We start from the raw sequence: 113,616 nt of genomic DNA on the forward strand, positions 1-113,616 counted from the left end.
GACCGCCCCCGGTTGGGGTGACCTTCGGCCGTCCGGGCAACCAGCCGTCCGGGCGGCCGCGTCGCCCCGCATGTGACGCACGACCTGCTCGACTCCCTGCGCCCCCTGCTCAGCGCCGAAGCGTCGGCCGAGGCACATGCGTCCGGAGTCGAACCCGGCGACCTCGAACAGGCGGTCTGGCTGCGCCTCCTGGAGCGCCTGGAGACCGACGGCCCGCCTGCCGACCCGCACCGCTGGCTGCGCGGCGCGGTCCGCTCCGAGGCCCGCCGCACCCGCCGTACGCGGCGCGACGAACGGCCGTACGAGGGCGAACCCGCCGGAGCCGCCGAGCACGAACCCGAGCAGCTCGCGCTCACCGCGGCACGGCACCGCGCCCTGCGCGACGCGGTGCGCCGGCTGCCCGGCCGCTGCCCCCGGCTGCTGGAGGCCCTGCTGTCGCCGAGGGACCTCACATACCGGGAAATCGCCGGGGAGTTGGGTATCTCACAGGGCAGTCTTGGCCCGGAACGTTCCCGATGTCTGGGATGTCTGCGCCGATTGCTGACGCCGGAGGTTGCGGCCCGCTGAGGACGGGGATAGGAGTGGGGGACCATAGCTGATCAGGTGAGCGGGAGGCATGCGCACATGGGCATGAGCGTGACCATCTCGGCGGCGACCGAGCAGGACGCCGAACAGATCTTCCGGCTGCAGTACCTCTGCTTCCAGAGCGAGGCGGCCCTGTACGGCAACTACCGCATCGACCCGCTCGTCCAGCCCCTCGACTCCGTGCGCGAGGAGGTCGTCGCCGACTGCGTCTACGTGGCACGGCTCGGCGAGGAGGTCGTCGGCTCGGTGCGCGGGCGGGTGACCGAGGACGGCGCCGCCTCCATCGGCAAGCTGTGCGTCCATCCCCGGCTCCAGGGGCACGGCATCGGCGCCCGGCTGCTGCGGGCCGCCGAGTCGGCCCTCGCGGACCAGCGGGGCGCCAAGCGCTTCCGGCTCCACACCGGGCACCGCAGCGAGAGCAATCTGCGGCTGTACCGGCGGGTCGGCTACGAGACGGTCGGGACCGCGCAGGGCGCGGACGGCGTACCCATGATCGTCCTGGAGAAGCCGGCCGGGGACTACGCGGCCACGGCCTGAGCGCACGCCGGGCCGCGCGGGCCGCTACGCGGTGCGCGCCCGGCGCAGCCAGTACAGGGCCGAAAGCGGCAGCAGCACCGGAATGAAGAGATAGCCCATTCCGTAGTCCGACCACACGGTCGCGTCGGGGAAGGCGGACGGCTCCACCAGCGTCCAGGTGCCGACCGTCAGGACGCCCACCAGCTCGGCGGCGCAGCACACCAGCGCCGCCCTGCGGGCCGTCTCGCCACCGCGCACCAGGGTGTAGGTGATGAAGCCGTAGACGACGCCGGCGACGGCCGACAGCGTGTAGGGGAGCGGCGCCCGGTCGAACTCGGTCGCGATCTGGTACGCGGACCGCGACACGGCGCCGACGACCATCACGCCGTACAGCCACACCAGCAGGATCCCCGGCCCGCCGATCAGCCGCTTGCGGGCCGGCTTCTCCTGCGCGACCACCATCTCAGCCTCCCCAGATGTCATAGAGCCGCACCTCCAGGACGGCGAGGACGATCCCGCCTGCGGCCACCGTCACCGAGCCCCAGCGGGTGCGCTCGGCCAGCGACATGAACCCCGCCGCCGGCACACACGCGAAGGCGCCCAGCAGATACGCCACGAAAATGACCGTGCCCTGCTCCGGCTTCTCGCCCCGCGCCAGCTGCACGACCCCGACCACCAGTTGGACCAGCGCCAGCACCGAGACCACCGCCATGGCGATGAAGTGCCAGTCCTTCGTCGGCTGGTCACGGTACGCGGCCCAGCCGCACCAGGCGGCGAGCAGCAGCGCGGCGACGCCGGTCACCAGCGTCAGGAACGTCAAGCATGGCAGCGACCCTATTACGCCCCAAAAGCCTCGCCGCCCCCGGCCCCGACCGGCGGGGCCGGGGGCGCCGTAGGGTCGAGGGCATGAGGATCCACGCACAAGCCCTGCTGTTCGACAACGACGGAACCCTCGTCTCCTCCCTCGACTCCGTGCGCCGCTGCTGGACGCGGTGGGCCGGTGAGTACGGGATCACGGCCGAGGAGTTCGCCCGGGTCGAGCTGCACGGGCGGCCGGCCGCGGAGATAGCCGCCGACCTGCTGCCCGCGGACGTGGTGCCCCGGGCCGTCGCACGGATCGAGCAGTTGGAGGTCGAGGACGTACCGGCCGGGGGCGTGCACCTGCTGCCCGGCACCTGGGAGTTCCTCGAACCGCTGCCCGCCGGCCGCTGGGCCGTCGTCACCTCCGCGACCCGGCGGCTGGCCGAGGCCCGGCTCGGCGCCGTCGGCATCCTCCCCAAGACCCTCGTCGCCGCCGACGACATCACGCGCGGCAAGCCCGACCCCGAGCCCTACCTGCTGGGCGCCCGCGCCCTGGGCGTCGACCCGGCCGCCTGCGTCGTCTTCGAGGACGCCCCCGCCGGACTCCAGTCGGGCCGCGCCGCCGGCATGACCACCGTGGCGTTGGCCACAACCCACCGGGCCGACGAACTCGACGCCGATCTGGTGGTCACCGACCTGTCGGCCCTGTCCGCACGGGCCACCGACGGGGGGATCGAGATCTCCGTCCGGGGCTGACCGGAGGGCCCTCGCGCACGGCAGCCGTCCACCACCGTCCAGCATATGGACAGCCGTCTCCGGTCAGGACCGTACTTCTGCTTTACTGACCGCATGAGCACGACGAGCGAACGCACCCTTGCGACCGAGGCGACGACGACGCCCGGTGCTCGTTGTATGTGTCGAATGTGCGCCTCCTAGAGGGCCCCTGCACCACCTGAGCCTCGCGCCCCGAAGCGAGCGCCCGCTCAGTCCGCCGACGCGTCGCACGCCCGGCGGAGTCACGCCCCGCGCACACGATTCTCCCCGGTTCCCACCGCCGCCGCGCATCGCCACCGCGAGAACCGTGCCGCGTTCCAAAGGACCACAGGACCCCGAAGAACAACGCCCCCGTGCCCGGCGCACACCACCGCGCCGCGCACTCGACAGTGACGGAAACCCACGTGATCACCACATCGGGCCTCACGAAGGTCTATCGCTCACGCGGCCGCGAGGTCACCGCCCTGGACGGCGTCGACCTGCATGTCCGCGAGGGCGAGGTGTACGGCGTCATCGGCCAGTCCGGCGCCGGGAAGTCCTCGCTCATCCGCTGCGTCAACCTCCTGGAGCGTCCCACCTCCGGCACGGTCACCGTCGCCGGCCAGGACCTCACCGCGCTGGCCGGCCGCGGCCCCCGCGCCGGCCGGGAGCTGCGGCGGGCACGCAGCCGCATCGGCATGGTCTTCCAGCACTTCAACCTGCTCTCCACCCGCACTGTGCAGGACAACGTCGAACTCCCGCTGGAGATCCTCGGCAGGTCCGGCAAGGAGCGCTCCCGCAAGGCCCTCGAACTGCTCGACCTCGTCGGTCTCTCCGACAAGGCCAAGGCCTACCCCGCCCAGCTCTCCGGCGGCCAGAAGCAGCGCGTCGGCATCGCCCGCGCCCTGGCCGGCGACCCCAAGGTCCTGCTCTCCGACGAGGCCACCAGCGCCCTCGACCCGGAGACCACCCGCTCCATCCTCCATCTGCTGCGCGACCTGAACCGGCAGCTCGGGCTCACCGTCCTGCTCATCACCCACGAGATGGACGTCGTCAAGACCGTCTGCGACTCGGCCGCCCTCATGGACCAGGGCCGCATCGTCGAGTCCGGCACCGTCGGCGAGCTGCTGGCCACCCCGGGATCCGAGCTGGCCGCAGCGCTCTTCCCGGTCGGCGGTGACGCGTCGGCGGACGACCGCACCGTCATCGACATCACCTTCCAGGGCGAGGCCGCCACCCGGCCCGTCATCTCCCGGCTGTCGCGCACCTACAACATCGACATCTCGATCCTGGGCGCCGCCATCGACACCGTCGGCGGCCTCCAGGTCGGCCGGATGCGCATCGAACTGCCGGGCCGCTACGAGGACAACGTCGTGCCCGTCGGCTTCCTGCGCGAACAGGGCCTGCACATCGACGTGGTGAACGAGGACCGGTCCCCGCTGGTCAAGGAAGGTGCCAAGTGACCTGGTCCGAGATGCGGCCACTCCTGGAGCAGGCCTCCTGGGAAACCCTGATCATGGTCGGCTGGTCCACCGTGATCGCCGTGGTGGCCGGACTACCGCTCGGTGTGCTCCTCGTCCTGTCCGACTGGGGCGGCCTGCTGCAGAACGTCCTGGTCAACAAGGTCGTCGGCCAGGTCGTGAACATAGGCCGCTCGATGCCGTTCATCATCCTCATGGTCGCGCTGATGAGCTTCACCCGCTGGGTCACCGGTACCACCATCGGCAGCGAGGCCGCCATCGTGCCCCTTGCCATCGGCGGCATCCCCTTCTTCGCGCGGCTGGTCGAGACCGCCGTGCGCGAGGTCGACGCGGGGCTCGTCGAGGCCGTCCAGTCCATGGGCGGCAGCACCTGGACCATCGTCCGCAAGGTCCTGGTCCCCGAGGCGCTCCCGTCCCTGATCGCCTCCACCACGACCACGGTCATCGCCCTCATCGGCTACTCGGCCATGGCGGGCACCGTCGGCGGCGGCGGACTCGGCGACCTCGCCGTGCGCTACGGCTACCAGCGCTTCGAGACCGGCCTGATGTGGATCACCGTCGCGCTCCTCGCCGTCGCCATCTCGATCATCCAGTTCGCCGGCGACTACGCGGCCCGCACCCTGCACCGCCGCGGCGGACGCGGGGGCGCCGCGCCCCGGCTCCGGCTGCTCAGGGCCAAGGAGCCCGCCGCGGCCGGCATCAGCAAGGTCGCGTAGGACCCGCCCAGGCGCGTAGGACCCGCCCAGGACTGCCCGCACCCTCCAGGACTCCCCGCACCACCCGAAGCGGGGTCGCACCACCTCATCAGGAAAGGCACTTTTCGTGCGTAACACCGCCAAGATCACCACTGCCGTCCTCGCCGCCGGAGCCCTCACCCTCGGACTCTCCGCCTGCGGCTCGGACAAGGACTCCGCCTCCGACACCTCCGGCCCGCTGATCGTCGCCGCGAGCCCCACCCCGCACGCCGAGATCCTGAACTACGTCAGGGACAACCTGGCGAAGGACGCGGACCTCGACCTCCAGGTCAAGGAGTTCACCGACTACGTCACGCCGAACACGGCGACGGAGGACGGCTCCGTGGGCGCCAACTACTTCCAGACCCAGCCGTACCTCGACGACTTCAACAAGAAGAACGGCACCCACATAGTGTCCGTCGTCGACGTGCACCTGGAGCCGCTGGGCCTCTACTCCCACAAGGTGAAGAAGTCCGACGACCTGAAGAGCGGTGCGACCGTCGCCGTCCCCAACGACACCGTCAACGAGGGCCGCGCCCTGCAACTGCTCGCGGCCAACGGGATCATCACCCTCAAGGACGGCGTCGGCACCACGGCGACCCCCTCGGACATCACCGAGAACCCGAAGAACCTCAAGTTCAAGGAGCTGGAGGCGGCCCAGACCCCGCGCTCCCTCGACGACGTGGACGCGGCCGTCGTCAACGGCAACTACGCCCTTGAGGCCGACCTGAAGCCGGCTCAGGACGCCCTCGTCCTGGAGAGCGCCGAGAACAACCCGAACAGCAACCTTCTCGCCGTCAAGGAGGGCCAGGAGGACGACCCGCGCGTGAAGAAGCTCGCCAAGCTCCTCAACTCGCCCGAGGTGAAGAAGTTCATCGAGGACAAGTACGACGGCGCCGTCCTGCCCTCGTTCTGAGTCTCCGCAGAGGCCAACTCCGCGTCACCCACCGGGTCCGCTCCGTGCTTACGGGGCGGACCCGGTTGTGTGGTTGAGTGCTTTCATGCTGCATGCTGGGCAGTTCGAGCAGGCCCTGACGGTTACCCAGGTTACGGAGCGGCGCATGACGAGCACCTTCCCCAACATCTCCATCAGCACGGAGCGGTTGGTGCTGCGCCCCCTCGACGAGGACGACGTGCCCGCGCTGGCCGCGATGATGAACGACGAGCAGATCGCCGCCTGGACCCATGTCCCGCAGCCCTTCACCGAGGAGAACGCCGGTACCTGGATCGGCGAGTACGCCCCCGCCGAGCGCACCTCCGGCCACGGCATCGACCTCGCCGTCACCGAGTTCCTCACCCAGCGGCTGGTCGGCGTCATCCAGCTGACCAAGACCAACTGGCACGTACGGTCCACCGAACTCTCGTACATCATCGCCCCCTGGGCCCGGGGAGAGGGATACGCCTGCGAGGCCGCGCTCGCCACCGCCCAATGGCTCTTCGGCGACCAGAAGTTCGAACGCGTCGAGCTGCGCACCGCGGCCGACAACACCGCCTCCCAGCAGGTCGCCCAGAAGATCGGCTGTATCAGCGAGGGCGTCCTGCGCAACGCCTGTATAGCGCGCGTGCGCACCGAGGACGGCGTCTGGACGGACGTACGCACCGACTTCATCGTGTGGAGCCTGCTGCCGGAGGACCTGGAGGGCGCGGCCGGTCAACTGACCGACAACGGCGGTTTCACCACCTTCACCGACTGGAACTGACATCCGGGGGCCGATGACGCCGGCGCCCCGCGCCGAGGCCCGCACCGGGTAGCCTCACAGGACGCGCCCGCGCACGCTTCCGCGACCACGACCTGCGAAAACCCTGGAGACTTACGACGATGGCCGACCGGGTCACGGTGATCGGCTGGGACGGCTCGCCGCTGACCGCGGCGGCGCGCTCCGCGCTGGGCGCCGCCACACTGGTGGCAGGCGCCCCCCACCACCTGGCACTTCCCGAGGTACCGTCCACCGCCGAACGCATCCGGCTCGGCAGCGTCGCCCTCGTCGCCCGCCGCATCGCCGCCCACCGCGGCACGACGGTCGTCCTGGCCGACGGCGACCCCGGCTTCTTCGGGGTCGTACGCACCCTGCGGGACCCCGAGTTCGGCCTGGAGGTGGAGGTCGTCCCCGCGGTCTCCTCCGTGGCCGCCGCCTTCGCCCGCGCCGGCATGCCCTGGGACGACGCCGACGTGGTCGTCGCCCACCCCCGCACCCTGCGCCGCGCGGTGAACGTGTGCCGGGCCCGTACCAAGGTCGCGGTACTCACCTCACCAGGGGCCGGCCCCGCCGAACTGGGCCTGCTGATGGAGGGCGTGCACCGCACCTTCGTCATCTGCGAGGAACTGGGCACCGCACGCGAACGGGTCACCGTCGTCACCTCCGACAAGGCCGCCGACCACACCTGGCGCGACCCGAACGTCGTCATCGTGGCCGGCGGGAGCGTCGGCCACGGCACCGTGCCCGACGGCGCCGGCTGGATCGCCGGCCGCGACCCCGCCACCGGACCGCGCGGCTGGGCGCTGCCCGCCGAGGCGTACGGCGGTGAGCTGGGCGAGGGCGAGACCGGCCTGCTCCGCACCGCCCAACTCGCCCGTCTCGGACCGCGCCTCGGCGACCTCGTGTGGGACATCGGCTGCGGCAGCGGCGCCCTGGCCACCGAGGCCGCCCGCGCCGGCGCCGCCGTCATCGCGGTCGACCGCGACCCGGACGCCTGCGCCCGCACCGAGGCCACCGCACGGCAGTTCGGCGTCCAGCTCCAGACCGTGCGCGGCACCGCCCCGCACATCCTGGAGGACCTGCCGGAACCGGACGTCGTCCGCGTCGGCGGCGGGGGAGCGGAGGTGGTCTCCGCGGTCGCCGACCGACGGCCCGAGCGCATCGTCGCGCACGCCGCGACCCGCGACGGGGCCGAACTCGTCGGCAGGAACCTGACGGAGCACGGCTACCGGGTCGAGTGCGCCCTTCTGCAGTCCGTGGGACTCGACACCCGCGCCTGGACGGAGACGGAGCGGAGCGTGGCGTTCCTGCTCAGCGGGGTACTTCCCGAGCGCGCCCCGTGATCGGGTTGTCATATCGCGCGAGGTAAGCTGGCGGATTGTTGTACCGCACTCGGACAACCGGCGGTTCGTCGGTCAATGTCCATAAAAACCCGCCCGATATGGGACGGGTGTGGTACGGCAGTACCGGGGGGCGCGCAACGTGGCGCAGTCCACAGCGGGCCGTCGCGGATCGAGCTGTCGTGACGGGGGAACGACCGCGACAATGCCACTCAATGGCTTTGTCGTCTTTTCCCGCGGGTCGTTCGTGCCGCTGGGCACGCACGCTCGTTCTTCACTACGGGCGGTCGGTGCGCCGTCCCGGGTGAGCTGGTCGTAGAAGCACTAACCGATGGGCGAGGGGTTACGCATGACCGACACCGGCCAGATCCCGGGCGAGGGGCTGCCGGAGAACGCAGGCATGGTGGAGCAGCCGGGAGTCCCCGCACCCGGCGCGTACACCTACCTCTCCGAGACCACAGCCGAGGACGAGGACCTGTTGTTGCTGCCGGGAGCCCAGAGTGCCTGGGGCAACGAGGTCGCGCCGCCCGCGCCCGAGCCGGTCGTGGAGACCGTGCATCAGCCGGGTCCGCACGAGATGTCGGGCCGCGACAGCGGTTCGGTCGACCTCGGCGGCGTCCGGCTGCCCGACCCCGCGCCGGAGCCCGTGGCGGCCCCGGTCGCGCCGCGCAGGCCCCTGCACCTCGGTCCGCCCATCCCCGACACCTCCGCGAGCCCGGTCCGCTCCCTCGCCGACCGCGGCCCCGCCGACGTACCGGTGCGCCAGGTCGGCCCGCCGACCACCGGTCCGGAGTACCTCGACGTCCCGCAGACCGCCGCGGCGCCGCCGCAGGGCGCGACGCCCCGGGTGGTTCAGGCAGCACCGCACGCCCCGCAGGCCGAGTCGGGCGCCGGGGCGGGGCATGCGGAAACGGTTGTTCCGGTTCCGGCGGAGAGCCCCGAACCCGTGGGCGCCGCCCAGGCCCTTGTGACCCGCGTGGCGACGGAGGCCGTGGCGGCGACGGGCGGGGTGGCCGAGGAACCGGGCGAGGCCGGGATTCCGGCCGCGGACGCCGTCGCCGAGGACGCGACGGGCGGCGCCGACGCCGTACCGAATGCCGGGCCCGTCCCGGGTCCCGGGACACCGGCCGCCGTCGAGCCGGGGCAGGACGAGGTCCGGGACGAGGCGCAGGACGCCCAGCAGGCGCCCGCCCCGGAGGCCGGCGCGGAGCAGGCCGCGGAGCCCGAGTCTGTCGTCGGTTCCTTGCCCGCTCCGGCCGTCGGCACCGCTCCCGCGGCGGAGGCCGGCGCCGAGCAGGCCGCCGGTACCGTGTCCGCGCCGGAGGCCGGCGAGGAACAGGTCGCCGTGCCTCACTCGGCCCTCGGCACCGAGCCCGACGCGGCGCAGGCCGCCGTGTCCGGCGCGGTCGTCGGTGCCGCGACCGCCGGGGAAGCCACGGCGAACTCCGGGGCGGTGACCCCGGAGCCCGCGGCCGAGCCGGTACCGCCGGCCGACGAAGTCCCGGCGCAGCCCGGCCCGGAGGGACAGCAAGCACCGGAAGCACCGGAAGAACTCCGGGCGACCGGAGCCGCCGGGGCGCCCACGCCCGAGCCCGTCCAGGCGACGGACCCGGCCGAGGCCCCCGCGCCGCAGGACGCCCCGGTACCGGACGTGCCCGCGATCGGCCAGGCACCCGAGGCGGCGGCTCCCGCTGCCCCGGAGGCGGTCGGCCCCGACGCGGCGACCCCCGAGGCCGCCGGCCCCGAGTCGTTCCCCGAGGCACCGGCAGCCGCCGGGCAGCCCGTACCGGTACCGGACGAGCCCGCACCGTCCCAGCCGTTGGCGCACCCTCGGCCGGACGCCCACTCCGCCCCGCGGGCCGTGGCATCGCAGCCGGACGCCCACTCCGCCGCGGGGGCGACCGCACCCGAGCCGGATGCCGAGCCCGCCGCGCAGACCGCCGTACCGCGGCCGGCGGCACAGGCCCCGCAGACGGCCGCACCCCAGTGGGACGCCGAGCCCGCCCCGCCGGCCCCCGCCCTCCAGCCGGCCGCGCACGCCGACCCGCAGGGTGTCGCTCCGCGGCCGGCCGCCGAAGTCCAGCCCGTCGCCGGACACGCCGCGTTCCCGGACGCCCCGCAGCCCGCCCAGGGCCCGCAGTCCCTCATGGACACCGACGTACCGCAGGAAGTGGCCGTGGCCGACCACCTGCCCGAGCCCGTGCAGACCGACCCGGCCGCCGCCGGCCCCCAACTCCCGTCCGTGGGCAGCTTCGTACCGGTCGACGGCGCTCAGGTGCCCACCGCCCCGCACCTCGCCCCGACACCGCCCGAGTCCGTCCTCCTCCCGCCGGAGGCCGCCGGCACGGCGGTCCCCGCCCCGCGCGGCGCCGACCCCGAACTCGCCCAGAACGCCGACGACCTGGACACCCGCGCCGCCGACCAGGACGACCACACGGCCGGCGGGACCCACGCCGCCCATCAGGAAGACCCGCACGACACGGGCACGGGCACGGCCGCGGTCGCACAGGCACCGCGGCCCACCGGCCCGGCGGCCCCCGCCTACGACGAAGCCGAACGCGAGGCCGTCCTGAAGGTCATGCGCGAACGCCGTGACATCCGCAACGGCTTCCGCAGCGACCCCATCCCGCACGAGGTGCTGCTCCGGGTCCTGGAGGCCGCGCACACCGCGCCCTCCGTCGGCCACTCGCAGCCCTGGGACTTCGTCGTCATCCGCTCCGCCGACACCCGCCGCGCCATGCACGAACTGGCGATGCGTCAGCGCGACGCGTACGCGAAGTCGCTCCCCAAGGGCCGGGCCAAGCAGTTCAAGGAACTGAAGATCGAGGCCATTCTCGACACCCCGGTCAACATCGTCGTCACCGCCGACCCGACCCGCGGCGGACGGCACACCCTGGGCCGGCACACCCAGCCCCAGATGGCGCCGTACTCCTCCGCGCTCGCCGTCGAGAACCTCTGGCTCGCCGCCCGCGCCGAGGGCCTCGGCGTCGGCTGGGTCAGCTTCTTCGACGAGCGCGAGATGGTCCGCGCCCTCGGCCTGCCCGAACACCTGGACGTCGTCGCCTACCTGTGCGTCGGATACGTCGACGAGTTCCCGGACGAGCCCGAGCTGATGCAGGCCGGCTGGTCCAAGCGCCGCCCGCTGTCCTGGGTCGTGCACGAGGAGACGTACGGCCGTCGCGCCCTGCCCGGCGAGGCGCCGCACGACCTGCTGGCCGAGACCGTCGCGCAGATCCGCCCGCTGGACGCCAAGGCGCTCGGCGAGGCATGGGAGCGGCAGAAGCGCATGACCAAGCCGGCCGGCGCGCTCGGCATGCTGGAGATCATCTCCGCCCAGCTGTCCGGACTCTCCCGGCAGTGCCCGCCGCCCATCCCGGAGCCCGCCGCCGTCGCGGTCTTCGCCGGCGACCACGGTGTGCACGCCCAGGGCGTCACCCCCTGGCCGCAGGAGGTCACCGCCCAGATGGTGGCCAACTTCCTCGGCGGGGGCGCCGTCTGCAACGCCTTCGCCACCCAGGTCGGCGCCGAGGTCTGCGTCGTGGACGTCGGGGTCGCCACCGACCTGCCCGCCACGCCCGGCCTGCTGCCCCGCAAGGTCCGCGCGGGCACCTCCGACATGACCACCGGCCCCGCGATGACCCGCGAGGAGGCCAAGCAGGCCATCGAGGTCGGCATCGAGACCGCCCGCGACCTGGTGGCGGCGGGCAACAAGGCGCTGCTCACCGGCGAGATGGGCATCGCGAACACCACCGCGTCCGCCGCGCTCATCTCCGTGTTCACCGGCGCCGACCCGGCCGAGGTCACCGGCAGGGGCACCGGCATCAACGACGAGACCCTGGTCCGCAAGACCGAGGTCGTGCGCCGTGCCATCGAGGTGCACCAGCCCGACCCGGCCGACCCGATCGGCGTCCTCGCCGCGGTCGGCGGCTTCGAGCACGCGGCCATGGTCGGCCTGCTGCTCGGCGGCGCCTCCCTGCGCACGCCGGTGATCCTGGACGGCGTCAGCGCCGGCGCCGCCGCCCTGGTGGCACGGGCCATCGCCCCCGAGGTCCTCGCGGCCTGCATCGCCGGCCACCGCAGCGCCGAGCCCGGCCACGTCGCCGCGCTCAACAAGCTGGGCCTGCGCCCGCTGGTCGACCTCGACCTCCGGCTCGGCGAGGGCACCGGCGCGCTGCTCGCGCTGCCGATGGTGCAGAGCACCGCGCGCGCGATGCACGAGGTGGCGACGTTCGACTCGGCCGGCGTCACCGAGAAGTAGCCCCGGCGGCGGGGCGGGAGCGACACCGCGTCGCTCCTGCCCCGCCGTACGCCGTACCGACCTCGTGCCGCCTGGGCCCATCTCCTAGAATCCGCACGTAATCCCCGCGTATCCGCATGTCAGGGCCGCTCCAGAACCGCAGCGCCCCCCGCACCGCCAGGACCAGGAGAGCCCACCCTCATGGCCGAACATCCCGCCTACCCCGTAGGCCTGCGTCTCGCCGGCCGGCGCGTGGTCGTCCTCGGCGGCGGTCAGGTCGCCCAGCGCCGTCTGCCCGCCCTCATCGCGGCCGGCGCGGACATCCGCCTCGTCTCCCCCGAGGCGACGCCCTCGGTCGAGGCCATGGCGGACGCGGGGGAGATCGCCTGGGAGAAGCGCCCCTATGCGGAGGGCGACCTCGCGCAGGCCTGGTACGCCCTGATCGCCACCAGCGACTCCGGGGCCAACACCGCGGCCTCCGCCGAGGCCGAGCGGCACCGCGTGTGGTGCGTGCGCTCCGACGACGCCGACCGGGCCACGGCCTGGACCCCCGCGACCGGCCACAGCGAGGGCGTCACCGTCGCCGTGCTCACCACCGAGGCGCGCGGCCGCGACCCCCGCCACACCGCCGCCATCCGCGACGCGGTCGTGGAGGGGCTGCGCGACGGGACCCTCGTCGCCCCGCACCACCGCACCCGCAGCAGCGGAGTCGCCCTGGTCGGCGGCGGCCCCGGCGACCCGGACCTGATCACCGTCCGAGGCCGCCGCCTGCTCGCCGAGGCCGATGTCGTCATCGCCGACCGGCTCGGCCCGCGCGACCTGCTCGCCGAACTGCCGCCGCACGTCGAGGTCATCGACGCGGCGAAGATCCCGTACGGCCGTTTCATGGCCCAGGAGGCCATCAACAACGCGCTGATCGAACACGCCAGGCAGGGCAAGTCGGTCGTACGGCTGAAGGGCGGCGACCCGTTCGTCTTCGGCCGGGGCATGGAGGAGGCGCGGGCGCTGGCCGAGGCGGGCATCCCGTGCACCGTCGTGCCCGGCATCTCCAGCGCCGTCTCGGTCCCGGGCGCGGCCGGCATCCCGGTCACCCATCGGGGCGTCGCCCATGAGTTCACCGTGGTCAGCGGGCATGTCGCCCCCGACGACGAACGCTCCCTTGTCGACTGGCCGTCCCTTGCCCGGCTCACCGGCACGCTGGTGGTCCTGATGGGCGTCGACAAGATCGGCCGGATCGCCGAGACCCTCGTCGCGCACGGCAGGTCCCCCGACACCCCGGTCGCCCTGGTCCAGGAGGGCACGACGGCCGCCCAGCGCCGGGTGGACGCCACCCTCGCCACGGTCGCCGAGGCGGTCGTCGCGCAGGAGGTCAGGCCGCCGGCCGTCATCGTCATCGGCGAGGTCGTCGCCGTCGGCCCGCACGGGACGGTGTGACATGGGCGACCTCATCACCGTCGAGAACCCGGACGACCCGCGCCTGCACGACTACACCGGCCTGACCGACGTCGAGCTGCGCCGCAGACGCGAACCCGCCGAAGGCCTGTTCATCGCCGAGGGCGAGAAGGTCATCCGACGGGCCGGCGAGGCGGGCTACGGGATGCGCTCGATGCTGCTGTCCGCCAAGTGGGTCGACACCATGCGCGACATCATCGACGAGGCCCCCGCCCCGGTGTACGTCGTCGACCCGGCGCTCGCCGAACGCGTCACCGGCTACCACGTGCACCGCGGCGCGCTGGCCTCGATGCGGCGCAAGCCGCTGCCCACGGCGGCCGAGCCGCTGCGGACCGCCCGCCGCGTCGTCGTCATGGAGTCGGTCAACGACCACACCAACATGGGTGCGATCTTCCGTTCCGCCGCGGCCCTCGGCATGGACGCGGTCCTGCTCTCCCCGGACTGCGCGGACCCCCTGTACCGGCGCAGCGTGAAGGTTTCCATGGGCGCGGTCTTCTCCGTGCCCTACGCCCGCCTCGACACCTGGCCGGCCGGACTGGAGACGGTGCGCGAAGCGGGCTTCTCCCTCCTCGCCCTCACCCCCGACGAACGCGCCAAGCCCCTGGACGAGGTCGCCCCGCACCGCATGGACCGGGTGGCCCTGATGCTGGGCGCCGAGGGCGACGGCCTGTCCCGGCGCGCCCTCGCGGCATCCGACGAGTGGGTCCGCATCCCCATGTCCCACGGCGTCGACTCCCTGAACGTCGGCGCGGCGGCAGCGGTCACCTTCTACGCGACAACGGCGGGCCGCCCCACGACATAGCCCTCCCCGGGCCGGCCCTCGAACACCTGGCCCGTCCGTACGGTTTGGCGGCGCACGGTCCGACATCCGTGGCCGGGCCCGTCGTCCGGCCGGGGCTCGCACGGGTGCCTGAGAGCGCCCGGCTTGCCCCTACGGTCTGGCGGCTCCCGGTCCGGCTTCCCCAGCTCTGCCACTCGGGCTGGGGAGCGGAATGGCGCTCGAACACCTGGCTGGCCTGTTCGGTTTGTGGGTGCGCGGTCCGACATGGCAGGCCTGCTCCGTCGTCCGGGACTGGGCTCGGACGGGTACCCGAGCACCTGGCCCAGCCCCACGGCCTGGCGGCACCCGGTCCAACACCCCCGGCCCCGCCACCCGGGCCGCGCACCGGGACGGCCCCCGAACCCCCGGCTCGCCTCCACGGCCTGGCACCGCTCGCGGTCCGACATCCTCGGCCCGGCACCCGGCACCCGGCGGTCCGGTTCCACGGCCCAACCACCTGCCGCCGACCCGCACGCCCCGACCGCCTGCCGCGCATGCCCACGACGGCCGGCGACCCACGGCCCTACGCCCGCGGCCCATCCACCCACTGGCCCGGACCCGGAGCCCCGCCCCGTGCCTCCGTCTGCTCCTGCTGCGCCCGCACGCCGCCCCGGTGGTCGTCGCCGAGGCCGCGGGACGGGCCCTGGCAGCCCTGTGCGGCGGCGATGCCCAGGGCGACCAGCAGCGTCACCACCACGAACACGAACAGGCGCTGTCGCAGCAGCCTCGGATTGGCGGGCCGCCGCCAGCCGGTCCCCGTGGTCCTCGGGGGCGGCCGGCCCGAGCCACTGCGCGGTGCGGGGCGGCCGCCGCTGTCGTTGCGGGAGGTGTTGCGGCCGGTGCCCTCGCGGAGGGCGGGCGTGGGCCGGGACCCGGACCGTGCGCCCGTACCGCCGTTGCGCGAGCCCCCGCGCGAGGGCGCACCCCCGCGCGACGGGGCGGCACCGCGCGACGACGACCCCCGGGACCCCGACGTGCCGCGCGGCGCCGGCGTGCCCTGGGGGGCGGACCGGCCCTGCGGACGCCGCTGGGCGCGCTCCGGGTAGGTGTCGGCGAGCCGGCCCGTGGCCTGGTCCGCCTCTCCGCCGCGCGGCGCGGGCGGCCGTACGTCGGCCAGGCCCTGGGCCTCACGGGCGGCGATCTCCTTGAGCCGCAGCGACAGTTGCAGGGTGCTGGGCCGCTCCTCGGGGTCCTTGGCCAGGCACGCCCGCACCAGCGGGGCCAGGGCGTCGGGGACCCCGTGCAACTGGGCCTCCTCGTGCACCACCCGGTAGAGCATCACCTCGGAACTGCCGTGTCCGAAGGGCGAGTCGCCCATCGACGCGTACGCCAGCGTGGCACCGAGCGAGAACACGTCCGTCGCCGGTGTGACCGCGGCCCCGCGCACCTGCTCCGGCGCGAGGAACCCGGGGGATCCGACCGCCGTGCCGACGTGGGTGAGCGTGGAGGCGCCCGTGGCCCAGGCGATGCCGAAGTCGATGATCCGCGGCCCCTTCGGGGACAGCAGGATGTTGGACGGCTTCAGATCCCGGTGCACCACCCCGGCCTCGTGCACGGCGACCAGTCCCTCGGACAGGGCGGCGCCCACGGAGGCGACGTCCGCCGCCCCGAGCGGGCCGCCGTCGGCGACCTTGTCGTGCAGGGAGGGTCCGGGCACGTACTGCGTGGCGAACCAGGGGCGGTCGGCGTCCAGGTCCGCGGCGACCAGCCGCGCGGTGCAGCCGCCGCGGATGCGCCGGGCCGCCGACACCTCGCGCGCGAACCGGGACCGGAACTCCTGGTCCTCGGCCAGGTCCGGCCGGATGACCTTCAGCGCGACCCGCTGCCCCTTCTTGTCGGAGCCCAGGTAGACCACGCCCATCCCACCCGCGCCGAGCCGCCTGTGAAGCCTGAACGAGCCGACGACGCGCGGGTCCTCGCGCCTCAGGCGCATCATCGCCATGTTCATCCCCGCTGCCCGGTCCCTGTGACGAGCCACAGCTTACGTTTCCACGGCCGCCCGCGCGCAGAGGCCGCGCCCTCCCGGGACGACGGATTGTCGGTGCCGCACCGGACAGTTGAGGGGCGGTCAGGGAACGTGTGAACGGACCGGTCACGGACCGCCGGTGATCCCAACCGCCTGCCGGACGACGGCGATTGGGACGGGGGAGAGCGACCGGGCGGAGACGGCGCGGGCCACCGGGGAGCCGCCCCGCGGCGACGGCGTGCCGGCGGGCGGGGCGGTGCACCGGGGGAGACAGGGGTGCGCGGGGGGCGCTCGAAGTGAGTGATGTCACCGGACACCCCGGAGATACCGGGGCACGGCGGACGCCCCCTCCGGGAAGACCCCGAGCGCCGGGGCACGGTCTCCACCCAGGGGAGTACACCCCGGGTCGTGGCTCATCCTCCGGGAGGCCCGGCAATCGGTACGAGGGCATGACGTCCACCGGGTGCCGGACCCATAGATTTGAGGTCAAGCAGCGGGTACGGCACTCGTCCCCCGAGGTCGGACGCCCGCCGCAGGCAAGGACAACGGAATCGGTCAGGAGAGGGACCATGGCCCGGACGGCACCGCGGACGCTGCTCCGCACACGGGAGAACCGCCGTCGGGGACGTTGCCACCCCGCGGTCGCGACCCTCATGGCCCTGCCCCTGGCGGTCCTGCTCCTCCTCGTCTTCGACGGGTGGGAGACAGTGGCCACACAGGCGTCGTCCGTGGGTGTGGTGCTGGGGCGCTGAGCGGCGACCCCAGGCCCGGAAGAGCGGTCCGGGCGGGGACATCCATCCATGAAACCCCGTGGGGACGGGGGTGCGGCGGACGGCAAAATGCCGGCGCAGCTGGGGAGCTGCGCCGGCATTGCTCTTGCCCCCGGTGCCACGGCACGCCGCCGGCGGGGCCTGCGTACTCTCACCGACGTGACAACGGACGCCCTCCTCCCCGCCCTAGAGGCCCGCGTCAGGGAAACGGCCCACGCCCGCACCCCGGCCTGCCCCTGCGCCGCGGCCACCCTCGCCGACCGCCCCGACGCCACCGTCGTCCGGCACTCCGGCACGGTCGCCAAGGCCCACGCGGCGGACTGCGACCCCGCCGAGCTGGCCCTCCGCGTCGCCCTCGCCGACCGGCTCCCCGGCATCCTCCTGGCCCCGCTCCGCCCGACGCCCGTCCCGCTGCACGGGCGGCTCGTCACCTACTGGCCGTACGGCACCCCCGTGGACCCGCGGGAACCGGACGCCGCGCCCTGGGAGGCGGCGGCCACCCTCCTCGCCCGCCTCCACCGCACACCGGTGCCCGCGGCCCTGCCCGCCATGCGCGGGCCGGCGAAGGCCGCCGAGGCCGTCGCCCGCCTCCGGGCCACCGCCCCGCACCACCCCGCCACCGCCCCCGTACTGCGGGCCTGGGCCGCCCTGCCCGACTGGGCCCGCGGCGAGGCCCCCATGCCCGGCCCGACCGGCCTCTGCCACGGCGACGTCCACCTCGGCCAGCTCGTACGCCACCCGGTCCCCGAGGGCCCCTGGCTGCTGATAGACGTCGACGACCTCGGCACCGGCGTCCAGGCCTGGGACCTGGCCCGCCCGGCGTCCTGGTACGCCTGCGGACTCCTCGCGCCCGAGGAGTGGCACCGCTTCCTGACCGCCTACCGCGCCCGCGGCGGCCCGGCCGTCCCCTGCGCCGGCGACCCCTGGCCCGCCCTGGACGTTCCGGCCCGCGCCCTCACCGCGCAGACCGCCGCCCGGACCGTCACCAAGGCCGTCGCGGCGGGCCGGCCCCTGGACGAGCTGGACCGGTCGGTGGTCGACGCCTGCGCGCGCATGGCCGCCATCCACCCTTCCGGCCCAGGCAGTTGAGCCGAAGTTCCGCGAAGTAGAGTGCAACCGCCCCGCGGCCGGACAGAGTCTGTCCCGGCGATACGCGAAGCAGGACCGACCGGCGAGGAGTTGAGCCGAGCATGCAGTGCCCCAAGTGTCACGCACCGATGCACACCTACAACCGCAACGGCGTTCAGATCGAGCAGTGCAGCGGCTGCCGCGGCATCTTCCTCGACTACGGCGAGCTGGAGTCGCTGACCCGTCTGGAGGCCCAGTGGTCCCAGCCCGCCCCGCCGCCCCCGCCGGCCGCCCCGGCTCCGGCCTGGGGCGTCCCGCACGGCGGTCACGGGCACTACGGTCACCACCGCCGTCAGAAGGGCTTCGGACGCATGCTCTTCTCCAGCTGACCGGGCAGACGACGAAGCCCCCCGGCCGTGGAGACGGCCGGGGGGCTTCGGTGGTGTGGACGATACTGGGATTGAACCAGTGACCTCTTCCGTGTCAGGGAAGCGCTCTCCCGCTGAGCTAATCGTCCGGGACGGTGCGGCGTGCGCGATACTGGGATTGAACCAGTGACCTCTTCCGTGTCAGGGAAGCGCTCTCCCGCTGAGCTAATCGCGCGGGGATCCATACGGATCGGTGATCCTTGCGGATCAGTGGACGATACTGGGATTGAACCAGTGACCTCTTCCGTGTCAGGGAAGCGCTCTCCCGCTGAGCTAATCGTCCTTGGAGGTGGAGACGGGATTTGAACCCGTGTAGACGGCTTTGCAGGCCGTTGCCTCGCCTCTCGGCCACTCCACCAGGAGTCCAGAAGACCCGGGAGGCCCCCTGTTCCTGCGAGCGGACGACGAGGTTCGAACTCGCGACCTCAACCATGGCAAGGTTGCGCTCTACCAACTGAGCTACGTCCGCCTGCCGGTACGGCCCGCTTGCGCGACCCGGCGACGTGATGAACTCTAGCGGATTCCGCAGCCAGTACAAAAACGCGTTTGTGCAGCGTGCTGCGGTGTGCTTGCTCGCGCACCTGGTCAAGACCCCCGGAGGGACACGTTCGGGTCGGCTCGGGGACACCGGCCTAGACTCGGCCACGTGCCCGCCCCGCCTCCCCTCGCCCGCTTCGGCGACCGGCTCGCCACCCGTCTCCTGGACGTCACGAGCGATCCCGCCGCCCTGGAATCCGAGGGTTTCTGGGCCGTCTGCGCGGACTTCGAGGGCGGTCTGACCTGCGCACGCTTCGCGGACATCCGCACCGAGCCGGTACCGGCGCCCAGGCCGGGCCGCTGGCGGGGACCGGCCGCCGAGGACTGGACGTCCAGCCTCGACCACGCCGCGTACACGGCGGCGGTGCGGCGCATACGCGAGCACATCGCGGCCGGCGAGGTCTACCAGGCCAACCTCTGCCGGGTGCTCTCGGCACCGGTCGCCCCCGGCGCCGACGTGGACGCCCTCACCGCCCTGCTGGCCCGCGGCAACCCGGCGCCGTACGCCGGAACGATCCGGCTCCCCGGCCACGGCGTCGAGATCGCCACCGCGTCCCCCGAGCTGTTCCTGCGCCGCGCCGGCCGCGTCGTCGAGTCCGGGCCGATCAAGGGCACCGGCCGCACCGAGGCCGACCTGCTGGAGAAGGACCACGCCGAGAACGTGATGATCGTCGACCTGGTCCGCAACGACATCGGGAGGGTCTGCGCCGCCGGCAGCGTCACGGTGCCCGACCTGTGCGCCGTCGAGAAGCACCCGGGCCTCGTCCACCTGGTGTCCACCGTGCGCGGCGAGCTGCGCGCCGACGCCGGCTGGCCGGAGCTGCTCGCCGCGGCCTTCCCGCCCGGATCCGTCACCGGCGCGCCCAAGCACAGCGCCCTGCGGATCATCGACGCACTGGAGACCGCGCCCCGGGGCCCGTACTGCGGGGGCGTCGGCTGGGTCGACGCCGACCGCGGCACCGGCGAGCTGGCCGTCGGCATCCGCACCTTCTGGCTCGACCGGACCGAGGGGCTGCTGCGCTTCGGCACCGGTGCCGGCATCACCTGGGGGTCCGACCCGGAGGGGGAGTGGCGGGAGACCGAGCTGAAGGCGTCCCGGCTGCTCGCGGTAGCGTCGGGGGTGTACGAGGTGAACGGAACTGGAGAGGCGCTACCGACGTGAAGATCTGGCTCGACGGCGGGCTGCAGGACCTCGAGTCCGCCCGTGTCTCCGTTCTCGACCACGGCCTGACCGTGGGCGACGGCATCTTCGAGACGGTGAAGGCGGTGAACGGCAGGACGTTCGCGCTGACCCGGCACCTGGACCGGCTGACCCGCTCGGCCCGCGGCCTGGGCCTGCCCGACCCCGACCTCGACGAGGTCCGCCGCGCCTGCGCCGCCGTCCTGGAGGCCGACCCGATGCCGCTCGGCCGGCTGCGCATCACCTACACCGGCGGCCGCGGCCCCCTCGGCTCCGACCGCGGCGAGCACGGCCCGACCCTCGTCGTCGCCCTCGGCGAGACCGACCGCCGCCCCGACTCCACGGCCGTGATCACGGTGCCCTGGACCCGCAACGAGCGCGGCGCGCTCACCGGCCTGAAGACCACCTCCTACGCCGAGAACGTCGTCGCCCTCGCCCGCGCCCACGACCGGGGCGCCTCGGAGGCGCTGTTCGCCAACACGGTGGGGCAGCTGTGCGAGGGCACCGGGTCGAACGTCTTCGTCGTCCTCGACGGCGAGATCCACACCCCGCCGGTCGCCTCCGGCTGCCTCGCCGGGATCACCCGCGCGCTCGCCGTCGAGTGGACCGGGGCCGGCGAGACCGACCTCCCGCTGGACGTCCTGGAGCGCGCCGACGAGGTCTTCCTGACCTCCACGCTGCGGGACGTGCAGGCCGTGCACCGCGTCGACGACCGCGAGCTGCCGGGCGCACCCGGACCGGTGACCGCCAAGGCCGTGCGGGTCTTCGAGGAGCGCTCGGGGGACGACCTGGATCCGTGACCGCGGATATTCGGCTGCCGTCCGGGTCCCGGGTGGGTAGAACTGCCGTGATGACCACGACCCTGCGGCCGACCGAGCCGCTCCAGCGCGCCGCCGACGGGACCCGCTCACGCCGCTACCAGGTGTGCGTGAACAGCCGTCCCGTCGGTGCGGTACACCTCGGCACCTCGCACGCCTTCGGCGACTCGGTGGCCGTGATCCACGGGCTGCGCATCGACGAACCGGACCGCCGGCGCGGCCGGGGCACGGTGGCCGCCCTCGCCGCCGAGGAGGTCGCGCGGGGCTGGGGCTGCCGGCGGATCGAGGTGAATCTCGAGGCCGGCGCCGAGGCCGGCCCCCGGCTCGCGCAGGCGCTCGGCTACGTCCTGCGCAACCGCCGCATGACCAAGCCGCTGGGCGACACCCCGCCCGCCCTGCCCGCGGGCAGCCGCGCCCGCCCCATGACGCCGGACGAGTTCCACGCCTGGCAGGCCTACGAGTCGGAGCGCTACGCCGATACCTGGATCGAGCGCGGGGTGCCCGAGGCCGAGGCGCACGCGAAGGCCCGCGACGACCACGAGTCACTCCTGCCGCAAGGGCTGGACACAGAGAACATGCTGTTCAGCGTGTTGGAGCAGGAGGGGACAAGGGTCGGCGTTCTGTGGCTGGCGCTGCGCGAGGACCGGGCCTTCGTCTTCGAACGTCGAGGCCGACGCCGCCCACCGGGGGCGGGGACACGGCCGTACGCTGATGCTGCTGGCCGAGGCCCAGGCGATCGCCGCCGGCCGGCCGCTGATCGGCCTCAACGTCTTCGCGGGCAACACCGTGGCCGAGCGGCTCTACGAGTCGCTCGGCTACGGGACCACGCGGTGCGCCTTCTACAAACCGTTGCTGTAGCGGGGCGGGACGGCCGCCCCGCCCCGGCGGATCAGCCCGCGGCCCCGTCCCGCTCACCGGCCAGCAGCCGGTCCGCGATCTCCTCGACGCGCTCGCGCAGCCCCTCCTGGCTCTTGCCGCCGTCGAGACGCTCGCCCCCGATCACGTACGTGGGGGTGCCGGTCACACCGATCGCCTTGCCCTCGGCCTGGTCGGCGTCGACGATCAGGATGTGCCGGCCGTCGATGAGCGCCGTGTCGAACTCTTCCGCGTCCAGTCCCAGCTCCCGGGCCACCTCCACCAGGAAGGGCTCGCCCTTGCGGTCCAGCTCCGCGATCCGGCCCAGCACGGCCTCGGCGTACGGCCACCCGCGCCCCTGGACGACGGCCTCCTCGGCGGCCTGCGCGGCGGCGAAGGAGTGCTTGTGCTTCTCCAGGGGGAAGTGCCGCAGCCGCAGCTCCAGGCGGTCGCCGTAGCGGGCGCGCAGGGCACGGAGGTCGTCCAGGGCGGTGTGGCAGTCCGGGCACTGCAGCTCGCACCAGATGTCCAGGACGGGCGCGGCGGGGCGGGCGGGGGAGGAGTCGGTCATGCCCCCATTCTCCCAGGCCACGCGACCGCGTCCCGACCGCGGTCGTGCTCCGCCTCCGGGACCTGTCTCCGGTTCTGTCTCCGGGACCTGGGGAGGAGCCGACCCCGAGATCTCCCTGATCTGGCGGCCGGAGCATGGCCTCACAGGGGGCGGACGGTGCAGGATGGAAGGGACGAAGTACTCATGCCCGACGCAGCCACCCTGGAGGACCGGATGATTGCCGAGACCGTCTGCTCCGCGGTGTCCGCTGCGGGCCTGGGCATCGCGGCGGTCACCGCGTATCGCAGGCGCTTTCTCACCGCAGCCCGGATCGCCGCCTACTCGCTCGTCCCGATCGGCCTGGTGATGACCGGGGTCGTGGAATGGCTGGCCGGCACGGCCTTCAGCCCGGTGGCCTGGGCGGGCTTCGGAGTGCTGGGCCTGGCCTGGGTGCTCTTCACGACGACGCGCAGTGTGGAGCGCCGCCGTGGCGGCACCCGCAAGGAACGCAAGGAGGCCGAGGCCGCGGCACAGCGTGACGCGGTGGCCCCGGCGGCCTCCGCGCCCTCCCTCGGCTCCGGCTCCCGCCCGGCCGCCAAGCCCGCGTCCCGGCCGGCGAACGCGTCCCGCGGCGGCGAGGACGACTTCAGCGACATCGAGGCCATCCTGAAGAAGCACGGGATATGACCGCCGCCCCGGTGGCCTGAAACGACCCACCGATCCGAGGTCGACAGCGGGTGCTCCCGAATGATCAAGATCCGACCGGACATTGCGACATTCAACGAACACCTGGTCTTTACGGGCGTGGTGATCGCGTAGCCCCTGCTCGCTGCGTCATTATCGCGGCGAGATGCAGGACACCACTCAGCTGGATCCCCAGCTGGACACGAGACAGAGCGAAACCGCACGGACGCAGGACGAACCGCGCGGCTGCCTCTTCGCCCTTTCCCAGCCACCGCTCATGATCTTCCTTGCGGTGATCGGGTGTCTGCTGCTCATGGCTGCGTTGCACGATCTGCTGTTGCTGTGAGCCGTACCCGCGTTCCCCGGCGCCACCCGCCGGGGACCGCGTCGCCCCTGCCTCGACCCGCGTGCGGACCGCACGGACGGTGTCAGCCCGCCGCCTCTTTGCGCCGCGCCCGGTAGGCGGCCACGTGCAGGCGGTTCCCGCACGTGCGGCTGTCGCAGTAGCGCCGCGAGCGGTTCCTGGAGAGATCGACGAAGGCGCGCCGGCAGTCGGGGGCCTCGCACCGCCGCAGCCGCTCCTGCTCCCCGGCGACCACGAAGAACGCCAGAGCCATCCCGCAGTCCGCGGCCAGATGGTCGGCGACGGAGGCACCGGGCGCGAAGTAGTGGATGTGCCAGTCGTAGCCGTCGTGGTCGGTGAGCCGGGGTGTGGTGCCGGCGGCGGCGACCAGGTCGTTGATCACTCTCGCCGCGGCCCGGCCGTCGGGGGCCGCGAAGACCGCCGCGAACCGCCCGCGGATCCTGCGCACCGCCGAGAGATCGAACTCCGAGAGCACGCCGACATCGCTGATCTCGTGCGTTCCCACGAATTCCTGGAGGGCCGCGAGGTCCGGCAGCCCGTCCGGCGCCGACTCGTCCTCCGGCACGGTGTTCACCAGATCCACCACGGTGTCGAGTGCGCACCGGGTGTCGTGGGTGATCAGCACATTTCGCTCCCTGGCCTGGGGTCGGGCGGGCGCCCGCCGATGCTGGCCGATGGTAGTGGCTCCCGCGGCGGCCGATCCGGCTCCGCCTCCCGGCCCCGGCCGTCGGATGTCCGTACAACGCGGTTCGGCGGGTCCTGGTTCCCCGGCGCCGCACACGGGTCGGCGCCGCCCCCGCGGAGATCCGCGGCGACGACGCCGTGTGTGCCGTATGCGGTTGTCCGGGCCCGTGCCGTCACCCCGAGTCGACGGCGACGGGCGGCTTCACGTGGGAGCCCCGCCCTAGCTTTCCGCCAGGATGTGCGAGAGCTCCTGATCGAGGTCGAAGTGCCGGTGTTCCGTGCCGGGAGGCACGGCGGCGTCTGTGCGCTTCAGGAAGGACTCCAGAGCCCGCGCCGGGGCCTCGAGCAGTGCCTCGCCCTCCGGACTGCTCAGGGCGATGCACACGACGCCCTGGCCATGACTGCGGGACGGCCAGACACGGACGTCGCCGGTCCCGGTGGGACGGTGGAGACCTTCGGCGAGGAGGTCGCGGGCGAACACCCACTCGACGGTTTCCTCGGCTCCGGTGTGGAAGGTGGCGTGCACGGCGTAGGGATCGGCCGTGTCGTACCGCAGGCCTGCGGGGACAGGCAGGGAGGACTCGCTCGACACAACGAGGCGCAGGTGCAGCTCGCAGCTGACCGTGGTGTTCATAAGCGCCAGGGCCTTTCGCTCAGTGTGCGCTCGGGGATTCGCACGTCGGCGAAATCGACATGCCACCTACGGTGCCGTTGTAAACCCCTCTGAGGGTTTTGCGTGTGTTTACGTAACTCTTCCGGCCGAGAGATCGTTCGGGTCGTACGCCCATTCCGGTGACAGGTTTCGCTCCGGTAGTGTTCGGCTGTATGAACACGGGGAGTAACAAGGCCGGCGAGGCGGCCGTGGCGGCAGACCGTACGGGGACGGACGGCGCCGAGGCCGGGCGGGCGCTCGGTTCGCGGGCGCCCGAATTCGTCAGGGCGCGCCGTGCTCTGCACCTGAGCTGGCAGGTCGGCGTCTTCGTGGTCGGCCTCGCGGTCGTGGTGGCCGGCATCATCATGCTGCCGCTCCCCGGACCGGGCTGGGTCGTGATCTTCGGCGGCATGGCGATCTGGGCGACCGAGTTCGTCTGGGCCCAGCTGGTGCTGCGCTGGACCAAGCGCAAGGTCACCGAGGCGGCACAGCGCGCCCTCGATCCCAGGGTGCGGCGCCGGAACATCACCCTGACCGCGATCGGTCTGGTGATCATGGCGGTGCTGGCCGGGGTCTACCTGTGGAAGTTCGGCCTTCAGATGCCCTGGAAGGTCGAGGACCAGTGATCCCCCGCAGGGGGTGCGGCGCCGGTGCCCCGCCCCGGCCCCCGCTGGTCACGGGCGCCTCTGACATGGGGTAATGTTCTCCCTGCGTCCGGGCGATTAGCTCAGTGGGAGAGCGCTTCGTTCACACCGAAGAGGTCACTGGTTCGAACCCAGTATCGCCCACCGGATCAGCAGGCGGCCCGGCTCACCCTCGTGAGCCGGGCCGTCTTGTCGTCGTCGGAGCGCCGGGCGGGCGCGCGGTCGTTCCGCCGGCCGAGGCCCCCTTCACTCAACCGTGACCTTCCGGGGCGGGCCTCCCGGCGGGCCCTCCGGTGTTCGGTCCGCCGGTCACGCCGCACGGACCTGGGTGTTCTCCGGCGCTCCCGACGAGGTGTCAGGGGTGGCCGTCGCCGTCGCCCGTGCCCGCTGCCCAGCAATTCCTGTCCGAATCATTGACGCGCTCCCGGGCCCTCCGTACCTTGTGCCAGCAAGCGCTTACTTGAAACGATTCATGGGGCGGAAGCAACGTCGCGGGGAGGCTTTGTGCAGCAGGGCGGGAATGGGCGGAGACAGGCCGGGAGGCGGTCCGTCCTCAAGGCGGCGGGGGCCTCGCTGGCCGTCGCGGGCCTGGGGAGCACGGCCACCGCGTGCGGCGGCGGCAGCGGTTCGGGGGACGGCACGGTGACGATCCGTTACTCCTGGTGGGGTGCCGAGGACCGGGCCCAACGCATCAACAAGACCATCGCACTCTTCGAGGAGAAGTATCCGAAGATCAGGGTCAAGACCGACTTCCAGCCGTATACCGACTTCTGGAAGAAGTTCAACACCCAGGCCTCCGGAGGCAATCCGCCGGAACGTTTTTCAGAATGCCATCGGCTTTCTCCGCAAATACGACGCGAAGAATGTTCTGCTCGATCTCGGCGAGCAGGTGAAGGCCGGAAATCTCTCCATGGACGGCTTCCGCGCGGGCCTGGAGAAGTTCGGCGAGATCGACGGCAAACTCCTCGGCGTGCCCGTCGGTTCGAACTCGATGTCCCTGGTCATCGACAAGCCCGTCTACACCCGGGCCGGCGTCAGGCCCGAGCAGGGCTGGACGTGGGACGACCTCGACGAGGCGATGGCGAGGATCCGCGACAGGACGGGCCGGGCCGGGGACAGCGGCATGTACGGCGTCATGTACCTCTACGACCTGTACCTGCGGCAGAACGGCAAGGCCTTCTTCACCGAGGACGGACTCGGCTTCACCGAGGCGGACCTCACCGCGTGGTGGACGAAGGCGGAGAAGGGCGTGAAGTCCGGCCTGTTCGCCGACCCCAAGAAGGTCGCCCAGATCAAGCCCAAGTCGGCGCTCTCCGCGGAACTCGCCGGCAGCGAGTTCACCTGGGACAACTTCACCGTCCGCTACACCTCCGAGGGCAAGAGCGAGTACGGACTCGCGCCGATCCCCACCACGGACGGCAAGCGGACCGGCCAGTACCTCGGCTCGCTGATGCTCAGCGCCTACAAGCGCACCCAACACCCGAGGGAAGTCGCCCAGTTCATCGACTTCATGGTCCACGACCCCGAAGTCGCCAAGATCATGGGCTACGACCGCGGTGTCCCCACCACCCAGGCCCAGTTCGACGCGTACCGGCCGGACGACCCGGTCAACAAGGCCATCGCCGCCTACGAGGAGTCGCTCGTCGGGTCCGGCGTCCTGGAGACCATCACCCCGCACCCGAACGGCGCCGACATCTGCGAGGCCGCGTTCCTGCGCATCGCCGAGGAGATGGCGCTCGGCTCGCGGTCCGTCGCGGACGCCGTCAAGCAGTTCTTCTCCGAGTCGAAGACGGCTCTCGCCGGCTGATGGGAACCGCCGTGACACACGCCCCTGCGATGGAGGACCTGACCCGGCACTCCGAGGCGCGGCACGGTCCGCAGAAGTCCCCGCGCCCCGCCGGGCCGAAGCGGCGGGGCCGCCGGGAGAACCTGGCCGGCTACCTCTTCATGTCCCCCTGGATCGCCGGTTTCCTGCTGCTGACGGCGGGGCCGATGGCCGCCTCGCTCTACTTCGCGTTCACCGACTACAACCTCTTCGACGCGCCCAGGTGGATCGGCCTGGACAACTTCTCCGAGATGTTCGGCGACCCGCGCTGGCGCCACTCCGTGCGGGTGACGCTGTGGTACGTCGTCGTCGGCACGCCGATCAAGCTGATCGCGGCGCTCGGCGTCGCCCTGCTGCTGGCGCAGAAGCGGCGCGGACAGGCCTTCTACCGGGCCGCCTTCTACGCGCCCTCCCTGATCGGCGCCAGTGTGTCCGTTGCCATCGTGTGGAAGGCGATCTTCTCGGACGACGCGGTCGTGGACCGTACGCAGCGGTTCTTCGGGATCGGTGCCGGCGGCTGGACCGGCGACCCGGACCTGATCATCTACAGCCTGGTGGCGCTCACCGTCTGGCAGTTCGGCGCCCCCATGGTCATCTTCCTGGCCGGCCTCAAACAGGTGCCGCGCGAACTGTACGAGGCGGCCGACGTCGACGGGGCGGGCAGGCTGCGGCAGTTCTGGAACATCACCCTGCCGATGATCTCCCCGGTCCTGTTCTTCAACGTCCTGCTGGAGACCATCCACTCCTTCCAGATCTTCAGCTCGGCCTACATCGTGGGCGGCGGCGCCGGAGGCAACGCCTGCGGGCCCGCGGACGGCACGATGGTCTACACCTGTTATCTGTACGTCCAGGGCTTCGAGAACAGCCGGATGGGACTGGCCTCCGCCATGGCGTGGATGCTGTTGATCGCGGTCGCCCTGGTCACCGCGGTGCTGTTCTGGTCCCAGCGGCGCTGGGTGCACTACGAGGGGGGCGGCCGATGAGCGCGCAGGCCACCGATGTCACGCCGGCCCCGTCCCCGAGGGCGGCGGCGCGCCGGCGCGGGCTGCCCGGGTCGCTCGCCTGGCATCTCGGGTCGCTGGCGATCCTCGCGGTGATCCTCTACCCGGTGCTCTGGGTGATCGGCGGCTCCTTCAAGAGGAGTGAGGACATCGTCGGCAGCCTTGACCTGTTCCCGGGCGACCCGATCGTCTCCAACTACACGAGCCTCGCCGACGGCATCGCGGACATCCAGATCTCCACGTTCTTCGTCAACTCGCTCTTCCTCGCGGTCGGTTCCGTGATCGGGATCGTGGTGTCCTGCTCGCTGACCGCCTACGCCTTCGCGAGGATCGGGTTCGTGGGCCGCAATCTGCTGTTCACGCTGATGATCGGCACGCTGCTGTTGCCGTATCACGTGCTGCTGATCCCGCAGTACGTGCTGTTCCGCAACCTGGACATGATCAACACGTACACCCCGCTGCTGCTGGGGAAGTACCTGGCCACGGAGGCGTTCTTCGTCTTCCTGATGGTGCAGTTCATGCGGAACCTGCCCCGGGAGCTGGACGAGGCGGCCCGCCTCGACGGCTGCGGGCACTTGCGCATCTACTGGTCGATCGTGCTCCCGCTGTGCCGGCCGGCCCTGATCACCAGCGCCATCTTCACCTTCATCAACTCCTGGAACGACTTCATGGGCCCGCTGATCTACCTCAACGAGCCCGGCAAGTACACCGTCTCCCTCGGCCTGAAGATGTTCGTGGACCAGGAAGGGCTGGCGAACTACGGCGGCATGATCGCCATGTCGCTCGTCGCCCTGCTGCCCGTCCTCGCCTTCTTCCTGGCCTTCCAGCGCTATCTGATCGACGGCATGGCGACATCGGGACTGAAGGGCTGAGGTGAACCGATCATGACCGAGGCACGCGCCAAGGCCGGTACGCGGCACGGGGAGTCACGGTTCGCGGAGGGGTTCGCCCTGTTCGCCGAGTGCCTGCTCACGGGCGTGTGGATCGCGGTGGCCTCGCTGCCGCTGGTCACCTACCCCGCCGCGTTCGCCGCCGGCACGCGGCATCTCGGGCGCCGGCTCGCCCACGAGCGCGGCGGCTGGCGGGAGTTCACGGCCGACTTCCGGGCGGCGGTGCGGCGCGGGTGGCTCGTCGGGCTCGCCGGGTGGGCCGCGCTCGCCGTGGTGTGGGTGGACGTGCGGGCCGTACGCGACGGTCTGCCGGGCGGTCCGTTCGTGGGCGCCGTCGGGGTGTCCGCCCTGATCGGCGCCGCCGTGGCCGGGCTGCGCGCGGCGGCCTCCTGGCGCCCCGGCGCCTCCTGGCGGTTGCTGCTCACCGGGGCCGGCCGCCGTACCGTGCTCGACCCGGCCGGCTCCTTCCTGATCGTCGGCGGGCTGGCCGTGGTGGTCTGCTCCGCCTGGTTCAGCGCACCACTGGCGGTCGCGACCCTGGGCGCCGTCGCGGCGGCGGCCGTCGCGGTGGAGGAGCGCGATCGGCGCCGCCGACGTGCGGTGCGGGCACCTGCGGTGCGCTGAATCAGGGGGTGCGCTGTGCCAGGGCGGTGTGCTGCGTCACGGCGGCGTTCTGGCTGTCATGAGCGTGACAGGCGCCGCGTTCCATTCAGTCAGGTCCTTGACCCCTCTCGCACACCCGCAAGGAAAGGAAGAGCCATGTCCTCCATCCCCCGCAGGTCCCTGCTCAGGGCGGCCGCCGTTGCCGGAGCCGCTGTGCAGTTCGGCTGGGCGCTGGGCGCGAAGAGCGCTCAGGCCGCCCCCGTCGGCGAGGGCGGCGGCGCCGATCCCGTCCCCCTGGCCTGGCTGGAGGACGGCGGCCTGGGCGCCGCCCCCGGCTCCACCGTCGGCGTCCCCTGGCCGAGGGGCGCCTACCGGGAGGACCAGTCGTTCGCCGTCACGGACGCCGACGGCACCGCCGTACCCGTGCAGTCCTGGCCCCTCGCGTACTGGCCGGACGGTTCCCTGAAGTGGACCGCGCACGCCGTCGGAGCGGGCGGCGCCGGGCTCACCCTGACCGCCGGCACCCCCGCCGCACCCGAGAAGAAGGTCACCGTCGACCGGCGCGGCGGCACCATCGACATATCGACCGGCGTCATCACCGCCAGCGTCGGCACGTCCGGCGCCGCACTGGTCAAGTCGGTCACCAGAGGCTCCACCGAGATCGCGAAAAACGGCCGCCTCGTCCTGCTGCGCCAGCCCGGGATCGAGGACGGCGACGAGGGCACCGTCAGGTACGAGCGCTTCGACGGCACGGTCTCCGGGGCCGAGGTCGAGCAGGAGGGCCCGGTCCGCGCCGTCGTCCGCATCGACGGCACGCACCGCAGGGGAGCCCGCGGCCGGCTGCCCTTCTCCATCCGCCTCTACTTCTACGCGGGCGCCGACTCCTTCCGCCTGGTCCACACCGTCACGTTCGACGGAGAGCAGGAGCCCGGCAGGGCGAGCGGCGACTTCGTGCGGGGCCTCGGCATCCGCTTCACCGTGCCGATGCGCGACGAGTCCTACGACCGCCACATCCGCATCGGCGGCGAGGGGACCGGCCTGCTGCGCGAGGCCGTCAAGGGCATCACCGGACTGCGCCGCGACCCCGGCGCGGCCGTACAGGAGGCACAGTTCGCCGGGGAGAGGCTGCCCGACCCGTCCACCTGGGACCAGCGGGTCACCACCCGGCTGCCGTACATCCCCGAGTGGGGCGACTACACCCTCTCCCAGCTCTCCGCCGACGGCTTCACCCTGCGCAAGCGCACCAAGAAGGGCCACGGCTGGATCGGCGCCGGCGGTGGCCGGCGCGCCTCCGGCTTCGGCTACGTCGGCGGGGCGAGCGGCGGACTCTCCTTCGGCCTGCGCGACTTCTGGGAGAAGTTCCCCGCCCAGCTCGACATCCGCGACGCCCACACCGACGAGGCCGAGGTCACCCTCTGGCTCTGGTCACCCGAGGCCCAGCCCATGGACCTGCGCTTCTACCACGACGGCATGGGCCAGGACAGCTACGCCGAGCAGCTCGAAGGCCTTGAGATCACCTACGAGGACCACGAGCCCGGGTTCGGCACCCCCTACGGCATCGCCCGCACCTCCGAGCTGCTGTTCTGGGCCAACGCCGCCACCCCGAGCGCCGAGCGGCTCGCCGAACAGGTCGAGGCGGTACACGTCCTGCCGCAACTGGCCGCCCCGCCCCGCCAGCTCATCAGGGCCAAGGTCTTCGGCCCCGGCCTCTACTCCGAGCCCGACCGCTCCACCCCCGCCAAGGCCAGGATCGAGGACCACCTCGACTTCCTCTTCACCTACTACAAGGACCAGGTGGAGAGCCGCCGTTGGTACGGCTTCTGGGACTACGGCGACATCATGCACACCTACGACACCGCCCGGCACACGTGGCGGTACGACATCGGCGGCTACGCCTGGGACAACTCCGAACTCTCCCCGGACCTGTGGCTCTGGTACGCCTATCTGCGCTCCGGCCGCGCCGACATCTTCCGCTTCGCCGAGGCCATGACCCGGCACACCGGCGAGGTCAACGTCTACCACCTGGGCGAATGGGCCGGCCTCGGCACCCGGCACGGCGTACAGCACTACGCCGACAGCGCCAAGCAGCAGCGCATCGCCAACACCACCTACCGGCGCTTCTACTACTTCCTCACCGCGGACGAACGCGTCGGCGACCTCATGCGGGCCAACGTCGACTCCGACGAGACCTTCCTCGCCCTCGACCCGCTCCGCAAGATCCGCACCGAGCCGTACACCCCCGACCGGCACGCCCTGTCGATCGGCTTCGGCACCGACTGGAGCGGCCTGGTCTCGGCCTGGCTGACCGAGTGGGAGCGCAAGGGCCCCCAGTGGGAGAAGGCCAGGGCCCGCGTCCTGTCCACCATGGAGACCATCGCCGCCCAGCCCAACGGGTTCGTCCAGGGCAGCGGCCTGTACGACCTGGACACCGGGAGGTTCGCCGTCGCCGACACCCCGAAGGTCGAGGTCTCCCACCTGTCGGCCGTCTTCGGCCTGAACGAACTGTGCGCCGAACTCATCGACCTCGTCGAGATGCCGGAGTTCGAGGAGGCGTACTACGACTACTGCCGCTACTTCAACGCGAGCAGGACGGAACAGGCCGCGCGCTACGGCTCCGACTTCGGCAGCCTGATCCTCTTCCAGGGCCACTCGCGCCTCGACGCGTACGCGGCCGTACGGACCGGGGACCAGCAGCTCGCCACGCGCGCGTGGCAGAAGTTCTACGACTCCGACGGCTACCAGGAGTCCTCGCCCTGGAAGACCGAGAAGCTGACCGGCCCCGTCACGCTGGTGCCGGGCAGCGAGGCGAGCTGGGTGGCCACCAACGACACCGCGCTCTACGGCCTCGCCGCCATCGAGAACCTCGCACTCCTGGGGGACCGGATGCCGTAGCCCGCAGGTGAGGTGCGCGGGCGCGGGCACACTGCACGGGTGGACTGGAACCATTACCGCTTCCGCAGCCTGTGGGCCCTGCCCGCGCCCGCCCCCAACGTCTACCGCCTGCTGGAACGGATCGAGGACTACCCCCGCTGGTGGCCCCAGGTGCGCGAGGTCACCCGGCTCGACGACACCAGCGGCCTCCTCCGGTTCCGCTCCCTCCTCCCGTACGAGCTGACCGCGACCCTGCGCGAGGGCCGGCGCGACCCGGCGGCCGGGGTGCTGGAGGCCACCATGAGCGGAGACCTGGAGGGCTGGGCACGCTGGACCGTCACCCCGCGCGGATCCGGCGCCCTCGCCCGCTACGACCAGGAGGTCGTCGTCCACAAGCCGCTGCTGCGCCGCCTCGCCGTACCGGGTCGCCCCCTGTTCCGGGCCAACCACCGGCTGATGATGCGAGCGGGCCGACGCGGGCTGACCGCGCACCTGCAAACGGTTTGATGGAAGGGCGCGAGGGCCTGTATGGTTCAGTGCGTTCCCGGGCGATTAGCTCAGCGGAAGAGCGCTTCGTTCACACCGAAGAGGTCACTGGTTCGAACCCAGTATCGCCCACCCAAGAAAGGCCGGTCCGTAGTATCGCGGGCCGGCTTCTTCGTGTGGTCATACCGCTGTCGGCAGGGCCGGTCGCAGTGGCCAGGCGGGGTTCGCCGGCTCCTCGGTGCTGCTCAGCGCGAACCAGGGCTGCGGTCCCCGGGCCTGCCCCGCGTGCCACACCGCCTGGAGTGTGTGCAACCCGGCGGGGGAGAGGCGCTCCAGGCGGCTCGGGAAGCGGCGGCCCAGTGCCCGTACCACCTCCAGCGCGGCCTGCGCGTCGGCCGCCGCGCCGTGCGCGCCCTCCGGCTCGACCCCGTAGTGAGCGCACAGGTCGGTGAGGGCGCGGTGGCCCTTGCGGTACCGGTCCAGGTGCCCGTCCAGCACGCGCGGGTCCAGGACGTGCAGCGACGTCCGCTCCAGCCAGCGGCCGAGGGAGGACGCGCGGTGCCTGCGCAGCTCGCGGTCCAGCAGCGTCAGGTCGAACGGCGCGTCCATCACCACGAGCGGACGCCCGGCACGGGCCTGCTCCGTCAACGCCTCGGCCACCTCGTACATCACCGGCGCCGGCCAGCGGCCGAGGCGCTGCAGATGCTCCTGGGTCAGCCCGTGCAGCGCCGTCGCCGCCCGCGGCACCGGCACACCCGGGTTCACCAGCCACCGCGTCACGCGAGGCCTGAGCCCCGGCGCGTCCTGGACGACGAGAGCCGCCGACACGATCCGGTCGGTCTCGACGTCCACACCCGTCGTCTCCGTGTCGAAGGCGGCCAGCGGCCCCTCGAACCAGCTCGTCATAGGGCACTCAACTCCTCGTCACGCCACGGCAGCTGACGTACCGTCCGCTGCCCCGGTTCGGTGATACCCGGGCTGTTCGCGCCGTACGCCGCAAGGGCGCCGGACGTTGGCGCCGCAGTCGGCCGGCGAACCCCCGGGTCCGGCCGGCCGCGCCCCGCCGCGGCCCCGCCGGTGACCTCGTCCGGCCCGGTCACCGGTGCCGTCGGCCCGGGACGGACGCGGGGACTGGTTTCGCGGTGGGCGGGTCCGGGTCGGTACGATCGCTCCCATGCGTGCGCTCCGGTATGGCGCCGCAGCCCCACCTTCAGTCAGGAGAGACCGGTGTCAGAACGTCCGTGTGATCATCCAACGCGATTCCGAGCGGGAAGAACGCGTGGTGACGACGGGCACTACGGCCGCGGCGCTCTTCGCCGGCGAACGCTCGATCGTCGCCGCCCGTGTGTCCGGTGCGCTCAAGGACCTCTCCTACGAGGTCAGGGACGGCGAGACCGTCGAGGGCGTCGAGATCTCCTCCGAGGACGGCCTGAACATCCTGCGCCACTCCACCGCGCACGTCCTGGCGCAGGCCGTGCAGGAGCTGTTCCCCGAGGCCAAGCTGGGCATCGGCCCGCCGGTCAAGGACGGCTTCTACTACGACTTCAACGTCGAGAAGCCCTTCCACCCCGATGACCTCAAGGCCATCGAGAAGAAGATGCAGGAGATCCAGAAGCGGGGGCAGCGGTTCTCCCGCCGCGTGGTCACCGACGAGGCCGCCCGCGAGGAACTCGCCGACGAGCCGTACAAGCTGGAGCTGATCGGCCTCAAGGGCTCCGCCGCTGTCCAGGACGGCGCCGACGACGGCGCGGACGTCGAGGTCGGGGCCGGTGAGCTGACGATCTACGACAACCTGGACGCCAAGACCGGCGAGCTGTGCTGGAAGGACCTCTGCCGCGGCCCCCACCTGCCCACCACCCGGAACATCCCGGCCTTCAAGCTGATGCGCAACGCCGCCGCCTACTGGCGCGGCAGCGAGAAGAACCCGATGCTCCAGCGCATCTACGGCACCGCCTGGCCGACCAAGGACGAGCTGAAGGCGCACCTGGAGTTCCTCGCCGAGGCCGAGAAGCGCGACCACCGCAAGCTCGGCAACGAGCTGGACCTGTTCTCCATCCCGGAGCAGATCGGCTCCGGCCTCGCCGTCTTCCACCCCAAGGGCGGCATCATCCGCCGGGTCATGGAGGACTACTCGCGCCGCCGCCACGAGGAGGAGGGGTACGAGTTCGTCTACACCCCGCACGCGACGAAGGGGAAGCTCTTCGAGACCTCGGGCCACCTGGACTGGTACGCCGACGGCATGTACCCGCCCATGCAGCTCGACGACGGCGTGGACTACTACCTCAAGCCGATGAACTGCCCGATGCACAACCTGATCTTCGACGCGCGCGGCCGCTCCTACCGTGAGCTGCCGCTGCGCCTGTTCGAGTTCGGCACCGTGTACCGGTACGAGAAGTCGGGCGTCGTGCACGGCCTGACCCGGGCCCGCGGCTTCACCCAGGACGACGCGCACATCTACTGCACCCGCGAGCAGATGGCGGAGGAACTGGACAAGACGCTCACCTTCGTCCTGAACCTGCTGCGCGACTACGGCCTGACCGACTTCTACCTGGAGCTGTCCACCAAGGACCCGGAGAAGTTCGTCGGCTCCGACGAGGCCTGGGAAGAGGCCACCGAGACGCTGCGCCAGGTCGCTGAGAAGCAGGGCCTGCCCCTGGTCCCGGACCCGGGCGGCGCCGCCTTCTACGGACCGAAGATCTCCGTCCAGGCCAAGGACGCCATCGGCCGCACCTGGCAGATGTCCACCGTCCAGCTCGACTTCAACCTGCCGGAGCGCTTCGACCTGGAGTACACCGGCGCGGACGGCGCCAAGCAGCGCCCGGTCATGATCCACCGGGCGCTGTTCGGCTCCATCGAGCGCTTCTTCGCGGTGCTCCTGGAGCACTACGCGGGCGCCTTCCCGGCCTGGCTGGCACCCGTGCAGGCGGTCGGCATCCCGATCGGCGACGCGCACGTGGAGTACCTGGAGGAGTTCGCCGCGGCGGCCCGCAAGCGGGAGCTGCGCGTCGAGGTCGACTCCTCGTCGGACCGTATGCAGAAGAAGATCAGGAACGCCCAGAAGCAGAAGGTGCCCTTCATGGTCATCGCGGGTGACGAGGACATGGCCAACGGCGCCGTCTCCTTCCGCTACCGCGACGGCTCCCAGGAGAACGGCATCCCCGTCGACGAGGCCATCGCGAAGATCGCGAAGGTGGTCGAGGAGCGGTCGCAGGTCTGATCGCGGGGTTCACGGGGCCCTCGGGGAGATCCCCGGGGGCCTTTGCCTGTACCCGCCCGTTACGCCATATGCTGCACGCATGACGAGTGAGCCGGAACAGCAGCTGGGAGTGGGGACGCAGGACGCGTTCCAGCGCTTGTGGACGCCCCACCGGATGGCCTACATCCAGGGGGAGAACAAGCCGAGCGGCCCAGGCGCCGACGACGGCTGCCCCTTCTGCTCGATCCCGGCCAAGTCCGACGAGGACGGTCTGATCGTCCGGCGCGGTGAGCACGTGTACGCGGTGCTCAACCTCTACCCGTACAACGGCGGCCACCTGATGACCGTGCCGTACCGCCACGTCGCCGACTACACCGAGCTGACCGACGTGGAGACCGCGGAGCTGGCGGAGCTGGCCAAGGAGGCGATGACGGCCCTGCGCGCCGCGTCCGGCGCCCAGGGCTTCAACATCGGCATGAACCAGGGCTCGGTGGCCGGCGCGGGCATCGCCGCCCATCTCCACCAGCACATCGTGCCCCGCTGGGGCGGCGACACGAACTTCATGCCGGTGGTCGGCCACACGAGGGTGCTGCCGCAACTCCTCGGGGACACCCGCAAGATGCTGGCGGAGGCGTGGCCGACGAGCTGATCTGATCCCCGGCCGGCGTCCGGCCTACGCGTTGTAGAGATCGGCCTTCCCGGGCGTCGGATCCTGCACGGCCCCGCTGAGGAACGCCGACCGCGCCCCGAACTTCTCCGTGTTCACCCCGTTCTCGTCCAGCACCTTGATCGCCGCCGAGTGCACCACCCGCAGCACCGGCGCCGCCGCCCGCAGCGCGTCGTCGGCCATGAACCGGTGCCGCCACGGCTGGTCCGCCCACGCGTGCCGCAGCCCGAAGGGCTCCGGCAGCCCGATCGTGCCGCCGAGCCAGTTCAGCAGCGGCGGATACCAGGTGAGCGGGGCGCGGACCGCGATCCGCACCACCTCGCGCCCGCTGACCAGGGGCAGCATGACCGTGCGCTTCTCCCAGGGCTTGAACGACTTGGTGACCTGCTTCGACGGAGCCGACGGCTTCGTGGTGAACAGGGGGTTCACCGGCCCCAGGGCGTGACCGGTGACCTCGATGCGCAGCGTCTCGTGCAGCACGGTCACCGTGATCAGCATGGTGATGACGAGTTGGCCGTCCCACAGCGTCCACTGGACGCCCAGGTAGTGACGGTCGCCCGCCCCGAACTGCTGCTTGTTGCAGATCTCCTGTATGGCGTGCGGCTTGACCTGGTACGCCTCGACGTCCGTGCCCCCCGGACGGGACACCGCCTTGGCGTTCTCCCCGACGGGCGTGACGACCCAGTGCCGGATGGACGCCTTCGGGAAACCGCCGGTGTTCAGCGGGCCGCGCTCCAGCATGCGCAGCTGGTCGTGGATGGACCGGATGACGTCCCAGCTGCGGAAGGGGTGGATCTCCCGGGACGGGTCGGCCGGCACCAGATCCTCGGCCAACTGCCAGCTGCCCCAGCGCGTGCCCATGCCGAGTATGCCCTTGGGGCCGGCGTAGAAGACGGAGTTGGACTGCTGCTCGGCACCGAGCTTGGCCAGGGACTGGCGCAACTGCTCGGCCGCGGTCTCGTTCGGGTTGCTGGGCACCGTCTCGGGGACCTTGGCGCCCACGCCGCTGCCCGACAGAAGAGCGTCCCAGCGCTCCCGCAGATCCCTTGCGGTGCCCTCGCAGATCCGCTTGGCCCAGAACCAGCCGACCACGGGCATCACGACCGCGGCACGCGCGTACCAGGCCCAGAAGCCGGAGAAGGGCATCTTGATCAGGAACAGCGCGGCCAGCGCGGCGATCGCCACGAGCACCGCGGTGCCCAGCGCCCCGGCCCGCTTGTTCTCCGACTTGGCCACGGTGGTGCGGATCTGCACCCCGAGCAGCCAGATCAGCAGGCCCGGCAGGAAGATCACCCCGCACAGGAGCGTCACCATCGCCAGCCGGTTGTCCCGGTCCTTGCGTATGCCGTTCGCCGCCAGGCAGTGCTCGACGACCACCTGCGGCTCGGCCCCGAAGGACTGGATGACGGGCGCGCGGCCGTTGCCCAGCAGCCGGTCGATCACCGCGCGGGAGAAGGCCTCACCGAGGTTGGGACGGAAGATGGTGGCCCAGGACCGGCCCTCGTTGACGGACGTTCGGTGCCACTCGTTGTCGGCCTTCTTGATCTCCTCCATCGGATTGTCCCGGTAGGCGGCCGAGGCCAGCGCGAAGGTCGGCGTCTGGCCCCCGTCGTCCGTACGCGGCACCTGCGGTCCGAAGAAGTCCGCGTAACCGCCGTCAACGGTCATTCCCGCCCCCGATCGCCACCACTGTCGCTCCTGCGGCCTTCCCGACTTCCCTGCCCCGCACACCTGTTGATCTGGTCATCAGCGTATCCGTCGCCACCGGTGCGCGTCACCGGACGGCCAAAGGCGCCCCCGAGCGCGCGGGTTGCCCACGCGAAGGCGCCGTCGTACGCCGAGGGCGCGGACGGTGCGGGCGGTCCCGCGCCGGTCGGCCACGCGCCCTCACGACACCGCCCGCGCCTCCTCGCGCAGCCGTTCCGCGACCTGCGCCGGCATCGGTTCGTGCCGCGCGTACCGGCGCTCGAAGCGCGCGGTGCCGTGCGACAGGGACCGCAGGTCCACCGCGTAGCGGCCGATCTCGATCTCGGGCACCTCGGCCCGGACCAGGGTCAGCCCGCCGCTGGTCCGCTCGGTGCCGAGCACCTTGCCGCGCCGTGCCGACAGGTCGCTCATCACCGCGCCCACGTAGTCGTCGCCGGCCAGCACGCTCACCTCGGCCACCGGCTCCAGCAGCTGGATCCGGGCGTCGGCGGCGGCCTCCCGCAGGGCCAGGGCACCGGCCGTCTGGAAGGCGGCGTCGGAGGAGTCCACCGAGTGCGCCCTGCCGTCGAGCAGCGTGACCCGCACGTCGGTCAGCGGATGGCCCGCGGCGACGCCCTTCGCGGCCTGCGCCCGCACTCCCTTCTCGACCGACGGGATGAACTGCCGGGGCACCGCGCCGCCGACCACCCTGTCCACGAACTCGATGCCCGAACCGCCCGGCAGCGGCTCCACCTCGACCTCGCAGATGGCGTACTGACCGTGCCCGCCGGACTGCTTCACGTGCCGCCCGCGGCCGGCCGCCCTGCCCCCGAACGTCTCCCGCAGCGAGACCCGGTGGGGTACGACGTTGACCTGGACGCCGTAGCGGCCGCGCAGCCGCTCCAGGGCCACGTCGGCGTGCGCCTCGCCCAGGCACCACAGGACCACCTGGTGGGTGTCCTGATTGTGCTCCAGGCGCATCGTCGGGTCCTCGGCGACCAGCCGCGCGAGCCCCTGGGAGAGCCTGTCCTCGTCCGGCTTGGCGTGCGCCTCGATGGCGAGCGGCAGCAGCGGGTCGGGCATCTCCCAGGGGGCCATCAGGAGCGGGTCCTCCTTGGCCGAGAGCGTGTCCCCCGTCTCCGCGCGGTTCAGCTTGGCCACACAGCCCAGGTCGCCCGCGATCACGTGCGAGACCGGCCGCTGCTGCTTGCCGAAGGGCGTCGACAGGGCGCCGATCCGCTCGTCGACATCGTGGTCCTCGTGGCCGCGGTCGGCCAGCCCGTGCCCGCAGACGTGCACCGTCCGGTCGGCGCGCAGGGTGCCGGAGAAGACGCGCACCAGCGAGATCCGGCCGACGTAGGGGTCCGAGGACGTTTTCACGACCTCCGCGACCAGCGACTCCTCGGGATCGCACATCCGCAGCTCGCGCGCGCCGCCCTCCGGGGTGGTGACCCGGGGTGCCTCGCGCTCCAGCGGGGTCGGGAACCCGCGTGTGATCAGCTCCAGCAGCTCGACCGTGCCGAGCCCCTGCCGCCCGCCGTCGGCGGCGGGCGCGGCCGCCAGGACCGGGAAGAACACCCCGCGCGCCACGGCCCGCTCCAGGTCCTCCGTGAGCGTCTTGGCGTCGACCCGCTCGCCGCCGAGATAGCGCTCCATGAGGGCCTCGTCCTCGCTCTCCGAGATGATTCCCTCGATCAGCATGCCGCGGGCCTCGTCGATCAGCGGCAGCTGCCGCTCGCCCGGCTCCGACTCCTCGCGCCCGCCCGAGGAGTAGTCGAACAACTTCTGCGACAGCAGTCCGACGAGCCCCGTCACGGGCGCGCGCCCGTCGGGTGCCCGCGGCCCGTACAGCGGCAGGTAGAGCGGCAGTACGGCGTCGGGATCGTCCCCGCCGAACGCCTCCGCGCAGATCCGCGTCATCTCCTCGAAGTCCGCGCGGGCCGCCTCCAGATGCGTGATCACGATGGCGCGCGGCATGCCGACGGCGGCGCACTCCTCCCACAGCACGCGGGTCGGGCCGTCCACCCCGTCGGAGGCCGAGACGACGAAGAGGGCCGCGTCCGCCGCGCGCAGACCGGCCCTCAGCTCACCGACGAAGTCGGCGTACCCGGGAGTGTCCAAGAGGTTGATCTTGATGCCGTCCCATTCGACCGGCACCAGGGACAGCTGTACGGAGCGCTGCCTGCGATGCTCCATCTCGTCGTAGTCCGAGACGCAGCCGCCGTCCTCCACGCGGCCCGCCCGGTTCACCGCCCCCGCCGTCAGCGCGAGAGCCTCCACCAGAGTCGTCTTGCCCGCTCCGGAGTGGCCGACCAGCACCACATTCCGTACGGACGCGGGGTGGTCGGCCGCCGATGCCCTTCCGGCGGCTCCGGGTCGGGTGTGTGCCTTGTCGCCCATGTCCTTGCCTCCCGTGCACGGTGAGGTCACTGTGGGCGCGGACACGCGGGACCGCGTGCACTGGCGGCTCCGGCGACGCCCGCGGAGCTTCGAGCTTTCCACTCCCGTCACGCCGCGTCCATACGAAGGCCCCGATCCCGCCGCCCACCGGCCGCCCGGCAGGCAGTCCTGGTGCCCGGCCGTCGCCCACGCGCGCGCGTGACTACGATGGGCCAGCCGGTGGCCAGCAAGGGCCGCGGCCACACCGACCGTCGGGAAGGCCATGCTGAACAAGTACGCGCGTGCATTTTTTACGCGTGTCCTCACACCGTTCGCCGCGTTTCTCATCCGCCGGGGCGTCAGCCCGGACACGGTCACGCTCCTGGGCACCGCCGGGGTGGTCGCGGGTGCGCTGGTCTTCTACCCCATGGGTGAGTTCTTCTGGGGCACGGTAGTGATCACGCTCTTCGTCTTCTCCGACCTGGTCGACGGCAACATGGCCCGCCAGCTCGGCCGCTCCAGCCGCTGGGGCGCGTTCCTGGACTCCACCCTGGACCGGGTCGCCGACGGCGCCGTCTTCGGCGGCCTAGCCCTCTGGTACGCGGGACGCGGCGACAACACCCTGCTGTGCGCCGTGGCGATCTTCTGCCTGGCCAGCGGCCAGGTGGTGTCGTACACCAAGGCGCGCGGCGAGGCGATCGGCCTGCCGGTCGCCGTCAACGGACTGGTCGAGCGGGCCGAGCGGCTCGTCATCTCGCTGGTCGCGACCGGTCTCGCGGGACTGCACAAGTTCGGCGTGCCCGGCATCCAGTACCTTCTGCCGGTCGCCCTGTGGATCGTCGCCGTGGGCAGCCTCGTCACGCTGGTCCAGCGCGTCGTCACGGTCCGCCGGGAGGCCGCCGAGGCGGACGCCGCCGGACAGGAGAGCCAGGGCACCGAGGCGGCGAAGTGAGCGCTCGGGACCGGCTGACCGACGGCCTGTACGGCGCCGGCTGGACCACCGTGAAGAAGCTCCCCGAGCCCGTCGCCGTACGGCTCGGCCGCACCGTCGCGGACCTCGCCTGGCGGCGGCGCGGCACGGGGGTGCGGCGCCTGGAGGCCAACTACGCGCGCGTGCTGCCCGACGCGGGCCCGGAGCGGCTGGCCGCCCTCGCGCGCGCGGGCATGCGCTCGTATCTGCGCTACTGGATGGAGTCCTTCCGGCTCCCGGCGTGGAGTCCCGAGCGGATCAGGACCGGCTTCACCCCCAAGGACCTGCACCATCTCACCGACGGCCTGGACGCGGGCAGGGGCGTCGTCCTCGCCCTGCCCCACCTCGCCAACTGGGACCTCGCCGGCGCCTGGGTCACCACCACCCTGGGCATCCCCTTCACCACGGTCGCCGAGCGCCTCAAGCCGGAGACCCTCTACGACCGCTTCGTCGCCTACCGCGAGGGCCTCGGCATGGAGGTCCTGCCGCACAGCGGCGGCACGGCCTTCGGCACGCTGGCCCGGCGGCTGCGCGACGGCGGCCTGGTCTGCCTGGTCGCCGACCGGGACCTGTCCGCCTCCGGCGTGGAGGTCGGCTTCTTCGGCGAGACGGCCCGCATGCCGGCCGGGCCCGCCCTGCTCGCGCAGCAGACCGGCGCGCTGCTGCTGCCGGTGACGCTCTGGTACGACGACTCGCCCGTCATGCGGGGCCGGGTGCACCCGCCGGTCGAGGTCCCCGAGTCAGGCGGCCGGGCCGAGAAGACGTTTGTCATGACACAGGCGCTGGCCGACGCCTTCGCCACGGGTATCACCGACCACCCGGAGGACTGGCACATGCTCCAGCGCTTGTGGCTGAAGGACCTCGATCCCGCCAAGGCACCCGCGGCGGCCGACGGGCAGGGCACCTCGTGAGAATCGGCATCGTCTGCCCGTACTCCTGGGACGTTCCGGGCGGCGTCCAGTTCCACATCCGGGACCTGGCGGAGTACTTCATCCGGCTCGGCCACGAGGTGTCCGTCCTCGCCCCCGCCGACGACGACACCCCCCTGCCCCCCTACGTCGTCTCGGCCGGCCGCGCGGTGCCGGTGCCCTACAACGGCTCGGTGGCCCGGCTGAACTTCGGCTTCCTGTCGGCGGCCCGGGTACGGCGCTGGCTGCACGACGGCGCCTTCGACGTCATCCACATCCACGAGCCGACCTCGCCCTCGCTCGGCCTGCTCACCTGCTGGGCGGCGCAGGGCCCGATCGTGGCCACCTTCCACACGTCCAACCCGCGCTCCCGCGCGATGATCGCCGCGTACTCGATCCTCCAGGCCGCCCTGGAGAAGATCAGCGCCCGGATCGCGGTGAGCGAGTACGCCCGGCGCACCCTCGTCGAGCACCTCGGCGGCGACGCGGTCGTCATCCCCAACGGCGTCGACGTCGACTTCTTCGCGAAGGCCGAGCCGAACCCCGACTGGCAGGGCGACACGATCGGCTTCATGGGGCGCATCGACGAGCCCCGCAAGGGCCTGCCGGTGCTGATGCGGGCCCTGCCGAAGATCCTCGCCGCCCGCCCGCGGACCCGGCTGCTGGTCGCCGGGCGCGGCGACGAGAAGGAGGCGGTGGCCTCCCTGCCGGCCGAGCTGCGCTCCCGGGTGGAGTTCCTCGGCATGGTCAGCGACGAGGACAAGGCCCGCTTCCTGCGCAGCGTCGACCTGTACGTCGCTCCCAACACCGGCGGCGAGAGCTTCGGGATCATCCTCGTGGAGGCGATGTCGGCAGGCGCCCCCGTGCTCGCCTCCGACCTGGACGCCTTCGCCCAGGTCCTCGACCAGGGAGCGGCGGGCGAACTCTTCCCCAACGAGGACGCCGACGCACTGGCCGACGCGGCGGTGCGGCTGCTCGCGGACCCCGAACGCCGGGCCGCCCTGCGCGAGCGCGGCAGCGCGCACGTACGGCGCTTCGACTGGTCCACGGTCGGCGCCGACATCCTGTCCGTCTACGAGACGGTCACGGCGGGCGCGGCGGCGGTGGCCGCCGACGACCGGGCGACGGGCCTGCGGGCGAGGCTCGGCCTGGCGCGGGACTGAGCGCCGGGCGCCGAAGACGGGCATCGGGATTCTCGCTCCCGCCGGGGGTGACTAGGGTTGCGGCCTGTGACCGCAACCCTCATCTGGATCCTGGTCGTTCTCGTCCTCGTCGCCGTCGGCCTCTACCTCAGCTGGACGGCGGGGCGGCTGGACCGGCTGCACGCCCGGATCGACGCCGCCCGTGCCGCCCTCGACGCGCAGTTGTTGCGCCGGGCGTCCGTGGCCCAGGAACTCGCCACCTCCGGCGTGCTCGACCCGGCCGCCTCCATCGTGCTGTACGAGGCCGCGCACGCCGCCCGGCAGGCCGAGGAGGAGCAGCGCGAGGTCGCCGAGAGCGAGCTGAGCCAGGCCCTTCGGGCCGTGTTCGCCGAACCGCAGCAGGTGGACGTCCTGCGCGAGGCGCCCGGGGGAGAGGAGACGGCCCACGAGCTGGCCGGGGCCGTGCGGCGGGTCCCGATGGCCCGGCGCTTCCACAACGATGCGGTGGGTGCCGCCCGCAGACTGCGCCAGCACCGCAAGGTCCGCTGGTTCCGCCTCGCCGGGCACGCGCCCTTCCCCCCGGCCTTCGAGATGGACGACGAGCCGCCGACGGCGCTGGTGGACCGGGCGACGTAGCCCCACCGACCCACGGAACGCCGCCTCCGGAGCCGACGCCGGGGGCCTTGCCTGGCTCTGGTCCGGTCCGGCCTCGCCCGGTCCGCCTGTTCTGGCGTCGCCTGGTCTGTCCGGCTGTCCGGCTGTCCGGCTGTCCGGCCGTTCGGTTCTGCCTGGTGTGTCCGGCGCCACCCGGCGCCACCCGGCGCCACCCGGCGCCATCGGGTCCAACTGATCCGTCCGGTCCGGTCGGGTGTGCCCTACCGCCCGGCCACGGTCCGCCGGTCCCGCAGTGCTCGGCCTCGCCTGGTTCACCCGGGTCGGTCCCGCCGGTCCGGCCCAGCCCAGCCCGGTCTGCCCGTCCCTTCGGGTCCGGTCCCGTCCTTCCCGGTCCGGTCCCGCCCGGTCTGTCCCACCCGTCCTACTCGGTCCGCCCCAGCCCGGCTCGGCCCGGCCCTTCCCGGCTGGCCTGGCCCCGCCTGGTCCGCACCCAGCCCTGCCTTGCCACGGTCCGGCCCCGTCCCAGCCCGGCCACGGTCTCGCCCGGTCCCGGCCCGGGGCAAAAGGATCCACCGGCTGTTCATTGGCCCTTGCTGTGGCCTGGTCCGGTCGCGTTTTCTCGGAGTTGCAGAGATCCCCTTCCTTCAGCGAGGTATCCGTGTCCAGCACGCTCTCCGAGAACCAGGCCCCCGAGACCGGCACCGCCCGCGTGAAGCGCGGCATGGCCGAGCAGCTCAAGGGTGGCGTGATCATGGACGTCGTCACACCGGAGCAGGCGAAGATCGCCGAGGACGCGGGCGCGGTCGCCGTCATGGCCCTTGAGCGGGTCCCGGCCGACATCCGCAAGGACGGCGGCGTGGCCCGTATGTCCGACCCGGACATGATCGAGGGCATCATCGGCGCGGTCTCCATCCCCGTGATGGCCAAGTCCCGCATCGGCCACTTCGTGGAGGCCCAGGTCCTGCAGTCGCTCGGCGTGGACTACATCGACGAGTCCGAGGTGCTCACCCCGGCCGACGAGGTCAACCACAGCGACAAGTTCGCCTTCACCACCCCCTTCGTATGCGGTGCCACCAACCTCGGCGAGGCCCTGCGCCGCATCGCCGAGGGCGCCGCGATGATCCGCTCCAAGGGCGAGGCCGGCACCGGAAACGTCGTCGAGGCCGTACGCCACCTGCGCCGGATCAAGAACGAGATCGCCCGGCTGCGCGGCTACGACAACAACGAGCTGTACGCCGCCGCCAAGGACCTGCGCGCCCCCTACGAGCTGGTCCGCGAGGTCGCCGAGCTGGGCAGGCTCCCCGTGGTGCTCTTCTCCGCCGGCGGCGTCGCCACCCCGGCCGACGCCGCGCTCATGCGCCAGCTCGGCGCCGAGGGCGTCTTTGTCGGCTCCGGCATCTTCAAGTCCGGCGACCCGGCCAAGCGCGCCGCCGCCATCGTGAAGGCGACCACCTTCTACGACGACCCCAAGATCATCGCGGACGCGTCCCGCAACCTCGGCGAGGCCATGGTCGGCATCAACTGCGACACCCTCCCCGAGACCGAGCGCTACGCCAACCGCGGCTGGTGAGGCACCGACCCATGAGCGACACCCCCGTCATCGGCGTCCTGGCCCTCCAGGGCGACGTACGGGAGCACCTCGTCGCCCTGGCCGCGGCCGACGCCGTGGCCAGGCCGGTCAGGCGCCCCGAAGAACTCGCCGAGGTGGACGGCCTGGTCCTGCCCGGCGGCGAGTCCACCACCATCTCCAAGCTGGCCGTGCTCTTCGGAGTCATGGAGCCCCTGCGCGCGCTCGTACGCGAAGGCCTGCCCGTCTACGGCACCTGCGCCGGCCTGATCATGCTGGCCGACAAGATCCTCGATCCGCGCTCCGGGCAGGAGACGGTGGGCGGCATCGACATGATCGTGCGCCGCAACGCCTTCGGCCGGCAGAACGAGTCCTTCGAGGCGGCCGTCGACATCAGGGGCGTTCCCGGCGATCCTGTGGACGGCGTCTTCATCCGCGCCCCCTGGGTGGAGTCCGTCGGCGCCGCGGCCGAGGTGCTCGCCGAGCACGACGGCCACATCGTCGCGGTCCGCCAGGGCAACGCGCTGGCCACGTCGTTCCACCCGGAACTGACCGGCGACCACCGTGTGCACCGCCTCTTCGCGGACATGGTGCGCGCGAAACCGGCGGCGGAGTCCTTGTAGGATTCCTGCGTTCGTTCAAAGACGGGTTACGCGAAGGAGACAGGCAGATGTCCGGCCACTCTAAATGGGCCACGACGAAGCACAAGAAGGCCGTCATCGATGCCAAGCGCGGCAAGCTCTTCGCGAAGCTGATCAAGAACATCGAGGTCGCGGCCCGGATGGGCGGTGTCGACATCGAGGGCAACCCGACGCTGTACGACGCCATCCAGAAGGCGAAGAAGCAGTCGGTCCCGAACAAGAACATTGACTCCGCGGTCAAGCGCGGCGGTGGCCTGGAGGCCGGCGGCGCCGACTACGAGACGATCATGTACGAGGGCTACGGTCCGAACGGTGTCGCGGTGCTCATCGAGTGCCTCACCGACAACCGCAACCGCGCCGCCTCCGACGTCCGCGTCGCCATGACCCGCAACGGCGGCTCCATGGCCGACCCCGGCTCGGTGTCGTACCTGTTCAACCGCAAGGGCGTCGTGATCGTCCCCAAGGGCGAGCTGGGCGAGGACGACGTGCTCGCCGCCGTCCTGGACGCGGGCGCCGAGGAGGTCAACGACCTCGGTGAGTCCTTCGAGGTGCTCAGCGAGGCCACCGACCTGGTCGCGGTCCGCACCGCCCTCCAGGACGCCGGCATCGACTACGAGTCCGCCGACGCCAACTTCGTCCCGACCATGCAGGTCGAGCTGGACGAGGAGGGCGCCCGGAAGATCTTCAGGCTCATCGACGCCCTTGAGGACAGCGACGACGTGCAGAACGTCTTCGCCAACTTCGACGTGAGCGACGAGATCATGGAGAAGGTCGACGCGTAGCGCGTCCCCTGCTCAACGGGCCGACGGGGGACACACCTCGTCGGCCCGACGCGCTGTCAGCGGCACCCGATAGCCTGGCGCATGTCAAATGATCACCGCCCATGGGCCGCGACCATCGATCAAACGGATCCGCGAGGAGGGGTCGGCGCGTGCGCGTACTGGGGGTGGACCCGGGGCTGACCCGCTGCGGGATCGGTGTCGTGGAGGGCGTCGCGGGCCGGCCGCTGACCATGCTCGGCGTCGGTGTCGTGCGCACGTCCGCGGACGCCGACCTCGGCCGGCGCCTGGTCGCCGTCGAGCAGGGCATCGAGGAGTGGCTGGACGAACACCGGCCGGAGTTCGTGGCGGTGGAGCGCGTCTTCAGCCAGCACAACGTCCGTACGGTCATGGGCACCGCCCAGGCCAGCGCCGTGGCGATCCTGTGCGCCTCCCGCCGGGGCATCCCCGTCGCCCTGCACACCCCGAGCGAGGTCAAGGCCGCGGTCACCGGCAGCGGACGCGCCGACAAGGCACAGGTCGGCGCCATGGTCACCCGGCTCCTGCGGCTCACCGCACCTCCCAAACCGGCCGACGCCGCCGACGCCCTGGCCCTCGCCATCTGCCACATCTGGCGCGCCCCCGCGCAGAACCGACTCCAGCAGGCAGTAGCCCAACACACGACAAAGGCTTCCCGCCCCCCGCAAGCCCGGCGGACCCCGCAGCCCCCGCAAGCCGCACAAACCCGGCAGCCCCGGCAGGCCCCGCAGCCGCCACAGGCCTCGCAGACCCCACAGCCCCAGCAGGCCGGGCGGACGCCGCGGGTCCCGCAGGCTCAGCGGGCCCCACAGACCCCGCGAGCCGGGCAGACTCAGCGGGCCCCGCAGGCTTCACAAGCCGGACAGCCCTCGCAGCCCCAGCAACCTCAGCGGACCTCTCAGGCCTCTCAGGCCTCTCAGGCTCCGCAGCCCCAGCGGACGACGCAGGCCCCGCAAGCCCCGCGGACCCCGCACGCAACGAAAGGCCCCACGGCATGATCGCCTTCGTCAGCGGTACCGTCGCCGCTCTCGCTCCCGACTCCGCGGTGGTCGAGGTCGGTGGCGTCGGCATGGCCGTGCAGTGCACGCCCGACACGCTCTCCACCCTTCGGGTCGGCAAGCCCGCGAGGCTGGCGACCTCGCTCGTCGTGCGGGAGGACTCGCTCACGCTGTACGGCTTCGCCGACGACGACGAGCGCCAGGTCTTCCAACTGCTCCAGACCGCCAGCGGCGTCGGCCCCCGGCTGGCCCAGGCGATGCTCGCCGTGCACCGCCCCGACGCCCTGCGCAGAGCGGTCTCCACCGGCGACGAGAAGGCGCTCACCGCCGTTCCCGGCATCGGCAGGAAGGGCGCCCAGAAGCTGCTCCTGGAACTGAGGGACCGGCTCGGCGAGCCGATCGGCGCCCCCGCCGTCGGAACGCCGGTGAGCACCGGCTGGCGCGACCAGTTGCACGCGGCCCTCATCGGCCTCGGGTACGCCACCCGCGAGGCCGACGAGGCCGTCACCGCCGTGGCCCCCCAGGCGGAGGCCGCCGGCGGCACGCCGCAGATCGGTCCGCTGCTGAAGGCGGCCCTGCAGACCCTGAACCGCACCCGCTGAGCCGCGCCACCCCCGACCCCCGAGGCACACCATGAACTGGGACGACACGACCGACGCAGAGGACGCCGCCGAGCGGCTGGTGGGCGCTGTCGCCGACGGCGAGGACCAGGCCGTGGAGGCCGCCCTGCGCCCCAAGGACCTGGGCGAGTTCATCGGCCAGGAGAAGGTCCGCGAACAGCTCGACCTCGTGCTGCGCGCCGCACGCGCGCGCGGGGCCACCGCCGACCACGTGCTGCTCTCCGGCGCCCCGGGCCTCGGCAAGACCACCCTGTCGATGATCATCGCGGCCGAGATGGAAGCCCCCATCCGCATCACCTCCGGCCCCGCCATCCAGCACGCCGGCGACCTCGCCGCGATCCTCTCCTCGCTCCAGGAGGGCGAGGTCCTCTTCCTCGACGAGATCCACCGCATGTCGCGGCCCGCCGAGGAGATGCTCTACATGGCGATGGAGGACTTCCGCGTCGACGTCATCGTCGGCAAGGGACCGGGCGCCACCGCCATCCCCCTGGAGCTGCCCCCGTTCACCCTGGTCGGCGCCACCACGCGCGCGGGGCTGCTGCCGCCCCCGCTGCGCGACCGCTTCGGCTTCACCGCCCACATGGAGTTCTACGGACCGGCCGAACTGGAACGCGTCATCCACCGCTCGGCGGGCCTGCTCGACGTGGAGATCGACACCGCGGGCGCCGCCGAGATCGCCGGCCGTTCCCGCGGCACCCCCCGCATCGCCAACCGCCTGCTGCGCCGGGTCCGCGACTACGCCCAGGTCAAGGCCGACGGCCTGATCACCCGGGAGATCGCCGGCGCCGCCCTCGCGGTCTACGAGGTCGACGCCCGCGGACTCGACCGGCTGGACCGGGGCGTGCTGGAGGCCCTGCTCAAGCTGTTCGGCGGCGGACCGGTCGGCCTGTCCACGCTCGCCGTCGCCGTGGGGGAGGAGCGTGAGACAGTGGAGGAGGTCGCCGAACCCTTCCTCGTACGGGAAGGCCTGCTCGCCCGCACCCCCCGCGGACGGGTGGCGACCCCGGCCGCATGGGCGCATCTCGGCCTCACCCCGCCGCGTTCGCAGGGGTCCGGAAACGGACAACAGGACTTGTTCGGGGCGTGACGACCCCGTCACGACGGGCACATTCGCCGGAGCAGGAACCCCGGTGCGATGCTGAGCGTTGTTCCATGCGCGCGGACTCGCTTAGACTCCGCCGGTGCCGCCCTTGTCGGCGGCGTACACACCCCCAACCATCAGGCCGCTCACCATCGCGGTCGTGTGAAGGAAGTACCGACCCGTGAGTCTCGTGACCCTCCTCCCGTTCATCGTGCTCATCGGGGCCATGTTCCTGATGACCCGGTCGGCGAAGAAGAAGCAGCAGCAGGCCGCCGACATGCGGAACCAGATGCAGCCCGGTTCCGGTGTCCGCACCATCGGGGGCATGTACGCCACGGTCAAGGAGGTCAACGAGGACACGGTCCTCCTCGACGCCGGTCCCGGCGTCGAGCTGCTCTTCGCCAAGAACTCCATCGGTGCCGTCCTCACCGACGACGAGTACAACCGCATCGTCCACGGCGTCGAGCACGACCTGAAGTCCGACGCCGACATCGTCCCGGACGACGCCTCCTCCCTCACCGAGACCGACGCCCCCGCCGACGACTCCTCCGCCGCCTCCGACGACAAGTCCGTCGACCTCGGCAAGAAGGACGTGGACGACGAGCCGGCCGACGAGCCGACGGTCGACGCCGCGCCCGCCGAGGCGAAGAAGGACGAGCAGGCGAAGAAGTCCGACGGCGGTTCCGAGGCGAAGTAGCCGTGCCCCGGGGTGTGCGGACCGTTCCCGCGCACCCCGCGCGACGCGTGGCTCGCACGGATCGCTCCACCATGTGATGGCCGTCGGCACGCCGACCCGGCGCGACGCGGCCCGAGAGGGAGTACGAAAAGGTGGCAGCCCCTAAAAAGGGAAAGAAGGCGAGCGCCCAGAGCAAGCCCGGACGCTCGCTGGCCCTGATGGTGATCGCCATCGCGGCGCTCACCGGAGGCATGTTCGCCTCCGGACACACGACTCCGCGTCTCGGAATCGACCTGGCCGGCGGCACGAGCATCACGCTCCGCGCGGTGCCGGAGGCGGGCCAGGAGTCGGCGATCAACAAGACCAACATGGACACCGCGGTCGAGATCATGAACCGCCGTGTCAATGGTCTGGGTGTCTCCGAGGCCGAGGTGCAGACCCAGGGCGACCGGAACATCATCGTCAACATCCCCAAGGGAACGAACTCGGCGGAAGCCCGGCAGCAGGTCGGCACCACCGCCAAGCTCTACTTCCGGCCGGTCCTCGCCACCGAACTCTCCGGCGCCGCGGCGACCGAGAGCCCCTCGCCGAGCGCCACCGGCAACGCCACGGACGACGCCGGCGACAAGGCCACCGACAAGGACGAGGCGACCTCCTCGCCGTCCGACTCCGCCTCGGCGAGCGCCACCACGCAGGGCCGCGCCGCGAGCGACGCCCTCAAGGCCGACCCCAGCCCGTCCGCGTCGGCCTCCGACGGCGCCTCCCCGTCCCCGAGCGCCAGCGCCTCCGGCGACGACGACGCCAAGCTCCAGGCCCAGTACGCGGCCCTGGACTGCACCGACAAGGCGGCCCGCGCCAAGGCCGGCGACGGCTCCAGGCCCGGCGACTCGATGGTGGCCTGCGGCCAGAACTCGCAGGGCCAGTGGCAGAAGTACGTCCTCGGCCCCGCCGAGGTCGACGGCACCGACGTCGACAAGGCCCAGGCCATCTACAACACGCAGACGGCCGCCGGCTGGACCGTGACGATGGACTTCACGGACAAGGGCGCCAAGAAGTTCGCGAGCATCACCGGCAAGCTGGCGCAGAACCAGTCCCCGCAGAACCAGTTCGCCATCGTCCTGGACAACGAGGTCGTCTCCGACCCGTACGTCAGCCAGGCGCTCACCGGCGGCAACGCGGAGATCTCCGGCAGCTTCGACCAGGAGGAGGCCCAGGGCCTCGCCAACATGCTGTCCTACGGCGCGCTGCCGCTGACCTTCAAGGAGGACAGCGTCACCACCGTCACCGCCGCACTCGGCGGTGAGCAGCTCAAGGCCGGTCTGATCGCCGGCGCGATCGGCCTCGCCCTGGTCATCCTGTATCTGCTGGCCTACTACCGCGGCCTGTCGTTCATCGCCATCGCCTCGCTCGGGGTCTCCGCGGGTCTCACGTTCGTGATCATGTCGCTGCTCGGCCCGACCATCGGCTTCGCGCTGAACCTGCCGGCCGTGTGCGGAGCCATCGTCGCCATCGGCATCACGGCGGACTCGTTCATCGTGTACTTCGAACGCGTCCGCGACGAGATCCGCGAGGGCCGTACGCTGCGTCCCGCCGTCGAGCGGGCCTGGCCGCGCGCCCGGCGCACCATCCTGGTCTCCGACTTCGTGTCCTTCCTGGCCGCCGCGGTGCTCTTCATCGTCACCGTCGGCAAGGTGCAGGGCTTCGCGTTCACCCTGGGTCTGACGACCCTGCTCGACGTGGTGGTGGTGTTCCTCTTCACCAAGCCGCTGCTGACGCTGATGGCCCGGCGGAAGTTCTTCGCGAGCGGTCACAAGTGGTCCGGCCTCGATCCGAAGGCCCTCGGCGCCAAGCCGCCACTGCGCCGCACCCGGCGTCCCTCCCGTCCCGCCGGCCCTGTCGACCCGAAGGAGGCGTGAGAGATGTCGAAGCTCGGCACGCTCGGCGCCCGACTGCACCACGGCGAGGTCGGCTACGACTTCGTCAAGAACCGCAAGCTCTGGTACGGCATCTCGATCCTCATCACCATCACGGCCATCGTCGGCCTGGCGGTGCGCGGTCTGCACATGGGCATCGAGTTCCAGGGCGGCGCGGTCTTCACCACGCCGAAGAACATGACCGTGTCGGTGTCCCAGGCCGAGACCTACGCGGAGGACGCCTCCGGCCACGACGCCATCGTCCAGAAGCTCGGCGACGGCAGCCTCCGCATCCAGATCGCCGGCACCGACACCGGCCAGTCCGACGACATCAAGGAACAGCTCTCCAAGGACCTGAACGTCTCCGCGGAGTCGATCAACGCCGACCTGGTCGGCCCCAGCTGGGGCGACCAGATCGCCAACAAGGCATGGCAGGGCCTCGGGATCTTCATGGTCCTGGTGGTGATCTACCTGGCGATCGCGTTCGAGTGGCGCATGGCGGTCGCCGCGTTCGTCGCGCTGATCCACGACATCACCATCACCGTGGGCATCTACGCCCTCGTCGGCTTCGAGGTGACACCGGGCACGGTGATCGGTCTGCTGACGATCCTCGGTTACTCGCTCTACGACACGGTCGTCGTCTTCGACAGCCTCAAGGAGCAGACCAGGGACATCACCAAGCAGACCCGCTGGACCTACGCGGAGGTCGCCAACCGGTCGATCAACAGCACCCTGGTCCGCTCCATCAACACCACGGTGGTCGCGCTGCTGCCGGTGGGCGGTCTGCTGTTCATCGGCGGCGGTGTCCTCGGCGCCGGCATGCTCAACGACATCTCGCTGTCGCTGTTCGTCGGCCTCGCCGCGGGCGCGTACTCGTCGATCTTCATCGCCACGCCGCTGGTCGCCGACCTCAAGGAGGCGGAGCCGCAGATGAAGGCCCTCAAGAAGCGCGTCCTCGCCAAGCGCGCCCAGGCGGCGGCCAAGGGCGAGCCGGCCGAGTCCGCCCTCGACGAGGGACGGTACGCCGATGACGACGACGCCGACGAGCCCGACGACGCGGCTCCCGCGGTCGTCGGGCCCCGCAACCAGCCCGCGTCCCGCGGCAGGGGCCGCGGCCGACCCTCGGGGAAGCGCCGATGACCAGGACGACCGACCTCACGGAGCTGCTGCTCAGCCACATCCGGGACGTGGCCGACTACCCGGAGCCGGGCGTGGTGTTCAAGGACATCACCCCGCTCCTGGCCGACCCGGTGGCGTTCACCGCCCTGACCGACGCGCTCGCCGAGGTCGCCGGGCGCACCGGCGCCACCAAGGTCGTCGGTCTTGAGGCCCGCGGCTTCATCCTCGGCGCCCCGGTGGCCCTGCGGGCGGGGCTCGGCTTCATCCCCGTGCGCAAGGCGGGCAAGCTCCCCGGAGCCACCCTCGGCCAGGCCTACGACCTGGAGTACGGCTCGGCCGAGATCGAGGTGCACGCCGAGGACCTGGCCGCGGGCGACCGGGTGCTGGTCGTCGACGACGTCCTCGCCACCGGCGGCACCGCCGGGGCCTCGGTGGAGCTGATCCGCCGGGCCGGCGCCGAGGTCTGCGGGGTTGCCGTCCTGATGGAGCTGGCCTTCCTCGGCGGCCGGGCCCGTCTGGAGCCGGCCCTGGCCGGTGCGCCGCTGGAGGCGCTGCTCAAGGTCTGACGGCTCCCGTCGTACGGCGGAGGCGAGCGGAGGCGGGCCCGGAGGAATCCGGCGCCCGTCTCAGGCGTTTCTCCCGATGACGGCCCTCACAGCGGCCTGAAGGCGATCCTGGGCCCCAGGATCGCTACCATGGGGTTTCCGGAGCCTGACCGGGGGACCCGGATCGTGCACGAGGAGTCCTCTTGCCAGACGAGGCCCAACCACTGACCGCCGCAAAACCCGAGTCCGCCTCGGCGTCCGCGGCGAAGCCCGCGCCCAGCGAGCCCCAGGCCAAGAACGACACGCGCGGGCCGATCCAGCACGCCCCGGCCACCCCCGCCGGCAAGCCGGCCGACCAGCAGCCGCGTCCCAAGCCGATCCCGCCCGAGCGCGACCGGAACGCCTCCGTGGTCCGCGCCCCCAACGGGCAGCCCGCCCGCTCCGGCTCCTCCAACCGCGTCCGCGCCCGCCTGGCCCGCCTCGGCGTGCAGCGCGCCAACCCGTACAACCCGGTCCTGGAGCCGCTGCTGCGGATAGTGCGCGGCAACGACCCCAAGATCGAGACGGCGACCCTGCGCCAGATCGAACGCGCCTACCAGGTCGCCGAGCGCTGGCACCGCGGCCAGAAGCGCAAGAGCGGCGACCCGTACATCACGCACCCGCTCGCGGTCACCACCATCCTCGCCGAGCTGGGCATGGACCCGGCCACGCTGATGGCCGGACTGCTGCACGACACCGTCGAGGACACCGAGTACGGCCTGGAGGACCTGCGCCGCGACTTCGGCGACGTGGTCACCCTGCTCGTCGACGGCGTCACCAAGCTGGACAAGGTCAAGTTCGGCGAGGCGGCGCAGGCCGAGACCGTGCGCAAGATGGTCGTCGCCATGGCGAAGGACCCGCGCGTTCTCGTCATCAAACTCGCCGACCGCCTGCACAACATGCGCACCATGCGCTACCTCAAGCGCGAGAAGCAGGAGAAGAAGGCGCGCGAGACCCTGGAGATCTACGCGCCGCTCGCCCACCGGCTGGGCATGAACACCATCAAGTGGGAGCTGGAGGACCTCGCCTTCGCGATCCTCTACCCCAAGATGTACGACGAGATCGTCCGCCTGGTCGCCGAGCGCGCCCCCAAGCGAGACGAGTACCTCGCCGTCGTCACCGACGAGGTCCAGCAGGACCTGCGCGCCGCCCGCATCAAGGCGACCGTCACCGGCCGGCCCAAGCACTACTACAGCGTCTACCAGAAGATGATCGTCCGCGGCCGCGACTTCGCGGAGATCTACGACCTGGTCGGCATCCGCGTCCTGGTGGACACCGTCCGCGACTGCTACGCAGCGCTCGGCACGGTCCACGCCCGCTGGAACCCGGTTCCGGGGCGGTTCAAGGACTACATCGCGATGCCCAAGTTCAACATGTACCAGTCGCTGCACACGACGGTCATCGGGCCGGGCGGCAAGCCGGTCGAGCTGCAGATCCGCACCTTCGACATGCACCGCCGCGCCGAGTACGGCATCGCCGCGCACTGGAAGTACAAGCAGGAGGCCGTCGCCGGCGCCTCCAAGGTCCGCAGTGACGCCCCCAAGTCGTCCGGCAAGGGCAAGGACGACCACCTCAACGACATGGCCTGGCTGCGCCAGCTGCTCGACTGGCAGAAGGAGACCGAGGACCCCGGCGAGTTCCTGGAGTCCCTGCGCTTCGACCTCTCCCGCAACGAGGTCTTCGTCTTCACCCCCAAGGGCGATGTCATAGCGCTGCCGGCCGGGGCCACCCCCGTGGACTTCGCCTACGCCGTCCACACCGAGGTCGGCCACCGCACCATAGGAGCACGGGTCAACGGGCGCCTGGTCCCGCTGGAGTCCACCCTGGACAACGGCGACCTGGTGGAGGTCTTCACCTCCAAGGCGTCCGGCGCGGGCCCCTCCCGCGACTGGCTCGGCTTCGTGAAGTCGCCGCGCGCCCGCAACAAGATCCGCGCCTGGTTCTCCAAGGAGCGGCGCGACGAGGCGATCGAGCAGGGCAAGGACGCCATCGTCCGCGCCATGCGCAAGCAGAACCTCCCGATCCAGCGCATCCTGACCGGCGACTCCCTGGTCACCCTGGCCCACGAGATGCGCTACTCCGACATCTCCGCGCTGTACGCGGCGATCGGCGAGGGCCATGTCTCCGCGCAGAACATCGTGCAGAAGCTGGTCCAGGCGCTCGGCGGCGAGGAGGCCGCGACCGAGGAGATCGACGAGTCGGTACCCCCCTCGCGCGGTCGCGGCCGCAAACGCCGGGCCAACGCCGACCCGGGCGTCGTCGTCAAGGGCGTCGAGGACGTGTGGGTCAAACTGGCCCGCTGCTGTACGCCGGTCCCGGGCGACCCCATCATCGGCTTCGTCACCCGCGGCAGCGGCGTTTCGGTTCACCGCAGCGACTGTGTGAACGTGGACTCGCTGTCCCGCGAACCCGAGCGCATCCTCGAGGTCGAGTGGGCGCCCACCCAGTCCTCCGTCTTCCTGGTCGCCATCCAGGTCGAGGCCCTGGACCGCTCCCGGCTGCTGTCGGACGTCACACGCGTGCTGTCCGACCAGCACGTCAACATCCTGTCCGCGGCCGTCCAGACCTCCCGCGACCGGGTCGCCACCTCGCGCTTCACCTTCGAGATGGGCGACCCGAAACACCTCGGGCACGTCCTGAAGGCCGTACGCGGCGTGGAGGGCGTCTACGACGTGTACCGGGTCACGTCGGCGCGCAGACCCTCGTAGCCGCCCGCACAGGCGCATACGAGGGGGGCTCCCGCACGCACCGTACGGGAGCCCCCCTTCGCGGGAGATCACACGAGCGTCAGCCGCCGAACTCGTGCAGGCCCTTCAACGCCTGGTCGAGGAGCGCCTGCCGGCCCTCCAGCTCACGCTCCAGCTTGTCGGCCCTGGCGCTGTTGCCCTGCGCGCGCGCCTGCTCGATCTGGGAGCGCAGCTTGTCCACGGCGGCCTGGAGCTGGCCGGTCAGGCCCTCGGCACGCGCGCGTGCCTCCGGGTTGGTCCGGCGCCACTCGGTCTCCTCGGCCTCCTGGAGCGCCCGCTCGACGGCGTGCATCCGGCCCTCGACCTTCGGCCGGGCGTCGCGCGGCACATGGCCGACGGCCTCCCACCGCTCGTTGACCGAGCGGAAGGCGGCGCGGGCCGCCTTGAGGTCGGTGACCGGCAGGAGCCGCTCGGCCTCCACGGCCAGCTCCTCCTTGAGCTTGAGGTTCTCCGCCTGCTCGGCGTCCCGCTCGGCGAAGACCGAGCTGCGGGCGGCGAAGAACACGTCCTGGGCGCCGCGGAAGCGGTTCCACAGCTCGTCCTCGTGCTCGCGCTGGGCGCGGCCGGCGGCCTTCCACTCGGTCATCAGGTCGCGGTAGCGCGCGGCCGTCGGACCCCAGTCCGTCGAGTTCGACAGCGCCTCGGCCTCGGCGACCAGCCGTTCCTTGGTCCGCCGGGCCTCCTCGCGCTGCGCGTCGAGCTGCGCGAAGTGCTGCTTGCGGCGCTTGGAGAACGCCGAGCGCGCGTGCGAGAAGCGGTGCCACAGCTCGTCGTCGGACTTGCGGTCCAGCCGCGGCAGCCCCTTCCAGGTGTCCACCAGGGCCCGCAGCCGCTCGCCCGCGGCCCGCCACTGGTCGGACTGCGCCAGCTCCTCGGCCTCGGCGACCAGCGCCTCCTTGGCGCCGCGCGCCTCGTCGGACTGCTTCGCGCGCTGGGCCTTGCGCTCCTCGCGCCGTGTCTCCACGAGCGCGACGAGCTTGTCCAGCCGGGCCCGCAGCGCGTCCAGGTCGCCGACCGCGTGGTGCGCCTCGACCTGCTCCCGCAGGTGCTCGACGGCGGCCAGGGCGTCCTTCGCCGACAGGTCGGTGGTCTTCACCCGCTTCTCGAGGAGGCCGATCTCCACAACCAGGCCTTCGTACTTGCGTTCGAAGTAGGCCAGTGCCTCCTCGGGGGAGCCCGCCTGCCAGGAACCGACGACCTGCTCGCCGTCGGCCGTACGCACGTACACGGTCCCCGTCTCGTCGACGCGGCCCCACGGGTCGCTGCTCACAGCGCCTCCTCCACATGATGCCTGCGGAGGGCTCACTGCCCCCCGGGCATCGTCCACAGTTTCGTCACGGCCAACATAGGCGACCGGCGGGGGGCCTGTCCGCATCCCGCACGACCGAAGTTTCGCTGATGAGGGTCAGGATTTCGTGACGGTGGCCTTGTCGATCACGACCGTCGCGTTGGGTGCTCCGTCGCCCGCTCCGGTGCTCTCCCCGGCGGCGGCGATCTTCTTGAGGACGGTCATCCCCTCGTCCGAGACGGTGCCGAACGGCGTGTAGCTGGGCGGCAGCGGGCTGTCCTGGTACACGAGGAAGAACTGGCTGCCCCCGGAACCCGGTTCCCCGGTGTTCGCCATCGCCACCGTGCCCGCCGGGTACGTGTTCTCCTTGAGGCTTTTGTCCTTCAGGTTCTCGTCCGGGATGGTGTAGCCGGGACCGCCGTTGCCCTGGCCCGTCGGGTCGCCGCACTGGAGCACGTAGATCCCGTTGGTGGTGAGCCGGTGGCACGGCGTGTGGTCGAAGAAGCCCTTGCCCGCGAGGAAGTCGAAGGAGTTGACGGTGTGCGGTGCCGCCGACGCCTTCAGGGCCACGTCTATGTCGCCGCAGGTCGTCGCCAGCTTCATCGTGTACTTCGCCGACTTGTCGACGGTCATCGCAGGTTCCTTCTTCCAGGACTGCGTCTCGACCTTGCCCGCGGCGGGCTTGTCGCACGGATCCGGGGCCTCGCTGCTCGCCGAGGCGCTCGGCGTGACCTCCGCGCTCGCGTTCGTCTTGCTGTCGTCGTCCCCCAGCACCACGCCGGTCGTGTACAGCGCGACACTGCCGATCAGAATCACGCCGAGCACCGACGCGATCGCGGCGTTGCGCATACGCGCCTTGCGTCGCGCGGAGGTGCGTCGCTGCTGCTGCCGCAAGAACTTCTCCCGGGCGAGCTGACGCCGCCGCTGCTCCTGGCTGACCACCGGGTTCTCTCCTCATGCGTCTTCGTGTGCCGACCGGTACGCGTGGATGCGATGAGCCGACCGTGGGCGTGTAGCCCCGTACCGTATATGGGTTCGCTGAGGAATCGGCACCGCCGGTAGGCTCTGACCATGGGCGCGGCCCGTCCGCAAGCCCTCACGTACCGACACAAACGAAGGACGATCGTGCTCATTGCCGGGTTCCCCGCCGGGGCCTGGGGGACGAACTGTTATCTCGTCGCCCCCGCCGCCGGTGAGGAGTGCGTGATCATCGACCCGGGCCATCAGGCGGCCCCCGGAGTCGAGGAAGCGATCGCGAAGCATCGGCTCAGGCCCGTCGCCGTCATCCTCACCCACGGCCACATCGACCACGTCGCCTCGGTCGTCCCGGTGTGCGGCGCGCACGGCGTGCCCGCCTGGATCCACCCCGCGGACCGCTTCATGATGAGCGACCCGGAGAAGGGGCTCGGCCGCGCCATCGGCATGCCGCTCATGGGCGAGCTGACCGTCGGCGAGCCGGACGACGTCAAGGAGCTGGCCGACGGCGCCGGTCTTGAGCTGGCGGGGCTGGAACTGACGGTCGCGCACGCGCCGGGCCATACGAAGGGGTCGGTGACCTTCGGCCTGCCCGAGGCGGCGGACGTCCCGCCGATCCTCTTCTCGGGCGACCTGCTGTTCGCCGGCTCCGTCGGACGCACCGACCTGCCCGGCGGCTCCATGGACGACATGTTCGAGTCCCTGGCCCGCGTGGTCCTCCCGCTCGACGACGCGACCGTGGTGCTGCCGGGCCACAACGACTACACGACCATCGGCCAGGAGCGCGCCACCAACCCGTATCTGCGGCAGGTGGCGGCGGGCCGTCAGGAGCACGGCGCCGCCGAGGCTCCCCGACGAGGAATGTGACGAGAGACCTTCCGTGAGCACCTTCAAGGCCCCCAGGGGCACGTACGACCTGCTGCCGCCCGACTCCGCCAAGTACCTGGCCGTCCGCGAGGCCATCGCGGCCCCGCTGCGCAACTCCGGCTACGGCTACATCGAGACCCCCGGCTTCGAGAACGTCGAGCTGTTCGCCCGCGGGGTCGGCGAGTCGACCGACATCGTGACCAAGGAGATGTACGTCTTCGAGACCAAGGGCGGCGACCGGCTCGCCCTGCGCCCGGAGACCACCGCCCCCGTACTGCGCGCGGTCCTGGAGGCCAACCTGCACAAGGCGGGCAACCTGCCGGTGAAGGTCTGGTACTCCGGCTCGCAGTACCGCTACGAGCGCCCCCAGAAGGGCCGTTACCGCCACTTCTCCCAGGTCGGCGCCGAGGCGATCGGCACCGAGGACCCGGCCCTCGACGCCGAACTGATCATCCTGGCCGACCAGTCGTACCGCGCGCTCGGCCTGCGGGACTTCCGCATCCTGCTCAACTCTCTGGGCGACAAGGAGTGCCGTCCCGTCTACCGGGCCGCCCTCCAGGACTTCCTGCGCGGCCTCGACCTGGACGAGGAGACGCTGCGCCGCGCCGAGATCAACCCGCTGCGTGTCCTGGACGACAAGCGCCCGGACGTGCGCAAGCAGCTGACCGACGCCCCGCTGCTGCGCGACTACCTGTGCGACGCCTGCAAGGCGTACCACGAGGAGGTGCGCGAGCTGATCACGGCGGCGGGCGTCGTCTTCGAGGACGACCCGAAGCTGGTGCGCGGCCTGGACTACTACACCCGCACGACGTTCGAGTTCGTCCACGACGGCCTCGGCTCCCAGTCCGCGGTGGGCGGCGGCGGCCGTTACGACGGACTGTCCGAGATGATCGGCGGCCCCTCCCTGCCGTCCGTGGGCTGGGCCCTCGGCGTCGACCGCACCGTCCTCGCCCTGGAGGCGGAGGGCATCGAACTGGACATCCCGTCCGCCACCTCCGTCTTCGCGATCCCCCTCGGCGAGGAGGCCCGCCGGATCCTGTTCGCCAAGGTCACCGAGCTGCGCAAGAACGGCGTCGCCGCCGACTTCTCCTACGGCGGCAAGAGCCTGAAGGCCGCGATGAAGGCGGCCAACCGCTCGGGCGCCCGCTACGCCCTGGTCCTGGGCGAACGCGACCTGGCCGAAGGCGTCGTCCAGCTCAAGGACATGGAGTCCGGAGAACAGACGGCCATCGGCGTCAACGAGATCGTGGCGGAGCTGGAGTCGAGGCTCGGCTAGCTGGCCGGTACGCCTCGTCGCCCGCGGGGGCGCGCGTGTTCGTCCGCGTGTGCCCCCGGGGAACGCGCATTGGCCGGAACACACCGCTTGAGAGCGAACACCGGTCCGTTCTTATGACCATCGGACGCCCGCCGCACAGGGGGGTGCGGCACAATGGCCCTGCCCGAAGCAGCCCCGACTCTCAAGTGACGGAATCGGCGTGATGAGCAAGACGACAGTGAAGGACGCCTCCACCGTGGCAGAGACCGCGTCGGAACGCACCGCCGGAGCACCGCGCACCGAGGGCGCCGGCCGGGCCCTCGCGCTGCTGCTGCTGATCACCGGCGCGGCCGGTCTGCTCGCCGCGTGGATCATCACGATCGACAAGCAGAAGCTGCTGGAGGCCAGGCTCGCCGGCACCACGTTCACGCCCGGTTGCAGCCTCAACCCCGTCGTCTCCTGCGGCAACGTCATGGAGAGCGACCAGGCCTCCGTCTTCGGCTTCCCCAACCCGATGCTCGGCCTGGTCGCCTACGGCATCGTCATCTGCGTCGGCATGAGCCTGCTCGCCGGGAGCCGCTTCCCCCGCTGGTACTGGCTCACCTTCAACGCCGGCTGCCTGTTCGGCGTCGGCTTCGTGTCGTGGCTGCAGTTCCAGTCCCTGTACCGGATCAACGCGCTGTGCCTGTGGTGCTGCCTGGCCTGGGTCGCCACGATCGTGATGTTCTGGTACGTGACGTCCTTCAACGTCCGCAAGGGCTTCCTGCCCGCGCCGAACTGGCTCAAGGGCTTCTTCGGCGAGTTCACCTGGGTCCTGCCGGTGCTGCACGTCGGCATCATCGGCATGATGATCCTCACGCGCTGGTGGGACTTCTGGACCGGCTGAGGGGCCGGCCGACGGACTGGAGGACGGACCGGCCGGGGGGCCGCCCGACGGTCCCGGGCGGCGGTGCCCGTCGCGTTGTCAGTGCGGTGATTTAGGGTTCAGAGCGTGGAGCCCGACCTGTTCACCGCCGCAGCCGAAGAACGCCAGGAGAAGGACCCGACCGGCAGCCCCCTCGCCGTGCGGATGCGCCCGCGCACCCTCGACGAGGTCGTCGGCCAGCAGCACCTGCTCAAGCCCGGATCACCGCTGCGCCGACTGGTCGGCGAGGGCGCCTCCGGCCCCGCGGGGCCCTCCTCGGTCATCCTCTGGGGCCCGCCGGGCACCGGCAAGACCACCCTGGCGTATGTCGTCTCCAAGGCCACCAACAAGCGCTTCGTCGAGCTGTCGGCGATCACCGCGGGCGTCAAGGAGGTCCGCGCGGTCATCGACGGCGCCCGCCGCGCGGTCGGCGGGTACGGCAGGGAGACCGTCCTCTTCCTCGACGAGATCCACCGCTTCAGCAAGGCCCAGCAGGACTCCCTGCTCCCGGCCGTCGAGAACCGCTGGGTCACCCTGATCGCCGCCACCACCGAGAATCCGTACTTCTCGGTGATCTCCCCGCTGCTCTCCCGCTCCCTCCTGCTCACCCTCGAACCCCTCACCGACGACGACCTCCGGGCCCTGCTCCGCCGCGCCCTGACCGACGAACGCGGCCTGGGCGAGGCCGTCGGGCTCCCCGAGGACACCGAGGAGCACCTGCTGCGCATCGCGGGCGGCGACGCCCGCCGCGCCCTGACCGCCCTGGAGGCCGCCGCCGGGGCCGCGCTGGACAAGGGCGAGACGGAGATCGCCCTGACCACGCTGGAGGAGACGGTCGACCGGGCCGCGGTGAAGTACGACCGCGACGGCGACCAGCACTACGACGTCGCCAGCGCCCTGATCAAGTCCATCCGCGGCTCCGACGTGGACGCCGCCCTGCACTACCTGGCCCGGATGATCGAGGCCGGCGAGGACCCCCGGTTCATCGCGCGCCGCCTGATGATCTCCGCCAGCGAGGACATCGGCCTGGCCGACCCGAACGCCCTGCCGATCGCCGTCGCCGCCGCCCAGGCCGTCGCCATGATCGGCTTCCCCGAGGCCGCCCTCACCCTCAGCCACGCCACCATCGCGCTGGCCCTGGCCCCGAAGTCCAACGCCGCGACCACCGCCATCGGCGCCGCCCTGGACGACGTGCGCAAGGGCCACGCCGGACCCGTCCCCGCGCACCTGCGCGACAGCCACTACAAGGGCGCGGGCAAGCTCGGGCACGGGCAGGGCTACGTGTACCCGCACGACCTGCCCGAGGGCATCGCCGCCCAGCAGTACGCCCCGGACGAGCTGAAGGAGCGGACGTACTACACGCCGACCCGGCACGGCGCCGAGGCCAGATACGCGGACGCCGTCGAGTGGACCCGCGGGCACCTCGGTCGCAAGCGGTCCTGAGCAGCCTGTAGAATCGCCCGAAGTGCTGAGTCCCGTGCAGTCAGAACGGGACAACCAGCCGGAACCCCCAGCGGGTTCCAGGAGCGTCGCGCACCGTCGATAGGTGTCGCGGGCAGCCCACCACCACCCGGGTACTCCGGGCACGGTCGGTGGGCCACTCGCGTGCTGCACGTATGTGCCCAGACCAGGGGAGCGGCTGCCCGCCAGGTCCCGCGCGGACCGGACGGGTTTCCCCGGCTGCGGATGCGACCTCCCTCAACCCTGACAAGCCGGATTCCAGGAAAGAGACACAGACAGTGGCGAACCAGCCCCGCCCCAAGGTCAAGAAGTCGCGTGCCCTCGGTATCGCGCTGACCCCGAAGGCCGTCAAGTACTTCGAGGCCCGCCCCTACCCGCCGGGCGAGCACGGCCGCGGCCGCAAGCAGAACTCGGACTACAAGGTCCGTCTGCTCGAGAAGCAGCGTCTGCGCGCGCAGTACGACCTCAGCGAGCGCCAGCTCGTCCGCGCCTACGAGCGTGCCTCCAAGACCAACATGAAGACCGGCGAGGCCCTGGTCATCGAGCTTGAGCGCCGTCTCGACGCGCTGGTCCTGCGGTCGGGCATCGCCCGCACGATCTACCAGGCCCGCCAGATGGTCGTCCACGGCCACATCCAGGTCAACGGCCAGAAGGTCGACAAGCCGTCCTTCCGGGTCCGCCCGGACGACGTGGTGCAGGTGCGCGAGCGCTCCAAGGAGAAGACGCTCTTCACCATCGCCCGCGAGGGCGGCTTCGCCCCCGACGGCGAGACCCCGCGCTACCTCCAGGTGAACCTCAAGGCCCTGGCGTTCCGCCTGGACCGCGAGCCGAACCGCAAGGAGATCCCGGTGATCTGCGACGAGCAGCTCGTCGTCGAGTACTACGCCCGCTGATCCCAGCCCCGGCGCAGTACCCCCGCGGTACTCAGCCCGCCGTCTCCCCGCCCTTGCGGTTGGGCGAGGCGGCGGGCTTCGCCGTGCGCGCCCCCGCCGGGGCCCGCCGCCCCGGCTCACGCGGCGCCGGCAGCGAGGCCACCACCCCGGGCCGGCGCAGCGCCCGCGACACCGCCTCCCGGCGGCCGAGCCGCGCCCCGTGCCGCACGCACTCCTCGTACCGCTCGTCGCCCAACTGCTCCCGGGCCGTCGCCTCGCACAGCTCGTGCGGCGCGTTGTAGTGCGCCGACCCGAACAGCGGCAGCCCCACCGACGGCCACATCCGCCCCGCCGCGCCCTGGAGCACCGCGGCCTCCGCCGCCTCCCCCTCCGCCACCGTGACCAGGGCCAGCAGCTCCACCGCGAGCACCGAGCCCAACTGGTCCCGGAAGCGGTGGGCGCCGCCCAGGCACTCGGCCAGCAGCTCACGGGCGCGCACCGGGTCGCCCTCGCTCCAGGCCGCGTAGGCCAGCACATACAGGGCGTAGCCCTTGGCCCAGCGCTCGCCGTGGTCCTCGCACACCTGACGCACCTCCTCGCACAGCCGCACCGCGTCCGGCAGATCGCCCTGGAACGCCCGTGCCATCGCCAGCTCCACCTGGCCCATCAGCACATTGCTGTTCAGCTCGCCGATCTCCCGGTAGCGGTGCAGCGCGGAGCGCAGCAGCGTCTCCGCGCGCGGCATGTCGTCCGTGACCAGTGCCAGACAGCCGGTGCGGTGCTCCGCGTACGCCACCGCCGTGGGGTTCGCCGAGCGCTCGGCCTCCTCCCGGCACTCCTGGAGCACCGCCAGCGCGGGCACCGTGTCGCCCTGGAGGATCGCCACGTGGGCGAGCACCCACAGCGCCTTCAGCCGGGACTGCTCGCCCGCCGTCCGCTCCGGGTCGAGCCGCACCGCCTGCTCCAGCCAGCGCCGCCCCTCCGACAGCCGCCCGCAGCCGACCCAGTGGAACCACAGGGCGCCCGCCAGATACTGGCCCAGGTGAGCCTCGTCCGGCTCGGTCAGGCAGTACTCCAGGGCGCCGCGCAGATTGGGCAGCTCCGCGTCCACCCGAGCGGCGACCTCACCCTGGCGCGGTGAGAACCACTCCAGCTCGCACCAGGTCGCCAGGCCCACGTACCAGTCCCGGTGCCGCCGCCGCAGCCGCGTCGCGTCGCCCGTCGCCTCCAGCCAGCCGGCGCCGTACGCCCGCACCGTGTCCAGCATCCGGTAGCGCACCCCCGCCGGGGTCTCCGCACGGGCCAGCACCGACTGGGCGAGCAGCGCGCAGAGCACGTCGAGCACCTCCTCGGCGGGCAGCCCGTGACCGCTGCACACGTACTCGGCGGCCTCCAGGTCGAACGGCCCCGCGAACACCGAAAGCCGCGCCCACAGCAGCCGCTCCGCCGGTGTGCACAGCTCGTGGCTCCAGCCGATCGCCGTACGCAGCGCCCGGTGCCTGGGCAGCGCGGTGCGGTCCCCGCCGGTCAGCAACCGGAAGCGGTCGTCCAGCCGTTGCAGCACCTGCGCCGGCGACAGCGCGCCCAGCCGTCCCGCCGCCAGCTCGATCGCCAGCGGGATGCCGTCCAGCCGCCGGCACAGCTCGCGCACCTCCCCGTGGTCCTCGTCCAGGTCGGCGTCGTACCCGTACGTCACGTGCCGCTGCCCCGCCCGCACCGTCAGCAGCTCCACCGCCTCCTCCGGGCCCAGCGGCGCCAGCGGGACCAGCCGCTCGCCGGCCACGCCCAGCGGCCTGCGCCCCACCGCCAGGACGCGCAGCCCCGGGGCGCGGCCCAGCAGGTCGCTCACCAACGCGGCACAGGCGTCCACCAGATGCTCGACCCCGTCCAGGACCAGCAGCAGGTCCCGCCCGGCGAGGTGCGCGAGCAGCGTCTCGCGCGGAAGCCGGGTGGTGTGGTCGGTCAGGCCCAGCGCCTCCACGATCGCGTAGTCCACGAACTCCTCGTCGCGCACCGGCGCCAGCTCCACCCGCCACACCCCGTCCCGGGGCGCGCACCGGGCGGCCGCCCGCGCCGCCAGCCGGGACTTCCCGACCCCTGCGGTCCCGGTGACGGTCACCAGCCGCGCGGAGCCCAGCGCCCGTGCCAGTTCCGCCAGTTCCGCCGCTCTCCCCACGAAGGTGTCGAGTTCCAGCGGTAGATTGCCGTGCGGGACGCCGTCGCGCCGATGGTCTCGCATGAGACACGGAGCGTACTGAACCGTATTCACTCCGTACAATCGCTTCCCGCAACTCCACCGCGGTGCGCCGCGCGCGGACGGTAATCCGGTACGGAGCCCCGTGCCCGGCGCGATAGGCTCGGCGCACGACTTTCCCGATGTTCAGGCACGTCTTTGAGGGAGCGGGTGCACACAGTGTCCGGTGGCGAGGTGGCCGGGATCCTGGTGGCCGTCTTCTGGGCGATCCTGGTCTCCTTCCTCGCCGTCGCACTGGCGAGGCTGGCCCAGACGCTCAGGGCGACCACCAAGCTCGTGGCGGACGTGACCGACCAGGCCGTCCCGCTGCTGGCCGATGCCTCCTCGGCGGTGCGTTCCGCGCAGACCCAGATCGACCGGGTCGACGCGATCGCCTCCGACGTCCAGGAGGTCACGTCGAACGCCTCCGCGCTGTCCACCACCGTGGCCTCCACCTTCGGCGGCCCCCTGGTCAAGGTCGCGGCGTTCGGGTACGGCGTGCGCCGGGCACTCGGCGCCCGCAAGGAGGACGCGCCGGCCGGCCCGGTCGAGGAGACGCGGCGCACCGTGATCGTGGGCCGTGCGGTCCCGGCGGCGCGACGGACGAAGCGGAAGAAGGACTGATCCAGCGATGTTCCGCCGTACGTTCTGGTTCGGCACCGGCGTGGCCGCCGGCGTCTGGGCCACCACCAAGGTGAACCGGAAGCTCAGGCAGTTGACCCCCGAGAGCCTCGCCGCGACCGCGGCGAACAAGGCGCTCGACGCGGGCGCCCGGCTCAGGGACCGCGCGGTGGGCTTCGCCCTCAACGTCCGCGACAACATGGCCAGGCGGGAGGCCGAACTGGACGACGCGCTCGGCCTGAACGCCCCGGTCGGCCGGGAACTCGCCGCGCCCCGGCGCTACCCCGCCATCGAGAACCGCAACAGCCCCAAGTACGTCGTCGACGACAGGACGACGCACTCGTACAACCGGAATGAGGACCACTGATGGAGTCGGCCGAGATTCGTCGCCGCTGGTTGAGCTTCTTCGAGGAGCGCGGTCACACCGTCGTCCCTTCGGCGTCGCTCATCGCGGACGACCCGACTCTGCTCCTGGTCCCGGCCGGCATGGTGCCCTTCAAGCCCTACTTCCTGGGTGAGGTCAAGCCCCCCTTCGACCGCGCCACGAGCGTGCAGAAGTGCGTGCGCACGCCCGACATCGAAGAGGTCGGCAAGACCACCCGCCACGGCACGTTCTTCCAGATGTGCGGCAACTTCTCCTTCGGCGACTACTTCAAGGAAGGCGCCATCAAGTACGCCTGGGAGCTGCTCACCAGCCCCCAGGACAAGGGCGGTTACGGCCTCGACCCCGAGCGCCTGTGGATCACCGTGTACCTGGAGGACGACGAGGCCGAGCGCATCTGGCGCGAGGTCGTGGGCGTCCCCTCCGAGCGCATCCAGCGCCTCGGCAAGAAGGACAACTACTGGTCCATGGGCGTCCCCGGACCCTGCGGCCCCTGTTCCGAGATCAACTACGACCGCGGCCCCGCGTTCGGCGCCGAGGGCGGCCCCGCCGTCAACGACGAGCGGTACGTGGAGATCTGGAACCTCGTCTTCATGCAGTACGAGCGCGGCGAGGGCACCGGCAAGGAGGACTTCGAGATCCTCGGGGACCTGCCGAGCCAGAACATCGACACCGGGCTCGGCCTGGAGCGGCTCGCCATGATTCTGCAGGGCGTGCAGAACATGTACGAGATCGACACCTCGATGGCCGTCATCGAGAAGGCCACCGACCTGACCGGCGTGGCCTACGGCGACGCCCAGGCCTCGGACGTGTCCCTGCGCGTGGTCACCGACCACATGCGCACCTCGGTGATGCTCATCGGCGACGGCGTCACCCCCGGAAACGAGGGCCGCGGCTACGTCCTGCGCCGCATCATGCGCCGCGCCATCCGTAACATGCGGCTGCTCGGCGCCACGGGTCCGGTCGTCAAGGACCTGATCGACGTGGTGATCGGGACGATGGGGCAGCAGTACCCCGAGCTGATCACCGACCGCGAGCGCATCGAGAAGGTCGCCGTCGCCGAGGAGAACGCCTTCCTCAAGACGCTGAAGGCCGGCACCAACATCCTCGACACCGCCGTCGGCGACACCAAGGCCGCCGGCGGCACCGTCCTCGACGGCGAGAAGGCCTTCCTGCTCCACGACACCTGGGGCTTCCCGATCGACCTCACCCTGGAGATGGCCGCCGAGCAGGGCCTGTCCGTGGACGAGGACGGGTTCCGCCGCCTGATGAAGGAGCAGCGCGAGCGCGCCAAGGCCGACGCCCGGTCCAAGAAGACCGGCCACGCCGACCTCGGCGCCTACCGCGAGATCGCCGACCGCGCCGGTGCCACCGACTTCATCGGTTACACCGACACCGAGGGCGAGTCCACCGTCGTCGGCATCCTCGTCGACGGTGTCTCCTCCCCGGCCGCCACCGAGGGCGACGAGGTCGAGATCGTCCTCGACCGCACGCCCTTCTACGCCGAGGGCGGCGGCCAGATCGGCGACACCGGCCGGATCAGGACCGACTCCGGTGCCGTCGTCGAGGTCCGCGACTGCCAGAAGCCGGTGCCGGGGGTGTATGTCCACAAGGGCGTCGTCCAGGTCGGCGAGGTCACCGTCGGTGCCAGGGCCCAGGCCTCCATCGACGACCGCCGCCGCAAGGCCATCGCCCGCGCCCACTCGGCCACCCACCTCACCCACCAGGCCCTGCGCAACGCCCTCGGCCCGACGGCCGCCCAGGCCGGCTCCGAGAACCAGCCCGGCCGCTTCCGCTTCGACTTCGGCTCGCCGTCCGCCGTCCCGACGGCCGTGATGACCGATGTCGAGCAGAAGATCAACGAGGTGCTCGCCCGGGACCTGGACGTGCGGGCCAACGTCATGGGCATCGAGGAGGCCAAGAAGCAGGGCGCCATCGCCGAGTTCGGCGAGAAGTACGGCGAGCGCGTGCGCGTGGTGACCATCGGCGACTTCTCCAAGGAGCTGTGCGGCGGCACCCATGTGCACAACACCGCCCAGCTGGGCCTGGTCAAGCTGCTCGGCGAGTCGTCGATCGGCTCCGGCGTGCGCCGTATCGAGGCCCTGGTCGGCGTGGACGCCTACAACTTCCTCGCCCGGGAGCACACGGTCGTCGCCCAGCTCCAGGAGCTGGTCAAGGGCCGCCCGGAGGAACTCCCGGAGAAGATCGCCGCCATGCTCGGCAAGCTGAAGGACGCCGAGAAGGAGATCGAGAAGTTCCGCGCCGAGAAGGTCCTCCAGGCCGCGGGCTCGCTCGCCGACTCCGCCAAGGACGTGCGTGGCGTGGCCCTGGTGACCGGCCGGGTACCGGACGGCACCACCGCCGACGACCTGCGCAAGCTGGTCCTCGACGTGCGCGGCCGCATCCGGGGCGGCCGGGCCGCGGTGGTCGCCCTGTTCACCGCGGTGGGCGGCAAGCCCCTGACGGTCATCGCCACCAACGAGGCCGCCCGCGAGCGCGGTCTCAAGGCCGGTGACCTGGTCCGCGCCGCCGCCAAGACGCTCGGCGGCGGCGGTGGCGGCAAGCCGGACGTGGCCCAGGGCGGCGGGCAGAACGCCGCCGCCATCGGCGACGCCGCCGACGCCGTGGAGCGGCTCGTGGCGGACACCGCCAAGTGAACGGTCCGGAGCACGACCAGGCGGACGGCCCGGCGATGCGCCGCGGCCGCCGCCTGGCGATCGACGTGGGGGACGCCCGTATCGGGGTCGCCTCGTGCGACCCCGACGGGATCCTCGCCACGCCGGTGGAGACCGTCCCCGGGCGCGATGTCCCCGCGGCGCACCGCAGGCTGCGGCAGTTGGTCGAGGAGTACGAGCCCATCGAGGTCGTCGTCGGCCTCCCCCGTTCCCTCAAGGGCGGCGAGGGTCCGGCCGCGGCCAAGGTCAGGCGGTTCACACAGGAGCTGGCCCGCGGCATCGCGCCGGTCCCGGTCAGGCTCGTCGACGAGCGGATGACGACGGTGACCGCCAGTCAGGGACTGCGCGCCTCGGGCGTGAAGTCCAAGAAGGGGCGGTCCGTCATCGACCAGGCCGCCGCTGTGATCATCCTCCAGCAGGCGCTGGAATCCGAACGGGTGTCAGGCAAAGCACCCGGTGAGGGCGTCGAAGTGGTCATCTGATCGCGGTACGGTAACGTTCCGCGCGATGCGGAGGCATTCGAACAGCCACCGCACAGCAAGAGGCGGAACGAGAGCAGGCCCCCCAGCACAGGCCGCGCTCGCCGTCGCCTCGCGGCTCTAGGGGATCGATGACCGAGTATGGCCGGGGCCCAGGCTCCGAACCGTGGCATCCCGAGGACCCGTTGTACGGGGACGGCGGATGGGGCGGACAGCAGGCCCATGCGGGTCAGCAGTCCCCCTACGGCGGCCAGCCACAGCAGTATCCGGAGCAGCAGGCGCAGCAGCAGTACGGAGACTGGGGCGACGGCGGTCAGTCCGCGTACGGCGGGCAGCCGCAGTACGACCAGTACGGCAGGCAGCTCCCCGAGCCGCAGTACGACGAGTACGGTCAGCAGTACCCCCAGCAGCAGTACGGTCAGCAGCAGTCGTACGACGGGCAGTCGTACGACCACCAGTACAACCAGCAGGAGTACCACCCGCAGCAGTACGACCAGCAGCTGTACAGCAGGCAGTACAGCCAGGAGTACGCGCCCCAGGGGCAGCCCCAGCAGGGCCCGGACGACGGCGGCTGGGGGAGCGGCGCGCATCCCCACGCGCAGTACCCCGGTGATCCGTCGGACCCCTACGGGCAGCAGGACGCCTCCTACGGCGCGGAACAGCCCGACCACTACGGCACCCCGCAGGCGTACCCGCCGCCGGAACCGCCGGCCCGTCGGCGCGCCGAGCCCGAGCCGCAGCGCACCGACTGGGATCCCGGCCCGGACGAGGGCGAGCACGCCTTCTTCGCGGGCGGGGACTCCGCCGACGAGGACGACACGCCGGACGACGGCCGCGACGACCGCAGGGGCCGGGGCGGCAAGCCCAAGAAGCGCCGCAGCGGATGCGCCTGCCTGGTGGTCTGCGTGGTGCTGGGCGGCGGTGTCGCGGGAGTCACCTATTTCGGCTATCAGTTCTACCAGGATCGTTTCGGCTCGGCCCCGGACTACGCGGGCGGTGGCAACGGCGAGGCGGTCACCGTCACCATCCCCAAGGGCGCGGGCGGCTCGACGATCGGCCAGGAACTCAAGCGGCAGGGCGTGGTCAAGAGCGTCGACGCCTTCATCGCCGCCCAGCAGGGCAACCCCGGGGGCAAGAGCATCCAGGACGGCGTCTACACGCTGCAGAAGGAGATGTCGGCCAAGAGCGCGGTCGAACTCCTGCTCAGCCCCAAGAGCCGCAGCAACCTGATCATCGCCGAGGGCAAGCGCAACGCCGATGTCTACACCCTCATCGACAAGCGCCTGGAGGTGGCCGAGGGCACCACGGCCAAGGTGGCCAAGAGCGAGTGGAAGAGCCTCGGGCTGCCCGACTGGGCGCTGAACCACAAGAACGTGAAGGACCCCCTGGAAGGCTTCCTCTTCCCCTCCAGCTACTCGGCGGCCAAGGGCCAAAAGCCCGAGGACGTGCTGAAACAGATGGTGGCACGTGCCAATGAGCGCTACGAGAAGGTCGGACTCCAGGAGAAGGCGAAGGGCCTCGGCCTCGAAGGGCCGTGGGAGCTGCTCACCGTGGCGAGCCTGCTCCAGGCGGAGGGCAAGACGCACGACGACTTCCGCAAGATGTCCGAGGTCATCTACAACCGGCTCAAGACCACCAACACCGAGACGAACCAGAAGCTCCAGTTCGACTCGACCTTCAACTACCTCAAGGGCCAGAGCAACATCAACATCAGCGAGTCCGAGATCAACAGCAACATGGACCCGTACAACACCTACACCAACCGGGGCCTGCCGCCCGGCCCCATCGGCAACCCCGGCGAAGAGGCCCTGCAAGCGGCGCTGAACCCCACGAAGGACGGCTGGATCTACTTCGTGGCCACCGACGGGCTGAGCAAGACCGAGTTCGCCAAGACGCACGACGAGTTCCTGAAGCTGAAGGAAAAGTTCGATGCCAGCTCCGGCAACTGAGCGTCGGCGAGCCGCCGTTCTCGGCTCGCCGATCGCCCACTCCCTCTCCCCGGTGCTGCACCGCACGGCCTACGCCGAGCTGGGTCTTGCGGACTGGACGTACGACCGCTTCGACGTCGACGAGGCGGCCTTGCCGGGCTTCGTCGAGAAGCTGGGCCCCGAGTGGGCGGGGCTGTCGCTGACCATGCCGCTCAAGCGGGCGGTCATCCCGCTGCTCGACGGGATCAGCGAGACCGCCGAGGCCGTGGACGCGGTGAACACCGTGGTCTTCACCGAGGACGGCCGCAAGACCGGGGACAACACCGACATCCCCGGCATGGTCGCCGCCCTGCGCGAGCACGGCATCGAGAAGGTCGAGACGGCGGCGGTCCTCGGCGCCGGTGCCACCGCCTCCTCCGCGCTGGCCGCGCTGGCCCGGATCTGCACCGGTGAGATCGTCGTCCACGTGCGCAGCGAGGCACGCGCCGCCGAGATGCGGGGCTGGGCCGAACGCCTGGACGCCGACGTGCGGATCGCGGACTGGGCGGACGCCGCGGCGGCCCTGCGCTTCCCGCTGGTCGTGGCCACCACCCCCGCCGGTACCACCGATGCCCTCGCCGCAGCCGTCCCCGAGACGCCGACCACCCTCTTCGACGTGCTCTACGACCCCTGGCCCACCACGCTCGCGGCCCGCTGGTCGGCCCACGGCGGTGCCGTCGTCAGCGGCCTCGACCTGCTGCTGCACCAGGCGGTGCTCCAGGTGGAGCGGATGACGGGCCGCTCCCCGGCCCCGCTCGCCGCCATGCGCCAAGCGGGAGAGCGCGCCCTCGCGGACCGTTAGGCCCCTGCCCCCGTCCGTCAAGTGGACCGGCGACCGGGTCCGGCGGCCGGACGTGGGAGGATCGAAGGCGGCGGACCGGGGCCGCGCACCCGGTCGGGCCGTCGCCGTACGCACAGCAGACGCGTGCGCGGACATACCGGGGCGCGAGCACTGAGGAGCACCGTTGAGCAGGTTGCGCTGGCTGACCGCGGGGGAGTCCCACGGCCCCGCACTGGTCGCGACGCTGGAGGGTCTGCCCGCCGGCGTGCCGATCACCACGGACATGGTGGCGGACCATCTGGCGAGGCGGCGGCTCGGCTACGGTCGCGGTGCGCGGATGAAGTTCGAGCGCGACGAGGTCACCTTCCTCGGCGGCGTCCGGCACGGTCTGACCCTGGGATCCCCGGTCGCCGTCATGGTCGGCAACACCGAGTGGCCGAAGTGGGAGCAGGTCATGGCCGCCGACCCGGTGGACCCGGAGGTGCTGGCCGGTCTCGCGCGCAACGCCCCGCTGACCCGGCCGCGGCCCGGTCACGCGGACCTCGCGGGCATGCAGAAGTACGGCTTCGACGAGGCCCGGCCGATCCTGGAGCGGGCCTCCGCGCGGGAGACGGCGGCCCGCGTGGCGCTGGGCGCCGTGGCCCGGTCGTACCTGAAGGAGACCACCGGCGTCGAGATCGTCAGCCATGTCGTCGAGCTGGCCGCCGCGAAGGCGCCCCACGGCGTGTACCCGACGCCGGCCGATGTCGAGAAGCTGGACGCCGACCCCGTGCGCTGCCTGGACGCCGACGCGTCGAAGGCGATGGTGGCCGAGATCGACCAGGCCCACAAGGACGGCGACACCCTCGGCGGCGTCGTCGAGATCCTCGCCTACGGCGTGCCGGTGGGCCTCGGCTCGCACGTCCACTGGGACCGCAAGCTCGACGCGCGGCTCGCCGGCGCGCTCATGGGCATCCAGGCGATCAAGGGCGTCGAGATCGGCGACGGCTTCGAACTGGCCCGCGTGCCCGGCTCCCGGGCGCACGACGAGATCGTGAGCACGTCCGACGGCATCCGCCGCGTCTCCGGCCGCTCCGGCGGCACCGAGGGCGGCCTCACCACCGGCGAGCTGCTGCGGGTGCGCGCGGCCATGAAGCCGATCGCGACCGTGCCGCGCGCCCTGCGGACCGTGGACGTGGCCACCGGCGAGGCCACCCAGGCTCACCACCAGCGCTCCGACGTGTCCGCCGTCCCGGCCGCCGGAATCGTCGCCGAGGCCATGGTGGCCCTCGTGCTCGCGGACGCCGTCGCGGAGAAGTTCGGCGGCGACAGCGTGGCCGAGACCCGCCGCAACGTCACCTCCTACCTCGACCACCTGGCCATCCGGTGACCGCGGCCCCGCTGATCGTCCTCGTCGGCCCGATGGGCGCCGGCAAGTCCACCGTCGGACAACTGCTGTCCGAGCGGCTCGGCGTCGGCCACCGGGACACGGACGAGGACATCGTCGCCGGACACGGACGCGCCATCGCCGACATCTTCGTCGACGAGGGCGAATCGGCCTTCCGGGCGCTGGAGAAGCAGGCCGTGCGACAGGCCCTCGCCGAGCACGACGGCGTACTCGCCCTCGGCGGCGGCGCGATCCTGGACGCGGACACCCGCGGCCTGCTCGCCGGGCAGCGGGTCGTCTACCTCTCCATGGACGTCGAGGAGGCGGTCAGGCGCACCGGCCTGAACACGGCGCGTCCACTGCTGGCGGTCAACCCGCGCAAGCAGTGGCGCGAGCTGATGGAGGCCCGCCGCCACCTGTACGAGGAGGTCGCCACGGTCGTCGTCGCCACCGACGGCCGTACGCCCGAAGAAGTCACCCAAGCCGTCCTGGACGCACTGGAGTTGAAGGAAGCATGAGCGAGGCAGTCACCCGGATCCAGGTCGGCGGCACCGCGGGGTCCGAGCCCTACGAGGTCCTGGTGGGCCGGCAACTCCTCGGCGAGCTGGGCAATCTGATCGGCGCCAGGGCCAAGCGGGTCGCGGTGATCCACCCCGAGGCGCTCGCCGAGACCGGCGACGCGCTGCGCGCCGACCTCGCCGGGCAGGGCTACGAGGCGATCGCCGTCCAGGTGCCCAACGCGGAGGAGGCCAAGACCGCCGAGGTGGCCGCGTACTGCTGGAAGGCGCTGGGCCAGTCCGGGTTCACCCGCACCGATGTCATCGTCGGGGTCGGCGGCGGTGCCAGCACCGACCTGGCCGGCTTCGTGGCCGCGACCTGGCTGCGCGGGGTGCGCTGGATCGCGGTGCCCACCACCGTGCTGGCCATGGTGGACGCGGCCGTCGGCGGCAAGACCGGCATCAACACTGCCGAGGGCAAGAACCTCGTCGGCTCCTTCCACCCGCCCGCCGGCGTTCTGTGCGACCTGGCCGCCCTGGACTCCCTCCCGGTCAACGACTACGTCTCCGGACTGGCCGAGGTCATCAAGGCCGGCTTCATCGCCGACCCCGCCATCCTCGACCTGATCGAGTCCGACCCCGAGGCCGCGCGCACCCCGGCCGGACCGCACACCGCCGAGCTGATCACGCGCTCCATCGAGGTCAAGGCCAAGGTCGTCTCCTCCGACCTGAAGGAGGAGGGCCTGCGGGAGATCCTCAACTACGGGCACACCCTCGGCCACGCCATCGAGAAGAACGAGCGCTACAAGTGGCGCCACGGCGCCGCGGTCTCCGTCGGCATGCACTTCGCCGCCGAACTGGGCCGCCTGGCCGGCCGCCTGGACGAGGCCACCGCCGACCGCCACCGCAGCATCCTCGAAGCCGTCGGGCTGCCGCTGCACTACCGGCACGACCAGTGGCCCAAGCTGGTCGAGAACATGAAGGTCGACAAGAAGTCCCGCGGCGACCTGCTGCGCTTCATCGTCCTGGACGGCCTCGCCAGGCCCACCGTGCTGGAGGGCCCCGACCCGGCCGTGCTCCTCGCCGCCTACGGCGAGGTGGGCGAGTAGTACCCCGGTGCGACTTCCGCCCGATTCGCCGTGCGCGACGGGCACCCGGTGCCGCCCCCGACCGTTCACCAAAGGACGGCCGGGGGCGGTACCGTTCGGGTGGGGGTCCCCCGACGCCCTTTAGTCTGTGGGGGGAAAGCGGGCGGACACCCGTCCCGCCGTCAGCGCCCATCGCCTGTACGAGACGGAGTGGCACCGGATGCAGCACGCAGTGGGTTCTCCGCTGCCGCCGCCCCATCAGCCGGGGCACGGACCGGCCGTCGGCTGGTCCCCGGCCGCACACCACCCGGGTCCGCACCAGGGGTCAGGCCCCGTGCCACCGCCTCCGGCCCCGGGCTACCCCGTACGGGCCCCGCACCCCGTGGCCCCGCAGCAGGCCCCGGCCCCGCACCGGCCGGTCCCGGGTCCGCCCGCCCCGGAGACCACCGGCCAGGTGCCGCTGCCGCCCGGCGGCCCCGTGGCCATGCCCAGCGTGCCCCCGGCCAGCGCCGCCGCGCCCGACCCCACCACGACCACCCTGGCGGTGCTGCTCATCGGCCCCGCGGGCGCCGGAAAGACCAGCGTCGCCAAGTACTGGGCCGACCACCGCCGGGTCCCCACCGCGCACATCAGCCTCGACAACGTCCGCGAATGGGTCCGCTCCGGCTTCGCCGACCCCCAGACCGGGTGGAACGAACACTCGGAGGCGCAGTACCGCCTGGCCCGCCGCACCTGCGGCTTCTCCGCGCGCAACTTCCTGGCCAACGGCATCTCCTGCATACTCGACGACGCCGTCTTCCCGGACCGCCCGGTCGTCGGCCTCGGCGGCTGGAAGCGGCACGTCGGTCCCGGCCTGCTCCCGGTCGTCCTGTTGCCCGGCCTCGACATCGTCCTGGAGCGCAACGCCGAACGCAGCGGCAACCGGCGCCTCACCGACGAGGAGGTCGCCCGCATCCACGGCCGCATGGCCGGCTGGTACGGCTCGGGCCTCCCGATCATCGACAACTCCCAACTCGGCGTACCGGAAACGGCCCAGCTCCTCAACGAGGTCCTGGCCCGTTCCATGGCGAGCCCCCCGAACTGGTAGGCAGGGGCGCGGGGCCCCGTCGGTCCGCGGCTCCGCCGCACACCCGGCATCCGCCGGCCCCGCCCACTCGGCCCTCCCGAGCGGCGCACCCGCGGCGCAGCTCATACGCTCGGCTCATGTCAGAGGTGTACGCGGCCCGCCGGACGCGCCTACGAGAACGCTGCAACGCGGGCGGCAGCGCGGCGGCGCTCGTCTCCCGGCCCGCCAACGTGCGCTATCTCGCGGGCGCGGCCCCGCACGGCGCCGTACTGCTGCTCGGCAGGACGGGGGACCTGCTGGTCTGCTCCGAGCCGCCGGGCGAGCGCCCCACGGAGGCCGCACCCGACGAGTCCCTGCCGGTGCGCGCGCTGCCCGGACCAGGCGGCGACCCCGCCGTCGTGGCCACCGGCCTCGCCGCGGCCCAGGGCGCCGAGTCCCTCGCCACGGAGGACCACCACCTCACCGTGGTCCGGCACCGCGCCATGCGCTCGGTGGCGCCCCGGCTGCGGCTGACCGACCTCGGCCAGGCGGTCGAGCAGTTCCGGGTGGTCAAGGACGAGGAGGAGATCTCCTGTCTGCGCATCGGCGCCGAGATCGCCGACCAGGCGCTCGGCGAACTCCTGGAGTCCATCCTGGTCGGCCGCACCGAGCGGCACCTCGCCCTGGAACTGGAGCGCCGCCTGGTCGACCACGGAGCCGACGGCCCCGCCTTCGCCACCTCCGTCGGCACGGGCCCGAACTCGGGGCGCCGCGGCCACCGGCCCACCGACCGGCGCGTGGAGGAGGGCGACTTCCTCTCCGTCTGCCTGGGCGCGACGTACCGCGGCTACCGCTGCGAGATCGGCCGTACGTTCGTCATCGGCACTTCGCCGGCCGACTGGCAGGTCGAGCTGTACGACCTCGTCTTCTCCGCCCAGCGGGCCGGCCGGGAGGCTCTCGTACCCGGCGCGGCCTGCCGCGATGTGGACCGCGCCACCCGCCAGGCACTGGACAGCGCCGGGTACGCGGAGAACCTTCCGGCGCTCACCGGTCACGGTGTCGGACTGGAAAACGACGAGGACCCGCAGTTGGCCCCCGCGGCCATGGGTAAACTGGACGCTTGTGTGCCGGTCACCGTCGAACCGGGGGTCCACCTCCCGGGCCGGGGCGGGGTCCGGATCGATGACACGCTCGTCGTGCGCCCCGAGGCGGACGGCGGACCCGAGCTACTCACCATCACGACCAAGGAGCTGCTCGCGCTCTAGCCGAGCCGTGCGCACGCCCCGGGGTCGTCCACGTCAGTCCAGTCCAGGAGATTCCGCAACCGTGGCTTCCACGAACGACCTCAAGAACGGCCTGGTGCTCAAGCTCGAAGGCGGCCAGCTCTGGTCCGTCGTCGAGTTCCAGCACGTCAAGCCCGGCAAGGGCCCGGCCTTCGTGCGCACCAAGCTCAAGAACGTGCTTTCCGGCAAGGTCGTCGACAAGACCTTCAACGCCGGCGTCAAGGTCGAGACGGCCACTGTCGACAAGCGTGACATGCAGTTCTCGTACATGGACGGCGACTACTTCGTCTTCATGGACATGGAGACCTACGACCAGCTCCACATCGAGCGCAAGGTCGTCGGCGACGCCGCGAACTTCCTCGTCGAGGGCTTCGAGGCCACCGTCGCGCAGCACGAGGGCGAGGTGCTGTTCGTCGAGCTGCCCGCCGCCGTCGAGCTGACCATCCAGGAGACCGAGCCGGGCGTCCAGGGCGACCGCTCCACCGGCGGCACCAAGCCCGCCACGCTGGAGACCGGTCACCAGATCAACGTCCCGCTCTTCATCACCACCGGTGAGAAGATCAAGGTCGACACCCGCTCCAGCGACTACCTCGGCCGGGTGAACAGCTAACCGTGGCTGCTCGCAACACGGCCCGCAAGCGCGCCTTCCAGATCCTCTTCGAGGGCGATCAGCGCGGCGCCAACGTCCTGACGGTGCTTGCCGACTGGGTCCGGCACTCCCGGTCCGACACCCGGCAGCCGCCGGTGAGCGAGTACACGATGGAGCTGGTCGAGGGCTACGCGGCGCACGCCAAGCGCATCGACGAGCTGATCGCCCAGTACTCCGTCGGCTGGACGCTCGACCGCATGCCGGTCGTCGACCGCAACATCCTGCGCCTGGGCGCGTACGAGCTGATCTGGGCCGACGCGACCCCGGACGCCGTCGTGCTGGACGAGATGGTGCAGCTGGCGAAGGAGTTCTCCACGGACGACTCGCCCGCGTTCGTCAACGGACTGCTCGGCCGGCTGAAGGACCTGAAGCCCTCGCTGCGCCGTGAAGAGGCCTGACGGAGACAGACATGCCGAAGGGCCCGCGGCGACTGCTCGCCGCGGGCCCTTCGGCATGCTCCGTGCCACTCCTGAGCGCCTTCCCGGGGGTTCCCCGGGCGGCACGTTTCTGCTGGGGGTGCCGGGGCTCAGAGTTCCTCGTGGGACGCCACCGCGCGGCGCGCGTCCGCGTCCAGGACGCCCCAGCTGATCAGCTGCTCGGTGAGGACCGAGGGCGACTGGTCGTAGATGACGGCGAGCGTGCGCAGGTCGTCCTGGCGGATCGAGAGCACCTTGCCGTTGTAGTCACCGCGCTGCGACTGGATCGTGGCAGCGTAGCGCTGGAGCGGGCCCGCCTTCTCGGCCGGCACCGTGGCCAGCCGCTCCAGGTCCAGGACCAGCTTCGGCGGCGGCTCGGCGGCTCCGCCCGGGGTGGTGCCCGGCAGCAGCTCCTGCACCGGAACGCCGTAGAAGTCCGCCAGCTCGGCGAGGCGCTGCACGGTCACGGCACGGTCGCCGCGCTCGTACGAACCGACCACGACGGCCTTCCAGCGGCCCTGGGACTTCTCCTCGACACCATGGAGGGAAAGGCCCTGCTGGGTGCGGATGGCCCGGAGCTTGGCCCCGAGCTGTTTGGCGTATTCGCTGGACATATGGCTCCCCGGACAAGGTGTCGACGCGGCCTGCTGTGTTGCGTGCCGCGCGGCTGGTGACTCACTGTGAGGTTACGCAGCGTTACTCTCCTGCGTCAAGCCGAATGGTCCGCACCGACGCTTCCGTGATATCCGCGGCCCATTGCTCCAAGTGGGTGACGTGCGTGCGGCACAAGGGTGACAGGGGCGTGTGCGGGGGGCCGCCGGAGCGGTTCTGTGCGGCTGATACCGTGGACGACGCACATCCGACGTCCTTTAACGTCCGTCCCGTGAGGCGGAGAAGGAGGTCCGTTTCTTATGGACAAGCAGCAGGAAAACCAGCGGGAGACACGGCAGGGCACCCGGCAGAGCGCCCCGCACGACCCGACCCCCGACGCACGGCCCGTTCTGGAAGGGCCCGACATCGCGCGGGTCCTGACCCGCATCGCCCACGAGATCGTCGAACGCGCCAAGGGCGCCGACGACGTGGTGCTCCTCGGCATCCCGACCCGGGGCGTCTTCCTCGCCCGGCGGCTCGCCGACAAGCTGGAGCAGATCACCGAGCGCAAGATCCCGGTCGGCTCGCTCGACATCACCATGTACCGCGACGACCTGCGCATGCACCCGCCGCGCGCCCTGGCCCGCACCGAGATCCCCGGTGACGGCATCGACGGCCGCCTGGTCGTCCTCGTCGACGACGTGCTCTTCTCCGGCCGCACCATCCGCGCCGCCCTGGACGCGCTGAACGACATCGGCCGCCCGCGCGCGGTGCAGCTCGCGGTACTCGTCGACCGCGGCCACCGCGAACTGCCCATCCGCGCCGACTACGTCGGCAAGAACCTCCCGACGTCGCTGCGGGAGACGGTCAAGGTCCTGCTCGCCGAGGAGGACGGTCGCGACACCGTGCTGCTCGGTGCCAAGCCGGCCACCCCGGGCGCCCACCCCTAGCACCTCACGCACGCGCCCACCCGTGCCGTGCGCCCGCTCGGCGTGCCCTCGCGCGCCCGGCCGCCCGGATTATCCCGCTCTTCCGCATGAATCGCCCTACGGAGCCTGACAGATGCAGCGTCATCTCATCTCGGCCGCCGACCTCACCCGCGACGACGCCGTCCTGATCCTCGACACCGCCGAGGAGATGGCCCGGGTCGCCGACCGGCCGATCAAGAAACTGCCGACCCTGCGCGGCCGTACCGTCGTCAACCTCTTCTTCGAGGACTCCACCCGGACCCGGATCTCCTTCGAGGCCGCCGAGAAGCGCCTGTCCGCGGACGTCATCAACTTCACCGCCAAGGGCTCCAGCGTCTCCAAGGGCGAGTCCCTCAAGGACACCGCCCAGACCCTGGAAGCCATGGGCGTCGACGCCGTCGTCATCCGGCACGGCGCCTCCGGCGCCCCGTACCGGCTGGCCACCTCCGGCTGGATCGACGCCGCCGTCGTCAACGCGGGGGACGGCACCCACCAGCACCCCACCCAGGCCCTCCTGGACGCCTTCACCATGCGCCGCCGCCTGGTCGGCCGCGACACCGGGCTCGGCAAGGACCTGGACGGCCGCCGGATCACGCTCGTCGGCGACATCCTGCACAGCCGCGTCGCCCGCTCCAACGTCGACCTGCTGCACACCCTCGGCGCCGAGGTCACCCTCGTCGCCCCGCCCACCCTGCTCCCGGTCGGCGTCGAGACCTGGCCCTGCGAGGTCTCCTACGACCTCGACTCGGCGCTCCCCAAGTCCGACGCGGTGATGCTGCTGCGCGTCCAGCGCGAGCGGATGAACGCCGCCTTCTTCCCGACCGAGCGCGAGTACTCCCGCCGCTACGGCCTCGACGGCGACCGCATGGCGAAGATGCCCGACCACGCCATCGTGATGCACCCGGGGCCCATGGTCCGCGGCATGGAGATCACCGCCGAGGTCGCCGACTCCGACCGCTGCACCGCCGTCGAGCAGGTCACCAACGGCGTCTCCATCCGCATGGCCGTCCTCTACCTGCTGCTCGGCGGCAACGAACCCGCCCTCACCCACGCCCGCGCCACGGAGGAGAAGTAGAAGATGAGCAAGACCCTGATCCGCGGTGCGAAGGTGCTCGGCGGCCGGCCGCAGGACGTGCTGATCGACGGCGGCACCGTCGCCGAGGTGGGCAGCGCCCTGTCCGCCGAGGGCGCCGAGGTCGTCGAGGCCGAAGGCAAGGTGCTGCTGCCCGGCCTCGTCGACCTCCACACCCACCTGCGCGAACCCGGCCGCGAGGACTCCGAGACCGTCCTGACCGGCACCCGCGCGGCGGCGAGCGGCGGCTACACCAGCGTCTTCGCCATGGCCAACACCTTCCCGGTCGCCGACACCGCCGGCGTCGTCGAGCAGGTCTGGCGGCTCGGCCAGGAGTCCGGCTACTGCGACGTGCAGCCCATCGGCGCCGTCACCGTCGGCCTGGAGGGCGCCAAGCTCGCCGAGCTGGGCGCCATGCACGAGTCCGCGGCGGGCGTCACCGTCTTCTCCGACGACGGCAAGTGCGTCCACGACGCCGTGATCATGCGCCGCGCCCTGGAGTACGTGAAGGCCTTCAACGGCGTCGTCGCCCAGCACGCCCAGGAGCCCCGGCTCACCGAGGGCGCCCAGATGAACGAGGGCGTCGTCTCCGCCGAGCTGGGCCTCGGCGGCTGGCCGGCCGTCGCCGAGGAGTCGGTCATCGCCCGGGACGTGCTGCTCGCCGAGCACGTCGGCTCCCGCGTCCACATCTGCCACCTGTCGACCGCCGGGTCCGTCGAGATCGTCCGCTGGGCCAAGTCCCGCGGCATCGACGTCACCGCCGAGGTCACCCCGCACCACCTGCTGCTCACCGACGAGCAGGTGCGCTCGTACAACCCGGTCTACAAGGTCAACCCGCCACTGCGCACCGAGCGCGACGTCATGGCCCTGCGGGAGGCCCTCGCCGACGGCACGATCGACATCGTCGCCACCGACCACGCCCCGCACCCCCACGAGGACAAGGACTGCGAGTGGGCCGCCGCCGCCATGGGCATGGTCGGCCTGGAGACCGCGCTGTCGGTGGTGCAGGAGACCATGGTGGACACGGGCCTGCTGGACTGGGCCGGCGTCGCCGACCGGATGTCCGCCAGGCCCGCGCTGATCGGACAGGCCGCCGGACACGGCCGTCCCGTCTCGGCTGGTGAGCCCGCCAACCTCACCCTCGTCGACACGGCATACCGTGGCCGGGTGGACCCCGCGGGCTTCGCCTCGCGCAGTCGCAACACCCCCTACGAGGGTCGTGAGCTGCCGGGCCGTGTGACGCACACGTGGCTGCGGGGCAAGGCCACGCTCGTCGACGGGAAGCTCACGTGACACCTGTAATCCTGCTGGCCGCCGAGAAGGAATCGGCGGAAGTGACCGACTGGGCCGCCCGCGCCGGCTGGGTCGTCGGGCTCGGCCTGTTCGTCGCGCTCGTCTACTGGCTGATGCGCGAGGGCTGGAAGTGGCGCGCCACCCTCCAGGGCGACCTGCCCGAGCCGCCCCGCGCACCGGACGACCCCGGCCCGGCGAAACTCGTACTGAGCGGCCGCTACCACGGCTCCACCACCGCCGGGCAGTGGCTGGACCGCATCGTGGCGCACGGCCTGGGCACCCGCAGCCGGGTGGAGCTGACCCTGACGGACGCGGGACTCGACGTTGTACGCCCCGGCGCGGCCGACTTCTTCGTCCCCGTCGCCGCGCTGCGCGAGGCCCGCCTCGACAAGGGCATCGCGGGCAAGGTGCTCACCGAGGGCGGACTGCTCGTCGTGACCTGGGCGCACGGCGACCGCCTGATCGACTCCGGCTTCCGCTCCGACCACGCGGCCGAGCACAACGAATGGGTCGAGACCCTGAACGACATGATCAACAAGACGGAAACGGAAGGCGCACGATGACGACCTCCAAGCCGGGGACCGCCTCGAAGAGGAAAGAGGCGTCTTCCGCCGTACTCGTCCTGGAGGACGGCCGGATCTTCCGCGGCCGCGCCTACGGGGCCGTGGGGGCCACCTTCGGCGAAGCCGTCTTCTCCACCGGCATGACCGGCTACCAGGAGACCCTCACCGACCCGTCGTACCACCGCCAGGTCGTCGTCATGACCGCCCCGCACGTCGGGAACACCGGCGTCAACGACGAGGACATGGAGTCCAGGAAGATCTGGGTGTCCGGCTACGTCGTGCGCGACCCCGCGCGCGTGCCCTCCAACTGGCGCTCGACGCGCTCCCTGGACCAGGAGCTGGCGAGCCAGGGCGTCGTCGGGATCTCCGGCATCGACACCCGCGCCCTCACCCGGCATCTGCGCGAGCGCGGCGCCATGCGCGTCGGCGTCTTCTCCGGCGACGCGGTCACCGACGACGCCGCCATGCTCGCCCGGGTCCGGCAGGCCCCCGAGATGTCCGGCGCCGACCTCTTCGCCGAGGTCGCCACCACCGAGGCGTACGTCGTCCCGGCGGTCGGCGCGAAGAAGTTCACGGTCGCCGCCGTCGACCTCGGCATCAAGGGCATGACCCCGCACCGCATGGCCGAGCGCGGCATCGAGGTGCACGTCCTGCCCGCCACGGCCACCGTCGAGGACATCTACGCCGTCGAGCCGGACGGTGTGTTCTTCTCCAACGGCCCCGGCGACCCCTCCACCGCCGACCACCCGATCGCCCTGATGCGGGCGGTCCTGGAGCGCGGCACCCCGCTGTTCGGCATCTGCTTCGGCAACCAGATCCTGGGCCGGGCGCTCGGCTTCGGCACCTACAAGCTGAAGTACGGCCACCGTGGCATCAACCAGCCCGTGCAGGACCGTACGACCGGCAAGGTCGAGGTCACCGCGCACAACCACGGATTCGCCGTCGACGCCCCCCTCGACCGGGTCTCCGACACCCCCTACGGCCGCGCCGAGGTCTCCCACGTCTGCCTCAACGACAACGTGGTGGAGGGCCTGCGGCTGCTCGACAGGCCGGCCTTCAGCGTCCAGTACCACCCCGAGGCGGCGGCCGGCCCGCACGACGCCGCCTACCTGTTCGACCGCTTCACCTCTTTGATGAGCACAGTCCCGATGGAGGGCCAGCGTGCCTAAGCGCACCGATATCCAGTCCGTCCTGGTCATCGGCTCCGGCCCGATCGTCATCGGCCAGGCCGCCGAGTTCGACTACTCCGGCACCCAGGCGTGCCGCGTGCTCAAGGCCGAGGGCCTGCGCGTCGTCCTGGTGAACTCCAACCCCGCGACGATCATGACCGACCCGGAGATCGCCGACGCCACCTACGTCGAGCCGATCACCCCCGAGTTCGTCGAGAAGATCATCGCCAAGGAGCGGCCCGACACGCTGCTGCCCACCCTGGGCGGCCAGACGGCCCTCAACACCGCCATCTCGCTGCACGACAACGGCGTCCTGGAGAAGTACGGCGTCGAGCTGATCGGCGCCAATGTCGAGGCCATCAACAAGGGCGAGGACCGCGACCTGTTCAAGGACGTTGTCGAGGAGGTCCGCAAGAAGACCGGGCACGGCGAGTCCGCCCGCTCGGTCATCTGCCACTCCATGGACGACGTCCTGGCCGGCGTCGACACGCTCGGCGGCTACCCGGTCGTCGTCCGCCCCTCCTTCACCATGGGCGGCGCCGGCTCCGGCTTCGCCCACGACGAGGACGAGCTGCGCCGCATCGCCGGACAGGGCCTCACCCTCTCGCCGACCACCGAGGTGCTCCTGGAGGAGTCCATCCTCGGCTGGAAGGAGTACGAGCTGGAGCTGATGCGCGACAAGAACGACAACGTCGTGGTCGTCTGCTCCATCGAGAACTTCGACCCCATGGGCGTCCACACCGGCGACTCGATCACCGTCGCGCCCGCGATGACGCTGACCGACCGCGAGTACCAGACCCTGCGCGACATCGGCATCGCGATCATCCGCGAGGTCGGCGTCGACACCGGCGGCTGCAACATCCAGTTCGCGGTGGACCCCGTGGACGGCCGCGTGATCGTCATCGAGATGAACCCGCGCGTGTCGCGCTCCTCCGCCCTCGCCTCCAAGGCGACCGGCTTCCCGATCGCCAAGATCGCCGCGAAGCTCGCCGTCGGCTACACGCTCGACGAGATCCCCAACGACATCACCCAGGAGACCCCGGCTTCCTTCGAGCCCACCCTCGACTACGTGGTGGTCAAGGCCCCGCGGTTCGCCTTCGAGAAGTTCCCGAGCGCCGACTCCACGCTGACCACCACCATGAAGTCGGTCGGCGAGGCCATGGCCATCGGCCGCAACTTCACCGAGGCCTTCCAGAAGGCGCTGCGCTCGCTGGAGAAGAAGGGCAGCCAGTTCACGTTCGTCGGTGACCCCGGCGACCGGACCGAGCTGCTGCGCGGGGCCGTCCGGCCGACCGACGGCCGTATCAACGCCGTCATGCAGGCCATCCGCGCGGGCGCCACGCCCGAGGAGGTCTTCGAGCACACGAAGATCGACCCCTGGTTCGTCGACCAGCTCTTCCTGATCAAGGAGACCGCCGACGACCTCGCCGCCGCGCCCGAGCTGACCGCCGGCCTGCTCGCCGAGGCCAAGCGGCACGGCTTCTCCGACCAGCAGATCGGCGAGATCCGCGGCCTGCGCGAGGATGTCGTCCGCGAGGTCCGGCACGCGCTCGGCATCCGCCCGGTCTACAAGACGGTCGACACCTGCGCCGCCGAGTTCGCCGCGAGGACGCCGTACTTCTACTCCTCCTACGACGAGGAGAGCGAGGTCGCGCCCCGCGAGAAGCCCGCGGTGATCATCCTGGGCTCCGGTCCGAACCGCATCGGCCAGGGCATCGAGTTCGACTACTCCTGCGTCCACGCCTCCTTCGCGCTCGGCGACGCCGGGTACGAGACCGTGATGGTCAACTGCAACCCCGAGACCGTCTCCACCGACTACGACACCTCCGACCGGCTGTACTTCGAGCCGCTCACCCTGGAGGACGTTCCTGGAGATCGTCCACGCGGAGCAGCAGGCCGGCCCGGTCGCGGGCGTGATCGTCCAGCTCGGCGGCCAGACCCCGCTGGGCCTTTCGCAGGCGCTCAAGGACAACGGCGTGCCCGTCGTCGGCACCCCGCCCGAGGCCATCCACGCCGCCGAGGACCGCGGCGCCTTCGGACGCGTGCTCGCCGAGGCCGGGCTGCCCGCCCCCAAGCACGGCACCGCCACCACCTTCACCGAGGCCAAGGCCATCGCGGACGAGATCGGCTACCCGGTCCTCGTGCGGCCCTCCTACGTCCTCGGCGGACGCGGCATGGAGATCGTCTACGACGAGACCCGCCTGGAGTCCTACATCGCCGAGTCGACCGAGATCGGCCCGTCCCGCCCGGTCCTCGTCGACCGGTTCCTCGACGACGCGATCGAGATCGACGTCGACGCCCTGTACGACGGCGAGGAGCTGTACCTCGGCGGCGTCATGGAGCACATCGAGGAGGCCGGCATCCACTCCGGCGACTCGGCGTGCGCCCTGCCCCCGATCACGCTCGGCGGCTTCGACATCAAGCGGCTGCGCGCCTCCACCGAGGGCATCGCCAAGGGCGTCGGGGTGCGCGGCCTGATCAACATCCAGTTCGCGCTGGCCGGTGACATCCTCTACGTCCTGGAGGCCAACCCGCGCGCCTCGCGCACGGTCCCCTTCACCTCCAAGGCGACCGCGGTCCCGCTGGCCAAGGCCGCCGCCCGCATCTCGCTCGGCGCCACCATCGCCGAACTGCGCGCCGAGGGCCTGCTCCCGGCCACCGGCGACGGCGGCGAACTGCCGCTGGACGCGCCGATCTCCGTCAAGGAGGCCGTGATGCCGTGGTCCCGCTTCCGTGACATCCACGGCCGCGGCGTCGACACCGTCCTCGGCCCGGAGATGCGCTCCACCGGCGAGGTCATGGGCATCGACTCCGTCTTCGGCACGGCGTACGCCAAGTCGCAGGCGGCTGCCTACGGCCCGCTGCCGACCAGGGGGCGGGCGTTCATCTCGGTCGCCAACCGGGACAAACGCTCGATGATCTTCCCGGCCCGCGAGCTGGTCGCCCACGGCTTCGAACTGCTCGCCACCTCCGGCACCGCCGAGGTCCTCAAGCGCAACGGCATCAACGCCACCGTCGTGCGCAAGCAGTCCGAGGGCACCGGGCCGAACGGCGAGAAGACCGTCGTCCAGCTCATCCACGACGGCGAGGTCGACCTCATCGTCAACACCCCGTACGGCACCGGGGGCCGCCTCGACGGCTACGACATCCGCACGGCGGCCGTGGCGCGCTCCGTGCCGTGCCTGACGACGGTCCAGGCGCTCGCCGCGGCGGTCCAGGGCATCGACGCCCTCAACCACGGCGACGTGGGAGTGCGCTCGCTCCAGGAACACGCCGAGTTCCTGACCGCGGCCCGCGACTAGCGGCCCCGAGGGGGACACCGGAAACGGTGTCCCCCTCTTCATGAGCCCCCCACAGTGATGAGCCCCCAGAGCGCCACAGAGGTTTCACGAGGACACATGTACAAGACCTTCTTCAAGCTCGTCTTCTCCCGTATGGACCCGGAGCGCGCCCACCGCCTCGCCTTCCGGTGGATCCGTCTCGCCGCCCGCGTCCCCGTGCTGCGCACCTTCGCCGCCGCCGTGCTCGCGCCCCGCCACGAGGAGCTGCGCACCGAGGCCCTCGGCCTGCGCATGCACGGGCCCTTCGGACTCGCCGCCGGCTTCGACAAGAACGCCGTCGCCGTCGACGGCATGGCGATGCTCGGCTTCGACCACGTGGAGATCGGCACCGTGACGGGGGAGCCGCAGCCGGGCAACCCCAGGAAGCGGCTGTTCCGGCTGGCGGCCGACCGGGCGCTGATCAACCGCATGGGCTTCAACAACGACGGCTCGCTGGCCGTCGCCGCCCGGCTGGCCGCGCGCACGGCCGTCTTCCGGACCGTCGTCGGCGTCAACATCGGCAAGACCAAGGCCGTCCCGGAGCAGGAGGCCGTGGACGACTACGTGAAGTCCGCCGAGCGGCTGGCCCCGCACGCCGACTACCTGGTCGTGAACGTCTCCTCCCCGAACACGCCCGGCCTGCGCGACCTCCAGGCGGTGGACCACCTGCGTCCGCTGCTCACCGCGGTCCGCGAGGCCGCCGACCGCGCGGTGACCGCACGGCGCGTGCCCCTCCTGGTCAAGATCGCGCCCGACCTCGCCGACGAGGACGTCGACGCGGTCGCCGACCTGGCCGTGGAGCTGGGCCTGGACGGGATCATCGCCACCAACACCACCGTCGCGCGCGAGGGACTCGGACTGAGGTCCTCGCCCGACCTAGTCCAGGAGACCGGCGGGCTGTCCGGCGCGCCCCTCAAGGGGCGCTCCCTGGAGGTGCTGCGCCGCCTCTACGCGCGCGTGGGCGACCGGATCACCCTGGTGGGCGTCGGCGGCGTCGAGACCGCCGAGGACGCCTGGCAGCGCATCCTGGCCGGGGCCACGCTGGTCCAGGGCTACAGCGCGTTCGTCTACGAGGGGCCCTTCTGGGGCCGCGCCATCCACAAGGGGCTCGCCGCGCGCCTGCGGCAGAGCCCGCACGCCACCCTCGCCGACGCGGTCGGCGCCGATGTGAGGAAGCCCCGGTGACCGGTACGACCGAGCCCTTCGGCGCACGCCTGCGCCGCGCGATGGACGAACGCGGCCCGCTGTGCGTCGGCATCGACCCGCACGCCTCCCTGCTCACCGAGTGGGGTCTGAACGACGACGTGGCGGGGCTGGAGCGCTTCAGCCGCACCGTCGTCGAGGCGGTGGCCGACCGGGTCGCCGTCCTCAAGCCGCAGAGTGCCTTCTTCGAGCGCTTCGGTTCGCGCGGGATCGCGGTCCTGGAGAAGTCGGTGCGCGAGGCGCGGGCGGCCGGGGCGCTGGTCGTCATGGACGCCAAGCGCGGCGACATCGGCTCGACCATGGCGGCGTACGCCGAGGCGTTCCTGCGCGAGGACGCCCCGCTGTTCTCGGACGCGCTGACGGTCTCCCCGTACCTCGGCTACGGCTCCCTGAAGCCGGCCGTCGACCTGGCGCGCGAGAGCGGCTCGGGCCTGTTCGTGCTGGCGCTGACCTCCAACCCGGAGGGCGCCGAGGTCCAGCACGCGGTCCGTCCCGACGGGCGGGGCGTCGGGGCGACGATGCTGGCGCATCTGGCCGCCGAGAACGCGGGGGAGGAGCCCCTCGGTTCCTTCGGCGCGGTGGTCGGCGCGACCCTCGGCGACCTGTCGTCGTACGACCTGGACATCAACGGCCCGCTGCTGGCGCCCGGCATCGGCGCCCAGGGGGCCGCCCCGGCGGACCTGCCGCGGGTGTTCGGGCCGGCGCTGCGCGACGTGGTCGCGAACGTCGGCCGGGGCGTGCTTCGGCACGGTCCCGACCCGGTCGCGCTGCGCACGGCCGCGGAGCGCTTCGCCGACGAGGTCCGGACCGCGGTGGCGCCGGGCTAGGCCCTCGGAGCCCGGATACATCCTCAAATCCGATGCAGTTTGTCCCAAATGTCCGGCCTGATGGAGGCTGACCAGGACTTTTCCGCTGTTCTCGCTGACTCTGGCGGACATGACCGCTAGTCTCCGTCGAGTGGGGGCACCTCCCACGCCCCTCAGCGCAGTGGGGAGAACGGGCAAGCGTGTTGCTCGTGGCTCCCCAGGTGTGGGGCGACTAGGTTCCTCACCGGTCCGTATCCGACAGTTCGACATCCGAGGTGACGTAGGCGTGGCTCTTCCGCCCCTTACCCCTGAACAGCGCGCAGCCGCGCTCGAAAAGGCCGCCGCGGCTCGCCGGGAGCGGGCCGAGGTGAAGAATCGACTCAAGCACTCCGGCGCCTCCCTCCACGAGGTCATCAAGCAGGGCCAGGAGAACGACGTCATCGGCAAGATGAAGGTCTCCGCCCTGCTCGAGTCCCTGCCCGGCGTGGGCAAAGTCCGCGCCAAGCAGATCATGGAGCGGCTGGGCATCTCCGAGAGCCGCCGCGTGCGTGGGCTCGGTTCCAACCAGATCGCGTCCCTGGAACGCGAGTTCGGCAGCACCGGCAGCTGAGTCCGGACCACTCCGGGATTGCTGGAATAATCGCCGCATGGCTGCAACACCCCGGGGGACGTCCCCCGTACCCCCGGACGCACGTCCGCGGCTGACCGTGCTCTCCGGCCCTTCGGGGGTCGGCAAGAGCACGGTCGTCGCCCATATGCGCAAGGAGCATCCCGAGGTCTGGCTGTCGGTCTCGGCGACGACCCGCAGGCCCCGCCCCGGCGAGCGGCACGGAGTCCACTACTTCTTCGTCTCCGACGAGGAGATGGACAAGCTGATCGCCAACGGCGAACTGCTGGAGTGGGCCGAGTTCGCCGGTCATCGCTACGGCACACCGCGCGCGGCCGTGCTGGAGCGCCTGGAGGCCGGTGAGCCGGTGCTCCTGGAGATCGACCTCCAGGGCGCCCGGCAGGTCCGCACGTCGATGCCCGACGCCCTGCTGGTGTTCCTGGCCCCGCCCTCCTGGGAGGAACTGGTGCGCCGGCTCACCGGCCGGGGCACCGAGCCGCCGGAGGTGATCGAGCGCCGCCTGGACGCGGCCAGGGGCGAGCTGGCGGCCGAGCCGGAGTTCGACCAGACCCTGGTGAACACCTCCGTCGAGGACGTGGCGCGCGAGCTGCTAGCCTTGACGAACGTCGTGTGATCGTTACTGGTCACACTGACTGAATCTTTCCCATCCATCGGAAGGTAGAGCGTGTCCTCTTCCATCTCCGCGCCCGAGGGCATCATCAACCCGCCGATCGACGAGCTGCTCGAGGCCACGGACTCGAAGTACAGCCTCGTGATCTACGCGGCCAAGCGGGCCCGCCAGATCAACGCGTACTACTCGCAGCTCGGCGAGGGCCTCCTCGAATACGTCGGTCCGCTCGTCGACACCCACGTCCACGAGAAGCCGCTCTCGATCGCCCTGCGCGAGATCAACGCGGGGCTGCTGACCTCCGAGGCCATCGAGGGCCCGGCGCAGTAACGCCGGAAGCATCTGCGGTATCGGCGATAGTATTTTCAGCCTGAAGCTGACTTTTCCACAGGCCCGGCAGCGCGACTGCCGGGCCTGTGGTGTGTGATGGGGGACGTACGCACTTCCGTTCGGGCGTACGTTCGTCGAGGTCGGGGAGAGACGGTGGACAAGCCCAAGGTCGTCCTGGGGGTCAGCGGCGGCATCGCCGCGTACAAGGCCTGTGAGCTGCTGCGCAGATTCACCGAGTCCGGGCACGAGGTCCGGGTCGTCCCCACCGCCTCCGCGCTGCACTTCGTCGGCGCCGCCACCTGGTCCGCCCTGTCCGGCCACCCCGTGTCGACCGAGGTGTGGGACGACGTCCACCAGGTCCCGCACGTACGCATCGGCCAGCACGCCGACCTGGTCGTCGTCGCCCCGGCCACCGCCGACACGCTCGCCAGGGCCGCCCACGGCCTCGCCGACGACCTGCTCACCAACACACTGCTCACGGCCCGCTGTCCGGTCGTCTTCGCCCCCGCCATGCACACCGAGATGTGGGAGCACCCGGCCACCCAGGAGAATGTGGCGACGCTGCGCCGCCGCGGCGCGGTCGTCGTCGAACCGGCCGTCGGCCGCCTCACCGGCGTCGACACCGGCAAGGGCCGGCTGCCCGACCCGGGCGAGATCTTCGCGGTCTGCCGCCGGGTGCTCGCCCGCGGCGTGCGGGAGCCGGACCTCGCCGGACGGCATGTCGTCGTCAGCGCCGGCGGCACCCGGGAGCCCCTCGACCCGGTCCGCTTCCTCGGCAACCGCTCCTCCGGCAAGCAGGGCTACGCCCTGGCCCGCACCGCCGCAGCGCGCGGCGCCCGGGTCACGCTGGTCGCGGCGAACGCGTCGCTGCCGGACCCGGCCGGCGTGGACGTGGTGCCGGTCGGCACGGCCGTGGAGCTGCGCGAGGCGGTGGTGCGGGCCGCGGCGGACGCCGACGCCGTCGTCATGGCCGCGGCGGTCGCGGACTTCCGCCCCGCGGAGTACGCCACCGGGAAGATCAAGAAGAAGGAGGGCCGGGAGCCGGCGCCGATCGCCCTGGTGCGCAACCCGGACATCCTCGCGGAGGTCTCCGGGGAGCGGGCCCGACCCGGACAGGTGGTCGTCGGCTTCGCCGCCGAGACCGAGGACGTCCTCGCCAACGGCCGGGCCAAGCTGAAGCGCAAGGGCTGCGACCTCCTCGTGGTGAACGAGGTGGGGGAGCGCAAGACCTTCGGCTCCGAGGAGAACGAGGCGGTGGTCCTCGGCGCCGACGGCAGCGAGACGCCGGTGGCGCACGGCCCGAAGGAGGCGCTGGCCGAGACGGTCTGGGACCTCGTGGCCGAGCGGCTCGGCTGAATGGCTCATTCACCCCGCGGGCCCCGCCCACACGCGTATTCGAGCGTGGCGACCCTGGCCAAGGGCCCCTCGTTCTGGGCAGAATGCCCGTGCCGCAGGTCACAGCCCTCCCGAGAGCTGAGACAGGTGGGCCCGCGGCAGAGTGCGACCGATAAACTGTTCTCGGACGTTGCCGGGTGCAGCTCCCCGCGCCGTCCACCAATGATCAGCCAGCAGCCGCTGCAACCCCAGGGAGCGTTGTGTCCCGTCGCCTGTTCACCTCGGAGTCCGTGACCGAGGGTCACCCCGACAAGATCGCTGATCAGATCAGCGACACGATTCTCGACGCGCTTCTGCGCGAGGACCCGACCTCTCGGGTCGCCGTCGAAACCCTGATCACCACCGGCCTGGTGCACGTGGCCGGGGAGGTCACGACCAAGGCCTACGCGGACATCGCCACGCTCGTCCGCGGCAAGATCCTGGACATCGGCTACGACTCCTCCAAGAAGGGCTTCGACGGCGCCTCCTGCGGTGTCTCGGTCTCGATCGGCGCCCAGTCCCCGGACATCGCCCAGGGCGTCGACACGGCGTACGAGAACCGCGTGGAGGGTGACGAGGACGAGCTGGACCGGCAGGGCGCCGGCGACCAGGGCCTCATGTTCGGCTACGCCTCCGACGAGACGCCGACGCTGATGCCGCTGCCGGTCTTCCTGGCGCACCGCCTGTCCAAGCGCCTGTCCGAGGTCCGCAAGAACGGCACCATCCCCTACCTGCGCCCCGACGGCAAGACACAGGTCACCATCGAGTACGACGGCGACAAGGCCGTCCGCCTCGACACGGTCGTCGTCTCCTCCCAGCACGCCAGCGACATCGACCTGGAGTCGCTGCTGGCCCCCGACATCAAGGAATTCGTCGTGGAGCCGGAGCTGAAGGCGCTCCTCGACGACGGCATCAAGCTCGACACGGAGAACTACCGCCTCCTGGTCAACCCGACCGGCCGCTTCGAGATCGGCGGCCCGATGGGCGACGCCGGACTGACCGGCCGCAAGATCATCATCGACACCTACGGCGGCATGGCCCGGCACGGCGGCGGCGCCTTCTCCGGCAAGGACCCGTCGAAGGTGGACCGCTCCGCCGCGTACGCGATGCGCTGGGTTGCGAAGAACGTCGTTGCCGCGGGCCTCGCCGCCCGCTGCGAGGTCCAGGTCGCCTACGCCATCGGCAAGGCCGAGCCCGTCGGCCTGTTCGTGGAGACCTTCGGCACCGCCAAGATCGACGCCGAGAAGATCGAGAGGGCGATCGACGAGGTCTTCGACCTCCGCCCGGCCGCCATCATCCGCGACCTCGACCTGCTGCGTCCGATCTACGCCCAGACCGCCGCCTACGGCCACTTCGGCCGTGAGCTGGCGGACTTCACCTGGGAGAACACCGACCGCGTGGAGGCGCTGCGCAAGGCGGCCGGGCTGTAACGTCCGGATCGCCGCGCCCGAGCCCGACGGCACGTCGCGAGGCCCGGTGTCCCCGGTGCGGACACCGGGCCTCGCGCATCCCGCGGGTGCGTACCGCCTGCCGTGCCGGGCGCTTGCGGCGTTGCCCGCGGCCTTCGCGCCGGTGTCGCCCCGGTGGCACGGGCGCGGTGTGTTCCCGCTGTTCAGATCGGAGTCCGTCGTGAAGTCAGTCCGGTTCAGCCGGTTCGGAGGCCCCGAGGTTCTCGAGATCGTGGACCTTCCCGACCCGCACCCGGGCCCCGGCCGGATCCGGATCGCGGTACGCGCCGCCGGCGTCAACGCCAGTGACTGGAAGAAGCGCGCCGGCCTGATGGACGAGGAACTGCCGCAGACCCTCGGGTACGAGGCGGCGGGCGTCGTGGACGAGGTCGGCGAGGGCGTCACGGCCGTGGCCGTCGGCGATCGGGTGGTCGGCCTGTCGGAGCAGAGCGGCACCCAGGCCGAGCTGGCGGTGCTGTCCTTCTGGGCGCCGCTGCCCGCGTCCGTCGGCTTCGCCGAGGCCGCCGCGCTGCCGGCCGCGGTCGAGACGGCCGCGCGCGGGCTCGACCGGCTCGGCGTGGCCGACGGCAGCCTGCTCCTGGTCAACGGCGCATCAGGAAACGTCGGCAGCGCCGCGGTCCAGCTCGCGGTGGCCCGCGGTGCGCGGGTGATCGGCACCGCGGGCCCGGCCAGGCACGCGTATCTGCGAACGCTCGGAGCCGAGCCCGTCGCCTACGGCGAGAACCTGGTGGAGGAGGTCCGCGCGCTGGCTCCCGACGGGGTCGACCGGGCGCTCGACGTGGCCGGCAGCGGGGTGCTGCCCGACCTCGTCGGCCTCGCCGGCGGCCCCGAACACGTCGTCACCCTCGCCGACTTCGCGGGCGCCCGGGAGCACCGGGTGACGTTCAGCCGCGGAGACGACGGCCGAGCCCTCTACGTACTCGACGAACTCGGCGAGCTGATCGAGACCGGCCGCCTCGCACTGCCCCGGGTGCGCGCCTTCCCGCTCGACCGGGTCGCGCGGGCACACCACCTCGGCGAGACCGATCGCGCGGCCGGGAAGATCGTCCTGACCAACGGCTGAGCGGCCCGTCGGCGTCGCCGCCGAGGAGCGAGGCGGACTCGGGCGCCTCCGGCTGTCAGTGGTCTTTGCAAGAATGCAGGCGTGAGCAGCGAGGACGGACCGGCGGACGGCGGCGCTCAGGAGGCGCGGCCCGAGCAGCTCGCGCTCATCCGGGAGAGCGTGCGCAGGGCGAGCACGCCGCGGGCCAAACCGCGGACCTGGCGCGGCGCCGCACTCGCCGGGGAGCTGCCGGTCGCCCGGGTCCTCGTCGACAAGGGCGTACTCCACCTCGACCGGTACTTCGACTACGCCGTGCCCGAGGAACTCGACGCCGACGCCCAGCCCGGTGTGCGGGTGCGGGTGCGCTTCGGGGCCGGACGGCACCGGGTGCGGGACGGGCGGCGCGAGGGCGGGGGGCTCATCGACGGGTTCCTCGTCGAGCGGCTCGCCGAGTCCGACTACTCCGGGCCCCTGGCCGCGCTGGCCCAGGTCGTCTCCCCCGAGCGGATCCTCGACGAGGAACTGCTGGGACTCGTCCGTGCCGTCGCCGACCGGTACGCGGGCAGCCTCGCCGACGTACTCCAGCTCGCCGTGCCGCCGCGCAACGCGCGCGCCGAGAAGCGGGCCTCGCCCGAACCGCTGCCCCCGCCGCCGGAACCGGGGCCGGGCTCCTGGGAGCGGTACGAGCAGGGGGCCGCGTTCGTGGCCGCCCTCGCCCGCGGGGACGCACCGCGGGCGGTGTGGAACGCGCTGTCCGGCCCGCGGTGGAGCGAGGAGCTGGCGCGGGCCGTCGCGGCGACGCTGGCCTCCGGCCGGGGCGCGCTCGTCGTCCTGCCGGACGGACGGGCCGTCGCCCGCGTCGACGCCGCGCTGACCGCCCTGCTCGGCGAGGGCCGGCACGCGGTGCTCACCGCCGACGCCGGACCCGAGAAGCGGTACGCGCGGTGGCTCGCGGTGCGCCGCGGGTCCGTAAGGGCCGTCGTCGGAACCCGCGCGGCCATGTTCGCGCCGGTGCGGGACCTCGGTCTCGTCGCCCTCTGGGACGACGGCGACGACAGCCACGGCGAACCGCACGCCCCGCAGCCGCACGCGCGCGAAGTGCTGCTGCTGCGCGCCGCCCAGGACAAATGCGCCTTCCTGCTCGGCGGCTGGAGCTGCACCGTGGAGGCCGCGCAGCTCGTGGAGACCGGCTGGGCCCGGCCGCTGGTCGCCGCCCGGGAGCAGGTGCGCGCCGCCGCCCCGCTGGTGCGGACGGTGGGGGACGGGGACCTGGCCCGGGACGAGGCCGCCCGCGCCGCACGGCTGCCGACCCTCGCCTGGCAGGTCGTCAGGGACGGCCTGCGGCACGGACCGGTGCTGGTGCAGGTGCCCCGGCGGGGCTACGTCCCGCGGATGGCGTGCGCGGCGTGCCGGACGCCCGCGCGGTGCCGGCACTGCTCGGGACCGCTGGAGGGACGGGAGTCCGGCTCCGCGCTGCGGTGCGGCTGGTGCGGGCGGGAGGAGGGCGCCTGGCACTGTCCGGAGTGCGGAGCCTTCCGGCTGCGCGCGCAGGTCGTGGGGGCACGGCGCACCGCGGAGGAGCTGGGGCGGGCCTTCCCGGCCGTGCCGGTGCGCACCTCGGGGCGCGAGCATGTGCTGGACACCGTGTCCCAGACGCCGGCCCTGGTCGTGAGCACGCCGGGCGCCGAACCCGTCGCCGAGGGCGGGTATGCGGCGGCCCTGCTGCTCGACGGCTGGGCGATGCTCGGCCGGCCCGACCTGCGCGCCGGCGAGGACGCGCTGCGGCGCTGGCTGGCCGCCGCCGCCCTGGTGCGACCGCAGGGCGCCGGGGGCACCGTCGTCGCGGTCGCCGAGCCGACCCTGCGGCCGGTGCAGGCGCTGGTGCGCTGGGACCCCGTCGGGCACGCGGTGCGGGAGCTGGCCGAGCGGGCCGAGCTGGGCTTTCCCCCGGTGTCGCGGATGGCGGCGGTGGCGGGGCCCGCGGAGGCGGTGGCCGACTTCCTGCGTGCCGTCGAGCTGCCGCGCGAGGCGGAGGTGCTCGGCCCGGTTCCGTTGCCGGTCACGGCGGCGGGGCGGCCGCGGCGGGCGGGAGCGCCGCCGCCGGGGGAGCGCTGGGAGCGGGCCCTGGTCCGGGTGCCACCGGGACGCGGGGCGGCGCTGGCCGGTGCGCTGAAGGTCGCTCAGGCGGCACGGATGGCGCGGGGGAGCGAGACAGTGGTGTGGGTGCGGATCGACCCGCCCGACATCGGGTGACGGCCGCGCACGGCGTGCACACGGGGGCCGGCTGCCCGTCCGGGCGGGGCGGGAGGGCAGCCGGCCGGTGGGCCGTGGCTGGTCGCGGCCGGGTGGGGATCAGCCGTTGCGCGGGCCGGGGAAGGCGGTGGGCCGGACCTCTTCGCGCAGGGCCGGACTGCCCGCCGTCGGCTGGGTCGGCATGGAACGGGCGGCGGGGACGGTCGGGACGGCGGGGACGGTGGGCAGGCCGGGGCCCACGTTGACCGCGCGGGTGTTCCCGGGCTCCGGCGCGTGCTCGGGGTTCTCGGCGGCGGACGCCTGCTGGGCCGCGGCGCGGCGGGTGCCGTAGCGACGGTGCACGGCCTGCTTGGTGACGCCGAGCGCGGAGCCCACCGCGTCCCACGAGAAGCCGAGCGAACGGTCGAAGTCCACGGCGGCCGTGACCAGGGTCTCGACACTGTCCCGCAGCTCCTGGGCGAGACGGACGGTCGGGGCGGGGGCGCGTCCGTAGACGACGAAGCCCGTGGAGGGGCCGGAGCGGCGCGGACGGTAGACATTGCCCAGCTGGGCGGTGAGGGTGCGCAGTGCGTCCACCTGCCGGCGGACCCGCTCGATGTCCCGCACCAGCAAGTGCAGGCTGGCCCGAGCCTGGGCGTCGTGGGTTGCGTGGTCGGCCATGAACAAGCCTCTCGAACCGGCGTTGAAAGGAATCGGGCCGCACGGGCGGCCCGGTGTGGTCAACTCTTTCTTGACCAACGCGTGGGCGCTCCGCTGGTCACGGGCAGGGGGCGCGGGGGCATATGCGTGCGCCCCTCGGCTCGGTTGGTGCTCCTTCGGCCTTCGGCCTCGGGTTTTCCACCCGCGCACCCCCCCGTTTGCGGTCGGCCGGGAAGCCGGGCTCTCGTGTGGGGGTGCCGCGCCTCGGCGGCTCCGCGTCGCCTCCCGGCTCTTAGACTGGTGCGTCGCCCGCATCCGTCCCCGCCCGAGAGGCCCGTCCCACCCATGAAGCTCGTCTTCGCCGGCACCCCCGAGGTCGCCGTCCCCGCCCTGGACGCCCTGATCGCCTCCGGGCGCCACGAGGTGGCCGCCGTCGTCACGCGGCCCGACGCTCCGGCCGGGCGCGGGCGCCGGCTGGTCGCCTCTCCCGTGGCCGAGCGGGCCGAGGAGGCGGGCATCGAGGTACTCAAGCCCGCGAAGCCGCGCGATGCCGGGTTCCTGGAGCGGCTGCGCGAGATCGCGCCCGACTGCTGCCCCGTCGTCGCCTACGGCGCCCTGCTGCCCCGCGTCGCCCTCGACGTGCCCGCCCGCGGCTGGGTCAACCTGCACTTCTCGCTGCTGCCCGCCTGGCGCGGGGCCGCTCCCGTGCAGCACGCGATCATGGCGGGCGACGAGATCACCGGCGCCTCCACCTTCCTGATCGAGGAGGGCCTCGACTCCGGCCCCGTCTACGGGACGGTCACCGAGACCATCCGCCCCACCGACACCAGCGGCGACCTGCTGACCCGGCTGGCCTTCGCCGGCGCCGGGCTGCTCGCCGCCACCATGGACGGCATCGAGGACGCCGCCGTCAAGGCCGTACCGCAGCCGGAGGAGGGCGTCAGCCTCGCCCCGAAGATCACCGTCGAGGACGCCCGGGTCGACTGGGCCGCCCCGGCGCTGCGCGTGGACCGGGTGGTGCGCGGCTGCACCCCGGCCCCCGGCGCCTGGACCACCTTCCGGGGCGAGCGGCTCAAGCTCGTGCAGGCCCTCCCCGCGCCCGGCCGCACGGACCTCGCCCCGGGGCGGCTCGCCGCCGGCAAGAACGACGTGTACGTCGGCACCGGATCCCACGCCGTCGAGCTGCTGTGGGTGCAGGCCCAGGGCAAGAGGCCGATGCGGGCCGCGGACTGGGCGCGCGGGGCCCGGATCACCGAGGGCGAGCTGCTCGGGGACTGACCTCCGCGCAGCCGCTCACCGGCCCGGCGTACGCTGGTGGACGCACTTCACCCCACACCCGGAGCACCTTTTTCGTGAGCGAGCAGCCTCGTCGTCCCCGCAAACCCGGCAAGCCGTACCGCAGACCCCAGAAGGACCCCGTCCGCATCCTCGCCTTCGAGGCGCTCAGGGCCGTGGACGAGCGGGACGCGTACGCCAACCTCGTGCTGCCGCCGCTGCTGCGCAGGGCGAGGGAGCGGGACGACTTCGACGCCAGGGACGCGGCTCTCGCCACCGAGCTGGTGTACGGGACGCTGCGCCGGCAGGGGACGTACGACGCGATCATCGCCGACTGCGTCGACCGGCCGCTGCGGGAGGTCGACCCGCCCGTGCTCGACGTGCTCAGCCTGGGCGTGCACCAGCTGCTCGGGACGCGGATCCCGAGCCATGCCGCCGTGTCCGCCTCCGTGGAGCTGGCACGGGTCGTGCTGGGCGACGGGCGGGCCAAGTTCGTCAACGCCGTGCTGCGCAAGGTGGCGCGGGACGACCTCGACGGATGGCTGGAGCGGGTCGCCCCGCCCTACGACGAGGACCCCGAGGACCACCTCGCCGTCGTGCACTCGCACCCGCGCTGGGTCGTCTCCGCGCTGTGGGACTCGCTCGGCGGCGGCCGGGCCGGCATCGAGGAGCTGCTGGCCGCGGACAACGAACGGCCCGAGGTCACGCTGGTCGCCCGCCCCGGCAGGGCGACCCGCGAGGAGCTGCTCGGCGAGGAGGCCGCCGTGCCGGGGAGCTGGTCGCCGTACGCCGTGCGACTGAGCGAGGGCGGGGAGCCCGGGGCCGTCGAGGCCGTGCGCGAGGGCCGCGCCGGCGTGCAGGACGAGGGCAGTCAGCTCGTCGCGCTCGCCCTCGCCAACGCGCCGCTGGAGGGACCGGACCGGCGCTGGCTGGACGGCTGCGCGGGGCCGGGCGGCAAGGCCGCGCTCCTCGCCGCGCTGGCCGCCGAGCGCGGTGCCTTCCTGCTCGCCTCCGAGAAGCAGCCGCACCGGGCCGGGCTCGTGGCCAGGGCGCTGGCCGGGAATCCGGGGCCGTACCAGGTGATCGCCGCCGACGGGACCCGCCCCGCGTGGCGGCCCGGCAGCTTCGACCGCGTCCTCGTCGACGTACCGTGCACGGGCCTGGGAGCCCTGCGCCGCCGCCCCGAGGCGCGCTGGCGGCGCCGCCCCGAGGACCTGGACGGATTCGCCCCGCTCCAGCGCGGGCTGCTGCTCGGCGCCCTGGACGCGGTACGGGTCGGCGGCGTCGTCGCCTACGCCACCTGCTCGCCCCACCTCGCCGAGACCCGCGCGGTCGTCACCGACGTCCTCAAGCAGCGCCCCGGCACCGAGCTGCTCGACGCCCGCCCGCTGCTCCCCGGCGTGCCGGACCTGGGCGAGGGTCCCGACGTACAGCTGTGGCCGCATCTGCACGGCACCGACGCGATGTACCTGGCGCTCGTACGCCGGACCGGGTGACGGTGCCACCGCTGCCCGGGAGCGCCCCGAAGGGGTGCGGGGAACCGCGGGGGCGACCACGCACGGCCCGCGCCCGAAGAACGACCCCGTCCACCCAGGCCCCGTGCCCGCCCACCCCCGGAGGGCATGGCAGTCTTGGGAGCATGGCCGCGCAGATCAACCCCAGCATCCTGTCCGCCGACTTCGCCCGCCTCGCGGACGAGGCCGAGGCGGTCGAGGGAGCCGACTGGCTCCACGTCGATGTCATGGACAACCACTTCGTCCCGAACCTCACGCTCGGTGTACCGGTCGTGGAGTCGCTGGCCAGGGCGACGGACACCCCGCTGGACTGCCACCTGATGATCGAGGCCCCCGACCGCTGGGCGCCCCGGTACGTGGAGGCGGGCGCCGCTTCCGTCACCTTCCACGTCGAGGCCGCCGCCGCACCGGTGCGGCTGGCCAGGGAGATCCGGGCCAAGGGCGCCCGCGCGTCCATGGCGCTGAAGCCCGCGACGCCGGTCGAGCCGTACGAGGACCTGCTCCCCGAACTCGACATGCTGCTGATCATGACGGTTGAACCGGGCTTCGGCGGGCAGGCCTTCCTGGACATCATGCTTCCGAAGATCCGGCGCACCCGTGAGCTGATCAAGAAGCACGGTCTGGAGCTGTGGCTCCAGGTCGACGGCGGGGTGTCGGCGTCGACGATCGAGCGCTGCGCCGACGCGGGCGCCGACGTCTTCGTCGCGGGCTCCGCCGTGTACGGGGCCCTGGACCCGGCCGAGGCGGTACGTGCATTGCGCAACCAGGCCGACGCGGCGACCGCCAAGGCGTCCTGGGCGTGCGACCACTGAGGTACCAGAACGTGAACGGCTCCCATCAGGGCTGATCAAGCGCGCCGAATCTGCAAGGATGAACGGCGAATCCAGAGTGTGAACAGCAGTGAGGAGAACGCCGTGTCGGGTATGTCGGCGGGCCGTTCAGCCATGCGGATGGGACCCGCTGAGCTGGTCCAGGCGGCGGCCATGGCCCGCCGCTTCTATCTCGAGGGCAAGTCCAAGATCCAGATTGCGGAGGAGTTCGGCGTCAGCCGCTTCAAGGTGGCCAGGGTCCTCGAGACCGCCCTTGAGCGGGACCTTGTACGAATCGAGATCCGGGTGCCCGCCGAGTTGGACGCCGAGCGCTCGGACGCCCTGCGGGCCCGCTACGGCCTCAGACACGCCGTCGTGGTGGAGTCCCCGGCCGACGCCGAGGAGACACCCGACCCCGAGAATCTGGGGGAGGTGGCCGCCGACCTGCTCGGCGAGCTGCTCAACGAGGGCGATGTGCTGGGCCTGGCCTGGGGCCGGTCCACCATCCACATGGCGGCGGCGCTCGACCGGCTGCCGCCGTGCACGGTGGTGCAGCTGACCGGTGTGTACGACGCCGGGACCGCCGAGCGCGGCTCGGTGGAGGCCGTGCGCCGCGCGGCACAGGTCTCCGGCGGTGACGCGCACCCCATCTACGCGCCGATGCTCCTGCCGGACGCGGCGACCGCCGAGGCGCTGCGCCACCAGACCGGGATCGCTCGGGCCTTCGAGTACTTCGACAAGGTCACGGTCGCCTGCGTCTCCATCGGCTCCTGGGAGCCGGGCATCTCGACGGTGCACGACATGCTCAGCGACGAGGAGCGCGCGCACTACGCCTCGCTCGGGGTCGCCGCCGAGATGTCCGCGCACCTCTTCGACGCCGAGGGGCGCCGGGTCGGGCGGGACCTGGGGGAGCGGTGCATCACGGTCAAGGCCGACCAGCTCCGCCGCATCCCGGAGGTCGTGGCGATCGCCGGCGGACAGCGCAAGGCGGCGGCCATCGACGCGGTGCTGCGCTCCGGTCTCGTCACCAGCCTGGTGACGGACACGTCGGCCGCGGACTACCTGATGACCGCCGGCCCGGCTCCGAAGTCGACACTCAACCGGACGGACCCCGACGGAATCTGACGGGTCGTCACCACCGTGATCGGAACGGACGGACCAAGGGAAGGGCGCGACATGACCGAGGACTCCGCGGGGCGGCTCGTGGTCACGCTGGATCTCGACGGGGTCACGGACAAGGCGGGCCTGATGGACCGCTGCGCCCGGGACCTGGCACTGCCGGACTGGTTCGGCCGGAACTGGGACGCGCTCGCCGACTCCCTCGCCGACCCCTCCGTCTGGCCCGAGGGCGCGGCGGACCGGGGCCTGCTGCTCCTCGTGCGGGGCTGGGGCGCCTACGCGCGGGAGCGGCCGGACGAGTGGGCCGTCGCCGAGGAGATCTTCGCCGAGGCGACGGACCGCGGCCCGGGGCTCTTCGTCGCCCTCGGCCCTGGAGATTCCTCCAAGGAGGGTGCAGGCCGTCCTGGATGATCCGCCCCGGGGTTGTGGCGCCCCGGCCGTGGGACAATGAAGTACGTGCTCTTTCCCCCTGGCTGACCTGTCAGGGGGCCACTTCTGATCGACTGGGATGTGCAGCACGTGCGTTTCCTGAATGACATCCAGCCCTCGTACGACCTGACGTACGACGACGTGTTCATGGTGCCGAGCCGTTCCGCCGTCGGCTCCCGGCAGGGCGTGGACCTCGGAGCCCCGGACGGCACGGGCACCACCATTCCGCTCGTCGTCGCCAATATGACCGCCATCGCGGGCCGCCGCATGGCCGAGACGGTGGCCCGGCGGGGCGGCCTCGTGGTCATCCCGCAGGACATCCCGATCGAGGTCGTCACCGGCGTCGTCGCCTGGGTGAAGAGCCGTCACCACGTCCTGGACACCCCGATCGTGCTGGCCCCGCACCAGACCGTCGCCGACGCCCTGTCCCTGCTGCCCAAACGCGCGCACAACGCCGGGGTCGTCGTCGACGGGGACGACAAGCCCGTGGGCGTGGTCACCGACGCCGACCTGACCGGTGTGGACCGCTTCACCCAGCTCGAAGAGGTCATGTCCAAGGACCTGGTCCTCATCGACGCGGACATGGACCCGCGCGAGGCCTTCAACACCCTCGACACCACCAACCGCCGCTATGCGCCCGCCGTGGACAAAGACGGCCGGCTGGCCGGCATCCTCACCCGCAAGGGCGCCCTGCGTGCCACGCTGTACACCCCCGCCACCGACGCGAGGGGCAGGCTCCGCGTCGCCGCCGCCGTCGGGATCAACGGCGACGTGGCGGGCAAGGCGAAGCAGTTGCTGGACGCGGGCGTGGACACCCTCGTCATCGACACCGCGCACGGCCACCAGGAGTCGATGATCAGCGCCGTCAGGCTGGTGCGCGACCTCGGCCCGCAGGTCCCGGTCGTCGCGGGCAACGTCGTCTCCGCCGAGGGCGTGCGCCACCTGATCGAGGCGGGCGCCGACATCGTCAAGGTCGGTGTCGGACCGGGCGCCATGTGCACCACCCGCATGATGACCGGCGTCGGCAGGCCGCAGTTCTCCGCCGTCCTGGAGTGCGCCGCCGAGGCGAGGAAGTACGGCAAGCACGTATGGGCCGACGGCGGCGTCCGCCACCCGCGCGACGTGGCGATGGCCCTCGCGGCCGGCGCGTCCAACGTCATGGTCGGCTCCTGGTTCGCGGGCACCTACGAGTCCCCGGGCGACCTCCAGCACGACGCCAACGGCCGCCCCTACAAGGAGTCGTTCGGCATGGCCTCCGCACGCGCGGTGCGCAACCGCACCTCGGAGGAGTCGGCGTACGACCGGGCCCGCAAGGCGCTGTTCGAGGAGGGCATCTCCACCTCCCGGATGTTCCTCGACCCGGCCCGCCCCGGCGTCGAGGACCTGATTGACTCGATCATCGCCGGCCTCCGCTCCTCGTGCACCTACGCCGGTGCCGCCTCCCTGGAGGAGTTCGCCGAGAAGGCCGTCGTCGGCATCCAGAGCGCCGCCGGCTACGCCGAGGGCCAGCCGCTGCACGCCAGCTGGAGCTGACCGCCCGGTTCGACGCCGTCAGGACTGCTTGACGTCAAGCAGTCCTGACGCGAGGCTGGGCGTGTGACCACACCGCAGAGCATCGAGCCCCAGCACACCCTGCTGACCGCCGTCGCCCGCCTCGACGAGCTGCGGGTCCGCGAGTCCCTGGCCGGGGACGGCGGCGACGCGGAGGCCCTCGACCGCACCCAGCTCCTCGAACTGCTCGCCCTGAGCGAGGTGGTGGCCCGCAAGGCCGCCTACGGGCGCCAGCTGACCGTCCGGGCGGCCCGGGAGGCCGGCGCCTCCTGGTCGCAGATCGGGGCCGCGCTCGGCACCAGCAAGCAGGCCGCCTGGGAGGCCCACCTGCGCTGGATCGAGGGCCAGGAGGCAGCCCGGGGCAGGCCCGGAGAGATCGGGTTCGACGCCGCGGACGCGGCCGAGGCACGGGCCGTCGCGGGCGAGCCGGACGGCCACTGACCGGGACGCCGGCCAGGACGGCCGACCGGCCGGGCCCGTGTTCTACTTCGTGTGCGGCCACCGCCGCCCCGGCCGCCGCGCCGGACGCCACAGCAGTCCAGACGCCTCAGAAGTGAAGTGAACCGCCCGCAGTGCTGAACGATCTCGACGAACGCATCGTGCACGCCCTCGCCGAGGACGCCCGCCGCTCCTACGCGGACATCGGGCAGTCGGTCGGCCTCTCCGCGCCCGCCGTGAAACGGCGCGTGGACCGGCTGCGCGCCACCGGAGCCATCACCGGATTCACGGTCCGGGTCGACCCCGCCGCACTCGGCTGGCAGACCGAGGGCTTCGTCGAGATCCACTGCCGCCGCAACACCTCGCCCGAGACCATCCAACGGGGCCTCGAGCGCTACCAGGAGGTGGTGGCCGCCTCCACCGTCACCGGGGAGGCGGACGCGCTCGCCCAGGTCTTCGCCGCCGACATGCGGCACTTCGAACGGGTCCTGGAGCGGATCGCCGGGGAGCCGTTCGTGGAGCGGACCAAGTCCGTGCTGGTGCTCTCACCGCTGCTGCGACGCTTCTCCTCGGGCTCCCCCGGGTAACCCCGCGTCCTTCGCGTCCGCGCGCAACGAATCGCCGGGACGCCTCCGGCGGACGCAACGATTCGCCCACCGGTGCGCAACAGGTCCTTCTTGTCCGGTCGAGTCCGCCGGCCGTAGCGTCTCTCTGGCCCCGCCCGCACCCCCTCCCACCGGTCAGGAACACGCATGCGCACCGCCCTGCTCCAGAACTCCGGCCGCCCCGGATCCGTCGCCGGGAACCTCGCGGTCCTCGACGAGGCCGCGGGCCGCGCCGCCGGGGCGGGCGCCGGGCTCCTGGTCACCCCGGAGCTGTTCCTGACCGGGTACGCGATCGGCGACGACATCGGCGTCCTCGCCGAACGGGCCGACGGCGCCTTCGCCGACGCCGTCGCGGAGATCGCCGCACGCCACGGTCTCGCGGTCGCCTACGGATACCCGGAGCGGGACGGCGAGCGCGTCTTCAACTCCGTCCAGCTGGTCTCCGCCGACGGCAGCCGCCTCGCCGGCTACCGCAAGACCCACCTCTTCGGCCGGTTCGAGCGCGCCCACTTCACACCGGGCGACCTCCCGGTCGTGCAGGCCGAGCTGGACGGGATCACCGTCGGCCTGATGATCTGCTACGACGTGGAGTTCCCGGAGAACGTCCGCGCCCACGCCCTGGCCGGCACCGACCTGCTGCTCGTCCCGACCGCGCAGCCGCACCCGTTCCAGTTCGTCGCCACCTCCCTGGTGCCGGTGCGGGCCTTCGAGAACCAGATGTACGTCGCGTACGTCAACCGCGTCGGCCGCGAGGGCGAGTTCGAGTTCGTCGGCCTCTCCACCCTCGCCGGGCCCGACGGGACCGCCCGCGCCAGGGCCGGGCGCGCCGAGGAGCTGGTGTTCGGCGAGGTCGACCCGGCGCTCCTCGCCGCCTCCCGCGAGGCGAACCCGTATCTGCGGGACCGCCGGCCCCACCTCTACGGCTCCCTCGCCTGAGCCCCACACCCCGTTCCACCTGTGCAAGGAGTCCGTACCCCATGACGTCCACGGTGCCCAACGCGATCGAGCACGCAGACGAGCGGCAGCCGCCGATCACCATGTCCGGGCCGGACTTCCCGTACGCGTACGACGACTTCCTCGCCCACCCGGCGGGGCTCGGCCAGGTACCCGCGACGGAGCACGGCACCGAGGTCGCGGTCATCGGCGGCGGCCTGTCCGGCATCGTGGCCGCCTACGAACTGATGAAGATGGGCCTCAAGCCCGTCGTCTACGAGGCCGACCAGATCGGCGGGCGCCTGCGGACCGTGGGCTTCGACGGCTGCGACCCCTCGCTGCGGGCCGAGATGGGCGCGATGCGCTTCCCGCCCTCCTCCACCGCCCTCCAGCACTACATCGACCTGGTGGGACTGGAGACCCGGCCCTTCCCCAACCCCCTCTCCGAGGCCACCCCTTCGACCGTCGTCGACCTCAAGGGCGAGTCGCACTACGCCGAGACGCTCGACGACCTGCCGCGGGTCTACCGGGACGTCGCCGACGCCTGGGCCAGGTGCCTCGAAGAGGGCGCCGACTTCTCCGGCATGAACCGCGCCCTGCGCGAGCGCGACATCCCGCGCATCCGCGAAATCTGGGCGAGACTGGTCGAGAAGCTCGACAACCAGACCTTCTACGGCTTCCTCTGCGACTCCGAGGCCTTCAAGTCCTTCCGGCACCGCGAGATCTTCGGCCAGGTCGGCTTCGGCACGGGCGGCTGGGACACCGACTTCCCCAACTCCGTCCTGGAGATCCTCCGCGTCGTCTACACCGAGGCCGACGACCACCACCGCGGCATCGTCGGCGGCTCCCAGCAACTGCCGCTCAGGCTGTGGGAGCGCGAGCCGCAGAAGATCGTCCACTGGCCCCACGGCACCTCGCTGAAGTGCCTGCACACGGCCGGCGAACCCCGCCCGGCCGTGACCCGGCTGAACCGCACCGCCGGCAACCGGATCACGGTCACCGACGCCGACGGCGACATCCGCACCTACCGGGCGGCGGTCTTCACCGCCCAGTCCTGGATGCTGCTCTCCAAGATCGCCTGCGACGAGTCGCTCTTCCCGATCGACCACTGGACCGCCATCGAGCGGACCCACTACATGGAGTCCAGCAAGCTCTTCGTGCCCGTCGACCGGCCCTTCTGGCTGGACAGGGCCGTCGACGACAGGGGGAACCCGACCGGCCGTGACGTCATGTCGATGACGCTCACCGACCGCATGACCCGCGGCACCTACCTCCTGGACGACGGCCCCGACCGGCCCGCCGTCATCTGCCTCTCCTACACCTGGTGCGACGACAGTCTGAAGTGGCTGCCGCTCACCGCCAACGAGCGGATGGAGGTCATGCTGAAGTCGCTCGGCGAGATCTACCCGGATGTCGACATCAGGAAGCACGTCATCGGCAGCCCGGTGACGGTCTCCTGGGAGAACGAGCCCTGCTTCATGGGGGCGTTCAAGGCCAACCTGCCCGGCCACTACCGCTACCAGCGGCGCCTGTTCACGCACTTCGTGCAGGACGGGCTGCCCGAGGACAGGCGGGGCATCTTCCTCGCCGGCGACGACATCTCCTGGACGGCCGGCTGGGCCGAGGGCGCCGTCCAGACCGCGCTGAACGCCGTCTGGGGCGTCATGCACCACCTCGGCGGCGAGAGTGACGCGGCCAACCCCGGTCCCGGTGACGTGTACGACGAGATCGCGCCGGTCGAACTCCCGGAGGACTGAGAGGAGCAGAGGGCCAAAGGACTGGGAGGCCACAGGGTCCGGGAGGTCTCAGACCCCGGCCGCCCGTGCCTTCTCGTACACCTCGGCGGCGACATCCTTCAGCTCCTCGGCGTCCCGCGCCGTGCTCTGGAGGTCGAGGAGGATCTCCTCCAGGCCGATCCCGGCGTGCGCGGCGAGATCCTCCACGATCTGGTCAACGTCGCCCTGGAAGGGCTGCCGGCCGGCGGCGGCCCGGGGCGTCGCGTGCAGGCGGACGTTGGCCCGCAGCACCGTGCGGATCGGTTCCGTACGGCCGCGTTCGGCGGCCAGCTCCCGCAGTTGCCGCCACTGCTCGGCCACGGCCTCGGCGCCGACGCCCGTCGGCAGCCAGCCGTCGGCGTGGTCGACCAGCCGGCGCCGGGCCCTGCCGCTGCTCGCCGCCAGCAGGATCGGGATCGGCCGGGCGGGCTTGGGCCCGACGACCGCGGACGCGATCTTCGTGGTTCGCCCCTCGTACACCACCGGGTCCGGTCCCCAGACCGCGCGGCACACCTCGATCAGCTCGTCCAGGGCCGGGCCGCGCTCGGCGAACGGCCGTACGGACGCCGCCGCGTACTCGTCGGTGGACCAGCCGGTGCCGAAGCCCGCCAGCACCCGGCCGCCGCTCGCCGCGTCCAGCGAGGCCAGCGCCTTGGCCAGTTGGAACGGGACGTGCAGCGGGGCGACCAGCACGCTCGTGCCCAGCCGGGCCCGTTCGGTGGCCGCGGCGGCGAGGGTGAGGGTGACCAGCGGCTCCGCCACGCTCCGGTAGGCGTCGGGCCAGGGCAGGCCCTCGATGCCGTAGAGCCCCTGGGTGGCGGGTTCGGGGAACAGGGCCCGCTCGAAGACCCACAGGCTCTCGTAGCCCGTCCGCTCCGCCGCGCGGGCCACGTCGGGGACATCCTTGCCGAGGTCGTACTGCCGCATCTGGGGGAGGCCGAGTCCGAGCCTGGTCGCCATGTCCGGGTGCTCCTTCGCAGTCGGGGTGCGATGTTGCCCAAGCTTGTAACGTACAGCTGTCCCGCGGGAGTTCGGGGCGCGCACGTCGAGGAAACCGGCCGGATCAGTCCGGCAGCGGGATGAGCAGCAGCCGGCCCGCGAAGCCCACCGCCGAGTCCAGCCGCTCGGTGAACTCCCCGGCGACATCGGGCACTCGGCGCAACGCCCACAGCGCGCGGGCCGCTGCCCAGGCGGCGTCGCGGGCGCGCTCCAGGCTCCAGGCGCCGAGCAGATGGGTCAGCGGGTCGGCGATGCGAAGGAGGTCGGGCCCCGGCGTCAGCTCGTCGCGGACCCGCTCCTCCAGCGATCCGAGGAGGTCGGCCACCCGGTCGAACTCGTCCTCCAGGTCGACGGGTTCGCAGCCGAGGGTACGACAGCTGTCCACCACGGCCAGCGCGAGATCGTGGCCGACATGCGCATGGACGCCCGCCAGCGCGAACTGCAGCGGCCGTACGCCGGGATGGCGGCGGAACTGGAACAGCGGCCGCCAGCAGGCCGGTGGCCGGCTGCCCTCCTCCTCCGCCTCCACGGCGGCCAGATACCGCCGCGCGAGCCGCACGTCCAGCGCGATCGCGGCCCCGGCCGCCGTGCTCCGGCCGCCGTCGACCTGCCCGGCGGCCGCCTCCGCGAGGGCCAGGCAGACGCGGTTGAAGACCGCCACCCCGTCCCGGGCGGGCAGCGCCGTGTCGAGGGCGCGCATCCGGGTCAGGACCGTGTCCACCGTCCGGACGGCCGTCGGGACTTGTTCGCAGTGGGCCATGGCGGCAGGGTCGCAGCTTTAGGCTGACGGCAGTGCCGGTGGGCCGACGCTTCCCCGAAACGGGGGAACGCGCCCGCCGTGCGGGGGAGGGGGAACCGTACGTGTCAGGTCTTCGTGCCCGGCGTCTGGCCGCTCGCAGGGCCGAGCGCAGGCGCGCCGCCCGCCGCGGCGCGATGGTCGTGGCGGCGTCCGTCGTGGTCGCGGTGGGCACCGTGACCGGCATGCTGAGCGCCCTCGGCGACGACGGGAGCGGTGTGGACGAGGCGCGGCCGGAGGTGACGTGGTCGCCGCGGCCGGACCCGCTGCACCTCGTGCCGTCCCCGTCCCCGTCGGCGCCGCCCCCGGTCTCCGCCCCGCCCTCTCCCTCGGCGACGAGGAGAGATCCGGCGCCTTCGCCGGAGCACACGTCCGAGCGGAAGAAGCCCGTCACCACCGCGGCCTCCACCCGGCTCTTCCGGTACTCCGAGTCCCAGGTCCTCGACTGGGTCCGGGCCCATCCGGACGACCCGCGCCAGGATGTCATCGCGTCCCGCATAGCCGGCCACCCGGCCGCCGTGTGGTTCGCCGACTACACGCCGGACAACATCACCTCCCGGGTCCGCGCCGTCACCTCGGGCGGCGCCGCCGAGGGGCGGGTGCCGGTCGTCGTGCCGTACGCGATACCCGGCCGCGACTGCGGCGGCCACTCCGAGGGCGGGGCGCCCGACCTCGACGCCTACGACAGCTGGATCGACCGGTTCGCCGCCGGGCTCGGCTCAGGCGATGTCATCGTCGTCCTGGAGCCCGACTCGGTCGCCCAGTCCGAGTGCCTGTCCGCCGGTGAGCGCGCCGACCGCTTCGCCTCCCTGGCCCGCGCCGGCCGGGTGATGAAGGCGGCGAACCCCCTGGCCCGGGTCTACTTCGACGCGGGCCACTCCGGCTGGCACGCGCCCGCCAAGCAGGCGGGCTGGCTGAAGCAGGCCGGCGCCGGCTCGGCCGACTCCTCCGACGGCGTCTTCAGCAACGTCTCCAACTTCCACACCACCGCCGACGAGGTCGCCTACGTCCGCGCGGTCCTCGACGCCCTCGGCGGCCCGGCGGGCCTGGGCGCCGTCATCGACACCAGCCGCAACGGCAACGGAGCCCCGCCCGACGGCGAGTGGTGCGACCCGGACGGCCGCAAGCTCGGCCGCGCGCCGACCCTGAGCACCGGCATGGGGCGCATCGACGCCTACCTGTGGGTGAAGCTGCCGGGGGAGTCGGACGGCTGCAAGGGGGCGCCGGGCACCTTCACACCGTCGTACGCCTACGACCTGGCGCGCTGAGTCCCCCCGCCGCCCCCGCCCTTCGTGTCGTACGAGGACGTCCCCTCGTCCAGCAGCGGCTGCCGCGTCTTGAGGT

Annotated in this window: 99 protein-coding genes, 7 tRNA genes and 6 pseudogenes (1 of these 112 cut by a window edge); 90 read left to right on the forward strand and 22 right to left on the reverse strand. The window is 72.1% G+C overall.

What is annotated here, in order from left to right:
- Positions 1-72 precede the first annotated feature (72 nt).
- Positions 73-567: an RNA polymerase sigma factor gene (locus AC4IHM_RS27230; protein WP_490869621.1), complete on the forward strand. Its 495-nt coding sequence runs from the start codon at positions 73-75 to the stop codon at positions 565-567.
- A 57-nt stretch (positions 568-624) separates the two neighbouring features.
- The gene (locus tag AC4IHM_RS27235) at positions 625-1,122 is read left to right on the forward strand and encodes a GNAT family N-acetyltransferase (RefSeq protein ID WP_490870954.1); all 498 of its coding nucleotides are present in this window, start codon (positions 625-627) and stop codon (positions 1,120-1,122) included.
- 24 nt (positions 1,123-1,146) lie between these two features.
- On the opposite strand, the gene AC4IHM_RS27240 is transcribed toward AC4IHM_RS27235, so the two are convergent.
- Both AC4IHM_RS27240 and AC4IHM_RS27245 read right to left on the reverse strand, forming a co-directional pair.
- The gene (locus tag AC4IHM_RS27240; RefSeq protein ID WP_490869622.1) at positions 1,147-1,563 is read right to left on the reverse strand and encodes a hypothetical protein; all 417 of its coding nucleotides are present in this window, start codon (positions 1,561-1,563) and stop codon (positions 1,147-1,149) included.
- Between the two features lies 1 nt (position 1,564).
- The gene (locus tag AC4IHM_RS27245; protein WP_490869623.1) at positions 1,565-1,921 is read right to left on the reverse strand and encodes a hypothetical protein; all 357 of its coding nucleotides are present in this window, start codon (positions 1,919-1,921) and stop codon (positions 1,565-1,567) included.
- A gap of 86 nt (positions 1,922-2,007) precedes the next feature.
- Between AC4IHM_RS27245 and AC4IHM_RS27250 the strand changes: the two genes are divergently transcribed.
- The 9 genes from AC4IHM_RS27250 to AC4IHM_RS27290 all read left to right on the forward strand — a co-directional run bounded on the left by AC4IHM_RS27250 (position 2,008) and on the right by AC4IHM_RS27290 (position 14,398).
- On the forward strand, positions 2,008-2,658 hold the full coding sequence (locus AC4IHM_RS27250) for an HAD family hydrolase (protein ID WP_490869624.1): 651 nt from the start codon (positions 2,008-2,010) through the stop codon (positions 2,656-2,658).
- 422 nt (positions 2,659-3,080) lie between these two features.
- Positions 3,081-4,118 carry a methionine ABC transporter ATP-binding protein gene (locus AC4IHM_RS27255; protein ID WP_490869625.1) on the forward strand — a complete coding sequence of 346 codons (1,038 nt, stop codon included), beginning with the start codon at positions 3,081-3,083 and terminating at the stop codon, positions 4,116-4,118.
- A complete protein-coding gene (locus tag AC4IHM_RS27260; protein ID WP_490869626.1) occupies positions 4,115-4,852 on the forward strand; it encodes a methionine ABC transporter permease in 738 nt (245 codons plus the stop codon). Before AC4IHM_RS27255 ends, AC4IHM_RS27260 begins: the two co-directional genes overlap by 4 nt.
- A 106-nt stretch (positions 4,853-4,958) precedes the next feature.
- Entirely contained in the window at positions 4,959-5,786 is an 828-nt protein-coding gene (locus AC4IHM_RS27265) for a MetQ/NlpA family ABC transporter substrate-binding protein (RefSeq protein WP_490869627.1), read from the forward strand.
- A 145-nt stretch (positions 5,787-5,931) separates the two neighbouring features.
- Positions 5,932-6,570: a GNAT family N-acetyltransferase gene (locus tag AC4IHM_RS27270; protein WP_490869628.1), complete on the forward strand. Its 639-nt coding sequence runs from the start codon at positions 5,932-5,934 to the stop codon at positions 6,568-6,570.
- A gap of 119 nt (positions 6,571-6,689) precedes the next feature.
- Complete coding sequence (cbiE, locus tag AC4IHM_RS27275; protein WP_490869629.1) at positions 6,690-7,910, forward strand: precorrin-6y C5,15-methyltransferase (decarboxylating) subunit CbiE; 1,221 nt, start codon at positions 6,690-6,692, stop codon at positions 7,908-7,910.
- 346 nt (positions 7,911-8,256) lie between these two features.
- Positions 8,257-12,165: a nicotinate-nucleotide--dimethylbenzimidazole phosphoribosyltransferase gene (gene cobT, locus AC4IHM_RS27280; protein WP_490869630.1), complete on the forward strand. Its 3,909-nt coding sequence runs from the start codon at positions 8,257-8,259 to the stop codon at positions 12,163-12,165.
- Positions 12,166-12,345: 180 nt separating this feature from the next.
- Positions 12,346-13,578, forward strand: a complete 1,233-nt coding sequence (gene cobA, locus AC4IHM_RS27285) for a uroporphyrinogen-III C-methyltransferase (protein WP_490869631.1) — start codon at positions 12,346-12,348, stop codon at positions 13,576-13,578.
- 1 nt (position 13,579) lies between these two features.
- Positions 13,580-14,398, forward strand: coding sequence for a TrmH family RNA methyltransferase (locus AC4IHM_RS27290; RefSeq protein ID WP_490869632.1), 819 nt, complete (start codon positions 13,580-13,582; stop codon positions 14,396-14,398).
- Positions 14,399-14,939: 541 nt separating this feature from the next.
- Here the strand turns inward: AC4IHM_RS27290 and AC4IHM_RS27295 are convergent.
- On the reverse strand, positions 14,940-16,364 hold the full coding sequence (locus tag AC4IHM_RS27295; protein ID WP_490870955.1) for a serine/threonine-protein kinase: 1,425 nt from the start codon (positions 16,362-16,364) through the stop codon (positions 14,940-14,942).
- Positions 16,365-16,951: 587 nt separating this feature from the next.
- Between AC4IHM_RS27295 and AC4IHM_RS27300 the strand changes: the two genes are divergently transcribed.
- From AC4IHM_RS27300 to AC4IHM_RS27310, 3 genes are all read left to right on the forward strand, one after another.
- The gene (locus AC4IHM_RS27300; protein ID WP_490869633.1) at positions 16,952-17,134 is read left to right on the forward strand and encodes a hypothetical protein; all 183 of its coding nucleotides are present in this window, start codon (positions 16,952-16,954) and stop codon (positions 17,132-17,134) included.
- Positions 17,135-17,311: 177 nt separating this feature from the next.
- Positions 17,312-18,241, forward strand: a complete 930-nt coding sequence (locus tag AC4IHM_RS27305) for a phosphotransferase (protein WP_490869634.1) — start codon at positions 17,312-17,314, stop codon at positions 18,239-18,241.
- Between the two features lie 101 nt (positions 18,242-18,342).
- Positions 18,343-18,609 carry a TFIIB-type zinc ribbon-containing protein gene (locus tag AC4IHM_RS27310; protein ID WP_490869635.1) on the forward strand — a complete coding sequence of 89 codons (267 nt, stop codon included), beginning with the start codon at positions 18,343-18,345 and terminating at the stop codon, positions 18,607-18,609.
- A 56-nt stretch (positions 18,610-18,665) separates the two neighbouring features.
- Here the strand turns inward: AC4IHM_RS27310 and AC4IHM_RS27315 are convergent.
- From AC4IHM_RS27315 to AC4IHM_RS27335, 5 genes are all read right to left on the reverse strand, one after another.
- A tRNA-Val gene (locus tag AC4IHM_RS27315) sits at positions 18,666-18,737 on the reverse strand.
- Positions 18,738-18,751: 14 nt separating this feature from the next.
- Positions 18,752-18,823 (reverse strand) — tRNA-Val (locus AC4IHM_RS27320).
- 36 nt (positions 18,824-18,859) lie between these two features.
- Positions 18,860-18,931 (reverse strand) — tRNA-Val (locus AC4IHM_RS27325).
- Position 18,932: 1 nt separating this feature from the next.
- Positions 18,933-19,006, reverse strand: a tRNA-Cys gene (locus AC4IHM_RS27330).
- A gap of 38 nt (positions 19,007-19,044) precedes the next feature.
- Positions 19,045-19,117 (reverse strand) — tRNA-Gly (locus AC4IHM_RS27335).
- 177 nt (positions 19,118-19,294) lie between these two features.
- Between AC4IHM_RS27335 and AC4IHM_RS27340 the strand changes: the two genes are divergently transcribed.
- The 4 genes and pseudogenes from AC4IHM_RS27340 to AC4IHM_RS27355 all read left to right on the forward strand — a co-directional run bounded on the left by AC4IHM_RS27340 (position 19,295) and on the right by AC4IHM_RS27355 (position 22,041).
- Entirely contained in the window at positions 19,295-20,347 is a 1,053-nt protein-coding gene (locus AC4IHM_RS27340) for a chorismate-binding protein (RefSeq protein ID WP_490869636.1), read from the forward strand.
- Positions 20,344-21,165 carry an aminotransferase class IV gene (locus AC4IHM_RS27345; protein ID WP_490869637.1) on the forward strand — a complete coding sequence of 274 codons (822 nt, stop codon included), beginning with the start codon at positions 20,344-20,346 and terminating at the stop codon, positions 21,163-21,165. Before AC4IHM_RS27340 ends, AC4IHM_RS27345 begins: the two co-directional genes overlap by 4 nt.
- A gap of 50 nt (positions 21,166-21,215) precedes the next feature.
- Positions 21,216-21,464 (forward strand): annotated as a pseudogene (locus AC4IHM_RS27350) (GNAT family N-acetyltransferase); the annotation flags it as partial.
- A 196-nt stretch (positions 21,465-21,660) separates the two neighbouring features.
- Positions 21,661-22,041: a GNAT family N-acetyltransferase gene (locus AC4IHM_RS27355; protein ID WP_490870956.1), complete on the forward strand. Its 381-nt coding sequence runs from the start codon at positions 21,661-21,663 to the stop codon at positions 22,039-22,041.
- A gap of 31 nt (positions 22,042-22,072) precedes the next feature.
- Here the strand turns inward: AC4IHM_RS27355 and AC4IHM_RS27360 are convergent, their stop codons facing one another.
- Positions 22,073-22,609: a DsbA family protein gene (locus AC4IHM_RS27360; RefSeq protein ID WP_490869638.1), complete on the reverse strand. Its 537-nt coding sequence runs from the start codon at positions 22,607-22,609 to the stop codon at positions 22,073-22,075.
- Between the two features lie 213 nt (positions 22,610-22,822).
- Between AC4IHM_RS27360 and AC4IHM_RS27365 the strand changes: the two genes are divergently transcribed.
- Both AC4IHM_RS27365 and AC4IHM_RS27370 read left to right on the forward strand, forming a co-directional pair.
- A complete protein-coding gene (locus AC4IHM_RS27365) occupies positions 22,823-23,275 on the forward strand; it encodes a hypothetical protein (RefSeq protein ID WP_490870957.1) in 453 nt (150 codons plus the stop codon).
- 163 nt (positions 23,276-23,438) lie between these two features.
- Positions 23,439-23,618: a hypothetical protein gene (locus tag AC4IHM_RS27370; RefSeq protein WP_490869639.1), complete on the forward strand. Its 180-nt coding sequence runs from the start codon at positions 23,439-23,441 to the stop codon at positions 23,616-23,618.
- A gap of 82 nt (positions 23,619-23,700) precedes the next feature.
- Here the strand turns inward: AC4IHM_RS27370 and AC4IHM_RS27375 are convergent, their stop codons facing one another.
- The gene (locus tag AC4IHM_RS27375; protein ID WP_490869640.1) at positions 23,701-24,261 is read right to left on the reverse strand and encodes a CGNR zinc finger domain-containing protein; all 561 of its coding nucleotides are present in this window, start codon (positions 24,259-24,261) and stop codon (positions 23,701-23,703) included.
- A gap of 279 nt (positions 24,262-24,540) precedes the next feature.
- On the reverse strand, positions 24,541-24,954 hold the full coding sequence (locus AC4IHM_RS27380) for an SsgA family sporulation/cell division regulator (protein WP_004002642.1): 414 nt from the start codon (positions 24,952-24,954) through the stop codon (positions 24,541-24,543).
- Between the two features lie 191 nt (positions 24,955-25,145).
- Here AC4IHM_RS27380 and AC4IHM_RS27385 point away from each other — a divergent pair, with 191 nt between their 5' ends.
- The 9 genes and pseudogenes from AC4IHM_RS27385 to AC4IHM_RS27425 all read left to right on the forward strand — a co-directional run bounded on the left by AC4IHM_RS27385 (position 25,146) and on the right by AC4IHM_RS27425 (position 33,424).
- On the forward strand, positions 25,146-25,598 hold the full coding sequence (locus AC4IHM_RS27385; RefSeq protein ID WP_490869641.1) for a TIGR02611 family protein: 453 nt from the start codon (positions 25,146-25,148) through the stop codon (positions 25,596-25,598).
- 90 nt (positions 25,599-25,688) lie between these two features.
- Positions 25,689-25,760 (forward strand) — tRNA-Val (locus tag AC4IHM_RS27390).
- Between the two features lie 360 nt (positions 25,761-26,120).
- A pseudogene (locus tag AC4IHM_RS27395) lies at positions 26,121-27,423 on the forward strand (ABC transporter substrate-binding protein).
- The gene (locus AC4IHM_RS27400; RefSeq protein WP_490869642.1) at positions 27,423-28,424 is read left to right on the forward strand and encodes a carbohydrate ABC transporter permease; all 1,002 of its coding nucleotides are present in this window, start codon (positions 27,423-27,425) and stop codon (positions 28,422-28,424) included. The pseudogene AC4IHM_RS27395 and the gene AC4IHM_RS27400 overlap by 1 nt, the downstream one beginning before the upstream one ends.
- Entirely contained in the window at positions 28,421-29,314 is an 894-nt protein-coding gene (locus AC4IHM_RS27405) for a carbohydrate ABC transporter permease (protein ID WP_490869643.1), read from the forward strand. The genes AC4IHM_RS27400 and AC4IHM_RS27405 overlap by 4 nt, the downstream gene beginning before the upstream one ends.
- A gap of 12 nt (positions 29,315-29,326) precedes the next feature.
- A complete protein-coding gene (locus AC4IHM_RS27410) occupies positions 29,327-29,956 on the forward strand; it encodes a hypothetical protein (RefSeq protein WP_490869644.1) in 630 nt (209 codons plus the stop codon).
- A gap of 135 nt (positions 29,957-30,091) precedes the next feature.
- Positions 30,092-32,827: an exo-rhamnogalacturonan lyase family protein gene (locus tag AC4IHM_RS27415; protein WP_490869645.1), complete on the forward strand. Its 2,736-nt coding sequence runs from the start codon at positions 30,092-30,094 to the stop codon at positions 32,825-32,827.
- 39 nt (positions 32,828-32,866) lie between these two features.
- On the forward strand, positions 32,867-33,313 hold the full coding sequence (locus AC4IHM_RS27420) for an SRPBCC family protein (protein WP_490869646.1): 447 nt from the start codon (positions 32,867-32,869) through the stop codon (positions 33,311-33,313).
- A 39-nt stretch (positions 33,314-33,352) separates the two neighbouring features.
- Positions 33,353-33,424: transfer RNA gene (locus AC4IHM_RS27425), tRNA-Val, on the forward strand.
- A 48-nt stretch (positions 33,425-33,472) separates the two neighbouring features.
- On the opposite strand, the gene AC4IHM_RS27430 is transcribed toward AC4IHM_RS27425, so the two are convergent.
- Positions 33,473-34,198 carry an exonuclease domain-containing protein gene (locus AC4IHM_RS27430; protein WP_490869647.1) on the reverse strand — a complete coding sequence of 242 codons (726 nt, stop codon included), beginning with the start codon at positions 34,196-34,198 and terminating at the stop codon, positions 33,473-33,475.
- A 268-nt stretch (positions 34,199-34,466) separates the two neighbouring features.
- On the opposite strand from AC4IHM_RS27430, the gene thrS reads away from it, so the two are divergent.
- A complete protein-coding gene (gene thrS / locus AC4IHM_RS27435) occupies positions 34,467-36,509 on the forward strand; it encodes a threonine--tRNA ligase (protein ID WP_490869648.1) in 2,043 nt (680 codons plus the stop codon).
- Positions 36,510-36,588: 79 nt separating this feature from the next.
- Positions 36,589-37,137, forward strand: coding sequence for an HIT family protein (locus tag AC4IHM_RS27440; RefSeq protein ID WP_490869649.1), 549 nt, complete (start codon positions 36,589-36,591; stop codon positions 37,135-37,137).
- Positions 37,138-37,161: 24 nt separating this feature from the next.
- On the opposite strand, the gene AC4IHM_RS27445 is transcribed toward AC4IHM_RS27440, so the two are convergent.
- Complete coding sequence (locus AC4IHM_RS27445; protein WP_490869650.1) at positions 37,162-38,823, reverse strand: AbeC-like domain-containing protein; 1,662 nt, start codon at positions 38,821-38,823, stop codon at positions 37,162-37,164.
- A 219-nt stretch (positions 38,824-39,042) separates the two neighbouring features.
- A complete protein-coding gene (locus AC4IHM_RS27450; RefSeq protein WP_490869651.1) occupies positions 39,043-41,241 on the reverse strand; it encodes an elongation factor G-like protein EF-G2 in 2,199 nt (732 codons plus the stop codon).
- 207 nt (positions 41,242-41,448) lie between these two features.
- Here AC4IHM_RS27450 and pgsA point away from each other — a divergent pair.
- The 15 genes and pseudogenes from pgsA (at position 41,449) to relA (ending at position 57,559) form a co-directional block, all read left to right on the forward strand.
- Positions 41,449-42,172: pseudogene (gene pgsA / locus AC4IHM_RS27455) on the forward strand (phosphatidylinositol phosphate synthase).
- On the forward strand, positions 42,169-43,101 hold the full coding sequence (locus AC4IHM_RS27460) for a phosphatidylinositol mannoside acyltransferase (protein ID WP_490869652.1): 933 nt from the start codon (positions 42,169-42,171) through the stop codon (positions 43,099-43,101). The pseudogene pgsA and the gene AC4IHM_RS27460 overlap by 4 nt, the downstream one beginning before the upstream one ends.
- Positions 43,098-44,261, forward strand: a complete 1,164-nt coding sequence (locus AC4IHM_RS27465) for a glycosyltransferase family 4 protein (RefSeq protein WP_490869653.1) — start codon at positions 43,098-43,100, stop codon at positions 44,259-44,261. Before AC4IHM_RS27460 ends, AC4IHM_RS27465 begins: the two co-directional genes overlap by 4 nt.
- Positions 44,262-44,327: 66 nt before the next feature.
- Positions 44,328-44,876 (forward strand): LemA family protein, encoded by a 549-nt coding sequence (locus AC4IHM_RS27470; protein ID WP_490869654.1) that lies wholly within the window; start codon positions 44,328-44,330, stop codon positions 44,874-44,876.
- A 637-nt stretch (positions 44,877-45,513) separates the two neighbouring features.
- The gene (gene pdxS / locus AC4IHM_RS27475) at positions 45,514-46,425 is read left to right on the forward strand and encodes a pyridoxal 5'-phosphate synthase lyase subunit PdxS (protein WP_490869655.1); all 912 of its coding nucleotides are present in this window, start codon (positions 45,514-45,516) and stop codon (positions 46,423-46,425) included.
- Positions 46,426-46,436: 11 nt separating this feature from the next.
- Entirely contained in the window at positions 46,437-47,045 is a 609-nt protein-coding gene (gene pdxT / locus AC4IHM_RS27480; protein ID WP_490869656.1) for a pyridoxal 5'-phosphate synthase glutaminase subunit PdxT, read from the forward strand.
- A gap of 47 nt (positions 47,046-47,092) precedes the next feature.
- Positions 47,093-47,845: a YebC/PmpR family DNA-binding transcriptional regulator gene (locus AC4IHM_RS27485; RefSeq protein WP_490869657.1), complete on the forward strand. Its 753-nt coding sequence runs from the start codon at positions 47,093-47,095 to the stop codon at positions 47,843-47,845.
- Positions 47,846-47,994: 149 nt separating this feature from the next.
- Positions 47,995-48,553, forward strand: a pseudogene (gene ruvC, locus AC4IHM_RS27490) (crossover junction endodeoxyribonuclease RuvC); the annotation flags it as partial.
- 301 nt (positions 48,554-48,854) lie between these two features.
- The gene (ruvA, locus tag AC4IHM_RS27495) at positions 48,855-49,460 is read left to right on the forward strand and encodes a Holliday junction branch migration protein RuvA (RefSeq protein WP_490869658.1); all 606 of its coding nucleotides are present in this window, start codon (positions 48,855-48,857) and stop codon (positions 49,458-49,460) included.
- Positions 49,461-49,491: 31 nt separating this feature from the next.
- Positions 49,492-50,565, forward strand: coding sequence for a Holliday junction branch migration DNA helicase RuvB (gene ruvB, locus AC4IHM_RS27500; RefSeq protein ID WP_490869659.1), 1,074 nt, complete (start codon positions 49,492-49,494; stop codon positions 50,563-50,565).
- Between the two features lie 175 nt (positions 50,566-50,740).
- Positions 50,741-51,256, forward strand: coding sequence for a preprotein translocase subunit YajC (gene yajC / locus AC4IHM_RS27505; protein ID WP_490869660.1), 516 nt, complete (start codon positions 50,741-50,743; stop codon positions 51,254-51,256).
- A 131-nt stretch (positions 51,257-51,387) separates the two neighbouring features.
- Entirely contained in the window at positions 51,388-53,151 is a 1,764-nt protein-coding gene (gene secD, locus AC4IHM_RS27510; RefSeq protein WP_490869661.1) for a protein translocase subunit SecD, read from the forward strand.
- 3 nt (positions 53,152-53,154) lie between these two features.
- Complete coding sequence (gene secF / locus AC4IHM_RS27515; protein ID WP_490869662.1) at positions 53,155-54,288, forward strand: protein translocase subunit SecF; 1,134 nt, start codon at positions 53,155-53,157, stop codon at positions 54,286-54,288.
- Complete coding sequence (locus tag AC4IHM_RS27520; protein WP_490869663.1) at positions 54,285-54,833, forward strand: adenine phosphoribosyltransferase; 549 nt, start codon at positions 54,285-54,287, stop codon at positions 54,831-54,833. Before secF ends, AC4IHM_RS27520 begins: the two co-directional genes overlap by 4 nt.
- A 182-nt stretch (positions 54,834-55,015) precedes the next feature.
- Positions 55,016-57,559, forward strand: coding sequence for a GTP pyrophosphokinase (relA, locus tag AC4IHM_RS27525; RefSeq protein WP_490869664.1), 2,544 nt, complete (start codon positions 55,016-55,018; stop codon positions 57,557-57,559).
- A gap of 79 nt (positions 57,560-57,638) precedes the next feature.
- Here relA and AC4IHM_RS27530 read toward each other — a convergent pair whose 3' ends face one another.
- Together AC4IHM_RS27530 and AC4IHM_RS27535 are read right to left on the reverse strand one after the other, a co-directional pair.
- Entirely contained in the window at positions 57,639-58,868 is a 1,230-nt protein-coding gene (locus AC4IHM_RS27530; protein WP_490869665.1) for a DUF349 domain-containing protein, read from the reverse strand.
- Between the two features lie 135 nt (positions 58,869-59,003).
- Positions 59,004-59,828, reverse strand: a complete 825-nt coding sequence (locus AC4IHM_RS27535) for a peptidylprolyl isomerase (RefSeq protein WP_490869666.1) — start codon at positions 59,826-59,828, stop codon at positions 59,004-59,006.
- 183 nt (positions 59,829-60,011) lie between these two features.
- Here AC4IHM_RS27535 and AC4IHM_RS27540 point away from each other — a divergent pair, with 183 nt between their 5' ends.
- The 5 genes from AC4IHM_RS27540 to rpsD all read left to right on the forward strand — a co-directional run bounded on the left by AC4IHM_RS27540 (position 60,012) and on the right by rpsD (position 65,241).
- Positions 60,012-60,728, forward strand: coding sequence for an MBL fold metallo-hydrolase (locus AC4IHM_RS27540; protein ID WP_490869667.1), 717 nt, complete (start codon positions 60,012-60,014; stop codon positions 60,726-60,728).
- Between the two features lie 13 nt (positions 60,729-60,741).
- Positions 60,742-62,004, forward strand: a complete 1,263-nt coding sequence (gene hisS / locus AC4IHM_RS27545) for a histidine--tRNA ligase (protein WP_490869668.1) — start codon at positions 60,742-60,744, stop codon at positions 62,002-62,004.
- A 202-nt stretch (positions 62,005-62,206) separates the two neighbouring features.
- Complete coding sequence (locus AC4IHM_RS27550) at positions 62,207-62,869, forward strand: vitamin K epoxide reductase family protein (RefSeq protein ID WP_490869669.1); 663 nt, start codon at positions 62,207-62,209, stop codon at positions 62,867-62,869.
- Positions 62,870-62,974: 105 nt separating this feature from the next.
- The gene (locus AC4IHM_RS27555) at positions 62,975-64,330 is read left to right on the forward strand and encodes a replication-associated recombination protein A (RefSeq protein WP_490869670.1); all 1,356 of its coding nucleotides are present in this window, start codon (positions 62,975-62,977) and stop codon (positions 64,328-64,330) included.
- Positions 64,331-64,626: 296 nt separating this feature from the next.
- Positions 64,627-65,241, forward strand: coding sequence for a 30S ribosomal protein S4 (gene rpsD / locus AC4IHM_RS27560; protein WP_003977321.1), 615 nt, complete (start codon positions 64,627-64,629; stop codon positions 65,239-65,241).
- 31 nt (positions 65,242-65,272) lie between these two features.
- Here the strand turns inward: rpsD and AC4IHM_RS27565 are convergent, their stop codons facing one another.
- The gene (locus tag AC4IHM_RS27565; RefSeq protein ID WP_490869671.1) at positions 65,273-67,459 is read right to left on the reverse strand and encodes an ATP-binding protein; all 2,187 of its coding nucleotides are present in this window, start codon (positions 67,457-67,459) and stop codon (positions 65,273-65,275) included.
- 165 nt (positions 67,460-67,624) lie between these two features.
- On the opposite strand from AC4IHM_RS27565, the gene AC4IHM_RS27570 reads away from it, so the two are divergent.
- From AC4IHM_RS27570 to nusB, 13 genes are all read left to right on the forward strand, one after another.
- Positions 67,625-68,077 (forward strand): DUF948 domain-containing protein, encoded by a 453-nt coding sequence (locus tag AC4IHM_RS27570; RefSeq protein WP_490869672.1) that lies wholly within the window; start codon positions 67,625-67,627, stop codon positions 68,075-68,077.
- Between the two features lie 7 nt (positions 68,078-68,084).
- Entirely contained in the window at positions 68,085-68,441 is a 357-nt protein-coding gene (locus AC4IHM_RS27575; protein ID WP_490869673.1) for a hypothetical protein, read from the forward strand.
- The gene (alaS, locus tag AC4IHM_RS27580) at positions 68,441-71,113 is read left to right on the forward strand and encodes an alanine--tRNA ligase (protein ID WP_490869674.1); all 2,673 of its coding nucleotides are present in this window, start codon (positions 68,441-68,443) and stop codon (positions 71,111-71,113) included. The genes AC4IHM_RS27575 and alaS overlap by 1 nt, the downstream gene beginning before the upstream one ends.
- Positions 71,114-71,148: 35 nt before the next feature.
- Positions 71,149-71,613 carry a Holliday junction resolvase RuvX gene (ruvX, locus tag AC4IHM_RS27585; protein WP_490870958.1) on the forward strand — a complete coding sequence of 155 codons (465 nt, stop codon included), beginning with the start codon at positions 71,149-71,151 and terminating at the stop codon, positions 71,611-71,613.
- Between the two features lie 128 nt (positions 71,614-71,741).
- Positions 71,742-73,559: an endolytic transglycosylase MltG gene (gene mltG, locus AC4IHM_RS27590; RefSeq protein ID WP_490869675.1), complete on the forward strand. Its 1,818-nt coding sequence runs from the start codon at positions 71,742-71,744 to the stop codon at positions 73,557-73,559.
- Entirely contained in the window at positions 73,540-74,379 is an 840-nt protein-coding gene (locus AC4IHM_RS27595) for a shikimate dehydrogenase (protein ID WP_490869676.1), read from the forward strand. The genes mltG and AC4IHM_RS27595 overlap by 20 nt, the downstream gene beginning before the upstream one ends.
- A 163-nt stretch (positions 74,380-74,542) precedes the next feature.
- Positions 74,543-75,727: a chorismate synthase gene (aroC, locus tag AC4IHM_RS27600; RefSeq protein WP_490869677.1), complete on the forward strand. Its 1,185-nt coding sequence runs from the start codon at positions 74,543-74,545 to the stop codon at positions 75,725-75,727.
- A gap of 32 nt (positions 75,728-75,759) precedes the next feature.
- Positions 75,760-76,242 (forward strand): shikimate kinase, encoded by a 483-nt coding sequence (locus AC4IHM_RS27605; RefSeq protein ID WP_490870959.1) that lies wholly within the window; start codon positions 75,760-75,762, stop codon positions 76,240-76,242.
- Positions 76,239-77,330: a 3-dehydroquinate synthase gene (gene aroB / locus AC4IHM_RS27610; RefSeq protein WP_490869678.1), complete on the forward strand. Its 1,092-nt coding sequence runs from the start codon at positions 76,239-76,241 to the stop codon at positions 77,328-77,330. The genes AC4IHM_RS27605 and aroB overlap by 4 nt, the downstream gene beginning before the upstream one ends.
- Before the next feature lie 199 nt (positions 77,331-77,529).
- On the forward strand, positions 77,530-78,396 hold the full coding sequence (locus tag AC4IHM_RS27615; RefSeq protein ID WP_490869679.1) for a Pro-rich N-terminal domain-containing protein: 867 nt from the start codon (positions 77,530-77,532) through the stop codon (positions 78,394-78,396).
- A 116-nt stretch (positions 78,397-78,512) separates the two neighbouring features.
- A complete protein-coding gene (locus AC4IHM_RS27620; protein ID WP_490869680.1) occupies positions 78,513-79,619 on the forward strand; it encodes an aminopeptidase P family protein in 1,107 nt (368 codons plus the stop codon).
- A 61-nt stretch (positions 79,620-79,680) separates the two neighbouring features.
- A complete protein-coding gene (efp, locus tag AC4IHM_RS27625) occupies positions 79,681-80,247 on the forward strand; it encodes an elongation factor P (protein ID WP_490869681.1) in 567 nt (188 codons plus the stop codon).
- 2 nt (positions 80,248-80,249) lie between these two features.
- Complete coding sequence (gene nusB / locus AC4IHM_RS27630; RefSeq protein ID WP_490869682.1) at positions 80,250-80,684, forward strand: transcription antitermination factor NusB; 435 nt, start codon at positions 80,250-80,252, stop codon at positions 80,682-80,684.
- A gap of 128 nt (positions 80,685-80,812) precedes the next feature.
- Here nusB and bldD read toward each other — a convergent pair whose 3' ends face one another.
- Positions 80,813-81,316: a transcriptional regulator BldD gene (gene bldD, locus AC4IHM_RS27635; protein ID WP_007447547.1), complete on the reverse strand. Its 504-nt coding sequence runs from the start codon at positions 81,314-81,316 to the stop codon at positions 80,813-80,815.
- 297 nt (positions 81,317-81,613) lie between these two features.
- On the opposite strand from bldD, the gene pyrR reads away from it, so the two are divergent.
- The 15 genes and pseudogenes from pyrR (at position 81,614) to AC4IHM_RS27710 (ending at position 99,390) form a co-directional block, all read left to right on the forward strand.
- Positions 81,614-82,243 (forward strand): bifunctional pyr operon transcriptional regulator/uracil phosphoribosyltransferase PyrR, encoded by a 630-nt coding sequence (pyrR, locus tag AC4IHM_RS27640; RefSeq protein ID WP_490869683.1) that lies wholly within the window; start codon positions 81,614-81,616, stop codon positions 82,241-82,243.
- 112 nt (positions 82,244-82,355) lie between these two features.
- Positions 82,356-83,336 carry an aspartate carbamoyltransferase catalytic subunit gene (locus tag AC4IHM_RS27645; protein ID WP_490869684.1) on the forward strand — a complete coding sequence of 327 codons (981 nt, stop codon included), beginning with the start codon at positions 82,356-82,358 and terminating at the stop codon, positions 83,334-83,336.
- A gap of 3 nt (positions 83,337-83,339) precedes the next feature.
- A complete protein-coding gene (locus AC4IHM_RS27650; RefSeq protein WP_490869685.1) occupies positions 83,340-84,626 on the forward strand; it encodes a dihydroorotase in 1,287 nt (428 codons plus the stop codon).
- On the forward strand, positions 84,623-85,189 hold the full coding sequence (locus tag AC4IHM_RS27655) for a PH-like domain-containing protein (protein WP_490869686.1): 567 nt from the start codon (positions 84,623-84,625) through the stop codon (positions 85,187-85,189). Before AC4IHM_RS27650 ends, AC4IHM_RS27655 begins: the two co-directional genes overlap by 4 nt.
- Complete coding sequence (carA, locus tag AC4IHM_RS27660) at positions 85,186-86,358, forward strand: glutamine-hydrolyzing carbamoyl-phosphate synthase small subunit (protein WP_490869687.1); 1,173 nt, start codon at positions 85,186-85,188, stop codon at positions 86,356-86,358. Before AC4IHM_RS27655 ends, carA begins: the two co-directional genes overlap by 4 nt.
- Positions 86,351-89,660: pseudogene (carB, locus tag AC4IHM_RS27665) on the forward strand (carbamoyl-phosphate synthase large subunit). The gene carA and the pseudogene carB overlap by 8 nt, the downstream one beginning before the upstream one ends.
- Before the next feature lie 96 nt (positions 89,661-89,756).
- The gene (locus AC4IHM_RS27670) at positions 89,757-90,863 is read left to right on the forward strand and encodes a quinone-dependent dihydroorotate dehydrogenase (RefSeq protein WP_490869688.1); all 1,107 of its coding nucleotides are present in this window, start codon (positions 89,757-89,759) and stop codon (positions 90,861-90,863) included.
- A complete protein-coding gene (pyrF, locus tag AC4IHM_RS27675; protein ID WP_490869689.1) occupies positions 90,860-91,708 on the forward strand; it encodes an orotidine-5'-phosphate decarboxylase in 849 nt (282 codons plus the stop codon). Before AC4IHM_RS27670 ends, pyrF begins: the two co-directional genes overlap by 4 nt.
- A 265-nt stretch (positions 91,709-91,973) precedes the next feature.
- Positions 91,974-92,297 (forward strand): integration host factor, encoded by a 324-nt coding sequence (locus AC4IHM_RS27680; protein WP_003977346.1) that lies wholly within the window; start codon positions 91,974-91,976, stop codon positions 92,295-92,297.
- A gap of 37 nt (positions 92,298-92,334) precedes the next feature.
- Positions 92,335-92,928, forward strand: coding sequence for a guanylate kinase (gene gmk / locus AC4IHM_RS27685; protein WP_490869690.1), 594 nt, complete (start codon positions 92,335-92,337; stop codon positions 92,926-92,928).
- Between the two features lie 51 nt (positions 92,929-92,979).
- Positions 92,980-93,252 (forward strand): DNA-directed RNA polymerase subunit omega, encoded by a 273-nt coding sequence (rpoZ, locus tag AC4IHM_RS27690; RefSeq protein WP_003977348.1) that lies wholly within the window; start codon positions 92,980-92,982, stop codon positions 93,250-93,252.
- 153 nt (positions 93,253-93,405) lie between these two features.
- Entirely contained in the window at positions 93,406-94,608 is a 1,203-nt protein-coding gene (gene coaBC, locus AC4IHM_RS27695) for a bifunctional phosphopantothenoylcysteine decarboxylase/phosphopantothenate--cysteine ligase CoaBC (protein ID WP_490869691.1), read from the forward strand.
- Between the two features lie 239 nt (positions 94,609-94,847).
- Positions 94,848-96,056 (forward strand): methionine adenosyltransferase, encoded by a 1,209-nt coding sequence (metK, locus tag AC4IHM_RS27700; RefSeq protein WP_490869692.1) that lies wholly within the window; start codon positions 94,848-94,850, stop codon positions 96,054-96,056.
- A 199-nt stretch (positions 96,057-96,255) separates the two neighbouring features.
- A complete protein-coding gene (locus AC4IHM_RS27705; RefSeq protein ID WP_490869693.1) occupies positions 96,256-97,158 on the forward strand; it encodes an NADP-dependent oxidoreductase in 903 nt (300 codons plus the stop codon).
- 81 nt (positions 97,159-97,239) lie between these two features.
- Positions 97,240-99,390 carry a primosomal protein N' gene (locus AC4IHM_RS27710; RefSeq protein ID WP_490869694.1) on the forward strand — a complete coding sequence of 717 codons (2,151 nt, stop codon included), beginning with the start codon at positions 97,240-97,242 and terminating at the stop codon, positions 99,388-99,390.
- Positions 99,391-99,489: 99 nt separating this feature from the next.
- Here the strand turns inward: AC4IHM_RS27710 and AC4IHM_RS27715 are convergent, their stop codons facing one another.
- Complete coding sequence (locus tag AC4IHM_RS27715; protein ID WP_490869695.1) at positions 99,490-100,050, reverse strand: hypothetical protein; 561 nt, start codon at positions 100,048-100,050, stop codon at positions 99,490-99,492.
- A 324-nt stretch (positions 100,051-100,374) separates the two neighbouring features.
- Here AC4IHM_RS27715 and fmt point away from each other — a divergent pair, with 324 nt between their 5' ends.
- From fmt to AC4IHM_RS27765, 10 genes are all read left to right on the forward strand, one after another.
- Entirely contained in the window at positions 100,375-101,307 is a 933-nt protein-coding gene (gene fmt / locus AC4IHM_RS27720; protein WP_490869696.1) for a methionyl-tRNA formyltransferase, read from the forward strand.
- Between the two features lie 74 nt (positions 101,308-101,381).
- Positions 101,382-102,800 carry an RsmB/NOP family class I SAM-dependent RNA methyltransferase gene (locus tag AC4IHM_RS27725; RefSeq protein ID WP_490869697.1) on the forward strand — a complete coding sequence of 473 codons (1,419 nt, stop codon included), beginning with the start codon at positions 101,382-101,384 and terminating at the stop codon, positions 102,798-102,800.
- Positions 102,801-102,943: 143 nt separating this feature from the next.
- On the forward strand, positions 102,944-103,630 hold the full coding sequence (gene rpe / locus AC4IHM_RS27730; protein WP_490869698.1) for a ribulose-phosphate 3-epimerase: 687 nt from the start codon (positions 102,944-102,946) through the stop codon (positions 103,628-103,630).
- A 78-nt stretch (positions 103,631-103,708) separates the two neighbouring features.
- Positions 103,709-104,752: a sugar-binding transcriptional regulator gene (locus tag AC4IHM_RS27735; RefSeq protein ID WP_490869699.1), complete on the forward strand. Its 1,044-nt coding sequence runs from the start codon at positions 103,709-103,711 to the stop codon at positions 104,750-104,752.
- A gap of 51 nt (positions 104,753-104,803) precedes the next feature.
- A complete protein-coding gene (locus tag AC4IHM_RS27740; RefSeq protein ID WP_490869700.1) occupies positions 104,804-105,157 on the forward strand; it encodes a barstar family protein in 354 nt (117 codons plus the stop codon).
- A gap of 108 nt (positions 105,158-105,265) precedes the next feature.
- On the forward strand, positions 105,266-106,708 hold the full coding sequence (locus tag AC4IHM_RS27745) for a GuaB1 family IMP dehydrogenase-related protein (protein WP_490869701.1): 1,443 nt from the start codon (positions 105,266-105,268) through the stop codon (positions 106,706-106,708).
- A gap of 63 nt (positions 106,709-106,771) precedes the next feature.
- The gene (locus AC4IHM_RS27750; protein ID WP_490869702.1) at positions 106,772-107,167 is read left to right on the forward strand and encodes a hypothetical protein; all 396 of its coding nucleotides are present in this window, start codon (positions 106,772-106,774) and stop codon (positions 107,165-107,167) included.
- Between the two features lie 131 nt (positions 107,168-107,298).
- The gene (locus AC4IHM_RS27755) at positions 107,299-107,751 is read left to right on the forward strand and encodes an Lrp/AsnC family transcriptional regulator (protein ID WP_490869703.1); all 453 of its coding nucleotides are present in this window, start codon (positions 107,299-107,301) and stop codon (positions 107,749-107,751) included.
- A gap of 165 nt (positions 107,752-107,916) precedes the next feature.
- Entirely contained in the window at positions 107,917-108,705 is a 789-nt protein-coding gene (locus AC4IHM_RS27760; protein WP_490869704.1) for a carbon-nitrogen hydrolase family protein, read from the forward strand.
- Positions 108,706-108,746: 41 nt separating this feature from the next.
- Positions 108,747-110,459, forward strand: a complete 1,713-nt coding sequence (locus tag AC4IHM_RS27765) for a flavin monoamine oxidase family protein (RefSeq protein ID WP_490869705.1) — start codon at positions 108,747-108,749, stop codon at positions 110,457-110,459.
- A 48-nt stretch (positions 110,460-110,507) separates the two neighbouring features.
- Here AC4IHM_RS27765 and AC4IHM_RS27770 read toward each other — a convergent pair whose 3' ends face one another.
- The gene (locus tag AC4IHM_RS27770) at positions 110,508-111,437 is read right to left on the reverse strand and encodes an LLM class F420-dependent oxidoreductase (RefSeq protein WP_490869706.1); all 930 of its coding nucleotides are present in this window, start codon (positions 111,435-111,437) and stop codon (positions 110,508-110,510) included.
- Positions 111,438-111,540: 103 nt separating this feature from the next.
- Positions 111,541-112,236: a DUF5995 family protein gene (locus AC4IHM_RS27775; protein ID WP_490869707.1), complete on the reverse strand. Its 696-nt coding sequence runs from the start codon at positions 112,234-112,236 to the stop codon at positions 111,541-111,543.
- 173 nt (positions 112,237-112,409) lie between these two features.
- Here AC4IHM_RS27775 and AC4IHM_RS27780 point away from each other — a divergent pair, with 173 nt between their 5' ends.
- The gene (locus AC4IHM_RS27780; protein ID WP_490870960.1) at positions 112,410-113,540 is read left to right on the forward strand and encodes a glycoside hydrolase family 6 protein; all 1,131 of its coding nucleotides are present in this window, start codon (positions 112,410-112,412) and stop codon (positions 113,538-113,540) included.
- On the opposite strand, the pseudogene AC4IHM_RS27785 reads toward AC4IHM_RS27780, so the two are convergent.
- Positions 113,522-113,616: pseudogene (locus AC4IHM_RS27785) on the reverse strand (nitrate reductase) (its annotated part continues 238 nt past the right edge of the window); the annotation flags it as partial. The gene AC4IHM_RS27780 and the pseudogene AC4IHM_RS27785 sit on opposite strands and share 19 nt — an antisense overlap.

The organism is Streptomyces sp. SL06 (assembly GCF_058244745.1).

What these genes read in the sequence shown, in the direction of transcription:
- AC4IHM_RS27670 (WP_490869688.1), top strand. Translation starts at nt 89,757, where the DNA reads ATGTACAAGACCTTCTTCAAGCTCGTCTTCTCCCGTATGGACCCGGAG.
- AC4IHM_RS27440 (WP_490869649.1), top strand. Translation starts at nt 36,589, where the DNA reads ATGACGAGTGAGCCGGAACAGCAGCTGGGAGTGGGGACGCAGGACGCG.
- pdxT (WP_490869656.1), top strand. Translation starts at nt 46,437, where the DNA reads ATGAGCGACACCCCCGTCATCGGCGTCCTGGCCCTCCAGGGCGACGTA.
- AC4IHM_RS27410 (WP_490869644.1), top strand. Translation starts at nt 29,327, where the DNA reads ATGACCGAGGCACGCGCCAAGGCCGGTACGCGGCACGGGGAGTCACGG.
- AC4IHM_RS27300 (WP_490869633.1), top strand. Translation starts at nt 16,952, where the DNA reads ATGGCCCGGACGGCACCGCGGACGCTGCTCCGCACACGGGAGAACCGC.
- AC4IHM_RS27415 (WP_490869645.1), top strand. Translation starts at nt 30,092, where the DNA reads ATGTCCTCCATCCCCCGCAGGTCCCTGCTCAGGGCGGCCGCCGTTGCC.
- cbiE (WP_490869629.1), top strand. Translation starts at nt 6,690, where the DNA reads ATGGCCGACCGGGTCACGGTGATCGGCTGGGACGGCTCGCCGCTGACC.
- AC4IHM_RS27615 (WP_490869679.1), top strand. Translation starts at nt 77,530, where the DNA reads ATGCAGCACGCAGTGGGTTCTCCGCTGCCGCCGCCCCATCAGCCGGGG.
- AC4IHM_RS27740 (WP_490869700.1), top strand. Translation starts at nt 104,804, where the DNA reads ATGACCGAGGACTCCGCGGGGCGGCTCGTGGTCACGCTGGATCTCGAC.
- AC4IHM_RS27310 (WP_490869635.1), top strand. Translation starts at nt 18,343, where the DNA reads ATGCAGTGCCCCAAGTGTCACGCACCGATGCACACCTACAACCGCAAC.
- ruvB (WP_490869659.1), top strand. Translation starts at nt 49,492, where the DNA reads ATGAACTGGGACGACACGACCGACGCAGAGGACGCCGCCGAGCGGCTG.
- AC4IHM_RS27565 (WP_490869671.1), bottom strand. Translation starts at nt 67,459, where the DNA reads ATGCGAGACCATCGGCGCGACGGCGTCCCGCACGGCAATCTACCGCTG.
- AC4IHM_RS27385 (WP_490869641.1), top strand. Translation starts at nt 25,146, where the DNA reads ATGAACACGGGGAGTAACAAGGCCGGCGAGGCGGCCGTGGCGGCAGAC.
- carA (WP_490869687.1), top strand. Translation starts at nt 85,186, where the DNA reads ATGACGACCTCCAAGCCGGGGACCGCCTCGAAGAGGAAAGAGGCGTCT.
- ruvX (WP_490870958.1), top strand. Translation starts at nt 71,149, where the DNA reads ATGCGCCGCGGCCGCCGCCTGGCGATCGACGTGGGGGACGCCCGTATC.
- pyrR (WP_490869683.1), top strand. Translation starts at nt 81,614, where the DNA reads ATGGACAAGCAGCAGGAAAACCAGCGGGAGACACGGCAGGGCACCCGG.
- cobT (WP_490869630.1), top strand. Translation starts at nt 8,257, where the DNA reads ATGACCGACACCGGCCAGATCCCGGGCGAGGGGCTGCCGGAGAACGCA.
- AC4IHM_RS27780 (WP_490870960.1), top strand. Translation starts at nt 112,410, where the DNA reads ATGGTCGTGGCGGCGTCCGTCGTGGTCGCGGTGGGCACCGTGACCGGC.
- AC4IHM_RS27445 (WP_490869650.1), bottom strand. Translation starts at nt 38,823, where the DNA reads ATGACCGTTGACGGCGGTTACGCGGACTTCTTCGGACCGCAGGTGCCG.
- gmk (WP_490869690.1), top strand. Translation starts at nt 92,335, where the DNA reads ATGGCTGCAACACCCCGGGGGACGTCCCCCGTACCCCCGGACGCACGT.
- AC4IHM_RS27380 (WP_004002642.1), bottom strand. Translation starts at nt 24,954, where the DNA reads ATGAACACCACGGTCAGCTGCGAGCTGCACCTGCGCCTCGTTGTGTCG.
- aroB (WP_490869678.1), top strand. Translation starts at nt 76,239, where the DNA reads ATGAGCGAGGCAGTCACCCGGATCCAGGTCGGCGGCACCGCGGGGTCC.
- thrS (WP_490869648.1), top strand. Translation starts at nt 34,467, where the DNA reads ATGCGTGCGCTCCGGTATGGCGCCGCAGCCCCACCTTCAGTCAGGAGA.
- AC4IHM_RS27235 (WP_490870954.1), top strand. Translation starts at nt 625, where the DNA reads ATGGGCATGAGCGTGACCATCTCGGCGGCGACCGAGCAGGACGCCGAA.
- AC4IHM_RS27485 (WP_490869657.1), top strand. Translation starts at nt 47,093, where the DNA reads ATGTCCGGCCACTCTAAATGGGCCACGACGAAGCACAAGAAGGCCGTC.
- ruvA (WP_490869658.1), top strand. Translation starts at nt 48,855, where the DNA reads ATGATCGCCTTCGTCAGCGGTACCGTCGCCGCTCTCGCTCCCGACTCC.
- AC4IHM_RS27645 (WP_490869684.1), top strand. Translation starts at nt 82,356, where the DNA reads ATGCAGCGTCATCTCATCTCGGCCGCCGACCTCACCCGCGACGACGCC.
- AC4IHM_RS27520 (WP_490869663.1), top strand. Translation starts at nt 54,285, where the DNA reads ATGACCAGGACGACCGACCTCACGGAGCTGCTGCTCAGCCACATCCGG.
- alaS (WP_490869674.1), top strand. Translation starts at nt 68,441, where the DNA reads ATGGAGTCGGCCGAGATTCGTCGCCGCTGGTTGAGCTTCTTCGAGGAG.
- AC4IHM_RS27270 (WP_490869628.1), top strand. Translation starts at nt 5,932, where the DNA reads ATGACGAGCACCTTCCCCAACATCTCCATCAGCACGGAGCGGTTGGTG.
- AC4IHM_RS27365 (WP_490870957.1), top strand. Translation starts at nt 22,823, where the DNA reads ATGATTGCCGAGACCGTCTGCTCCGCGGTGTCCGCTGCGGGCCTGGGC.
- mltG (WP_490869675.1), top strand. Translation starts at nt 71,742, where the DNA reads ATGACCGAGTATGGCCGGGGCCCAGGCTCCGAACCGTGGCATCCCGAG.
- AC4IHM_RS27715 (WP_490869695.1), bottom strand. Translation starts at nt 100,050, where the DNA reads ATGGCCGACCACGCAACCCACGACGCCCAGGCTCGGGCCAGCCTGCAC.
- AC4IHM_RS27240 (WP_490869622.1), bottom strand. Translation starts at nt 1,563, where the DNA reads ATGGTGGTCGCGCAGGAGAAGCCGGCCCGCAAGCGGCTGATCGGCGGG.
- rpe (WP_490869698.1), top strand. Translation starts at nt 102,944, where the DNA reads ATGGCCGCGCAGATCAACCCCAGCATCCTGTCCGCCGACTTCGCCCGC.
- fmt (WP_490869696.1), top strand. Translation starts at nt 100,375, where the DNA reads ATGAAGCTCGTCTTCGCCGGCACCCCCGAGGTCGCCGTCCCCGCCCTG.
- AC4IHM_RS27400 (WP_490869642.1), top strand. Translation starts at nt 27,423, where the DNA reads ATGGGAACCGCCGTGACACACGCCCCTGCGATGGAGGACCTGACCCGG.
- AC4IHM_RS27405 (WP_490869643.1), top strand. Translation starts at nt 28,421, where the DNA reads ATGAGCGCGCAGGCCACCGATGTCACGCCGGCCCCGTCCCCGAGGGCG.
- cobA (WP_490869631.1), top strand. Translation starts at nt 12,346, where the DNA reads ATGGCCGAACATCCCGCCTACCCCGTAGGCCTGCGTCTCGCCGGCCGG.
- AC4IHM_RS27295 (WP_490870955.1), bottom strand. Translation starts at nt 16,364, where the DNA reads ATGAACATGGCGATGATGCGCCTGAGGCGCGAGGACCCGCGCGTCGTC.
- AC4IHM_RS27605 (WP_490870959.1), top strand. Translation starts at nt 75,760, where the DNA reads ATGGGCGCCGGCAAGTCCACCGTCGGACAACTGCTGTCCGAGCGGCTC.
- AC4IHM_RS27290 (WP_490869632.1), top strand. Translation starts at nt 13,580, where the DNA reads ATGGGCGACCTCATCACCGTCGAGAACCCGGACGACCCGCGCCTGCAC.
- AC4IHM_RS27765 (WP_490869705.1), top strand. Translation starts at nt 108,747, where the DNA reads ATGACGTCCACGGTGCCCAACGCGATCGAGCACGCAGACGAGCGGCAG.
- AC4IHM_RS27550 (WP_490869669.1), top strand. Translation starts at nt 62,207, where the DNA reads ATGAGCAAGACGACAGTGAAGGACGCCTCCACCGTGGCAGAGACCGCG.
- AC4IHM_RS27575 (WP_490869673.1), top strand. Translation starts at nt 68,085, where the DNA reads ATGTTCCGCCGTACGTTCTGGTTCGGCACCGGCGTGGCCGCCGGCGTC.
- AC4IHM_RS27760 (WP_490869704.1), top strand. Translation starts at nt 107,917, where the DNA reads ATGCGCACCGCCCTGCTCCAGAACTCCGGCCGCCCCGGATCCGTCGCC.
- AC4IHM_RS27360 (WP_490869638.1), bottom strand. Translation starts at nt 22,609, where the DNA reads ATGACCGACTCCTCCCCCGCCCGCCCCGCCGCGCCCGTCCTGGACATC.
- AC4IHM_RS27370 (WP_490869639.1), top strand. Translation starts at nt 23,439, where the DNA reads ATGCAGGACACCACTCAGCTGGATCCCCAGCTGGACACGAGACAGAGC.
- AC4IHM_RS27620 (WP_490869680.1), top strand. Translation starts at nt 78,513, where the DNA reads ATGTCAGAGGTGTACGCGGCCCGCCGGACGCGCCTACGAGAACGCTGC.
- AC4IHM_RS27250 (WP_490869624.1), top strand. Translation starts at nt 2,008, where the DNA reads ATGAGGATCCACGCACAAGCCCTGCTGTTCGACAACGACGGAACCCTC.
- AC4IHM_RS27775 (WP_490869707.1), bottom strand. Translation starts at nt 112,236, where the DNA reads ATGGCCCACTGCGAACAAGTCCCGACGGCCGTCCGGACGGTGGACACG.
- AC4IHM_RS27650 (WP_490869685.1), top strand. Translation starts at nt 83,340, where the DNA reads ATGAGCAAGACCCTGATCCGCGGTGCGAAGGTGCTCGGCGGCCGGCCG.
- AC4IHM_RS27770 (WP_490869706.1), bottom strand. Translation starts at nt 111,437, where the DNA reads ATGGCGACCAGGCTCGGACTCGGCCTCCCCCAGATGCGGCAGTACGAC.
- AC4IHM_RS27595 (WP_490869676.1), top strand. Translation starts at nt 73,540, where the DNA reads ATGCCAGCTCCGGCAACTGAGCGTCGGCGAGCCGCCGTTCTCGGCTCG.
- secF (WP_490869662.1), top strand. Translation starts at nt 53,155, where the DNA reads ATGTCGAAGCTCGGCACGCTCGGCGCCCGACTGCACCACGGCGAGGTC.
- bldD (WP_007447547.1), bottom strand. Translation starts at nt 81,316, where the DNA reads ATGTCCAGCGAATACGCCAAACAGCTCGGGGCCAAGCTCCGGGCCATC.
- AC4IHM_RS27450 (WP_490869651.1), bottom strand. Translation starts at nt 41,241, where the DNA reads ATGGGCGACAAGGCACACACCCGACCCGGAGCCGCCGGAAGGGCATCG.
- AC4IHM_RS27430 (WP_490869647.1), bottom strand. Translation starts at nt 34,198, where the DNA reads ATGACGAGCTGGTTCGAGGGGCCGCTGGCCGCCTTCGACACGGAGACG.